This window comes from Ruegeria sp. BI7 (assembly GCF_056537925.1).
Window position 1 is genome coordinate 339,218 of sequence record NZ_JBQFSK010000001.1, and the last position, 111,523, is coordinate 450,740.

Consider the following 111,523-nt stretch of genomic DNA (forward strand, 5'->3'; position numbering starts at 1 on the left):
GGATCAGGTCGTGGTTTCGGTCACGTCGTTTGAAACCTCAACCACCGCCTTTAACGTCATCCCTCAAACGGTACAGATCAAAGGTACCGTCCGTACGATGAGTTCAGAAATGCGGGAAATGGCGGAAAAGCGCATCAAAGAGATTTGCAACGGAATCGCGGCGACATTTGGCGGAACGGCCAATGTCACCTATTACTTGGGCTATCCGGTGATGGTGAACAGCGACGAGCAGACCGACTTTGCAGCGGATGTCGCGCGTTCAGTGGCGGGCAATTGCGACGAGGCACCATTGATAATGGGCGGCGAGGATTTCGCCTTTATGCTCGAAGAACGGCCGGGGGCGTATATTCTGGTTGGCAATGGCGACACGGCGGCGGTGCATCACCCTGAGTACAACTTTAACGACGAGGCCATTCCGGTAGGGTGCAGCTGGTGGGCTGAGATTGTCGAACAGCGGATGCCGGCGGCCTGATCTTGGCGTTGGGTGGCGAGGGGCCAGCCCCTCGCGCTACCCGGGACAAACTTAGTCAGATGACGTTGAACCCGACCCAGTTAAGCTGAGTTCGGTGCATAGCGTCTCGACGATTGCATCCAGTGCCGATTGTTGGGTGTTTACGCAGGATTTCGCAGCCGTACGGGCTGTGTCCAGCGTGGTTTGGTCCGATAGCCAGGTTTCCACGGCCTCGGTCAGTTCGGAAGCAGATTGAACTTGTAGCGCCCCGCCGGATTCGATCAGCGGGGCGAATGTTTCGGCAAAGTTGAAATAGCCGGGGCCGGTGATTACAGCGGCACCCGCTTGGGCCGGTTCGAACGGATTGTGGCCGCCGATCTCTTTCAGTGATCCGCCAAGGAACACAATAGGGCACAGCGCGTACCATGTGCCGGTTTCACCCAGCGTATCTGCCATGTAGACCTGCGTTTTGTCGGTGATCTTGTCGTCATTCGATCGAATGGCCACAGTTTGCCCCGCTTGGGTTGCCAGACTGGCGACCTCGGCGCGGCGTTCAGGGTGGCGCGGGATCAGCAACAGCAGCAGGTCGGGCCAGCGTTTGAGCAGCTCTGCGTGGGCGGCAAGAACAGTTTCCTCTTCACCGGCATGTGTCGAACTGGCGATCCAGACGGGGCGGGCGCCGATCTGTGCGCGAATTTCGGACCACGTGGCCTGATCAATCGGCAAGGGGTCAGACATGGCCTTAAGGTTCGTGCCCGGCTGTACACGATCAGCGGGCGCGCCCATCACGATTAGGTTTTGCGCGGTCTTGTCGTTCTGGGTCAGGAACAAGCGAAAACGATCCAGAATGAACCGGGCTGTGTTCGGGCGTTTCTTCCAGCCTTCGACGGATTTGTCCGACAGGCGTGCGTTGAGCAGAGCCAAGGGCATGCCACGGTTAGCACCTTCGACAATTAGGCGAGGCCAGATTTCGCTTTCGACGAAAATACCGGCATTCGGGCGCCAGTGGTCCAGAAAGCGCCGAACGGGGCCAGCCGTGTCCAGCGGCGGATATTGATGGCGCGTTCGCGGCGGGATGCGTTTTTCGATCAAAGCGGCCGAGGTTGGCGTGCCAGAGGTGATCAGAAACTCGGCATCCGGCAGACGTTCCCCCAACCGTTTGATCAGGCTGATGACCGAAAGGGTTTCACCAACGCTGGCGGCGTGGAACCAGATCAGCTGGCCGTCTGGCCGGGGCAGGCTGGCATGGCCCTGGCGTTCCTGCTGCCGGGTCTCGGGTACATCCGCGGCTTGCAGCTTGTTCCGTACGGTGCGCCAGACGAACGGCTCCGCAACAGAGGTCAGGCCGCAATACAGATGATACAGCAGCGTCGGTCGGCCCATCTGGTCCGGCACGTCAGCCGCCTGTGTGGCTCATGTGACGGCTCATCTTGCCGTCGACCGCCTGGCGGGAATAGTCGAAATCATGTCCCTTGGGCTTGAGGTTGATCGCCGCGCGGATTGCGTCTTCGAGCGGTTGCTCTGTATCGGGGTGATCGCGTAGTGGACCACGCAGGTCAGCCATGTCCTCTTGGCCCAGACACATAAACAGCTCACCGGTGCAGGTCAGGCGCACGCGGTTGCAGCTTTCGCAGAAATTATGCGACAGAGGGGTGATGAAGCCGATCTTTTGGCCGGTTTCCTCTAGGCGAACATAACGCGCTGGCCCGCCGCTGCGTTCTGCCAGATCGGTCACGGAATAGTGGTTCTCGTATTCCTTACGAACGTCCTTGAGCGACCAATATTGATCCAGACGATCCTCATTGCCGATATCGCCCATGGGCATGACCTCGATCCAGGTCAGGTCCATATCGCGATCCGCACACCATTTCGTGATCGTCGGCAATTCTTCTTCGTTGAAGCCCTTCAGGGCCACCGCGTTTATCTTTATCCTCAGCCCGGCTTTCTGCGCCGCGTCGATGCCGTTCAACACTTGTTTAAGACGGCCCCAGCGGGTGATCGCCGCGAATTTATCTTCGTCCAGCGTATCCAGCGAGATATTTACCCGGCGCACACCGGCTGCGTAAAGGTCATCGGCAAAACGGTGCAGCTGCGAGCCATTGGTGGTCAGCGTCAGCTCTTTCAACGCGCCGCTGTCCAGATGGCGGGTCATGCTGTTGAAAAACGTCATGATATTTCTGCGCACAAGCGGCTCACCACCGGTAATGCGCAGCTTTTCAACCCCCAACTTCACGAAGGTCGAGCACATGCGGTCCAGCTCTTCCAGCGTCAGCAGGTCTTTCTTTGGCAGAAACTTCATGTCTTCGGACATGCAGTAAACACAGCGGAAATCGCAGCGGTCTGTAACAGAGACGCGGAGATAGGTGATCGCACGTGCGAATGGGTCGATAAGCGGAGCAGTCATTCGACATAGGTAAAGCCGCGACCTGCCTGCGACAAGGGCGAAGTTTCCTTTGCGCTGGTACAGATGCGCACAGGGCGATAGGTTGATGGCATGAGATATATGCTATTCGCTTTGTGTATTCTGGTGGCCGGATGCGACACCGTACGGTCCACGACAGATCGGGTCTTTGGGGGCAAAAAGACGCCTTCTGAACCTGAAGACGCCGTGGTCGAAGAGGTTGTGGCAGAGGAAGCAGTTGAACCAGAACCCGTTGCGGCCACTGCTGCCGGCTGGGTGGGCGCAAAGACGACCATAGCCGGATTGGGCGATCCGACCACGCCGGGTCGTTGGTTGGAAACTCCGCTGGTCGACGTCGAATTCACCGGTCGCGTGGTCGTTCCCAGAACCGGCTCGCAGGCTTATATTACGCTGGTTCCAGCGCCAGGGCCCGAAAGCGGCGGCAGTCGGTTGTCTCTGGATGCGATGCGGGCCTTGTTGTTGCCATTCGACGAATTGGTTGAACTTGAGGTCTATTCCAACTGATCTTTCAGGTATTTTCCGGCTTCGCGGCGGGCGAAAGGCTTCATCGCGTCACCATGGGTTTTTAGAAACGCGATGACGCGTTCAGCGTCGTGTTTGGACAGGTCACGCAGCCACCAAGCAATGGCTTTCTGAATGAACCAGTCCCGGTCCGGCGCATAGCTTGCCGCCCAGCCAAGGATGCGGTCGCGCCGTGCCAGATCGTCGGGTTTGGGGTGATTCTGCTTGGTCCAGGGAAGGGTGGCCACCAGCGCTGCGCGCCGTGTCCACATATGATCGGAAGTCGTCCAGATTTCCACCTGATCCAACCGGGTTGGGTCGGCTGACAGACGTTTTTGCATCGCCATGCAGGCGTGATCGGCCGCAGCCCAGGCGTCGAAATCGGGCAACCAGCTGTGCAGTAAATCCCAGACCGCCCCATCAGGCCGAATGCGGGCCTGGGTCAGTAGTTTGGCCGCGGCCAGACGGCCCTCGTGTATATTGGTCTGCCACAAGGCATCCGCCAACTCCACGCGCTCAGATACATCCAGGTCTTGACGCCAATCTTTCGTCAGGTCGTTCAGAACGGGGTTCGCGACACCCAGATAGGGGCGGTCAACCTCGTGATAGGCCGCCATTTGGCTCGCGCGTACGGGGTCGGCATGAGCTTTGATCTGATCCAGATAGAAATTCAATGTTTGTCGCCCTGCTGGTGAAACGGGCCGTGGGTGCAGCCCGATCTTGGCTTATTCGACGGTGACGGATTTCGCCAGATTGCGGGGCTGGTCCACATCGGTACCTTTGGCGACAGCCGTATGATAGGCCAGCAGCTGCGCCGGAACCGAATACAGGATCGGGGCAAGGCTGGGATGAATATGGGGCATGCGAATAGTGCTCCACACCCCATCCTCGGCCTCGGTAACGCCGTCATCATCCGAGACCAGTATGACCTTGCCTTTGCGCGCCATGACCTCTTGCATGTTCGACACGGTCTTGTCGAACACTGTGTCGCGCGGGGCCATGACCACTACTGGCATGTGCTTGTCGATCAGGGCGATGGGGCCGTGCTTCAGTTCACCCGACGCATAACCTTCGGCGTGTATATAGCTGATTTCTTTTAGTTTCAGCGCACCTTCCATAGCCAGTGGATACATCAGGCCGCGGCCCAGGAACAGCACATCGCGCGCCTCGGACAAGCGCTGGGCCGAGGCCTTGATGGACTGGTTCTGATCCAGCGCGGCATTTAGTGCGGTCGGCAATCCACGCAATGCGGCGGCATGATCAGCCAGTTCCTCATCGCTTAGGGTGCCCCGATCCGCAGCCGCCTTGAGCGCCAGCATCAGCAATACGCTTAGCTGACAAGTGAAAGCTTTGGTCGAGGCCACACCGATCTCAACCCCAGCATGGATCGGCAGGGCGATGTCGCTTTCGCGCGCGATCGAGCTTTCGGGGACATTGATCACCGAAACGATCTTATCGGCCTTGCCCTCGCAATAGCGCAGCGCGGCCAGCGTGTCGGCGGTCTCACCCGACTGGCTGACAAACAAGGCCGCCGTGCGATCGGGGATCGGAGGTTCGCGATAGCGAAACTCGCTGGCGATATCGACCTCGACGGGCATTCTGGCCAGCTGTTCGAACCAATACTTTGCTGTCAGACAGGCATAAAAGGCAGTTCCGCAGGCGACCATGGTCAGGCGGTCCAGCTTGCTGAAATCCAGCTCACACGGCAGAGTTATCTCGTTGCCGCCAGTGGGCAGGTAGGATTGGATTGCCTCGGCAACCACCACGGGTTGCTCGGCGATTTCCTTTGCCATGAAATGCTTGTGACCCGCCTTGTCGGCCCGTGTTTGATCCAGTTTGATCTGGCGGGTCTCGCGGTTGGCCAGTTCTCCGGCTTCGTTGCGGATTTCAAGCGAAGTGCGGGTCAGGACCGCCCGGTCGCCTTCTTCAAGATAGGTGATACGATCCGTCAGCGGGGCCAGCGCAATGGCGTCCGAACCCACATACATTTCGCCTTCCCCATGCCCAATGGCCAAAGGTGAGCCCTTACGCGCCGCGACGATCAGGTCGTCTTGCCCGTCAAACAGAAATGCAAGTGCAAACGCCCCTTGAAGCCGGTCGATGGTGTTGAAAGCCGCATCAACGGGCGATAGTCCATTGTTCAGATAATGCTCGGCCATCAGGGCCACTGTTTCGGTATCGGTCTCGGTGACGAAATCGACGCCATGTTCGGCTAACTCAGCCCGCAAATCGCGATAGTTTTCGACGATGCCGTTATGCACCACGGCCACGGGGCCTGCCTTGTGCGGGTGCGCGTTGGTGACTGATGGTGCGCCATGTGTGGCCCAACGGGTATGCCCGATGCCCGATTTTCCGCGCAGAGGATTGTGCACCAGCAAATCGCTGAGGTTGACCAACTTGCCCACAGCCCGACGCCGCCCAAGTTCACCGTCATTGACCGTCGCAATACCGGCGCTGTCATAGCCGCGATATTCCAGCCGTTTCAGCGCTTCAACCAAAATAGGGGCGGCTTCGTGTTGCCCCAGTACACCTACAATTCCACACATAGATCAGGCTCCTTTGTCGCGGCGAGCCTTCTTCGCCTTCAACATATCAAACAATTTACGTGCATAACCCGGCTTGTTGTCCTGTTTGGCGCGGGCCACGGCCAGCGCGTCGGGCTCGACGTCTCGCGTCACGACTGTGCCGGTGGCTGTCATTGCGCCGTCTCCGACCTTCACCGGGGCCACCAGCATTGTGTTTGAGCCGACAAAAACATTCTCACCAATTGTGGTGCGATGCTTCATCACACCGTCATAGTTGCAGGTGATTGTTCCAGCGCCGATATTCGACGCCGCACCTACCGACGCGTCACCGATATAGCTAAGGTGGTTAACCTTGGCCCCTTCGGCGATCTCGGCGTTCTTTATCTCGACAAAATTGCCGATGCGGGCGTTTTCGGCCAACTCGGCACCTGGGCGCAGGCGGGCATAGGGGCCAACAATAGAACCGCGGCTGACGTGGCAGCCCTCCAAATGCGAAAACGACCGGATTGTAGCACCACTTTCGACTGTGACGCCGGGGCCAAAAACCACGTTGGGTTCAATCACAGTGTCGCGCCCGATGACGGTGTCAGCGGCCAGGTAAACAGTATCGGGTGCCATCAGGGTGACGCCAAGATCCAACAGCTCGGCACGGGCACTGGTCTGAAACACAGCATCTGCCGCAGCCAAATCGGTGCGCGAGTTCACACCTAATGTCTGTGCTTCATCACAGGCAACTGCGGTGACTTCCAAACCACGCGCGCGCGCGATTTCCACGACATCGGTCAGATAGTATTCACCAGCCGCATTGTCGTTTCCTACTGCGTCGATAAGTGAAAATAGTGTCTGCGCATCACAGGCCAAAAGGCCAGAGTTGCAAAAGGTTATTGCGCGCTCTTCATCCGATGCGTCTTTGAATTCGACGATCCGCTCAAGACTGTCACCGTTCATCACCAGGCGACCATAACGCGCAGGATCGGCGGCCTCAAACCCCAGAATGACAAGATCGTTTTCTGCCCGCGCCGCGATCATGCGTTCCAGCGTATCGGGCTGCAGAAACGGCGTGTCGCCATACAAAACCACAACGTCGCCGGTGAATCCGTCCAAAGCCTCGCGTGCCTGCGCGACGGCATGGGCAGTGCCCAACTGCTCGTCCTGAACAGCGATTTGCGCCGCTTCATCCTCGGCAGTTGCAACCTTGGCTACGGCTTCAGCCCCGTGCCCGGTGACGATCACGGTCCGCTCGGGCGACAATACGGCCCCGGCGCGCATGGCGTGCACCAGCATCGGGACCTGCGCGATGGGATGAAGAACTTTGGGAATATCCGAATGCATCCTGGTGCCTTTTCCAGCGGCAAGGATGACAAGGGCAGTGCTCATGAAATCGATTTCTCTTTGTGTTTTGTTGCGCTCCGTTTTATCCGCTGAGGGCAAAGGCGCAAGCGGTTCACGGATCAAACAAGATTGCCGTTTGCAACACGAGACGGCAATAAACCGCCGAGGCAGGAGGCACAATGCGCACAGTAATCTTCGATCTGGACGGAACTTTGGCCGATACGTCGGGTGATTTGCTGGCGGCGGCCAACCACTGTTTTCGCCAGATGGGGCATGGGGATGTCCTGGTTCACGATGATGACGCAGCCGTTGCCTTGCGGGGTGGACGGATGATGCTGACCCATGGGCTGAAGCGGGTCGGTGCTTATGATGAGGATACTGTTCTGGCCTATTATCCCACCCTGCTTGAGGCTTACGCGAAGGACATCGACACCCACACTCGGTTCTATCCCGGTGCGCTTGAGGCTGTCGAAATGTTGAAATCCCAAGGTTATGGCGTAGGTATCTGCACCAATAAACCCGAGGCTCTGGCCCATCAGTTGCTGACCCAGATGGGCGTGCGGGATCAGTTTGCGTCTTTGGTGGGGGCAGACACGTTGCCCGTGCGCAAACCGGACCCCGAACCACTGCGCGAAGCCGCGCGCCGGGCCGGGGGACACCCCGATTTGTGTGTGCTGATCGGCGATTCCGACACCGACCGAAATACGGCGCGGGCAGCGGGCGTGCCCTCGGTGCTGGTGACGTTTGGCCCGTCTGGGGAAGATATGGCCGCATTGGAACCCGAAGCACTGCTGCATCACTTTGATGATCTGCCAGAGCTGGTCACCGGACTGATTGGTGCGGCGGCACAAATTCTTGACCCCAACCCTTTGCAGGATCAGAACTAGCCCATGACCGAAACATTCACTGGCAGCTTCACCCAGCAGGAACCTATTCCAGAAGAGGCGATTGACGCCGCCATGGCCGTTCTGCGCCATGGGCGTCTGCATCGCTATAACGTCGTCCCCGGAGAGTTGGGCGAAACCGCGCTGCTGGAGCAGGAGTTCGCGGCGCAAATGGGGGCGAAATACTGTCTGGCTGTGTCTTCTGGGGGTTATGCACTGGCCACCGCATTGCGGGCCGTGGGGGTGCAGCCGGGTGATCCGGTTTTGACCAACGCCTTCACGCTTGCGCCGGTGCCGGGGTCGATTGCCTCGGTCGGGGCAAGGCCGGTTTTTGTGGGCGTGACTGAGAATCTGACGATTGATCTGGATGATCTTGAGGCCAAGCTGGATCAGGCGCGGGTGCTGATGCTCAGCCACATGCGCGGACATCTGTGCGATATGGACCGGCTAATGCAGATGTGTGATACGGCGGGCGTTGCGGTGATCGAGGACTGCGCCCACACAATGGGTGCCGCATGGCGCGGGCAATTGTCGGGGCGTCAGGGGGCGATTGGGTGCTATTCATGCCAGACGTACAAACACGTCAATTCTGGTGAAGGCGGTCTGCTGATCACCGATGACGAAGTGCTTGCGGCCAAGGCCACGATGCTGTCGGGCTCGTACATGCTATATGAACGCCACCTTGCCGCACCTGGGCCCGAGGTGTTTGAAAAGATCAAATACACCACGCCCAATGTGTCCGGCCGCATGGACAATCTGCGCGCCGCGATCCTGCGCCCGCAACTGCGTGATCTTGACCGGCAGGTGCAGCGCTGGAACGAACGCTATGACGAGATCGCGACCGGCCTGCGGGACACCCCCGGCCTGACCATCGTCGAGCGTCCCGAGCAAGAGACCTATGTCGGTTCGTCGATCCAGTTCTTGCTGCTCGACTGGACGCCCGAACGCATTGCCGAGGTAATCCGTCGTTGCGGCGCACGGGGGGTCGAGATTAAGTGGTTTGGTGGGGCGGAGCCGACGGGATTCACCTCGCGCTATGACAGTTGGCGCTATGCCGAAAGCACGCCTTTGCCCGCAAGTGACCGTATCCTTGCCGGGGTGATGGATATGCGCGTGCCGTTGACTTTTTCGCTGGACGACTGCCGCCTGATCGCACGCATCATCCGGGCCGAAGTTGGGGCTGTGTTTCAATCGTGATCCAATTGAGTGCGCCTTTGGCGCACGCTTTAATCTTGAAAAATGCCACCCTGTTCGAGGTGGCATTTTCTTTGGTGCTAGCCTTCTCATTGACCCGTGGAGGATTCGCTGTTACCTAATTATTGAACAAGTGTTCATTAATTCGATGAGGAGGTCGCAACATGTTCACGGCCACAATGCAATTTGATCTGGGTGAGGATGTGAACGCTCTGCGCGAGATGGTGCATCGCTGGGCGCAGGATCGGGTCAAACCGATGGCGGCCGAGGTCGATCAATCGAACGCCTTTCCCAATGAGCTGTGGAAAGAGATGGGTGACCTCGGGCTGTTGGGCATCACCGTGCCCGAAGAGTATGGCGGGGCGGGGATGTCCTATCTGGCCCACACCGTAGCGGTGGAGGAGGTGGCGCGGGCCTCGGCTTCGGTCTCGCTGTCTTACGGGGCGCATTCGAACCTGTGCGTCAATCAGATCAAGCTGAACGGCAATGACGAGCAGAAGGCGAAGTACCTGCCGCGCCTGATCTCGGGTGACCATGTTGGCGCGCTTGCAATGTCCGAAGCCTCGGCCGGATCAGACGTTGTGTCGATGAAGCTGCGCGCGGAAAAGCGCAACGATCACTACCGTCTTAACGGCAACAAATATTGGATTACCAATGGGCCGGACGCGGACACGCTGGTCGTGTATGCCAAGACAGACCCAGACGCGGGCTCAAAAGGGATCACCGCCTTTCTAATCGAAAAAGAGATGAAGGGTTTCTCGACCTCTCCGCATTTCGAAAAGCTGGGGATGCGGGGATCGAACACGGCCGAGTTGATTTTTGAAGACGTCGAAGTGCCGTTCGAGAACGTTCTGGGCGAAGAGGGCAAGGGCGTTGCGGTTCTGATGTCAGGTCTGGATTATGAACGCGTCGTGCTGGCTGGAATCGGCACAGGCATCATGGCTGCCTGTCTGGACGAGATCATGCCCTATCTTGCCGAGCGTAAGCAGTTCGGCAAACCGATCGGTAGCTTCCAACTAATGCAGGGCAAGATTGCCGACATGTATACCGCGATGAACTCCGCGCGGGCTTATGTCTATGAAGTTGCCAAGGCTTGTGACCGGGGTGACGTGACCCGTCAGGATGCAGCGGCGTGCTGCCTTTACGCCTCGGAACAGGCGATGACGCAGGCGCATCAGGCTGTGCAGGCGATGGGCGGGGCCGGGTTCCTGTCGGATTCAGCGGTCAGCCGGATATTCCGAGACGCCAAGCTGATGGAGATCGGCGCGGGCACCAGCGAAATTCGCCGAATGCTGATCGGGCGCGAGTTGATGAGCGAAATGCGCTGAGAAAAACGCCCCGCCAAAGGGTGGCGGGGCGTTAAAGACAAGGATCAGAAGCGATGGACGTAGGATACGCCGACCAGCCAGGGATCGATTTCTGCAGTGCCGATATCGGTGCCGTTCAATTTGACGTCCGAGTCGATGTCGAACCAGCGCACGTTCAGACGCACGGCTCCTTTTTCGGTGACCATGTAGTCCAAACCGGCTTGCAGCGACACACCGAAGGAGTTGTCGATGTCCAGATCCCCAAGCGCGGATTTTTCGTCAAAGAAGATGGTGTAGTTCAGTCCGGCGCCAACATAGGGCTTCCAGGCGCTGTTGGTCGCGAAGTGATAGTTCAGCGACAGGGTGGGCGGCAGGTGTTTGGTGCTGGCCAGATCGGTGCCCCCCAGCGCGATGCTGTGGCTGAACGGGGTCGCGGCCAGCAGTTCGATGCCAAGATTGTCCTGGACAAAATACTCTACTGTGAAGATCGCGCTGGTGTCTGCGTCAATGTCGGTATCGAGACCAGCCAGGGTTCCGTTGTCGGATTTCGGGTCCAGATAACCAACACCGACACCCACGGTCCAGTCACCTTGGTTCTGGGCCATTGCAGGGGCGGCAAGTGCGACAAGCGCAGTCGAGAGCATCAAAGCGGCGAGTGTTTTGGTCATTTTATGGCCTTTGAATTTGTTGATGAGTCGCTTGTGCAGGACCGGACCGTTGCGAACTCTGATCTGCATCAAGTTCCTGTGAAAGCAGGGGGGCGTCCGCGCCCGCCAAGGGTAAGAAAAACAAGGGGTTTTGCGCATGCATCCCGATAGGTGCATACCCGGTATGCGGAAGTCGGGCGTCTGGGATATTCCGGATCAACTCAATATGGCGCGACAATGCCTGGCGCATCCTCGTGACAATGTGGCCATCGTTGATCTGACAGACGGGTACCGCGAAGCCGTTACCTTTGGTCAACTCACGCGCATGACGGACGGGATTGCACGTGAACTGTATCAGCAGTTGCAGCCCAGCGACCGCGTGGGTGTGTTGCTGAGCCAGTCGCCCTGGTGTGCGGCGGCGCATCTGGCGATCTGGAAGCTTGGGGCGATTTCGGTGCCGCTGTTCAAGCTGTTCAAACGGGATGCGTTGGCCTCGCGCGTGGGGGATGCGGGTGCGCGTCTGGTGCTGACCGATGCCGAAGGAGCCGCGTTGCTGGGCGATCTGGCCCACCCGGTTCTGGTCGAACATATTGCACCATCGGATGATCCGTTCCCCTGCTCAGATACAGGCCCCGAGGACCCGGCGGTGCTGATCTATACCTCGGGCACCACAGGCAGCCCCAAGGGCGCACTGCATGGGCACCGGGTTCTGACCGGCCACCTGCCGGGTGTCTCGATCAGCCACAATCACCTGCGCGAAGGCGATTGCCTATGGACCCCTGCGGATTGGGCCTGGATCGGAGGTCTGTTCGACGTATTGATGCCCGGGCTTGCGCTGGGTATTCCTGTGGTCGCGGCGCGGTTGGAAAAGTTTACGCCGGAAGCCTGCGTCGACGTGATCGCCCGCGGTGGTGTGCGGAACGTGTTCTTCCCTCCGACCGCACTTCGCATGCTGAAGGCGGCGGATCAGGCAATCCCCGGTCTGCGCTCGGTCGCTTCGGGCGGTGAGCCGCTAGGGGCCGAGATGCTGGCATGGGGGCAACAGGCGTTTGGCCTGACGATCAACGAATTCTACGGCCAGACCGAATGCAACATGGTCGTGTCTTCTTGTTCCGAGGATTTCCCGGTGCAACCCGGCTGCATCGGTAAACCGGTGCCGGGGCATGAAGTCGCGGTGATCGACGAAGACGGCAATCCGATCGATGAAGAGGGTGACGTGGCCATCCGGCGCGGCTCGGCCTCGATGTTGCTGGAATACTGGAACCGGCCCGAGGCGACGGCTGAGAAGTTTCGCGGCGACTGGCTGATCACCGGAGATCGCGGCGTGTGGGAGGGCGAGTATCTACGCTTTGTCGGTCGCGATGATGACGTGATTACCTCAGCCGGATACCGCATCGGCCCGGCCGAGATCGAGGATTGCCTGCTAACCCACCCGGCGGTGGCGACCGTGGGCGTGGTCGGCAAGCCCGACCCACTACGGACCGAGATCGTGAAGGCCTATGTGGTGCTGAAACCGGGGGCCGAGGCTTCGGGGTCGGAGTTGCAGGACTGGGTCAAGGCGCGTCTGGCTCAGTATTCCTATCCGCGTGAGGTCGCATTTCTGGAGGAGTTGCCGATGACGGTGACGGGGAAGGTGATCCGGAAGGAATTGAAAGTGCGAGCGGCGGCGGAGGACAAACAATGCTGAATAAGTTGCACAGCTTTGATTTGCTTACTCTAGGCACTGTTTCAGTTCTCACCTTTGTGCTGCCCCAAGACCTTTGGGCACAGAACTATCAAGTTCAAGATGAGCACGGACAAACAACCGTGGACCAAGCTTACATGGATGCTCAAGTCCGTGGGTGTGTCGAAAGTGCTGGAGCACCAACAGACCTTTCCGACTGTATTGGTGCTTTTTCGGGCGATTGCATGAATGAAGATATTTCTTGGGGGCAAAGCACTCTGGGAATTTACTTTTGCGTCGAAGCTGAAACAGCGGTCTGGGACACGCTGGTGGACGAGAGTGCCGCAGACCTGCTGGTTCATTACAGCATGCTTGATGAAGGAGACGCTGAGAAAGCTTCCTCTCTACCTTTTAGAGTGCCGAGTTTAACCGAAGCACAAGAACGTTGGGAAGAAATGCGGGAGGCGGACTGCTTGGTGGAGTATCTTCAGTGGAGAGGGGGAACAGGTGCGAAACTCCTTGGGGCCGGGTGTCGCTTGGAGCGAACGAGCCAAAGAGTGGTTTGGTTAAAGACGTTGTTGGAGGAAAGATGATGCTTCTTATTTCGGCGGGTTTTCTGATGGACCAGGAAAGCAAAGAATGAAACTCACATCCAAAGCCATGCCCGCCTCTGAGGGCTTCAAGACAAACCGCACCGCTCATCTCGATGCGCTGGCACAAATCACTGCCGCCGCCGAAGCAGCCCGCATGGGCGGTGGTGAGAAATCCCGCGCGCGGCATGAATCTCGGGGCAAAATGCTGCCGCGTCGTCGGGTGGCGAACTTGCTGGACCCGGGGTCTCCGTTCCTTGAGATCGGGGCGACGGCGGCGCATGCGATGTATGGCGATGCTGCGCCCTGTGCTGGGGTCATCGCGGGCATTGGTCGGGTGCAGGGGCGCGAGGTCATGGTGGTGTGCAACGACGCCACCGTGAAGGGCGGCACTTATTACCCGATGTCGGTCAAGAAACATCTGCGGGCGCAGGAGATTGCTGAGGAAAACAACCTCCCCTGCATATATCTGGTCGATAGCGGCGGCGCGAACCTGCCCAATCAGGATGAGGTCTTCCCCGACCGCGACCACTTTGGCCGCATCTTCTACAATCAGGCAAGGATGAGCGCCCAAGGGATTGCACAGATCGCCGTGGTAATGGGCTCGTGTACCGCGGGTGGGGCCTATGTGCCTGCGATGTCGGATGTGACGATCATTGTGCGCGACCAAGGCACGATCTTTCTGGCCGGGCCGCCTCTGGTCAAGGCCGCGACCGGAGAGATCGTCAGCGCCGAAGACTTGGGTGGCGGCGACGTTCATACTCGCTTGTCTGGTGTAGCCGACTATCTGGCCGAGGATGACGCCCACGCGCTAGCTCTGGCGCGGCGCGCGGTCGGGTCGCTGAACCTGCGCAAACCACAGACGGTGGATTGGGCCAGCCCCGAGGATCCGGTCTATGACCCCGAGGAAATTCTGGGCGTTGTGCCCGCCGATCTGCGCACGCCGTATGACATCCGCGAGGTGATCGCGCGGTTGGTCGACGGCTCGCGTTTCGATGAGTTCAAACCGCGCTTTGGCGAGACGCTGGTGACTGGCTTTGCTCATGTCAAAGGCTGCCCGGTCGGGATCATTGCCAACAACGGCGTGCTGTTTTCCGAAGCTGCGCAGAAGGGCGCGCATTTTGTCGAGCTGTGTTCGCAACGGAAAATCCCTCTGGTGTTTTTGCAGAATATCACCGGGTTCATGGTTGGCCGGAAATACGAAAACGAGGGTATTGCACGACACGGGGCCAAGATGGTGACAGCAGTGGCCACGACGAACGTGCCGAAGGTCACGATGCTGGTCGGCGGTTCTTTTGGGGCCGGGAATTACGGCATGGCGGGACGGGCCTATCAGCCGCGCTTCCTATGGACCTGGCCGAACTCGCGGATTTCCGTGATGGGAGGCGAACAGGCGGCGGGCGTTCTGGCCACCGTCAAACGCGACGGGATCGAACGGCAGGGCGGCACCTGGTCTGCCGAGGAGGAGGCCGAGTTCAAACGCCCCACACTGGAGATGTTCGAGGAACAGTCGCACCCGCTCTATGCCTCAGCCCGGTTGTGGGATGATGGCATCATTGACCCACGCAAAAGCCGCGATGTGCTGGCGCTGTCGCTGAGCGCCGCGCTGAATGCCCCGATTGAAGAGACACGTTTCGGCGTGTTCAGGATGTGATGCGCATGAACCTGAAAGAAGTAATGACCCGCTACCCGGACGCACAGACTTTTAAGTTCGGCGATAGCGCTGCCTTGAGTGCTGAATTGCTGGCATTGGTGCGCTCAGGCCAAAAAAAAGCAACTTGTGGGGCGCTGCGCGACTATCCGGACGGAAGCCCTGAGACACCAGTTGTCGGGCGACGCGATATCGCTCTGGAATGGGATGACACCCCGGCTTTGGTGATCGAAACGGTCGATGTCACGATCTGTCGTTTTTGCGATGTGACTGAGGTCTTTGCATTGGCCGAGGGTGAGAATGAAACGCTTGAAGGATGGCGCGAGGATCACCGTCGTTACTTTGAGCGCAATGGCGGTTTCGATCCCGAGATGGAGTTATTGTGCGAACGTTTCCGTCTTGTCGAAGATCTGGCTGTTGAGGGGTAAGACATGTTCAATAAAATCCTGATTGCCAACCGGGGCGAGATCGCATGTCGCGTCATGGAAACGGCTCAGAAAATGGGCGTCTTCTGTGTTGCGGTCTATTCCGACGCGGATGCCTCGGCAAAACATGTGCAGATGGCCGATGAGGCTGTCCGTATCGGCGGCGCGGCTCCCGCTGAAAGCTACCTGAAGGGCGACGTGATCATTCAGGCTGCGCTGGATACCGGAGCTCAGGCGATCCATCCGGGGTACGGCTTTCTCTCGGAAAACCCCGAATTCGTGGATGCGGTCGATGCGGCTGGTTTGACGTTCATCGGCCCTTCGGCGGATGCGATCCGCAAGATGGGTCTCAAAGATGCGGCCAAGGTTCTTATGGAGCAGGCAGGCGTGCCGGTTGTGCCGGGATATCATGGTGACAATCAGGACCCCGAACATCTGGCGGGCGCTGCTGAAACCATCGGCTATCCCGTGTTGATCAAGGCCGTGGCAGGTGGCGGCGGCAAGGGCATGCGGCTGGTCGAAGGTCCCGAGGATTTCGCCCCAGCATTGGACAGCGCACGGGGCGAGGCCAAAACAGCCTTTGGCAATGACGCCGTTCTGGTCGAGAAATTTGTCGCCAAACCCCGCCATATCGAAGTGCAGGTGTTTGGAGACGGCACCCATGCGGTGCATCTGTTTGAACGAGACTGCTCGCTTCAACGCCGACACCAGAAGGTGATCGAGGAGGCTCCGGCTCCGGGTATGACGGCTGAGATGCGCGAGGCGATGGGGCAGGCGGGCGTGCGGGCCGCCGAGGCGATCGGGTACAAGGGCGCAGGGACGGTTGAATTCATCGTTGATGCTTCGGACGGGCTGCGTCCGGACAGGTTCTGGTTCATGGAGATGAACACGCGCCTGCAGGTCGAGCATCCCGTGACCGAAGCGATCACCGGGGTCGATCTGGTCGAATGGCAATTGCGGGTCGCCGCTGGCGAGGCGTTGCCGAAACGTCAGGACGATCTATCCATCGCTGGCCACGCATTTGAGGCCCGTCTTTATGCCGAGGACGTGCCCAAGGGCTTCCTGCCTGCAACGGGCACCCTGACGCATCTGCAATTCCCTACGGCCTGCCGTGCCGATAGCGGAGTGCGTGCGGGTGATACGATCAGCCCATGGTATGACCCGATGATCGCTAAAGTCATCGTCCATGGCCCCACGCGCGCGGTTGCATTGGAACAGCTTCATCGTGCCCTGCAGCAGACCGAGGTCGCAGGCACCGTGACCAACCTCGCCTTTCTGGGCGCGCTGACCCGGCATGAAGGTTTCGCCACAGGTGATGTAGATACCGGGCTGATCGGGCGGGATATTGATGCGCTGACACTGGTAGCTCCGATTTCGGCAGCGACATGCGTGGCGGCTGCGATGATGGCGTTGGACTTGGTCGATACGAAGGAAGAGACTGGGTTTTCCCTGTGGGCTCCGTTGCACCGAGCAGTTCAGCTAAAGGCAGATGACACCCTTGATCTTGATGTTCAGGTTGAAGGTTCAAATCGTCAGGTTTGGCAGGTCGGGGAAGATACTGTCATTGCCGAGCGCAGCAACGGTATCTGGTCCATTGACGGCAACCCAATGCCGCAGGTGTCGGTTTCGGGCGCGCGGATCACGGTCTTTGACACCTACGGGCAGGCGTTTGACATTGTTGATCCGCTGGACCGCGATGCCAGCGCTGCAGGCGATACTAACGTGATCGAAGCCCCCATGCCCGGATTGGTCAAGGCGGTGTTTGCCGCCGTGGGTCAAAAGGTAAGTGAGGGAGACAGGCTTGCCATTTTGGAGGCGATGAAAATGGAACATTCCCTTCTGGCCGCCCGCGACGGTGTCATTGCCGAGGTGCTGACTGAGGACGGCGCGCAGGTCGAAGCCGGAGCGGCCCTGATCAGATTAAAAGAAGAGTGACCTGTTCGCGCGCCGCATCGCGTGGCACAGTCAGGCCATCCGAACAGGACACGAAACAAAACCGGGAGGAGCGCGGCCATGGGTGAGCGGGTCGAGATTTTCGAAGTAGGTCCACGTGACGGCCTGCAAAATGAACAGCGTGAGATCCCGGTTGCCGAGAAAGTGGCGCTGGTCGACTGCCTCAGCCGCGCCGGGTTCAACCGGATCGAAGTAGCCAGTTTTGTATCGCCCAAATGGGTGCCGCAGATGGCCGGCAGTGCGGAAGTTTTGGCCGGAATAATAAGGACAGATGGGGTGCGCTATGCCGCGCTGACGCCCAACATGCGTGGATATGAGGACGCCCTGACGGCCAAAACGGATGAGATTGCAGTATTCGCCTCGGCCTCCGAGGGATTTTCGAAAGCCAATATCAACGCCACGATTGCCGAATCCATCGAGAGATTTACACCGATCCTCGAGGCCGCGCGCCACATTGATCTGCCGGTGCGTGGCTATGTCTCTTGCGTGACCGACTGCCCCTATGATGGCCCAACACCGCCCGAGAAGGTGGCCGAGGTCGCTGATCAGCTGTTTGGCTTGGGCTGCTATGAGGTCTCATTGGGCGATACAATCGGGCAGGGGACGCCAGATACCATCGCGCATATGCTCTTGGCCGTACGAGAACGCGTGCCGGTAACCCGTCTGGCTGGGCATTTCCACGACACCAATGGCCGGGCGCTCGACAATATTGATGCTGCCCTGGCGTTGGGCGTGCGAACCTTTGATACGGCGGTTGGTGGATTGGGCGGCTGCCCTTATGCGCCCGGAGCTGCGGGGAATGTTGCGACCGAGGCCGTGGCCGCCCATCTGGAGCGGTTGGGCTATGAAACCGGGCTTGATCTGGAAATCGTAGAGCAGGCCGCGCAAATGGCGCGGGCCATGCGGCCAGAGTGAGGGGCGGGCATGTTTGAAACGATCTCGGTGACCACAGACGCGCGTGGAGTTGCGACTTTGACGCTCGACCGGGTGGAAAAACACAACGCGATGTCGGCGCAGATGATTGCCGAACTGACACAAGCGGCCGCGCAACTGGGTGCAGATGACACAGTGCGCGTGGTGGTGCTGACCGGGGCGGGCAAGAGTTTCTGTGCGGGCGGTGACCTGGGCTGGATGCAGGACCAGATGGCCGCCGACCCCGAAACGCGGTTTGCCGAGGCGCGCAAGCTGGCCGAGATGCTGCAGGCGCTGAACACCATGCCCCGCCCGCTGATCGGTGCGATTCAGGGCAATGCGTTTGGCGGTGGTGTTGGGCTGACTGCTGTTTGCGACGTGGCCATTGGTGTGGACAGCGTAAAGATGGCCCTGACCGAAACGCGGCTGGGCCTGATCCCCGCCACGATTGGCCCATATGTGATTGCCCGGATGGGTGAGGCGCGGGCGCGGCGCGTGTTCATGTCGGCCCGGTTGTTCGATGCTGTCGAGGCGGTCGAGCTTGGGCTGCTGGCCAAAACCGTTCCGGCAACTGATTTAGCTGATGCGGTCGAAGCCGAAGTTCTGCCCTATCTTTCCTGTGCGCCAGGCGCGGTTGCATCGGCCAAGGATTTGGTCAGCAAGCTGGGACCCAAAATTGACGATGCTGTGATTGACCAGACGATCGGAGCCTTGGTGGATCGGTGGGAAACCGACGAGGCGATGGAGGGAATCGGTGCGTTCTTTGAAAAGCGAAAACCTGCATGGAAAAGTTAGGTTTAGGCCTTAATTTCATTGCAGTTGCAGTAGGAATCACCTTTCCCGGATCACAGGGCATGACAAGTGGATTATTACTCCTGTCTGCGACTGTGTTCGGTTGACCCTCTGACCCCGCGCGGATAGAGAATGTCCAGTCAACACGCCAATTGACGGCGCCCCCCGACCGGGTTGCGCAGGAAAGGAGCTATTCGTGGAAGACCTGCTACGGGAGTATCTCCCGATTCTGGTGTTTCTGGCCGTTGCTGTCGGCCTTGGAATCGTCCTGATTCTGGCGGCTGTGGTTCTGGCAGTCCGCAACCCCGACCCTGAAAAGGTCAGCGCATATGAATGTGGCTTCAACGCCTTTGACGATGCGCGGATGAAATTCGACGTCCGGTTCTATCTGGTCTCGATTCTGTTCATCATCTTCGATCTGGAAATCGCCTTTCTGTTTCCGTGGGCCGTCGGCTTCAAGGACATCAGCGATGTAGGGTTCTGGTCGATGATGGTGTTCCTGGGTGTTCTGACCATCGGCTTTGCCTATGAATGGAAGAAGGGGGCCTTGGAATGGGAGTGATGACGGGTGCAAACACTGCCGGTGTCGACAAAGAAGTCGCAACCCAGGCCCTGAATGCCGAGTTGCAGGACAAAGGGTTCCTGCTGACCTCGACCGAAGACATCATCAACTGGGCTCGCACCGGATCGCTGCACTGGATGACCTTCGGTCTGGCCTGCTGCGCGGTTGAAATGATGCACACCTCGATGCCGCGTTATGATGCCGAACGGTTTGGTATCGCCCCGCGGGCGTCCCCACGTCAGTCCGATGTAATGATCGTGGCGGGAACGCTGACTAACAAGATGGCCCCGGCGCTGCGCAAGGTTTACGACCAGATGCCCGAGCCGCGCTATGTGATCTCGATGGGGTCCTGCGCAAATGGCGGTGGGTATTACCACTATTCCTATTCGGTCGTGCGCGGCTGTGACCGCGTGGTTCCAGTGGATATCTACGTCCCCGGGTGCCCGCCAACCGCCGAGGCGTTGCTGTATGGCCTGATGCAGTTGCAACGCAAAATCCGCCGCACCGGCACCATCGTACGCTGAGGAGAGAGCTGATGAGCGAAGCACTCAAAGAACTCGGCGCGCAGCTTGAACTGAAACGGGCCGATTGCGTTCTGTCCTGGGATGTGACCCATGGCGAACTGAACGTGGATGTGGCGCCGTCGAACCTTGTGGAATTCATTGAGTTCCTGAAATCCGACCGGAATTGCCAGTTTTCGTCGCTGGTCGACATCACTGGCGTGGATTACCCCGAACGGGCCAAGCGGTTCGATGTGGTGTATCACTTCCTGTCGATGTACCAGAACCAGCGCATCCGCCTGCGGGTTTCAATTCGAGAAGAAGACATGGTGCCCTCGATCGTTGACGTTCACCCCTCGGCGAACTGGTTCGAGCGTGAGGTGTTCGACATGTTCGGCATCCTGTTCTCGGGCCACCCGGACCTGCGCCGCATCCTGACCGACTATGGGTTCCGCGGCCACCCACTGCGCAAGGATTTCCCGACCACCGGCTATACCGAGGTGCGCTATGACGAAGCGCAAAAGCGCGTTGTCTATGAGCCGGTGTCGTTGGTGCAGGAATACCGTCAGTTTGATTTCATGTCCCCGTGGGAAGGCGCGAACTACATTCTTCCGGGGGATGAAAAACAGGAGACTGAATAATGGGTGGCATCTGGTGGCTGATCCTTTCTGCACTGACCATCATTCCGATGGTGAAGATTTTGCCGTTTTTCGGGATCAACAAGTTCTGGTGCCTTCTTTGTCTGGTTCCATTTGGCACAATTGCGTTGCTGTGGTGGGTTGGGCTGAAACTGCAAGAGTTGGAGCGCCGCTGAGATGATGGGTGAACTTATCATTCTGGGTGCGCTGGGGGTGCTGCTGGCAGGTGCCGCTGCCAAAGCGGCCGAAGCTGAAAAGGTTCGGGTTCGGGCCGAAGCGAAAAAGAAAAAACGGGGGCGTTGATGGACGGCTCAAGATACGATGACGGCAGCACGGACGCGCTGAGCGGAGAACAGAAGATCCGCAACTTCAACATTAACTTCGGCCCGCAACACCCTGCGGCACACGGGGTTTTGCGTCTGGTGCTTGAGCTGGACGGTGAGATCGTCGAACGCTGTGACCCGCATATCGGTTTGCTGCACCGTGGCACCGAAAAGCTGATGGAAAGCCGGACGTATCTGCAGAACCTGCCGTATTTCGACCGTCTGGATTACGTGGCACCGATGAACCAGGAGCACGCCTGGTGTTTGGCCATCGAAAAGCTGACAGGGGTTGAAGTGCCGCGTCGCGGCTCGCTCATCCGTGTTCTCTATTCCGAGATCGGACGCATCCTGAACCATCTGCTGAATGTGACCACGCAGGCGATGGATGTGGGCGCGCTGACGCCGCCGCTCTGGGGTTTTGAAGAGCGCGAAAAGCTGATGGTGTTCTATGAGCGCGCCTGCGGTGCCCGCCTGCACGCCGCCTATTTCCGTCCTGGTGGTGTCCATCAGGACCTGCCGCCGGAACTGCTGGACGATATCGAAGCGTGGAGCCACGAATTCCCCGCTGTTCTGGATGACATTGACGGTCTGCTGACCGAAAACCGCATCTTCAAGCAGCGTAACGCCGATATTGGCGTCGTGACCGAGGATGACATCCAGAAATACGGCTTCTCGGGCGTGATGGTCCGTGGATCGGGGCTGGCATGGGATCTGCGCCGCGCGCAGCCTTATGAATGTTATGATGAGTTCGAATTCCAGATCCCCGTCGGCAAGAACGGCGACTGCTATGACCGCTACCTCGTCCGCATGGAAGAGATGCGCCAGTCGCTGCACATCATTCGTCAAGCTATCGGCAAGCTGCGCGACTGCCCGGGCGACGTTCTGGCCCGTGGTAAGATCACCCCGCCGAAACGCTCGGACATGAAGACTTCGATGGAGAGCCTGATCCATCACTTCAAACTGTATACCGAAGGCTTCCACGTCCCTGCGGGCGAGGTCTACGCCGCCGTCGAGGCCCCAAAGGGTGAGTTCGGCGTCTATCTTGTCGCCGACGGCACCAACAAACCCTACCGCGCCAAACTGCGCGCACCGGGGTTCCTGCACCTGCAAGCTATGGACCACGTCGCCGGAGGCCACCAATTGGCCGATGTTGCCGCCATCATCGGCACCATGGACGTCGTATTTGGAGAGATTGACCGCTAATGCTCCGCCGCCTCCACCCCGAACAACCCGAAAGCTTTGCCTTCTCCGCTGCCAACCAGCAATGGGCCGAAGCGCAGATCACCAAATACCCCGAGGGGCGCCAGGCCAGCGCGGTTATCCCACTGCTGTGGCGCGCGCAGGAGCAGGAAGGCTGGCTGAGTCGTCCGGCGATTGAATCCGTCGCCGACATGCTGGGCATGGCCTACATCCGCGTGCTTGAGGTCGCGTCTTTCTACTTCATGTTCCAGTTGCAGCCGGTTGGCTCGGTGGCACATATTCAGGTCTGCGGCACGACGTCCTGCATGATCTGCGGGGCCGAGGATCTGATTGCGGTCTGCAAGGACAAGATCGCTACCAGGCCGCATGAACTATCTGCCGATGGCAAGCTGAGCTGGGAAGAGGTGGAATGCCTCGGGTCCTGTACCAACGCGCCGATGGCGCAGATTGGTAAGGACTATTATGAGGACCTGACCACCGAGAGCTTTGGCAAAATCCTCGACGATTTGGTTGCGGGCAAAGTTCCGACACCGGGCCCGCAGAATGGGCGTTATGCGGCAGAACCTCTCAAGGGCCTGACCAGTCTGACGGAATATGACAGTGGTCGAACCCAGTTTAACGCCAGTGTCGAACTGGCGAATGATCTGGGCGATACAGTCAAGCGGATTGACGGGACCGAAGTGCCCATCCTGACCCCTTGGCTGGGTAAGGACGGTAAGGCTGCAGCGACCAAGGCAGCACCGAAACCTCCGAAAGCGCCGGCACCGGGCAAGCCTGCGGTGAAACAGGCCGAAGAGGCGAAGGCGAAAGAAGACCAGCCGGAAACCCTGACCGCGCCGCGCGATGGAAAAGCTGATGACCTGAAGATGCTCAAAGGTGTCGGACCCAAGCTGGAAGAAACGCTGAACGAGTTGGGCTTTTACCACTACGACCAGATTGCGGCCTGGACATCGGAACAGGTGGCTTGGGTTGATGCGCGGCTGAAGTTCAAAGGTCGGATCGAGCGGGACGGCTGGATCGAACAGGCCGGTAAGCTGGCGGCGGGCGAGGAAACCGAGTTCGCCAAACGTGCCAAGAAAGACGGCACTTACGAAGACTAGGACGCATGCCCATCCGGGGCATGAAGGATGAGATGGACAAGGACAAAGAACAGGCCATAGCCCGCAAGGGCCGTCACATAGGTATCGTCATTGCAGTGACGATGACCATTTGGCTTGCCATGAACCTGTTCATTGGCCCCGCACTGGAACTGACGACGCGCCATGCGTTGTTGTTTGATCTCGCCGCTCTGGCGGCGTTCGTCTATGCGGGCGTCAACATATTTCAACTCTGGCGCATGCGTCAGGATAGCTGAAGGTAACACGCGATGCTGAAGGATCAGGACCGGATCTTTACCAACATCTACGGGATGCACGAGCGCACGCTGAAAGGTGCGCAGGCCCGCGGGCATTGGGACGGCACAGCTGGCCTGATTGGCAATGGGCGCGACTGGATCATTCAGACGATGAAGGACTCGGGCCTTCGTGGGCGCGGTGGCGCGGGTTTCCCAACTGGTCTGAAATGGTCGTTCATGCCCAAGGAAAGTGATGGTCGTCCGGCCTATCTGGTGGTGAATGCGGATGAATCCGAGCCTGGCACCTGCAAAGACCGCGAGATCATGCGCCATGATCCGCACACGTTGATCGAAGGCTGCCTGATCGCGTCTTTCGCGATGAACGCACACACCTGCTATATCTACCTGCGGGGCGAATATATCCGCGAGCGCGAGGCGCTGCAGGCCGCGATTGACGAAGCGTATGACGCGGGCCTGCTAGGCAAGAACGCCGCCGGTTCGGGTTGGGATTTCGATCTGTTCCTGCATCACGGCGCCGGTGCCTATATCTGCGGAGAAGAGACTGCCCTGATCGAAAGCCTTGAGGGCAAGAAGGGTATGCCGCGGATGAAGCCTCCGTTCCCGGCGGGTGCGGGGCTGTATGGCTGCCCGACCACGGTGAACAACGTAGAATCCATCGCGGTTGTGCCGACCATCCTGCGCCGTGGTGCGGACTGGTTTGCGGGATTCGGGCGTCAGAACAATGCAGGGACCAAGCTGTTTGCCATTTCGGGTCACGTGAACAACCCCTGCGTGGTCGAAGAGGCAATGTCTATTCCCTTTGAGGAGCTGATCGAAACCCATTGCGGCGGCATTCGCGGCGGTTGGGATAATCTGCTGGCGGTCATCCCGGGTGGGTCTTCGGTACCCTGTGTGCGCGGCGAGAACATGCGCGATGCGATCATGGATTTTGACCACCTGCGCAACGATCTGGGCTCGGGCCTGGGGACTGCTGCGGTCATCGTGATGGACAAGTCCACGGACATTATCAAGGCGATCTGGCGGCTGTCGAAATTCTACAAACATGAAAGTTGCGGTCAGTGTACACCCTGCCGTGAAGGCACCGGCTGGATGATGCGCGTGATGGACCGTCTGGTGCGCGGCGAGGCCGAGCTGGAAGAGATTGACATGTTGTTCGATGTGACCAAACAGGTTGAAGGTCACACGATCTGCGCCCTCGGCGATGCGGCTGCCTGGCCGATCCAGGGCCTGATCCGTAACTTCCGCGAAGAGATTGAAGATCGCATCAAGGCCCAGAAATCGGGTCGGATGGGTGCGATGGCGGCGGAGTGATCGAGATGCGGAGCTTTCGAACAACTTGTGTCGCACTCTTGCTTATCGGGGCTGTAGCAGCCCCAGCCGCAGCTGCGAAACGTGCGGCATACGATCAGGCTGTCGGTGAGGTTCTTGCGGCTCATTTCATAAAAGACAGATGCAGCGGTCTGGCCACTGTTGGCGGTTCTGATTACCAGAGTTACGTGCTGACTGCGACAGAACTGACTGCGGTTCAGGGATTGCGTCGGCAAAAAATGCGCAAGTTCTTATTTTATGGGAGATCCGATTGGCTTAAGGGGCAAGTAAGGAAGGTTCTCGACGACAGAAATGTAGAAATTTCAAACAAAAAATCTCTTTGTGCGTTTGGACGAGGCGTGGCAGGAACCGAAGATGCTATCGGGCGATTTCTGGTAAAGGAGTGACCTAGATGGAATTTCTAACCGACTACTCCCACGCAGTTACTTCGATAGTGATCTTCACGCTCGTGCTTCTGTTCATGTCGCCATTCACGGCTTTGGCGAAACAAAGCAAAGGGTTGGCGCCGGGTGCCACACCTGAACAAGACTATGCTGACAAGGCCTATCGCTTGAATCGCGCCTACTTGAACGGGACCGAGACGCTGCCTGCCTATCTGACGGTCATTGTCGCGGCCATTCTCATGGGGGCCAGCCCATTTTGGGTTAACCTGCTGGCTTCGGTCGCGTTGCTGGCGCGCCTGATAATGCTGGTGGTGCATATTCGCGGTATCGGCAAACCGTCTGCTGGTTTGCGCTCGGTTCTGTATGTCATCGCCTGGGCCTGCATGGTCGTGATGGGGATTATGGCAATAGTGGCGGCGTTTTGATGAAGACTTGGGGAAAATATCAGATGCTAGGACGTAAAAGTGTTGCCGGTCGCGTGTCCATGTTGGCCGGCGTCCTTACGTTGTCACTTGTTTCGGCGTGCGGTGGCATCACGTCGTCCAGTGATCGTGTCCTTTTTGACGGTAAGTATTTTCGGGCCAAAGCAAAGCCCGTCGATAAAAAGAAGATGCCGACCGAATTTACCGTGGTTGTGAATGGGGTTTCTGCCTCGTTGGACGGCGCGCGCGAAGCGGGACGGTACGAGGGGACGAAATTCTGCATCAAGAACTTCGGTTCTTCCAGCATCGCGTGGAAGGTCGGCCCGGATACTGAACCCCAGAACTTGCGTGTCAGCGACGACAAGTTGACCTTTGCAGGAGCTTGCCAGCGACCATGACGCGCGTGTTCGCATATCACTCGATGACACGGGGGATGTTATTGCATAGCACCCCGACTGCCGGTCGTCTTGGGTTTCCCAAGACGAAAGGAATTGTCATGTCCAGTGTGAAAATGCTGACGCTGCTGTCTGTGCTGGCTTTGCCCACCATCGCCGAGGCGAAACCGCCCTTGCGCGAAGTCAAAGAGATCGACAACGAACTCTATTACATCGCCATTGCAAATGAGATTTCAGAGTATTGCCCCTCGATCAGCGGGCGGCGTCTGAAAGCGATCGGTGTGCTGTGGGGATTGAAGTCGCAAGCGAACAAACTGGGATACTCGGACAATGAAATCCGGGCGTATGTGGATTCGGATGCTGAAAAGGACCGGATGCGCGCCAAGGGCGAGGCGTATCTGGCCCGACACGGCGTCACCTACGAAAACCCCAATTCCTTCTGCACGCTGGGGCGGGCAGAGATTGAAAGAAACAGCGCCATTGGCGTGTATTTGAGGGCGAACTAGACGATGTCTGACCTCCGTAAGATCAATATCGACGGGCAGGAAATCGAAGTCGATGGTGCGATGACCCTGATCCAGGCTTGTGAGCAAGCCGGGGTCGAGGTGCCGCGCTTCTGTTATCACGAACGTTTGTCGATCGCAGGGAACTGCCGGATGTGCCTGGTTGAGGTTGTGGGCGGCCCGCCCAAACCTGCGGCGTCCTGCGCGATGCAGGTGCGCGATTTGCGCCCCGGCCCCGAAGGGCAAGCGCCGGAGGTCAAAACGAACTCACCCATGGTCAAAAAGGCCCGCGAAGGGGTGATGGAGTTTCTGCTCATCAACCACCCGCTGGATTGCCCGATCTGTGATCAGGGCGGCGAGTGTGACTTGCAGGATCAGGCGATGGCCTATGGTCTGTCGGGCAGCCGCTTCAAGGAAGCCAAGCGCGCGGTGGACGATCTGGATCTGGGACCGCTGGTTGGCACTGCGATGACGCGCTGCATCAGCTGCACCCGTTGTGTGCGGTTCACGACCGAGGTTGCCGGGATCACTCAGATGGGTCAGACGGGGCGCGGAGAAGATGCCGAGATCACCTCGTATCTGAACCAGACGCTGGATTCGAACCTGCAGGGCAACATCATCGACCTGTGTCCCGTGGGGGCGCTGACCTCGAAACCTTACGCCTTTACGGCTCGTCCGTGGGAATTGACCAAGACCGAGAGCATCGACGTGATGGATGCCTTGGGCTCGAACGTCCGGGTGGATACCAAGGGGCGTGAGGTCATGCGCTTCCTGCCGCGCAACCATGACGGCGTGAACGAGGAGTGGATCAGCGACAAAACCCGCTTTGTGTGGGACGGTCTGCGGCGTCAGCGTTTGGACCGCCCATATATTCGCGAAAACGGCAAGCTGCGCCCGGCCTCGTGGCCCGAGGCGCTGACCAAAGCGTCCGAGGCGCTGAAAGGTGCCGAGAAACCGGCGGGTATCGTGGGTGATCTGGCGCCAGTCGAAGCGGCCTTTGCGCTCAAACAGATGATCGAAAGCCTGGGCGGTGTCGTCGAGTGTCGCACCGACGGTGCCCGACTGCCTGCGGGCAACCGTGGGGCTTATGCCGGGACTGCTGCGATCGAGGATATCGACAGAGCCGAGCGTATTCTGCTGATCGGCACCAACCCGCGTGAGGAAGCTCCGGTATTGAACGCGCGTATCCGCAAGGCATGGGCGCACGGGGCCGAGGTTGCTCTGGTCGGTCCGGCTGTCGATCTGACCTATAAGTATCACCACATGGGTGATGACCGCGCAGCACTGCAAAAAGTCGTCGATATGGGCGGCGATGATGTGATCAAAGGCAAGGCCTCTCTGGTTGTTGTGGGGCAGGGTGCGCTGCAAGAGGCTGACGGTGCCGCTGTTTTGGCCACTGCGCAAGCCATTGCTGCAAATACAGAAAGCGGTCTGATCGTTCTGCATACAGCAGCCTCGCGCGTGGGTGCGATGGACGTGGATGCGACAAACGAAGGTGGTATGGACGCGATCAGCGCGGCGGACGTAATCTATAACCTTGGCGCGGACGAGGTCGAGATCGGTAAGGGCGCGTTCGTCATCTATCAGGGCAGCCATGGCGACCGGGGCGCACACCGCGCCGATGTGATCCTGCCAGGCGCCGCCTATACTGAGGAAAACGGCCTGTTCGTGAACACCGAAGGCCGTCCTCAGCTGGCCATGCGCGCAGGCTTTGCACCGGGTGAGGCCAAGGAAAACTGGGCGATCCTGCGGGCCTTGTCGGCCGAATTGGGCGCGACGCTGCCTTACGACTCGCTGGCGCAGTTGCGCAGTGCGCTGATCGAAGCAGTGCCGCATCTTACGCGCATCGACGAGGTGATCGAAAACGAAGTGCAATTGATGGAGGTTGGCCCCCTAGGTACAGCCACTTTCCGCAATGCGATCAAGGACTTTTACCTGACCAATCCAATCGCCCGCGCCTCGCAACTGATGGCCGCGCTGTCGGCGCAGGCACAGGCACGCAAGGCCAGGAAGATCGCGGCGGAATGAAACAGACCTGTTTCATATCGCTTTTGGGCGCCTGCAATAAGGTGGCTGTGAAAATGCGCGTGAGACGCAACAATAAGGGTGGCGTAAGTGCGGCGGATGCTGTTTACACCAACGCGCCGACCCAGCCGCAGTTTGCGCAGGCAAATGGCCTTCGCAATTTACGCGGAAAACGGAATACCCACGGTGTGAGGACCAATGGCTGATTTCTTTAACACCCCAGGCGGAATAGCCATCATCATTCTGGCGCAAGTGCTTGCCGTTGTTGCCTTTGTGATGATCTCGCTGTTGTTCCTCGTTTATGGCGACCGCAAGATTTGGGCGGCGGTACAGATGCGCCGCGGTCCCAACGTGGTGGGCGTCTATGGCCTGCTGCAATCGGTGGCAGATGCGCTGAAATATGTGGTGAAAGAGGTGGTCATCCCCGCCGGGGCCGACCGCACGGTTTTCATTCTGGCACCGCTGACAAGCTTTGTTTTGGCGATGATCGCCTGGGCGGTAATCCCGTTTAACGATGGCTGGGTCCTGTCAGATATCAACGTCGCCATCCTGTATGTCTTCGCCGTATCCTCGTTGGAGGTTTATGGCGTGATTATGGGCGGTTGGGCGTCGAACTCAAAGTACCCGTTCCTAGGATCGTTGCGTTCGGCTGCGCAGATGATTTCTTACGAGGTTTCCATCGGCCTGATCATCATTGGTGTGATCATTTCTACAGGGTCGATGAATTTCGGCGACATCGTACGCGCGCAGGATGGCGGGCTGGGCCTATTCAGCTGGTACTGGCTGCCGCATTTCCCGATGGTCTTCCTGTTCTTCATCTCGGCGCTGGCGGAAACCAACCGCCCACCGTTTGACCTGCCCGAGGCGGAATCCGAACTGGTCGCCGGTTATCAGGTGGAATACTCGGCCACACCCTTCCTGCTTTTCATGGCAGGCGAATACATTGCGATCTTCCTGATGTGCGCGCTAACATCGCTGCTGTTCTTCGGTGGCTGGCTGTCGCCGATCCCAGGGCTGCCCGACGGAGTGCTGTGGATGGTCGCCAAAATGGCGTTCTTCTTCTTCCTCTTCGCAATGGTCAAGGCGATCACGCCGCGCTACCGCTATGATCAATTGATGCGGCTGGGTTGGAAAGTGTTTTTGCCATTCTCACTGGCCTGGGTGGTGTTCGTGGCTTTTGCGGCGAAATTCGACTGGTTCTGGGGCGCATTCGCCCGTTGGAGCGTAGGAGGCTAATCATGACGCAGATCGACTATACCCGCGCTGCCAAGTATTTTTTGCTGCAGGATTTCTGGGTCGGCATGAAACTGGGGTTGAAGTATTTCTTCGCCCCCAAGGCCACCGTGAACTACCCGCACGAAAAGGGCCCTCTGTCCCCGCGGTTCCGGGGCGAGCACGCCTTGCGCCGCTACCCGAACGGCGAGGAACGTTGCATCGCCTGCAAACTCTGCGAGGCGGTTTGCCCGGCGCAGGCCATCACCATCGACGCCGAACCGCGCGAGGACGGCAGCCGCCGAACCACGCGCTATGACATCGACATGACCAAGTGCATCTATTGCGGCTTCTGTCAGGAGGCCTGCCCGGTCGATGCAATCGTCGAAGGCCCGAATTTCGAGTTCGCCACCGAAACCCGCGAAGAGCTGTTCTACGACAAGCAAAAACTGCTGGATAACGGCGAACGCTGGGAAGCCGAGATTGCCCGCAACCTGGAAATGGATGCGCCGTACAGATGAGTGACAAGCCCACAAACCCATTCGAGCAAATGCTCAAACAGGCACAGGACATGGCCACGGCGATGAACCCGGGGCTCGAGAATTTCTCGCCCAAGGGGTTCGAAGCGCTGTGGCCGACCATGCCCAAAGAGGTCATGGAGATGATGTTCGGCAACACCGTCAACAAGGACGGATTGGACGCCAAGACCCGCTTGCTGCTGACGCTGGCTGGGCTGACTTGTCAGGGCGCTCAAGCGGACTCGGCGGTGCGTCAGACCGTGCGTCATGCGCTGGAAGCGGGCGCGAAGAAACAAGAGATCGTGGAAACGATCGGCCAGATGTCGGTCTTTGCCGGCATCCCGGCCATGACCCGCGCGCTGGATCTGGCGCAAGAGGTCATGGGCGATAACGAGGATGAGGATCAATGACCGTCTTTGCCTTCTACCTGTTTGCCATCAGCGCCATCACCGGCGGGCTGTTCACGGTGATCAGCCGCCAGCCGGTTCATTCGGTGCTGTGGCTGATCCTTTCCTTCCTCTCCTCGGCCGGGTTGTTCGTGCTGCTGGGGGCCGAGTTCGTGGCAATGCTGCTGATCATCGTCTATGTCGGCGCGGTCGCGGTGCTGTTCCTGTTCGTGGTGATGATGCTGGACGTGGACTTTGCCGAGCTGAAGGCCGAGATGGCGCGCTATATGCCGCTGGCCCTGCTGATCGGTCTGGTCATCCTGATGCAGTTTGTCATGGCCTTTGGCGCATGGGACAGCGCGCAGGGCGCGGCGGCCAATCTGGCTCAGCCGGTGCCTGTGGATCGCCATAACACCGAGGCGCTGGGTGTCATCCTTTATGATCAATACTTCCTTCTGTTCCAGCTGGCGGGCCTGATCCTGCTGGTGGCCATGATCGGCGCCATTGTTCTGACGCTGCGCCACCGTCAGGACATCAAGCGTCAGGACATCATCGGCCAGATGATGCGCGACCCGGCCAAGGCGATGGAGTTGAAGGACGTGAAACCGGGGCAGGGACTTTGAGACGATGATCGGACTTGAACACTATCTTACGGTCGCGGCGACACTGTTCGTCATCGGCATCTTCGGTCTCTTTCTGAACCGCAAGAACGTCATCATCCTGCTGATGAGCATCGAACTGATGCTGCTGGCGGTGAATATCAACCTTGTGGCGTTTTCCAGTTTCCTCGGCGATCTGGTCGGGCAGGTGTTTACGCTGTTCGTGCTGACCGTTGCAGCGGCCGAGGCGGCGATTGGTCTGGCCATTCTGGTCTGCTTCTTCCGCAACCGCGGCACCATCGCGGTTGAAGACGTCAATATGATGAAGGGGTAAGAGAACATGGAAACTACCATCCTCTTTGCCCCGCTGGTGGGCGCGCTGCTTTGCGGGTTCGGCTGGCGATTCATTGGCGAAAAGGCCGCGATGTGGACCGCCACCGGCCTGCTGTTTCTGGCCTGTTTGCTGTCGTGGATCGTGTTCTTCACCTTTGACGGGGTGACCCAGCAGGTCGAGATCATGCGCTGGATCGAGAGCGGCTCGCTCTCGACAAGCTGGGCCGTGCGGCTGGACCGGCTGACCGCGATCATGCTGATCGTGGTGACGACCGTATCGGCGCTCGTGCACCTGTATTCCTTTGGCTATATGGCCCATGATCCGCAATGGCGCGAAGGCGAGAGTTATAAGCCGCGCTTCTTTGCCTATTTGTCCTTCTTCACCTTTGCCATGCTGATGCTGGTGACGGCGGATAATCTGGTTCAGATGTTCTTTGGCTGGGAAGGTGTGGGTGTCGCGTCTTACCTGCTGATCGGCTTCTACTACCGCAAGCCATCGGCCAACGCGGCAGCGATGAAAGCGTTCATTGTCAACCGGGTGGGCGACTTTGGCTTTGCGCTGGGGATTTTTGCGCTGTTCTTCCTGACGGACAGCATCAATTTTTCCGACATTTTCGCGTCGGCCCCTGAGCTAGCGGAAACGCAACTGCACTTCCTGTGGGGTGAGTGGAACGCCATCGAGGTGATCTGCGTCCTGCTGTTTATCGGCGCGATGGGTAAATCGGCTCAGCTGATCCTGCACACCTGGTTGCCTGACGCGATGGAAGGCCCGACGCCCGTGTCGGCGCTGATCCACGCGGCGACCATGGTCACCGCCGGTGTGTTCCTGGTCTGCCGTATGTCGCCGCTGATGGAGTTCGCGCCGGGCGCGACCGGGTTTATTACCGTGCTGGGCGCCTCGACCGCGTTTTTCGCCGCAACTGTGGGTCTGGTGCAGACCGACATTAAGCGCGTCATCGCCTATTCGACATGTTCGCAGCTGGGCTACATGTTCGTGGCCGCCGGTGTGGGCATGTATTCGGCGGCGATGTTCCACCTGTTCACGCACGCGTTCTTCAAGGCGCTGCTGTTCCTTGGTGCGGGGTCGGTGATCAACGCGATGCATCACGAGCAGGAAATGACCGAATACGGCGGTCTGCGTAAGAAAATCCCTTATACCTTCTGGGCGATGATGATCGGGACACTGGCTATTACCGGCGTTGGTATTCCGCTGACCACCATCGGGTTCGCCGGGTTCCTGTCCAAGGATGCCATCATCGAGAGTGCCTATGCTGGTGGGTCGGCCTATGGCTTCTGGCTGCTTGTGATCGCGGCTGCGTTCACTTCGTTCTACAGCTGGCGCCTGATCTTCCTGACTTTCTATGGCGAGCCGCGTGGTGATCAGCATACGCATGAGCATGCGCATGAAAGCCCGATGACCATGTTGATTCCTTTAGGCGTGCTGTCCTTGGGTGCGGTCTTTGCCGGGATGATCTGGTATGGCAACTTCTTTGGTCATGCGGACAAGGTCGGCAAGTTCTATGGCATTCCGGTGGCCGAGGCGTCGGAGCATGCCGAGGCGGGCGATCATGGCACTGCGGATTCACATGCGGATGATGCACACGCTGATGAGGGGCACGCAGAAGATACTCATGCCGATGATGGGCACGGCGAGAAGGACGCGCATGGCGGTGATCACCACTATGTCTTCGCGGGTGAACCGGGCGAGGGCGCGATCTATATCGCGCCGGACAACCATATTCTGGACGATGCGCATGCCGCTCCGAAATGGGTCAAGGTCTCACCCTTTGTCGCGATGGCGTTGGGTTTTGTCATGGCCTATTGGTTCTATATCGTGAACCCGTCCCTGCCGGGGCGTCTGGCACAGAACCAGCGTCCGCTTTACCTGTTCCTGCTGAACAAGTGGTACTTTGACGAGATCTACGATGCGATCTTTGTCAAACCCACCGTTGCGCTTGGTCGGTTCCTGTGGAAACGCGGTGACGGCAATACTATCGACGGCTTCCTGAACGGGGTTTCGATGGGCGTTATTCCCTTCTTTACCCGCCTCGCAGGCAAGGCACAGACGGGCTACATCTTTACTTATGCCTTCTGGATGGTTCTGGGTATTGCAGCCCTGGTCACCTGGATGTCGATCGGCGGAGGCGCACACTAATGGATAATATCCTCTCGATCGTCACCTTTATCCCCGCAGTGGCGGCAGGCATTCTAGCCCTGTTTCTGCACGGTGAGGACGCTGCTGCGCAGCGCAACGCGAAATGGGTTGCGCTGGTCGCGACCACGGTGACCTTCCTTGTCTCGATCGGTATCTATACAGGCTTTGATCCGTCCAATACCGGCTTTCAGATGGTGGAAGAGGCCGAGTGGCTGCTGGGCCTAAAATACAAGATGGGTGTAGATGGTATCAGCGTTCTGTTCGTACTGCTGACCACATTCATCATGCCGCTGACCATTCTAGCCAGTTGGCAGGTCACCGACCGCGTCAAGGAATATATGATCGCCTTCCTGCTGTTGGAAACGCTGATGCTGGGCGTGTTCATGGCGCTGGATCTGGTGCTGTTCTATCTGTTCTTCGAGGCCGGCTTGATCCCAATGTTCCTGATCATCGGCATCTGGGGTGGGGCGAACCGGATTTACGCCAGCTTCAAGTTCTTCCTCTATACTTTCCTGGGCTCGGTGCTGATGCTGGTGGCGATGGTTGCGATGTATTCAGATGCAGGCACCACTGATATCGAAGCCTTGATGAGCCACCATTTCTCGTCCGAAGGGTTCAGCGTGCTGGGCGTTTATATCGTCGGCGGTATGCAGACGTTGATGTTCCTGGCCTTCTTTGCCTCGTTTGCGGTGAAAATGCCGATGTGGCCGGTTCATACCTGGCTACCTGACGCACACGTTCAGGCGCCGACTGCAGGCTCGGTTGTGCTGGCGGCGATCCTGCTGAAGATGGGCGGCTATGGCTTCCTGCGGTTCAGTCTGCCGATGTTCCCAGTCGGGTCAGCGGTGATGACCGATCTGGTCCTGTGGATGTCGGCCATCGCAGTAGTCTACACCTCGCTGGTGGCGCTGGTGCAGGAGGATATGAAAAAGCTGATCGCTTATTCCTCGGTTGCTCATATGGGCTTTGTGACTATGGGTATCTTTGCTGCGAACCAGCAGGGTATTGACGGCGCGATCTTCCAGATGCTCAGCCACGGGTTTATCTCGGCCGCGCTCTTCCTGTGTGTCGGTGTCATCTATGACCGGATGCACACGCGTGACATCGACGCTTATGGCGGTCTGGTGATCCGCATGCCCGCATACGCGCTGGTCTTCATGCTGTTCACAATGGCCAATGTCGGCCTGCCGGGTACATCCGGGTTCATCGGTGAATTCCTGACGCTGATGGGCGCGTTCCAGGTCAATACCTGGGTGACGGCTGTGGCTGCATCTGGCGTGATCTTCTCGGCTGCCTATGCGTTGTGGCTGTATCGCCGGGTCGTGTTTGGCGATCTGATCAAGGAAAGCCTCAAGGCAATGACGGACATGAGCTCGCGCGAGCGGCTGATCTTTGCACCGCTGATCGTGATGACCATCCTGCTGGGCGTTTACCCGTCGCTGGTAACCGATGTGATCGGCAATTCGACCGCCGCGCTGATTTCGAATTATGACTCGGCTCTGGCCGCGGCTGAGGCCGCGACCCAGACGGCCGCCTCGCATTAAGGGAGCTTTGGAGACATGATCCAGGCTGATCTGACAATAATCCTGCCGGAAATCGTTCTGGCCGTGTATGCGATGGCCGCCCTGATCGGGGCAGTTTACACGACGAAAGACGCGCTGGCGTCAATTCTGGTGTGGACGACGGCGGGGCTAATGGCGCTGCTGTCCTTCTGGATTGCAACCAATGGCGATGGCACCAACGTGGCGTTCAACGGGATGTTCGTCGATGACGGGTTCTCGCGGTTTGCCAAGGTCGCGATCCTGCTGTCGGCTGCGGCTGTTCTGGTGATGAGCCAGGAATATATGACCCGCCGCGATCTGTTGCGGTTCGAATACCCGTTGCTGGTGGCGCTGGCTGCTGTCGGTATGATGATGATGGTCAGCGCAGGCGATCTGATGTCCTTGTATATGGGGCTGGAGCTACAATCCCTGTCGCTGTACGTCGTGGCTGCGTTGCGTCGTGACAGCGCCAAATCAACTGAGGCCGGTCTGAAGTACTTCGTACTGGGTGCGCTCAGTTCGGGGCTGCTGCTGTATGGTGCATCGCTTGTTTATGGCTTTACCGGCACGACGCTGTTTTCGGGCATCATTCAAACGGTCCACCATGACGACATCTCGGTTGGTCTGCTGTTCGGCCTGATCTTCCTGATCTCGGGCCTTGCCTTCAAGGTTTCGGCTGTGCCCTTCCATATGTGGACGCCGGACGTGTACGAAGGATCGCCCACGCCGATCACCGCCTTCTTTGCTACCGCACCAAAAGTGGCGGCGATGGCGCTGTTTGCCCGCTTGATGCATGACGCCTTTGGTGGCGTAGTGAAAGACTGGCAGCAGGTGATCGTACTGCTTTCGGTTCTGTCGATGCTGCTGGGTGCGGTTGCCGCGATTGGTCAGCGCAATATCAAGCGGCTGATGGCGTTTTCATCGATTGCCCATATGGGTTATGCGCTGATCGGTCTGGCAGCGGGTACGGAAATGGGCATCAAAGCGATGCTGATGTATCTGGCAATTTACGTGACCATGAATATCGGCACCTTTGCCTTCATCCTGATGATGGAGCGCGATGGCAAACCCGTCACTGATATCGATGCGCTTCGCCAGTTTTCCAAACGCGATCCGGGTAAGGCCCTGGCTGTTCTGATCCTAATGTTCAGCCTTGCTGGCGTTCCGCCAATGTTGGGCTTTTTCGCCAAGTTCGGCGTCTGGCAGGCTGGTATCAGCGCGGGTCTGACCGGGTTGGTGATCGTGTCGGCCATCGCTTCTGTGATCGGTGCGTTCTATTACCTGCGGATCGTGTTCTACATGTATTTCGGGGCCGAGAACGAGGATCCGATCGAAACCCACTCGACCCCGGTTCTGTGGGTCGCGCTGATGGGGTCGGCGGCGCTGATGCTGGTGGGCGTTTTCTATCAGTTCGGCATCGAAGGCGCGGCTGCAGCTGCGGCAGCGACGCTTGTCAACTGACGTGTTTAACATCCAATTTCAGGGGGCTCGGTCAAAAGGCCGGGCCTTTTTGACGTGACTGATTGGCCGCAAGGATACGGACTGCACATCGTGCAGGAAGTCGACAGTACATTGAATGAGGCTGCCCGGCTTTCCCCTACGGCGCCGGGCCCTGTGTGGATCATGGCGCATCACCAGACGGCGGCGCGGGGACGACGGGGTAGGGCGTGGGCCAACCCCAAGGGCAACCTGGCGGCGACCTTGTTAATGCGACCGCAGGGTAATCCGGAACAAGCGGCCTTGCGCAGCTTTGTGGCGGCCTTGGCGCTGTTCGACGCCTGTGTCGCGGTCACCGGTCGCGCCGACGGGCTGTCATTGAAGTGGCCCAACGACGTGCTGCTGAACGGGGGCAAGCTGGCGGGCATCTTGCTGGAAAGCACCGGTAAGGGCGGGGGCGTGTCGTATCTGTCGATTGGCATCGGTGTAAATCTTTCCGAGGCGCCCCCAGCCTATGCGGTGGAACAAAGCGCGGTGCGGCCAGTCTCTCTGTTGTCGGAAACCGGTGCCGCGGTGCTGCCCGAGGATTTTCTGACCGAATTAGCCGCGGCTTATGCACGATATGAAACTCAGTTCGTGACCTACGGGTTCGAACCGATCCGCACCGCCTGGCTGTCTCGTGCCGCTCGCTTGGGTGAAGTGATCACCGCGCGAACCTCGACATCTGAAACGGTTGGAACCTTTGAAACCGTGGACTCGGGCGGCAACCTTGTCCTAAAGACCGCAAAAGGTCGTGTCAGCATTCCTGCGGCGGACGTGTATTTCTAAAGGGGGCTCAAATGCTTCTGGCTATCGACTGCGGCAACACCAATACCGTTTTCTCGATCTGGGACGGCGAAAAGTTCCTGTGTACCCTGCGCACCTCGACCCATCATTCGCGTACGGCGGATGCGTATTTCACTTGGTATTCGACGCTGGTGAAACATTACGGGATCGAAGCGGAGATCACTGACGTGGTGATCGCCTCGACCGTGCCACGTGTGGTCTTTAACCTGCGTATTTTTGCTGATCGCTTCTTTGGGTGTCGGCCGCTGGTTGTGGGCAAGCCTGAATGCCTGTTGCCCGTGGCACCGCGCATTGACGAAGGAACAATCCCCGGCCCGGACCGGTTGGCCAATGCCGTGGGCGCGTTTGACCGCCATGGCGGCGATGTTGTTGTGGTCGATTTCGGGACGGCCACGAATTTCGATGTAGTGGCCCACGACGGGGCCTATGTTGGCGGCATCATTGCACCGGGTGTGAACCTCAGCCTTGAGGCACTGCACCAAGGCGCGGCTGCATTGCCGCATATCGACATTACCCGTCCGGAAAAGGTGATTGGTACGAATACGGTTGGCTGCATCCAGTCCGGCGTGTATTGGGGCTATTCCGGCTTGATCGAGGGGCTGATTGCCCGGATCAGGGCGGAGTACGGTATGCCGATGAAAGTGGTCGGCACCGGTGGGCTTGCGCCTTTGTTCGATCAGGCGGATGTCGGGTTTGACGCGATCGAAGAAGATTTGACGATGCACGGGCTGACCGTGATCCATCGCTATAACAAGGATAATGGCTCGACATGAGCAGTGAACGACTGATCTATTTGCCGCTGGGTGGTGCCGGCGAAATTGGCATGAATGCGTATGTCTATGGCTATGGAAAGCCCGGGAAAGAACGTCTTATCCTGGTGGATCTTGGCGTGACCTTTCCGGATATGGACACGACGCCGGGCGTTGATCTGATCCATGCCGATATCTCGTGGCTGCGCGAAAGGGCGGACCGGCTTGAGGCCGTATTCGTCACCCACGCGCACGAAGACCACGTCGGCGCCGTGGCCCATTGCTATGAGACACTGGGCGCACCTGTTTATGCACGCGCCTTCACCGCCAACATTGCCCGTCGCAAGATGGAGGAACATGGCCACCCCGAGGACGCGGTCCGCACGGTATCGGCCTGGCCCGAGCAGGTCTCGGTCGGTCCCTTCACGATTGGCTTCCTGCCTGTGTCGCATTCGATCCCCGAAAGTGCTGCGCTGGTGATCGACACGCCCAAGGGGCGGATTGTGCATACTGGTGACTTCAAGCTGGATGAAAACCCCGTGGTGGGTGAGCCATTCGATCCCGATTTGTGGGCCGAGGTCGCGAAATCCGGCGTTAAGGCGCTGGTCTGCGACAGCACCAATGTGTTTTCTGGACATGCAGGTCGTTCGGAATCCGAGGTCGGCCCCGAGATCACCAAGCTGGTTGAAAGCGCCGAAGGCATGGTTGTTGCGACCACCTTTGCGTCGAACGTGGCGCGGGTGAAAACACTGGCCGAAGCAGGCCAGCGCGCCGGGCGTTCGGTTGTGTTGCTGGGCCGCGCCATGCGGCGGATGATCGAAGCCGCGACTGAAACTGGCATCCTTTCGGATTTTCCCAAGGTTGTCAGCGCCGAAGAGGCCGTGGACATGCCGCGCCAGAACCTGATGCTGATCGTGACCGGCAGCCAGGGCGAGCGCCGCGCCGCCAGTGCCCAACTGGCGCGGGGCAAGTATCGCGGGTTGGAACTGAAAGAGGGTGATCTGTTCCTGTTCTCATCCAAAACCATCCCCGGAAATGAGCGCGGCGTGATTTTCATCATGAACCAGCTCAGCGAAAAGGGTGTGGATGTGGTGGATGACAGTTCAGGTCTGTACCACGTTTCCGGCCATGCCAACCGACCGGATCTTGAAAGAGTTCACGCCCTGATCGACCCGCAGATGGTGATCCCGATGCACGGCGAGCATCGGCATTTGCGTGAACACACTAAACTGGCCGAGGCCGGTGGGCGTACGGGCATTCTGGCCGTTAACGGAACGATGGTTGACCTGACAGGCAATGCGCCGCAGGTGGTGGATTATATTGAAACCGGCCGCACCTATCTGGACGGCACCGTCAAGGTCGGGGCTCTGGACGGGATCGTGCGTGACCGTATTCGCATGGCTTTGAACGGGCACGTGACCGTGACGGTCATTCTGGACGAAGAGGACGAGCCGCTGGGTGAGCCGTGGTGCGACACGATGGGTTTGCCTGAAATCGGGACGTCGCGGGCGGCGCTGATTGAAGTGTTGGAAGAGGACCTGAACCAATTCCTGATGCGGGCCGATGCCAAGACGTTGCGCGACGATGACAAGCTGGAGGAAGCTTTGCGCCGCATCGTGCGCCAGACCGCCAAGTCAGAAATCGGTAAAAAGCCCGAGGTGACGACGGTTATCAGCCGGATGAGGTGACGCCTAGTCCGCGTCGGGCATGGGATAACCCCTGAGCTGCAAGAACAGGCTTTGTTCTTCGGTATGCAGATATAGCGGCACGGTGGCGGGTGGTTCGGGATTTGTAGCCCGGGCCGCTATTTCCGCAAGAACGACCTCGGTAATGAAGGGAAGGTCCAGTTCGCGCGCGCGGTCCAGCGGGACCCATTGTAAATGGGACAGCTCATCCGACGCGCGGCTGAAATCATCCAGATCCCCCTGAACGGCGTTGGCATCGACCAGAAAGAACCGTGCGTCGAAACGGCGTGGGCGCCCCGGAGGGGTCACGGCACGGAACACAAATTGCAGCGCGCTGGCCGATGGGCGGTAACCCAAGTCGGCAAAGCCCTGCCAATCGTCCGGAACTGTGCCGCTCCACCCGCCGGGATCCCCCAGGATCAGCCCTGTTTCTTCCCACAATTCACGAATTGCGGCTGCGGCCAGTGCGTTTTGCAATCCCGGTTCGGACTTTTCGTCCAGCCTGTCGCTGCACAACGCGGGCAGGGGCGTGGCCAAAGGTACCGAGCTGTCCTCGGCATCGACGGCACCGCCGGGAAACACGAACTTATTGGGCATGAATACGGCCTTTGCACCGCGTTGCCCCATCAGGATGGACGGCTCGGTCATACGATCTCGCAGAACGATGACCGTTGCCGCATCCCGTATTGCTGTTTTGTCTATTGTCATGCGCTGCGCGACCCGATGGATGAGGTCATTGCGCTTTTTCGAACCCGTGCATGCGACGCGCCCATTGGTACGCGACAACCGCTCCCTTCAGCCTGGGCAGCAGGAACAGCGACAAGGCCGTACAACCGATGGCAAAGATCAGGAACATGGTCATCGGTTCCGGGCGAAACTCTACATAAGACACGTGAAGGGCCGGTGCCATCAGGTGTCCGACCAGCAGAATGGTCAGGTACGCCGGACCGTCATCTGCCCGATGGTGAAACAGCTCTTGCCCACAAGAGTCGCAGCTGTCCTTGACCTTCAGATAGCCTTTCAGAACCTTGCCCTCGCCGCACTTGGGGCAGCGGCAGCGGAAGCCTTTGACCAAAGCAGGCCAAGTGGGGCGGTCATTCTCAATCGTGGTGTCGATCGTTTGATCTGTCATTGTAAAACTCGAGCGTTCGTTTGAGCCGGATAATGCGCTTGTTTTGCCCTGAAAAAAAGAGGGGTGCGTCGCTTTGTGGCGCGGGGTGTTGGTAACGGCCTGCAAAGTTTTTTGGATTTTTGCGACGGAAAGCATCCAGCCCTGCGTTTGAACTTATGTGAGCAGCGGCGATGGGGCCGCTAAACAAAGGGAAAACGACATGAAAAGCGCCAAATTCATTCCGGCCATCCTTATCTCGGCTATTGCAATCACAGGTACGTCCGTATTGGCGGCCGGACCAAAGGATCGTGAACCTGCAAGCTTTCAAGAACTGGATGCCAATGGTGACGGTCAACTGACGCAAGAAGAATTGGAGGCCCACCGCACGCAGCGATTCTCGAACGCTGACGCTGACGGCGACGGCAAACTGAGCGTCGAAGAAATGCAGGCCGCTGGCCAAAAACGCGCCAATGACCGCGTGACCAAGATGTTCGAAAAACACGACGCCAATCAGGACGGCTTTCTGAGTGAAGACGAGTTGCCCAAACCGCGCCGCGCTGGCAAGATGTTTGACCGTATCGACGCGGATAACAGCGGAACGATCTCGGAACAGGAATATGCCGATGCGAAAGAGCGGATGGGTCGCAAGCACAAGAAACACGGCAAGGCGGACTCTGACGACAGCTGATGAAGGATGGAGGATCTGACCTCTCCATTACAGGATGTCCGCGGCGCAGAATGTGCCGCGGATACGACAGATGATGCGTTGTTGCGGCAATTCGCGGGCGGCGACGCGGTGGCTGCCCGTCAGTTGACTGACCGGTTGGGGCCGCGTTGTTTTTCAGTCGCGATGCGAATGTTGGGCAACCGGGCCGAGGCCGAAGACGTAACGCAGGACGCAATGATGCGGCTGTGGCAGATGGCCCCAAAATGGGTGCCGGGGCAGGCCAAGGTGTCCACCTGGCTCTATCGCGTTACGCTGAACCTGTGTGTGGATGTGCAGCGCAAGAAAAGGCCGGACCGTCTGGACGATGTGCCCGAGCCCGAGGATGAAGACCTGAGCGCTACCGAGCGGCTACAAGAAGCGGCGCGTAAGGATGCGCTGCAATCAGCGTTGTCGCAATTGCCAGACCGCCAACGGCAAGCGGTGATTTTGCGGCATATCGAAGAACTGCCCAACCCTGAAATCGCCGGGATCATGGGCATTTCGACTGAAGCGGTAGAAAGCCTGACCGCGCGCGGAAAGCGCGCCTTGGCGGCAATACTGGCAGGACGGCAAGATGAACTGGGGTACGAAGATGGCTGAAGATGACATGAAATTGGACCAGTTGTTTGCTCAGGCACGGCAAGCCCGGCCGGAACTGCCCGATGATCTGGCGGTTCGCATTCTGACTGACGCCGAAACGGTGCGTCTTGACCGGATGAAACCTGCAGATCCACCGCGTTCTGTCTGGGCGCGGCTGCTGGACGGGATCGGAGGCTGGCAGAGCATGGGTGGTTTGGTCGCGGCCAGTGCCGCAGGGGTTTGGATCGGATTTGCCGCGCCCGACTTTTTACCTGACCCGGCAACGATTATTTTTCCGCAGGACACCAGCTTTGTGGTCGCTGACCTTGGCCTGGACACAACTTTTCTGGAGGACGCCGAATGAGCGGTAATGCCAAACCCAAAAGACGGTGGGTAACGGTTCTTTTGACCGTATCGCTGGCGCTGAACCTTTTGGTTGTTGGCGTCGCTTTGGGCACTGTTTACAGGGTCAAAGGCGGGCATCACGGCAAGGGTCCGCCCGGATTTGCCCCAACGTTGTACCGGGCGCTGCCCAAAGAGGAACGGAAAGCGTTGCGCAGTGAGTTGTCTGAGCGGCATACCAAGGGGGCGAAGATGCGGTCGCAGGACTTTGCCGCGCTTGAGGCAGCCTTGCGAGCGGAACCGTTCGATCCCGAGGCGGTGCAGGCGCTGCTGCAGCAACAGGCGCAAGCCATGGCCGAATTGCAAAGCGCATTGCAGGATAAATGGCTGGACCGCATCACCGCGATGACTGACGCGGAACGTCAGGCTTACGCGGACCGGCTGCAGGAAGTGGTCGAGCGCAAGGCGCATGGGCGCAAGCACAAGGATTGATCGGTTCAGGCTGCGCTCTGCCGGACCCGAACCTGGTTGCGCCCAGCCGACTTGGCAGCATAAAGCGCGGTGTCGGCCGATTTGATCAGCCCCTCCAATCGGAGTGGTTGAAGTGATTGCGACAATCCGTTTGGTTGGGCTGCGATTAGTCCGATGCTGATCGTGACCGGTATTGGGGCAGGGGCGTCTGGCAGCTCAAAAGGTTTGTCACGGATGCAATCACACAAGCTTCTTGCTAGTTTCAGTGCTTTGGCCTGCGTTGCTTCGGCGAGGCCAACCATGAACTCTTCGCCACCGATTCGTGCGATGAACCCGGCCGAGCCAATCGTTTGTTTCATCCGGGCCGCTGCCTCGGCCAGCACCAGATCCCCGCCGGTGTGGCCGAAGGAGTCGTTGATACACTTGAAGTGATCCAGGTCAGCCAGCATCACCGCAAAACCTTGTTCGGTCCGCGCAGCCTTGTGCATGATCTGATCCATCGCGTGCATCGCATATCGGCGATTGTGCAGGCCGGTTAACGGATCGACCCAGGAATCCTCCAACCCGCGCCTGAGCGACGCGCGCATCTGGTCCAGCCGGGCCTTTCGCACAATCTGGTTTTCCAGGCGCAACAGCGTTTCTTCGGGGCAGAAACTACCCATGCAAATCGCGTCGGCACCCCGATCAAGCGCTTCGGATGCCAATTCGGTATTCTCTTCCTCAAGAACACCAATCAGAACCGTATGCCGCGTAGTGCTTCGCGATTTCAGATCGGCCAGCAGTTTGAGGTCCGACGGGTTTGCACTGACCTCGAACACGATGGCATCAGGGACAGGTCCCGACAGAATACCCCGAAGGTTGGATGTTGTATGAGCGGATAGGTTGTGCGGTGTCTGCTTGAATAGGGCCTTTTTCCACAAAGCGCTGGTGCATGACGATTGTGTCAGAATAGCGACTCGACCGGTTTTCGCAGGCATGATCAGCGCAGCGCTAGGTTCGGCAAATCCGATGGGGTGCGAACTGGTTCCAACCTGCAATTCCTGGGTGTCGGCGCGCGCGCGCAACAGGCTGCGAACCCGCGCAAGCAGGAACGTATCCTTGAACGGGTGGGCCAGAACATCGTCCAAGCCGTCAGCCAGCGCCTTCAGCCGCGCGGCCTTGTCGTTTTGCTGTGCGATCGCAACCACCGGCACATCGGTCAAATCCGGGTCTGCCATGACAAGCTTCTTTACGTCAGCGGCAGTGCCGTCCGGCAAGGTTTGCGAGGTCAGTACCAGGTCGGGCCTGGCACGCCGTAAAAGCCCGGGCAGACCCTGAAGCCGTTCACCCTGAACAACGTGATACCAAGCCGCAGTTAGCTGAACCTTCAGCATGATGCGATTGGTTGAGGCCCCGTCGAGGACAAGGATGGTTCCCTGCACGGACATATCAGTCACCATTGATTGCATGCGTTGCTAAAGTGTTTATGAGTCTGGTTAACAAACCCTTTCCAAGATCTGATCCGGGGCTATTTTATGTCAATCAACGCCCAATCTGCCGAAACGCTGGCGCTCAGTGTTTTGGGTTGGCTGGTGGGCAATGAAGAATTGCTGCCAATTTTCCTTGGCTCAACCGGTGCATCGACACAGGACCTGCGCGAAAGAGCAGGCGAGCCCGAGTTTCTGGGGTCGGTGCTGGAGTTTCTTATGCTTGACGACTCGTGGGTAATCGCCTTCTGTGACGCGAATTCCGTGCCCTATGACCTGCCTGGACAGGCCCGCGCGGCTTTGTCCGGTGGCGCTGACGTCCACTGGGCCTGACCCACAACTTTGCAGGAGCATGCAATGCCTATCGACGCGATCCTGTTCGACAAGGACGGCACCTTGTTTGACTTTGCCAACACCTGGGGGGCTTTCGGGCGCAATGTCGTGTTGCGCTTGGCCGACGGAGACCCTGCACGCGCTTCAGAATTGGGGCGTGTTATCGGCTTTGACCTGGAAAAGGCCAGCTATTCCGAGGACAGCATCGTCATCGCCGGTACGGTTGATGAAATCGCCGAAGCCTTGGTTCCGCATCTTCCCGACATGACGCAGGAAGATCTGGTCGATGTCCTGAACACCGAATCGGCGTCGGCTCCGCAGGCGCAGGCCGTGCCATTGGCCCCCTTTCTGGAAGGTTTGAAACAGGCTGGGCTAAAGCTGGGCGTGGCCACAAATGACGGTGAGATGCCAGCGAAACAGCATCTCTCATCGGTCGGGATTCGCGATCATTTTGACTTTGTCGCGGGCTATGACAGCGGCCACGGGTACAAACCAGGGCCCGGGCAGTTGCTTGCCTTTGCGACCTATGTAGGCGTGGCACCTGAACAGGTGGCCATGGTGGGCGACAGTCTGCACGACCTGCAAGCTGGTCGCGCTGCCGGGATGACGACAATTGCCGTTCTCACGGGCATGGCCCCGGCCGAAGCACTGGCGCCCATGGCGGATGTCGTGTTGCCGGATATCGGGCACATTCCCGACTGGCTGGCGAAAAACTGATCACGCTCCAGCCAATTTCGTCGCTTCGGGATAAAAAACCGACAAAGTCTGTCGCAGACAGAGCGGCCAGCCCCCGACCTTCGGGGCTTGCTTGTGATAGAGCAAGCTCCGGAGGATCAGATGGCAGACACAAATACTCGTAGGCGTCGTGGTGGTGGACGTGCCGGGGCCGCTGAACGCAGAGGTACTGCGGTAATCGACCAGATGCCGTGGAGCCCGCCAATCAATATCGACCGCCCGACTGAACCGTTGGATCAGGACGGGATCGAGGCGATCCATGAAGGGGCCATGCGCATCCTCGAAGAGATCGGGATCGAGTTCTACAACGAAGAAGCCAAAGGCATTCTGCGCGAGGCAGGGTGTACGGTCGAGGGCGACAATGTTCGCATGGGCCGGGACTTTGTCATGGAGATGGTGGGCAAAGCCCCTTCAAGCTTTACGATTACTCCGCGAAATACGGACCGCACGATTGAAATCGGCGGAAAGAACATGGTGTTCGGCAACGTATCATCGCCGCCGAATTACTGGGATATGGAGATCGGTACCAAGGTTCCCGGCAATCGAGATATGTGCCGCAACCTGTTGAAACTGACGCAATATTTCAATTGCATTCACTTTGCGGGCGGGTATCCGGTTGAACCCGTCGATATACATGCCAGTGTCCGGCACCTGGATGTGCTTTATGACAAGCTGACCCTGACCGACAAGGCGATGCATGCCTATTGCCTCGGGAAGGAACGGGTCGAAGATGTGATGGAGATGGTCCGCATCGCTGGCGGGCTGAGCCACGAGGAATTCGAGGCAACGCCTCGGATGTATTCGAACATCAACTCGACCTCACCGCTGAAACACGACCACCCGATGATTGACGGTTGCTTGCGTTTGGCGCGGCGGGGGCAGGCGATTGTTGTGACGCCGTTCACGTTGGCTGGTGCAATGGCTCCGGTAACGATGGCGGGGGCTGTGGCGCAATCGCTGGCCGAAGCCTTGTGCGCAATCGCTCTGTTCCAATACGTGCGTCCGGGGATTCCCTGCGTAATCGGGACGTTCACATCCAATGTGGATATGAAGTCAGGCGCACCTGCCTTTGGTACACCGGAATACATGCGTTCCACCCAGATGACTGGGCAAATGGCACGGTTCTACAACCTGCCGATGCGCTCGTCGGGGGTGTGTGCCGCAAACGTGCCCGATGGCCAATCAGTTTGGGAGACCTCGAACTCTCTGTGGGCGTCCGTTCAGTCGGGTACCAATATGGTTTACCACGCAGCAGGTTGGCTTGAGGGAGGGTTGATCGCCAGCCCCGAGAAATTCATCATGGACTGTGAAATATTGCAGCAAATTCAGCGCTATATGCAGCCTGAAATTACCGCGACCGGTCCAGATGAAATCGCGTTGGATGCGATCCGGTCGGTGGGCAATGACGGCCATTTCTTTGGTATTCAGCACACGCAGGACCGCTACACCACCGCGTTCTATCAACCCTTCCTGAGTGATTGGAAGAACTTCGAGGGCTGGAATGTTGCGGGTGGCATTTGGACGGCGGAGCGGGCCCATCACATGTTCAAAGAGATCATCACCAGCTTTGAACCACCGGCGCTGGATGATGCGATCCGGGATGAGCTTGCCGACTTTGTCGCCCGTCGCAAGGCCGAAGGTGGGGCGCCGACGGATTTCTAGTTCCCTGTCAAAGACTTCCACTGTGATACTTGTTCAGATTGTTGGAATCCAACGACCTATCTTGGGGGTTTGTTAAGGAATCTCGGGCCAGATTGGAGAAGTAACCAATCTGGGGCATTTTATGCATGGTCTGATCAATCGGGCGGTACAATCCTTCGTATGCGCGACCTACGGGCAGACGTGCTGGTTGCGCGTGACCGAGATGGCTGAGCTGGGATTTACCGAGTTCGAGGCCATGCTCGTCTACGATGACGACATGACTGCCCGGGTTTTGGACACACTGTGCGGCGAACTAAAGCGCCCACGTGCCGAAATACTCGAGGATTTGGGAACATATCTGGTGTCTCACCCGAATATGGAGGATCTGCGCCGTCTGCTGCGCTTTGGCGGCGTCACTTATGTAGAGTTCCTGCATTCCCTGGATGACTTGTCCGACCGTGTCCGTTTGGCAGTTTCCGACCTTTGCCTGCCAATGTTGGAGCTTATTGAGGTGAGCCCAACAGAATATCAATTGTATTGTCATCCCGGATTGGCCGGATATTCCAGCGTTATGGTCGGGGTTTTGCGCGCTATGGCCGACGATTACGGTGCCTTGGCCATGTTGTCCCATGACGGGCAAGAGGGCGAGGCCGAAGTCATCTCAGTCGTACTTGTGGAAAGCGCTTTTGCCGAAGGGCGTCATTTCGATCTTGGGGCGCGCAAATCATGACGGATACTGGCGATCTGGGTTCTTTGCTGGAAACACTATGTCCAATGTTCGTTCTGGTGAGCGAAACTGGGCGGATAACACGCGTAGGGCCGACGTTGCAGAAACTTCGCCCGGATCAACCGATGGAGGGGAAAGAATTTCTGGACGTATTCGAGTTAATGCGCCCGCGCGCTGTCACAGCCCTTTCGGCGCTGATGTCGTTGGCTGGCGCAAAACTGCACCTGAAACTCCATGATACGCCACGAACGGCGTTGAAGGGATTGATTGCCCCACTGCCCAACGGAAAAGGCGCAGTAATTAACCTGTCCTTCGGCATTTCGATTTTGGATGCTGTACGCGATTATGCGCTGACCAGTGCGGACTTTTCTGGCACCGACCTTGCGATCGAACTGCTGTACTTGGTCGAGGCTAAATCGGCAGCGATGGAGGCTTCGCGGTCGCTTAACCTGCGGCTGCAAGGGGCGATGTTGGCCGCCGAAGAACAAGCCTTTACCGATATGCTGACCGGGTTAAAGAACCGTCGGGCCATGGACGTGGTTCTGGGCCATCTGATATCCGGGAATTCGCCTTTCGCCCTGATGCATCTGGATTTGGATTTCTTCAAGTCGGTCAATGATCAATATGGGCACGCAGCGGGGGATCACGTGTTGCAGCAGGCCGCCCGGATCATGGTAGAGGAAACCCGCAACGATGATACAGTGGCCCGCATTGGCGGGGATGAGTTCGTTATTATCTTCAAGGGTTTGATGGATGAATCTGTCCTTTCAGCAATTGCGTCACGTCTTATTGACCGGCTGCAAAAACCAATGGTGTTCGAGAAAAACCCCTGTCGGATATCAGCCAGTATCGGGACCGCGTTGTCCACGCAGTTTTCGCCCCCCATATCCGCGGAAATTCTGAACGCGGCTGATTTGGCGCTGTATGAGGCGAAGAGGAAAGGCAGATCTCGGCATTGCTTATACTCGACACTGGTGGGGCATCGACAAGGCGACCCGGCATCCGGGGTTCGTTTGGATTAAAATCGCGCGGACCCGGCTTAGATGCGATCAAGGCTAATCGAACACACGGCTCAGAGTGTTTGCAATATGGCGCTTGATCGGTGGAAGCTCTCCGACAACTGGCATGAGTTGTCCTTTGAACGTGGCTTCAGCCAACTCTTGCGGCAGGTCCTCCAGAACGTGACCGCCGGTGCAGGCAAAATAGGGCAGGCAAATAGCTTGCGCCGACAGACCTGACGCGGCCTCGGAGATGGAAGGGGGTTCTTCGACAAAACCCACACGAATGGACCTGAATGCCAGATATTTTTCTAACGTGCTAGCGAAAGCAAAGGCAACGGCAGATGGGTTGCGACTGCGACCTGAGCCATGAGCCGCCACAACGAGATCCGTTTCCTGCGCCGTCCACTGGTTTTCCACCAACCTGTCGCGCAGCGCCCCGGCCACAAGTTTTGGAAGTTCAGGGTCGATACCAAGCGGGTCCAGAATGCGTAGATTTCGCCCGGCAAGACGTTTGGGTAGCGCGCTGGTGACAAACCACCCATTTGCCATGAACAGCGGGTAAATTACCGCGTCATCTGTCAGCTTTGAAACGCGCTCTTCGAATATACCCGGTGCCGCCAGCGTTGCCGACCGCACAGTCACCTTTGCGCACAGTACGTCGACCTCGGCGGCATACTCGGCTAAGGCCTGTTCGGCCGGGGTCGGGTCAGACGGCTGGCCATGGGCGACGATAAGGGCGTGGTGCATTCGAATTGTCCTGTAAGCTTTACCGATAGGTGCGTCCCGCCGCGCCAGAGTCAATCCAAACTAAGGTGCCATCAACCTAAAAGTGTCAGCCAGAACCAGATCGTCAGAATCGAGGTCGCCGTTCCAATCAAAACGGATGAGGCTGCCACCCGTTTTGCGTGTCCGTACATGTTGGCAAATATATAAGCGTTGAAGCCGGGCGCCATCGCCGCTGTGAGAACGCCCGAGCGGAACAAATCCTGAGGCAGACCAGCAGAGGCCCCAAACAGCCAAACCAGGGCGGGGTGCAGGATTAATGAAATGCAGCAGACATAGGCAATCGCGCGCAGATCGCCCTCGGGCTTGTATTTGACCAGAACTCCGCCCAGCGCGAACAGGGCGCCGGGCAGGGCGGCACGAGTAATAAGGCCAAGCGCTTCGTCCAAAACTGAAGGTACGCCAATTCCTGAAAGGTTAACGATAAATCCCAGCGCAATACCAAGGATCAGCGCATTGCGGAACATTGCCGACATCACCGACCGGATCATGCGCCTGCCGCCATTCCCCCGGTTTCGGACAACTTCCATCACCGTGATGCCGATGGCATAGCAAAATGGCGCATGGAAGGCGATGATGGCGTAGTTCCCGTCCAAATTCTCAGACCCAAAAGCTCGTTCCGTGATTGGAAGACCCAGCAGAACCGAGTTCGAGAACAAACAGCAAAAGCCGATGGCGACGCAATCTTCCCACTCGCGGTGAAAGATCAGGCGGGCGCCGAAAAACCCGGCGGTGAAACACAGGGCTGCGGCGGCATAAAAGCTGCCAAGTAGCCGGGGATCGAAACTGGCGCTCAGATCCAGATGTGCGATGGCCAGAAACAGCAGGCAGGGAATCGCGAAGCCCTGGGTGAATTTCATCAACCCTTCGACATGGGCTTCTTTGAAATACCCCATACGGGTCGCGGTGTATCCGGCACCGATCACAAGAAATACCGGCAGGATAACTTCGATCAGAGTTTGCAGCATCCAGCCGCCCCAGAGTGTTTCGCGGGCTGCAACGGCAGTGCCCTATAATTCCTGATGGATCACCATACCGTCATAGGCAGGGGTGATGTGATCGGCGGTTTCGGCGTCAACCGTGACATAGTCGAGGTCGATATGCATGTTGGTCAGCACCGCTCGTTTGGGTTTCAGCTGATCGATCCATTCCAACGTTTTATCCAGATGGGCGTGTGTGGGATGAGGGCTGCGGCGCAGGGCGTCAATGACCAGACAGTCCAGCCCTTCCATCATAGGCCAAGCGTCGTCATAAAGTTCGGCGACGTCCGGCAGATACACCAGCTTACCCATCCGAAAACCCAAAGAATCGATCGAGCCATGATTGACCTTGAAGGGGTGAAACGGGATCGAACCGCCGGGGCCGTCGATTTCGAACGGGCCGTCGATGGATTTCAAGTCAAGGATCGGCGGATAGGGAGAGCCTTCGGGTTGGATGAAGGCATACCCAAACCGCCCCAGCAGGGCGTTCTGCGTATCACCGTCGGCCCAGACCGATACTCTCTCGCGCATGTTATAGACGATCATGCGCAGGTCATCGATGCCGTGGACGTGATCGGCATGGGAATGAGTATAAACCACGCCATCCAAACGCCCTGTTCCAGTACTCAGCAATTGGCTGCGCATGTCGGGGGTGGTGTCGATCAGCACCGTGGTCGTGCCATCCGGCCCGTCACGTTCAACCAGCATCGAACAGCGGCGGCGAATATTCTTGGGGTTCTGCGGATCGCAATCCCCCCAATGCCCGCCCAGTCGCGGTACGCCGCCGGACGAGCCGCAGCCAAGGATGGTGCAGCGCAGCTGGGTCATGCAGCCGCCTTGTAGGTTGCGGCCTTGGTGAACAGACGGTCGAAATTGGCCTGCGTCTGGGCAGCGAAATCGGCATAGTCCAACCCGAACACTTCGGCCCCTTTATGGGCGGTGTGGGCGGTATAGGCCGGTTCGTTACGTTTACCGCGATAAGGCGGCGGGGCCAGATAGGGGGCGTCAGTTTCCACCAGAACGCGGTCGACCGGCGCGGCAGCGAAGATATCGCGCAATTCCTGGCTTTTGGGGAAGGCGGCGATGCCGGACATGGACAGGTAGAAACCCAGATCCAGCGCGGCGCGGGCCAGTTCCGCCGAGGATGAGAAACAGTGCATTACGCAGGAATAGGGCGCATTGCGGTGTTCCTCGGCCAGAATGCGCGCCATGTCATCATCAGCTGCGCGGGCATGGATAATCAGCGGTAGACCGGTGTTTTGGGCGGCCTCGATATGAACGCGCAGCGATTGCTTTTGCACCGAGGCTGAGTCAGCTGTGTAGTGATAATCCAGTCCTGTTTCGCCGATGCCGACAAATTTCGGGTGCCGGGACAGCGCGATCAGTTCGTCGACCGTGGCCATCGGCTCATCCGCGGCGCTCATGGGATGGGTGCCTGCGGCATAGAAGATCGGCGCGTGTGCCTCGGCAATGGCACGAATGGTGGGTTCGTTGCGCAAGCGGGTGCAGATCGTGACCATACGGGTCACGCCTGCTTCGGCGGCATTGACGATGATCTGGTCCAGCTGCCCCTCAAAATCGGGGAAGTCCAGATGGCAATGGCTGTCGGTGATCTGGGGGGTGTCGCTCATCTGCTCTGACCGGCGGTTTCCTGTATCTTGAACACCGTATCTAGGACCAGAGCGGCAGGGTCAAGGTTCACCGCCTGACCATGGCGCGCGCGGGCCGTGATTGTCGCCGCAACCTCGGCCCATTGACGGGCCTGATGCGGAGATGGGGACAAACGTGACAGCGTTTCCGCCTCATTCGGCGCAGCCGCGGGTAGTGGCGGCGCACCGGTTGCGCCGGTCAGCGCCAGGCGCGACAGGACGACGTCGATCAGGGTCAGCAGCAGTTCGAACCGCTCTGCCGCACCGCGTTGGGCAGCGGCTTCGGCCAAAGCCAACGCGCGCTGGCGATCCATGCGGGGCAGAGTGCCGAGAATGGCGATCAGTTCAGCATAGATCTCTAACCCACCCAGATTGATCAACCGCACTGCATCGCCGACCGACCCGGCGGCCAGCGCCGCCAAATGGTCGGTCTGCGCGGGCAGGTCCGCACCCGTTTGCACGAGGGCGGCTTGCATATCCTCAGGCCCAAGTGGAGAAAGGCGCAGGGTTCGACAACGGGATCGGATCGTTGGCAACAGGCGTGACGGCTGGTGCGAAACCAACAGTAATGTCGTGCGCGCAGGTGGCTCTTCGAGCATTTTCAGCAGGGCATTAGCCGCACTGACATTCATCTCATCCGCTGAATCGACGATTACGACACGCCGCCCGCCATCGGCCGAGGACAGACCGAAGAATTTCCCCAGCTTGCGAATATCATCAACGACGATTTCGTTCCGCAACCGCCCCTGATCATTCACGGATCGGGTGATGGCGGCCAGCCCTGGCTCGGCCCCGGCCAGAATGCGGTGCGCGACCGGATGCTCGGGATCAATCGCAAGGGTTTCAGGTGGCGGAGGGGCACCGAACAGCTCATCCTCTTCCACCGGTGGCGTTGCCAGCAAAAACCGTGCAATCCGCCAGGCCAGGGTTGCCTTGCCCACCCCGCGCGGGCCAGTCAAAAGCCAGCCGTGGTGCAGCCGGTCTGAGGTGTAGGCGCTCAGAAATGCCTGTTCAGCCGCGGCTTGCCCAAACAGTTGCTGGGTTTCGCGCGGGTGCGGGGCACCGGGGGCCTGATCCGGGGTTGGGGTATCGTCGCTCATCTATCGTCAGTCACAAAGCTTGCAGAACGATATCTGTCACATCCTGTGCAACGCTGTCCATGTCGCGATTGCCGTCAATCACGCGAAAGCGGTCCGGAAACTCATCGGCCAGCGCCAGAAATCCGGCGCGCATCTTTTGCTGCAGATCGATGCCGAAATCTTCGAACCGTTCTTCTGTGCCCTGTCGCCCCTTGGCGCGGGCCAGACCGGTTTGTGGGTCCATGTCGATTAGCAGTGTCAGATCGGGTTCGCGCCCAATCACCAAGCTGTGCAATTGATCAACCACCCCGCGCAAATCGCCGCGCGACAGGCCCTGATACATGCGAGTGCTATCGGCAAATCGGTCACAGATAACCACTTTGCCAGCGGCAAGAGCGGGCTCGATTGTGCGTTCCAAATGATCCCGCCGCGCGGCAGTGAACAACAGCAATTCCGTTTCGGCCGACCAGCGGTCGGGGTCGCCTTCCAAAACCAGGCGGCGGATCTCTTCGGCCCCGACCGAGCCACCGGGTTCGCGCGTCAGCACGACCTCATGACCAAGATCGCGCAAACGCTCGGCCAGCATGCGTGCCTGCGATGATTTGCCTGATCCATCAATGCCTTCGAAGGTCAGAAACAACCCGGGCTTTGTCACAATGCGTCCAGTGGATTGCCGATCACATCGGTCAGAAAGATACCGCCCACGGTCATCATACGCACCACGAAGCCTCCGGCCGGGACGCTTTCAGACGCCACCAATGGGCGGCGGATTTCCGGCAATCCTTCCGGTTTGATAACCAGCTCAGCCATTTGTTGGCCCTTTTCAATTGGCGCGTTGACCGGCCCGTCATAGACAACCTCGGCCTCAATATTCTTGTCACCCAGAACTGGGAACAGCAGCGACAAGTCCTCTTCCGGGACCAGACCCACGGTCTTTTGCGCGCCCATCCAGATCTTGGCCTCGGCTATTGGCGTGTCCGCGTTGGCAACTGTCCTCTCGACAAAATTTCGAAACGACCAGTTAACCACGGCCTCAGCCTCCTCTGCCCGTTTGCCGGTGCTGTCGAGACCTGAGAGTACAAAAATCACCCGACGGTCACCCTGTTTGGCCGACCCGACAAGGCCATACCCGGCCTCTTGCGTGTGGCCGGTCTTCAGACCGTCGGCACCGATCCCCAGCTTGAGCAGCGGGTTGCGGTTGCGTTTGTTCGACGGCGCGCGGCCATCGAATTCAAACTCTTCCTCGGCGAACAGGGGGTAGTATTCCGGGAAATCCGAAATCAGATGATTTGCCAACACAGCCAGGTCATGGGTGGACATCATATGACCGGCAGCGGGCCAGCCGTTCGAGTTGGCAAAGTTGGAATTGTTCATGCCCATTTGCTGCGCACGTTGCGTCATGTATCGGGCAAACCCAGCCTCGGTTCCGTCAGGGCTGAGCGCCTCGGCGATCACCACGCAAGCGTCGTTGCCCGACAGTACGATAATGCCGCGCAACAGGTCCTCGACCCTAACGCGGTCCTGCGTGTTCAAGAACATGGTTGAGCCGCCATAGCTCATGGCGTGTTCCGAAACCGGCAGTGTTTCATCCAATGTCAGGCGGCCATCGCGCAGTGCCTCGAACGCCACGTAAAGCGTCATAAGCTTGGACATAGAGGCAGGCGGTAGGGGCAGATCGGCCTCTTTGGACAGTAGAACCGTACCTGTTGTCTGATCTACCACATATGCCGCGCGGGCTGTTGTATCAAAGGCTTGGGCGGGCAGGGCAAACACAGCCAGCCCAAGGGTCAAAACGGATGATCGCAGTGAGGACAGCACGAGGGGCCTCCTTTGTTTCAATTCTTGACAGAGAACGCGTCGGAAAACCCAAGGTCTCTGACGTCGCTTTGCAATGCGTTGCGTTCCGAGCGGGTTTTTGCCGGGCCAACCAGCACGCGCCAGACCGTTTTGTCGTCGGTCTTCAGCTCGCGAACATTGGCAGTCATTCCGTTCCGCTCAATTTTTTGCGCCGCGCTCTTGGCATTGGCTTCGACATTGAAGGTTCCAACCTGAACAAACGGCTTGGTCAGAGATCGTGGTGCTGGATCCTGAGCCGCCGGAGCAGGCGCGCTTACCGGGGTGGGGTCGGCCGCTTCAATCGCGGCTGCAGCACCTGCAACGGGGTCAAGCGGCGTTTCAGTGATCTCGTTAGGATCTTTCTTTTGCCACCACTTCCGCTTGGCCGGTTTGTCCTCAGGTGGGGTGACTTCGGGGTCAGACAGAGAGGGGGCCGCGGTGGGTTGAGTTGCGGTTTCTACCACTTCTCCCACCGCATCAGCGGTTGCCTCAGCTGCGGTGTCGCTTGTTGCCGCCACGGTGGCTCCGGCGGCGCCTGCTGCGGCAACCGGTTCCTTCTTTTGCCACCACTTCCGTTTGGCTGGCTTTTCCTCGGACGGGCTGACTTCGGGGGCAGATTGAGTAGAGGACGGTGTGGCCTGAGCTGCGGTTTCAACCACGTCTTCCGCGGCATCGGCGGTTGCTTCAGCTGCGGCGTCGCCTGTTGCCGCTGCAGCGGCTCCGGCTGCACCTGCTGCGGCAACCGTTTCCTTCTTTTGCCACCATTTCCGCTTTGTGGGTTTTTCGGCATCTGCCGTAGCCGTTTCTATGGCTGCGTCTTTTGATTTTGCTTCATCGGTGACCGATTTATTCTCGGTTGTCGCGGTTTCTTCGGTCTTGGGTTCTTCTTTTTCTACGGGTTTGCGCCGCAGGGCAGTAACCTGAACCTTGGTCGGCGCACCCGCAAGGATACCCAGCTTGCCAGCGGCCGCAGAGGACAGTTGCAAAGCCGGGCCGGGCAGGTTTCTTTCCCGCCGGAACAAGGCGCCATTCACAGATTTGTTGTTTTTCGGATTCTTGATGACAACGCGTTCGGGTTGGGTCACATCCGGGTGGGCAACCCAGATACCGCCCAAGGACGGACGCCCATCCCACAGCGCGGCCTCGGTCACATTGAAGGCCTCTGGCGCTTCGACCGTTGCGCCTGATTTGTCTGAATGACCGGGAAACAGTTCGACGGTACCGCTGGTCTGGGTGCCGTCACTTGGTGCGTCCGACAATGCTTCCTCGGTCGACAGTGTCTCGTCACACCCCGCCAGAATTGCCAATGTCACGGCCAGCACCGCCCACGATCGCGGTTTCACGCGTGTCTCAGTCGCTCGCTTCATTTTGTCATCCCTTGCCTGAAGGGGTCTCGTTTCCTGAACCCCGCCGCCAATTGCCGGTTCTGTCTTGCCGGTCTGTTACGGTCTTTCCTGCAAAGCATAACGCGGGTGAGGTGTCATGGAAAGACCACTGCACATGCTTAGGCGAGAATTCCCTATTTGCTCTTGCCACCGATTTCAGTTGGCCTTAGACCCAGCCCCACGCGGGGAGGTGGCAGAGTGGTCGAATGCGGCGGTCTTGAAAACCGTTGGGCGTGAGAGCGTCCCCAGGGTTCGAATCCCTGTCTCCCCGCCACTCATACCTGTCTCACTTCAGTTGTGTTTTCTGGCCCGGAATTGTGCCGCAATTCCCGCGCGTTGGCGCATGCGCTTTCAATCAGAGGCAGAGCAAACCGTACACTCAGTGCGCACTTCCGGCGGCAGTCTCAGTGGCGCATTTCGGCGGGGTCGCTTTGGGCGGGATTTCCCTGATAAGTGGCGATTTACAGGGAATTTTCGTTGAACAGGTCTGAGTTCCGTCATTTCTCCTATCGGAACTGCATTTTTTTTCAGAGGTTTATGTTGCAAATTCCCTAAAAGGTGGAACAGGGAATTTTCTCGTGGGAACAGGGAATCGTGCCTACGGATCAGGGAGGGCGAAGTCTGTATCAGGGACGCAGGATTTGGAGATGTCAGAAGCCGAACAGGCGTTCCTGTTCGGACCATTCAAGTGGGTGGGTCACGCTGACCAGACGCTTGAGTGTGAGTTCGGGCGGCTGAGTGCCGTCGAGAATCGCGGCTTGAATCTTCGGGGAGAGAAAGGCGAGCTGAGCACGGGTACGGATGAAAGCGCCGGGGACGCCTTCGCGGCGTGCAATCTCCATCAGTTGAACTCCGGACTTCAGATCGCGGGTCCAACCATGGGCGCAGATCAGCATGGACCGGAGGTGGGGATCAGGTTGGGGTGCCATATCTCCGGCGATGACCTTGGCCTCGATGCGGCGGCGGCGCAGATCAAAAGATGCGGTGATGTGGGTGAGATCCGGGTGCAGATGGTCCGCAGCAATGCCAAGTGCGCTTGCCAGAGTTTTGGTGTTCAATTCGAGGTCGATCTGACCTGGTGCAATTTTGCCCTTGGCCAGAAGAGCAGCGCCGACCTGACCGCCTTGGCCTTGAAGCCGGGTTACTAAACCTGCAACTGAAGTCTGCATTGCCTCGGCTGACTTGGCCTCCGGCTGCGCCAGAACTCGATGCGTGATTGCGGCGTCTTGCAGATGTCTGACGATGACATCAACGACGGTGTTTTCCAGCGCAGGGCCGGGCAGTCGCCAAGGCAGCCACGAAATCCGGATTTCCAAGACGGAGGCAATTGCCAAGCGGCTCACGGCTGGCGCGTTGAAGGGCGACACGAAATTGTTGATGGCGCTGCTGAAGCTGGACACAGATCTGTTCAACACAAGTGAATTGGACGCGCAAGAAAGCGTCCGTGCGGTTGAGCCGGACGCTGTCGACTACGACATCCTCCGGGATTTCTTCTCCAGCCAACTGGACGGTGACGGTGGTCCGGAAAATGAGGAGGCGGAAGATGACGACTCCTGATCCAAAAATCGTTGTGCAAGTCGCTCGCGAGGTTTGCCGGGACAATTTCTTTCCCTTCGTGTGGCGTGTGTTTGGCACGCTGCACCAGGGAACTGACCGCAGCTTTGATCCGGCTTGGCATGTGCGAGCCATGTGCCATGAGTTGGACAACGTTTGCGTCGGCGAGAACAAGCGGTTGATCATCAACATTCCGCCCCGGTGCCTGAATTCGGTCACCGTGGCCGTTGCTTATGTTGCTTATCTTCTCGGTCATAACCCCAGCGCCAAGATCATTGTTGCCAGCTACGGGCTGGATCTGGCGCGCAAACATTCCGAAGATTGTCGTCGGACCATGTCTGCGCGCTGGTACCGGGAAATGTTCCCTGAAACGGTCTTGGCTAAAAAGGGGCAACACCTCAGAAGAAATCCGCACCATAAAGGGAGGCAGCCGTAAGGCTGTCTCCATCGGCAGTTCTGTGACTGGCCATGGCGCTGATTACATCGTCATCGATGACCTGCTGAAAGCCGGAGATGCGGGCTCCGAGGCCGAACTGATCAAGGCGCAAGAGTTCATTGAGGGTACCTTGCTGTCGCGCTTCGACAACCCGGCCGAAGGACGTGTGGTTATGGTTGCACAAAGGTTGCACGAGATGGATCCGCCGGGTTATCTGCTTGAACGTGGGACCTATCGGCACCTGAATCTGCCTGCCATCGCCGAAGAACATGAGGTGGTGCCTCTTGGGCGTGGAAGGGTCATGCGCCGCCAACCGGGTGATCTCCTGTGCCCGTCCCGTTTGGATCAGAACACGCTGGATACCAAGCGTCGTGAAATGGGCGCAGCTGTGTTCAATTGCCAGTATCAGCAGAACCCGGTTGCGCCAGACGGATCGCCGCTGCGCTGGGAATGGTTCGGGACCTATGAGATCGTCGAAGATCGCCAATGGTTCCAACTGGTTGTTCAAAGCTGGGATACGGGGATGTCTGCGGATCCCCGGTCTGACTTCTCGGCCTGTACAACCTGGGGGTTCCAAGAAAACGCGTGGTACCTTCTCGACGTCTGGCGTGGGCAGGTGGACTACCCAGACCTGAAAGCCAAGGCGCTGCAGCTTGTCGGCCGTTGGGATCCGGATCGCGTTCTGATCGAAGATGCCGCTTCTGGCAAACCGCTTTTGGACGAGTTATTTCGTGATGATCGTCGGCGCTTCGAACGCATTAAACCCGACAAGGACAAGGAAACCCGGTTCCAGTCCGCGTGCGGTCCTGTCGAAGAGGGCAAAGTGTATCTGCCTGCAGAGGCGTCCTGGATGCGAGCATTCAAACGGGAACTGCGGTCCTTTCCACGCGGGCGCAATGACGATCAGGTCGACAGCTTTGCCCATTTTCTGAACTGGTCCAAGGGACTGGGATTCTACCGGGCGCTTGGTCGCGATCATCAGATCAACATCGAACGTCGCGAGCGCCTTCGCGAGCGGATCAGACGGCGGTAGAACAGAAACCAAAGTTCGAGGCCGATAAGCGACATCTCTGTTGGCCTAGCTGAGACTTGTTCGAACCGGCCTTACAGTATCCATCGATATGCTTATTGATCCTTGTCAAGATTGGCGCGGGCAAGAAGTGGTACTGTCAATGGTAATTCAGGGGGGGGCTCATGGAAGAGTTGATTGAAATCGGAAGATCATTCGTCCAGGCCATGCGTGAGCGCAGGGGCCTTGCCAGTGTTGATGAAATGTATGCCGAAAACGCACAGTCGATAGAGGCAGTCGTGCCTCCGGTTCGACAATTCCGCGTTTTAAAGGGGCGAGAAGCCATCAAGGGAAAAAGAGAGGATTGGTTGGCATCGCATGAAATCCAAGAACTAGAAGTGGATGGCCCCTACGTCCACCCACCCAACCGCTTTGGAGTCCGCTTCAGAGCCGAAGTCATTCAGAAGGCTACGGGTGAGCGTATGACCCTGCGCGAGATCTCGGTGTATTCGGTGGCGGAAGGCAAGATTGTGCTGGAAGAGTTTTTCATGTTGCCGAAGTAAGAAGAGCGAATAACAACATCGGCTATTTGCTGGTTTAATCAATGCGCACGGCTTTCGGGCGAAGTGAAATTCCGGGCGGAGGTCGGGAATGCAACACAGAACAGTGGCATATTTTGTAGGAGTTGATGCTGACGACGCGTCGATTTTGGAATGCGCTGAAACTGCCCATATCCAGAACGACCACTTGAATTGCGTATTGATCGCGGCCTTACCTAACCTGCCTTACCTGAAGTATGGATCAAACAGGTTCGTTGAGGCGGGTCTGCCCTCAAACTGGTTGGACGTTCTTCACGCGAAAAATGCCGCCCTGAAGTCTCGCGCGACAGAAGTTGAAGCGCTTCTGGTAGGGCAAGGCGTATCTGCAAATGTAACTGGCTTCATGGGACTTGGAGCAGAGTTACAGCAACTTGTAGCAGAACAAGCCAAATGCTCTGATATCGCTTTTCTAGACGCTGATTTGCGAAAAGACCCCGATTTATTTCACAAGATCACGTGCGGAGTATTGTTTCATTCGCCGGTTGCTCTGATGATCAATGGAGATCCGTTTGCCCAACGCGACTGCGTTTTTTTGGCATGGAATGACTGCTTGCCTGCGTCCAGGGCTGCGCATTTAGCTTTACCCATTCTTCTGGCGGCCAACAAAGTTGTGATTGGGTGTTTTGATATGCCGTCGCCTGATGACGTAGAAGGTCAAGCGCCCGGAACTGACCTAGCTGGATGGCTCAGCCATCACGGTTGCACCGTGACCGTGTCGCAGTTCCAGTGCGGGGGAAATTCAGTTGCACATTGCATTCAAGAACGAGCAAGAGAAGCGGGGGCCGATCTCATTGTTATGGGCGCTTATGGGCATTCCCATTTGCGAGAGTCAGTTTTTGGGGGCACGACGCAAGCAATGTTGGAGCAGACAAGTTTACCAGTGCTTTTCGGACACTGATGAAGCGAGCCGATAACTGTGACTTTCCGGGAGTCATAGCTATCAAAGTTCATCGGTAAATACTTGAGAGACTTTTTTAAGAGTTTGCTTGAGGTTGAAGCGTGTTTGCCCGCCCGTTTTCGCCAAGGAACTCTATCACAATTGACGTGAGTTCATCCCAGTCAGTAAACTCCTTTGCCCCTTCTCGTGGATCGAATTTTTGACCGAGCAAGACGACGTGCTGAAGAATCTCCCTCTCAAAATACCCGTAGTTTTCGGGCCTCACCGCGCCTGCGATCAAAGCCGTCGCATTTGGTCTAATACCTGTTCGAAGAAGCATTTCGTCAAGATAGTCGCGTGCTTCTTCTCGACCTGACGCGAAAGCAGCTTTTAGACCGACGGAAAACACGAGAGACTTTCGCTTCATTAAGGCATCACTATTTGAAGCGACAAATGCTTCGAATGACTTGGGGTGCTTACGCTCGTGGACAGGGGCCAGGAGAATAACCTTGACCACATCGTCAAGTGAAACGTGGCTGGGCATTTCATCGGTATTTATCAGCTTTGTGTTGAAACCGGCATTCTTCGCGACACTGCTGATGAAGCGCGCCATCTTTGCTGTCTGGCCTTCAACTGTAGCGAAGGCGATGAGTACGGTCATTCCGATACTCCCAAAAATCGGTCTGAATAGATTGCTTATTATGAATAAGTGACGTGCGTTGCCCTTGATCTCCATCAAAGGCGTTACTTGTGAGCGTATCGGGAGAGTTGTGGTACGCTTTTGCTGTCCACACAGAGTATGTTTTTAAGGAAGTTCGTGACGACCTACATCTCGAAGCAAATCGGCCTCTTTGGCTGACAATTTTTGAAGCTGGCCATGGCCCAATGGCTTGTTTTACTACCTTAAAGGAAAGGCCAAGACAGCGACGAGGAATATAACACTGATGCACCACACCGTGACCTTCACTTGTTGGCGTGCGGGCAGATTTCTGAGCAATCTAATCATAGTCAAACCTTTCAGACAAAATCCGGTGTGACGCGGTGCCCCGAGTGATCAGATGATCTTCGACGGCGTCCATCATGGCAGGGGGGCCGCAGAGAACAAAAAGCCAGGTTTCAAATTGTTCAGAAGACAAATTGCGATCCAACAGGGGACCGTCGATCAAGCCTGTCTCTCCGGACCAATCCCTTGGCGGTTCGGATAGAACAAATACTGTTTCTTCTTTGGACAACTCCCGGCGAAAAACAATCTGCTCCTCCACCCGGTTGCCATAGATAAGCTTGAGATCGCGCTGTGTTCTACTCAGTCGAACTTGACGCATAATGCTCAACATGGGCGCGATCCCGACACCACCTGCGATTAAAACAATTCCTGTCTCAGGGCGGTGGCTGATCGACAGATTCCCATGTGGGGCATCCAGATAGACCCGGGTTTGAGGAGCGATCTGTCCGAGACCGCATGTGAAATCCCCAAGCTCCTTTATCACGAATGAAACTTCGGGGCCTTGGGCTGGTGCCGAACTAATCGAGAATGGGTTCTCGTGCAGCGAGAAAGCACTGTGGTCGACGTTTAGCCAGGCAAACTGCCCTGCTTCGAAGGTTAGCCCGTTGTGACCATCTGGCATGATGCGCAACTCCCATTGCTTCGGTGTTAGTCTAGACACAGAAGCAACGCGCCACGGCCTTTTCCTCTGACTTAAAGGCCGAACGAGATAGACATACAGCAAAGTTCCAACTGCAATATTGGTCAGGGCAAGCCAGAGATACGTTAGTAGCGGATGCCCACCGTAGCGCCCAGCATAGACCGTGTGATGCAACAGCAGGCATGCGATCACCAAGGCTCCCAGCCCGTGTAACAGGCGCCATGTTTCGTATTTGTAATCAAGGGATTTGCGGGCAATTGCCGAGGCGACCAGAATGAACAGTAAAAAATATGCGCCGATGCCCGATGCCAGCGTAGAAAGGTCGGTCGAAATCGTAAGTTGGCTTGTTTCATCCCACGGGCGGCGTCCGCCAGAAGGCGTACCCTGATACAGCAGCGGGTGTATCAGCGCAAAGCCGAGCGCTGTACGCGCCATCAACTGATGCACTCGCATGGTTACATCCATACCCAGACAGGAAGAGATGAACCTGAACCGCCCAGACAGCAGGAACTCGACTAAGATTATTGAAAAAGCAAGCATTCCAAGCCCGGACGCGAGCTCTTGATGAAATGGTCGTGGTGGCCATCCCAGAGACCAAGAAAAACCCAAGGGAGCCAAGATCAGCAAAACGTAAATAAGCGCCAGATAAGGCCATTTCATACAGTTTTGCTCCACTGTGCTAAAGCTAGGCAGCTCGGGCTCATTCAAAGTAAACGCTAAGCTGACCTGGGGTTCCGATCAAGACTACTGAGATTGGTGTTTACTCCGGCGCGATGAGGCAAGTTTGGTGGACGAAGTTGCCCCTTTCTATTCGTTCAGCAGCCGCGTGCGATCTGGCGAAAGATGAGGTTGCATGCTTGCGCAAGATCAAGGTCCTTGACCGCTTTTCCTGTCATAATATTGCGCGCGCGAAATCCGACCAAAGGAGGAGGCTCAAAATGTTGGAAGACAAAAAGCCGCCGCAACTTTTCACTGGAATGCATCCGCTCTCTGACAACTTTCGGCGTGAAATGGAAACCTTGATGTCGCGTTTTTTGGGGGGAGGATCACCCTTCTTGCCGATGGAAACGGCTGCGCAACGCACGGGTTTTCCGTCTCTTGACATGACTGGTGCGATTTCACCGGCAATCGACGTCCAAGAAACGGATATTGCGATTGTCCTGACGGCTGAATTGCCAGGGCTCGAAGAGGATGATGTGGAAATTGAAATCAAGGATCGCAGGCTAATCCTGTGCGGTCAGAAGAAGATTGCGCATGATGAAACGGGCGATCTGCGTGTCAGCGAAAGAAGCTATGGCAGCTTTTCCAGGGCCATGTCGCTGCCAGACACTGTGGAAATCGACAAGATTTCAGCAACATTCGACAAAGGCGTTCTACATATCGAAATGCCGAAGACTGAGCCTCAGGATCCAAGCCGTAAGATCAAGGTATCGTCGAAGTAGACGGTCTGTTGGCTCGATTCGGGGCTTGAATATGCCAAAACAGAGGGCCGATCGTGGATTGGCCTTCTTTGAGCTGCGGCCTGGGTCTTGTCAGAAGAACTTGGGTTGAGACGGGCAGGGGGCTTTCGTAGCTTTTGCCCATGACCAGACCTGCCTCTTTTAAGTACATCAAAACCAGTCCCGAGATCATCCGCTTAGCGGTGATGCTGTACATCCGATTCCCGCTCTCGCTTCGGAATGTCGAAGATCTGCTGCACGAGCGAGGTATCGACGTGAGCCACGAAACTGTCCGGTATTGGTGGAACAGGTTTGGCCTGATTTTTGCTGCTGAGATAAGGCGGAAGCGAGTCCAGCAACTGCGGGTATTTTCGAAATGGAAGTGGCATGTGGACGAAGTTTTCGTGAAGGTGAATGGCAAAAGATACTACCTCTGGCGGGCCGTAGATCATGAAGGCGAGGTGCTGGAAGCCGTTGTCACCAAACGCCGAAACAAAGCTGCAGTACTGAAATTCCTTAAGAAATTGATGAAGCGACACGGCACGGCGGTCGAGATCGTCACAGATTGCTTCGCGTCGTATCGGGCTGCTCTCAGAGAGCTCGGCGCTACGGAAAAACAGCAGATGGGCAGGTGGCTAAACAACCGCGTTGAGAATTCGCACCTGCCGTTTCGACGACGCGAACGCGCCATGCACCGTTTCAGGCGCATGCGAAGTTTGCAGAAATTCGCCTCCGTCCATTCTTCCGTCTACAACCACTTCAACCAGGAAAGATCGCTAGCCAGCCGAGACACCTTCAAGCTGACACGCACCGCCGCTCTTAGCGAGTGGCGTCAACTTTGTTCCGGATAGGTTCGCGGTTTCCGCGGCAAACTGAGACTGGTTCGCATTTGTCTGACAGCACCGACCAACGACTAGAAGTGGATTTTCAAAGACTTATTTATCTCCGCACGCAGCACTTTGATAAAGTCCCTTTCAAGGCGAGACTGCAAACGATTGTCTCTGTATAGAATGGATATTGGCATCGGTTGTTCCTGCCAGTCCTGTAGTAACTGGTTTAGGCTGCCATCTGCCAAATCCCTAGCGGCGGCAACTGTTGTAGAGATTGCCACGCCGCGGCCAACAATGGCTTCGTTTGTGACGTCACGAACATCATCAATTGCAAGATGCGGTTCAAACGGTTGGGTCCAGTTCCTGCCGTCTTCATGACGCAAAATGAGTGGCACGTGTGGGCCGGGTGCGATCACGACATGGTCGCTGAGTTGGTCAGGATGCGCAATGTTGGAATGCGCCCCCACGTACTTCGGCGACGCGACTAGAATACGGCGAGTCTGTCCTACTCTCGCAGCGATCAGGTCGCTGTCAGGTAGTCCGCCGATAACCAGTGCTAAATGTGTATCGGTGTCCAGACGTTGAATAGGTTGATTGTTGAGCGCCAAATTAAACTGCGTGTTTGGGTGCGACTCTAAGAAGGCATTGATCGTTTGACGTACACCCATTTGCAACAAGCTGGCGGGAACGTGCATGTTTAGCAGCCCTGCGTAGTCCGAATGCCAGTCGTCCAATTCGCTCAAGGCCTGCACAACACTCTGCATTGCCGGCCGGAGGCGTGCGTTCAATTCGTCGCCGCGTGGGGTTAGGGAAAGTCGATTGGCCCCGCGATCAAACAGCTTCTCTCCTACCGCCGCTTCCAGATTGGCCATTCGGCGGCTGATGCTGGGCTTGGGTGTCCCATCCGCTCTGGCCGCTGCTGCAATAGACCCGTGATCCACTACAATGAGGAACAGGCGTAAATCTTCCAGATCAGGTTGGGACATTGGTCAGAGCTCCTCTTAGGGATCAAAAATGACCTCTAAGAGATCAGATATTCGTCTATATAGAATCAAACATGGACCCTACTTCTCCGTCAAGACGCAAGCATGGTGCTAGCGCTTTCAACCTCGGAGAAAGACCAATGACTACTCAAACAACAACCGTTTCTACCTACCTCTTTAACCGCATGGCCGAACTGGGCGCCAACCACGTTTTTGGCATCCCCGGCGACTATGTCCTGCCACTGTTCGACGAATTGATCGACGGTGACCACGACTCCAAGCACGTTCTGGTGTGTAACGAACTGAATGGGGCTTATGCCGCAGACGGCTACGCCAAGCTTTCCGGCTTTGGCGCGATGGCTGTAACGTTCGGGGTTGGATCCCTTAGCACGGCAAACGCTGTCGGTGGGGCCTATGCCGACGACACTCCCATGGTCGTCATTGCCGGTGCACCCAGTGTCGAAGTGATCACAACCCCATCGCGCCGGAAGCTGCACCACGTGATGGGTCAGGACTTCGACGCTTACCTCAAAGCCTTTGCGCCCATCACCGTTGCTGCGCACCGTCTGATGTCCGCAGAAGCCGCCGCGCAGGAAATCGATGATATTCTGCGTCTGTCCTATCAATCGAAAAAGCCGATCTATCTGGAAATCCCATACGACATCCAGACCGCGAAAATTCCGGTGGCCAACCAGGCACTGGACCTGATGATGCACCAGTCGTCGGATGACGGGTTAAAGGCAGCCGTTGACGCCGCTGTTGCCGTATTGAAAGAGTGCCGGACCCGCACTGTCGTAACAGGCCATTTGCTGCAACGCGAAAAGCTGATCGAACCCGCAAAAGCCCTTGTCGAAGGATTGAATGCCGGAGTGGCAACGACCTTTGTCGGCAAGATCTCGGACTTTGAAGGCCATCCCAATGCCGTCGGCCTGTATATGGGTGCAATGTCGAATGACGCGACACTTAAAGCGGTGGAAAGTGCCGATGTGTCGATTGCACTGGGAATGTCCTTCAATGAGTTCGACACCGGCGTCTTTACCGGCAATATGGGCACTGATCAGCATAACATCTGGGTCGACTTCGATCTGGTGACAGTTGATGGCACTGTGTTCGACAAGGTTTATCTGCGGGACTTCCTGCCGGCCCTGATCAGTGCGGTCCAATCCATCGAACCGGGTGACTTGATGGTGGGCAAGGACGACAGCCGCTTCTGCTTCCAACGCTCAGACGCCTTTGAGCCGACCGACGCACCTCTGACCATCGACCGGCTGTTCGTTCAGTTCTCAAACTACGCGAAAGAAGGCGATGTCTTTTTTGGCGACACCGGTGGCTACATCAACGGCTCGCAGGCTGAATTCCCGATTGGCATGGACATCTACGGTGTCGGCAACTGGGGATCACTGGGTGCAGGTTTCGGAATGTTCACGGGCGGTGTATTTGCCAAGGAAGCCGAAGGTCGGCGTACTTACATGATCTCAGGTGACGGCGCATTCCATATGACCGCACAGGAAGTTTCCACCCTAATCAAATACGATATCGATACGGTAATCTTTGTACTCGACAACAGCGGCTACGGTGCCGAGCGCCAGATCTATCCCGGCAAGGAACGCAGCTACAACAACACGCCTGTCTGGAACTACGAAGAACTCGGGTCCGCGTTCGGAGGTGTCAAGGGAGTGAACACCAAGGGCTATGTTGCCCGCACTGAAAAAGAGATGGCCGATGTGCTTGAACAACTGAGTGAGCCCAAAGGCGTGAACATCGTACGCATCATGCTCGACCCCTGGGACAGCGCTTCATTCAACGTCAAATTCAGTGAAGCCCTGCGCCACTGAATCCTTCTTGTTGTCAAACCGGTAAAACCGAGGGCTAAATAGCCCTTGGTGCAAGTCGTAGCTCAACATACAAGGAATACTTCTATGAAGCGTTCAATTGGTCTTTTTACCGCGCTGCTGGGAACCGCACTACCGGTTGCATCCCCGCTGAAAGCGCAACAAGAGCAAACTTCGATCTTGATCGACAACGCCAGCTACTGGACTGCGGGCATGAATGCCGCTTCGGGTCCGATGGACATTCTGATTGAAGGCAATGCTATCAAATTCATAGCGCCAGAAATCACGGCACCAGAGGGTGCTGAGGTTATCGACGCCAAAGGCAAAACTCTGATACCCGGCCTGATCGATACCCATGTTCACATCATGGACACCCTGTCGCCCAATGAGCTGAAGGACACCGATCTTTTCTATCTGGCATTTCTGGCCGAACAAAACGCCGAGCGTGTACTGATGAATGGTGTCACGACAATACGTGAGGCCGCTGGGCCATAGATGGGCGTCAAACGTGCAATCGATGAGCATTTGGCAACCGGCCCACGTATCTATCCCAGTGGCGCAGCCATCACGCAAACCGGCGGGCACGGAGACTTTCGCAACCTGGACAACCCGACGCCACAAAAAGGTGGATATCCAGATGAAACCGAGACTATGAGCCTGGCATACATTGCAGATGGCAAAGCAGAAGTGATGCGGGGCGCCAGGGATGCGTTCCGTAAAGGTGCGTCACAAGTGAAAATGCTGGTGAGCGGTTCTGTAAGCGGCTTGCACGACCCTGTGGACGTCCAGGAATACACCAATGAAGAAATCAGTGCGGTTGTCGAAGTAGCCGAGAACTTTGGCACCTATGTGATGGTGCACGCATACAATGATCGCAGTATACAGGCTAGTTTACTTGCAGGTGTGAAATCCATTGAGCACGGCAACTTGATCTCAGAAGAAACTATGAAGCTCATGGCCGACAAAGGCGCTTTCCTGTCGGCTCAGACTTTCGCCTATACACAGAAGTTGCCGTACTTTGATGACGAGCAGATCGAGCAGCTAAACAAGACCTATGCCGGTCTTGATCAAATGTTCACGCTTGCAAAAAAGTACAACGTAACAGTTACGCACAGTACCGATATCTACGGCACACCTGCGAACTTTGCCAACGCGCCGCAAGAATTCATCCTGCGCCAAAAGTGGTTCACTCCGGTTGAAATTATGGAGCAGGCGACAACGAATGCGGCTCAGCTTCTGGCATTGTCTGGTGCCCGAAACCCCTATCCAGATCATGCGCTGGGCGTAATTGAGGAAGGTGCATATGCCGACGTCATTCTTGTGGATGGAGATCCCACGCAAAATGTATTTCTTCTAGCAAAACCGGACGACAACCTTTCGGTGATCATCAAAAACGGCGAGATATACAAAAATGTTCCTTCGGATTGATTTGCCTTGCCTCCGCACTGAGGATGGTCTTGTCAGAAGAACTTGGATTGAGCGGGGCAGGGGTGTTGCGTAGCTTTTGCCCATGAACAATCCTGCCTCCTTCAAGTACTTCAAAACCAGTCCCGAAATCATCCGTCTTGCGGTAATGCTGTATATTCGGTTTCCACTCTCTCTTCGGAATGTCGAAGATCTGCTTCATGAACGAGGCATCGACGTGAGCCATGAAACTGTCCGATATTGGTGAAACAGGTTTGGCCCAATGTTTGCTTCTGAAATCAGGCGGAAGCGGGTGCAGCAATTGAGAGCATACTCCAAATGGAAGTGGCACGTGGACGAGGTTTTCGTGAAGGTGAATGGCAAGCGGCATTATCTTTGGCGGGCTGTTGATCACGAAGGCGAGGTGCTGGAAGCCGTTGTCACCAAACGCCGAAACAAAGCTGCAGCACTTAAATTCCTCAAGAAATTGATGAAGCGGCACGGTCGACAGGAAAACGTCGTCACGGATCGCTTCGCATCGTATCGGGCCGCTTTCAGAGAGCTTGGTGCTGCCGAAAAACAGCAGTCGGGCAGGTGGCTCTACAACCGCGTCGAGAACTCGCACCTGCCGTTTCGACGACGCGAACGCGCGATGCAACGTTTCAGGCGCATGCGAAGTCTACAGAAATTCGCCTCCGTCCATTCCTCCGTATACAACCACTTTAACCAGGAAAGATCGCTAGCCAGCCGAGACTCCTTCAAGTTGACACGAAGCGCCGCTCTTGCCGAGTGGCGCGAACTTGGTGCTGGATAAAGGACAGCGTCACTGGCCTAATAGAGACTGGTTCGAATTCGTCTGACAGCACCATCACGTAAATGCTGTGCTGCACCCGATTGCGGCAATGAGCCCAGAGCAGACTAAGTGATTTTTAGTCTTAACCTAATATCACTCATCCCTGAGGTGTGTACCAAATTGGTGATGTGTAGGCTCTTTCCTGTAGCGAAAGCGGTGCTTCGTCTGGGATCTCCGTTCCGAACATCCTTGCATCGTATGTCGTCCAACGCGGCGTTGGTATGGCCAGCACTCTGACATAGTAAAACGCGCTTTGCGTCGGGTCGAAGTTCGGGTCTTCCCAATATCCGGCGAGAATTGCCTGGCCGATGTCATTTGTCCAAGACGCGTTTTCTACATCCACCGTATTGCCAACCGGGCCGTCACACGCCGCGTTTACAAGTTCACGCCCGCCACAAGCAACATCATAAACACGTTCCGACGTTGTGCCGTCACTGTTCAGCCAGCCTTTGACAATCTGAATACGGTCGAGGTTGGCCCCATCAGGGTCACGGAGCGCACGGATGAGAAGGCGCGGAGACCGACCGTCACTATCCGCTGGCAAATCCGCCCCCATCGGGACGCCATTTTCATATCCATACGCGGTAAAATCCGCACGTGGCAGGTCGGTTACATCAAATACGTACCCCGCAAAAACGCGAATACGCATGTGCGGCCCCGTGGTCGCATAGACTTCCTTCCGAGCAAAAGCATCCCAAATGGCCTCGCGGGTGTTTTCCCTTGCCCAAACGGCCGCCAAACCCGACGCCGAAGTCTGCCATGCATATTGGGCAACACTCTCGTCACCACCAATGCCGCCGACGACTTCTTCAAATCGGATCGGGTCAGCAGTAGGTTCAACAGCCGCGACTTTCCCGAAGAAATTGTCCTCGCCAACCGTAGACAGCGATGTATGAGCATCGGTTGAACCGATCACGCCAAATTTGAAAGGGTTTGTCCCTGTTTCCGCCTCGTATCCAAGCCCCCGCCGCAATGCTGCCCGCGCATACTCGCGTGGAAGCATCTCCGGTGTCTTGGGCTCTGGTCCAAGTTGTCCTTTGTCCCACGTTTCGAAGTCAGCAAATTCATCGTCTGGTGACAGCATGGGATGTGCTTCGCCGTCACCTTTCATTTGCGTGATTTCGTAGATCGGTTCCCACTTGGCACGCTGTTTGAAATACTCAACATCGAACGGTTCGCCGGACAAGCGCACTTCGTCGAACATCAACCCGTTGGACAAATTGCCATTGTGTGGGATCGCGAGCAGCTTTTGGCCTGTTGTCTCTTCTGCTTGTTCCATCCATGCCCAAAGGTCTTCGGGGTCGAAGCTATCAAAGTTTGAGAACGGGATGATCTTGTCAGCGCCCTCTTTGCCACCGTTGAAAATGACATTCCTGTGCAGGTTGTTCCGCTGTGGATTTGAGGTCCACTCGAACCCGATAAGCGCAGTAAACAAACCCGGTTGATTGTGTGCCTCAGCGGCAGAGGTAATGTTGCTCCACGCTGTTTGGTAAATCTCCAGATAATCCGCCAATGGGTCTGTGCCAGTGGATTTGGCTTGGCTCCAAATCGACCATGCGCCAACAGGATCACCGGCCTCGACAGCCGCATTAAGTTGTTGTCCAAACTCTGTGGAGAGCAGGGTGGCATCTTTGGCTGCCAACAGCGGCGCGAGACCCAAGTTCTCAGCGTGATCGGCAACGACCAGAAAATCTAGTGGTCGGCGCAACCTAGCTTCGACACCGGTGCTGGATGTAACGACTTCGCCTTTGGCAAACCTGTACGCTTCGTCAGGGCCAAGTACATTCCCGATCATACCGGCATCGGCAGAGTAAGAGGTATGCAAGTGAGTGTCGCCGAAAAAGACCTGATTGGGAAAGTCTTGTTGTGGGTAAGGGGAATACTCTCTGTCGCCCGGTTGAGTGTTTGGGACGTCCTCGGCGTGTGCACCAGCCGCAAGCGCGATAGTCAGAATAGATGCTAAACGGAACATTTCCTAACCTCATATTTTGTTCAGAGCTTACAACGCTCAATACAAGTAACTATGACGCATAATCTGAACTATATTCGCCTAGCATAGCTGCCGTTAAAGAAAACTCTACTAACGATGGCTGCGAGCCCAAAGCACTGCTCACGCAACAACTAAAGCACACGACTGTACCGAAGTCTTAAATCAAAATTGTCTTCTACCTTGGTTTGCTTGAGAACGTTGTGGTTCCATCAATTTTGGCAGTTCGACGACGCGCAATCTCCTGTCGAATTAGATCTATGTGCAAACGTGCATCATATGCTCCCTGGCGGTATGCGAGAGGCAGATTCAGATTTGCAAGGGCGGTGTCCACTTCTTCGATATTTTTGGCGACCTCTTCTACCTCAGTTGAGGTCTGTGCCTTGCTGAGTTCCTCCTCAAGCGCAGCGATGCGCTGATAAAAACGCCAGACGCGACGCTTTTGAAACCACACGTAACCGGATGGGACGATCCGCAGAAACGGCAATAAGAACAACAAAGGCAACAGCAATAACAGTACGCTGCCGAACTGCGCTGCGATCCAATATGGCAACACGCCGTGCAAAAAGTTTGGCCCAGAGTTTATGAGTTCTGTGGCAATTTTGTTTAATGGTACAGGTGGCGAAGCCGTGTTTGGATACTCGCGCGCACTTTGCAAAATATTTGGTTCGCTATGAATGTTCTTTGCTGCATTCACTAACCTATCGGTTACAGCAGGGTGCAGATCGGATGCGGCGATAAGTGAAGCTCGTAATGCTAAGATCTTAACATCCTCTGGTGGTCTCGGAGGGTCGAGTGTGATTGATCCTGCCGGTACGGTTACCGAATTCGCTCCGGAAAGTTTCAATGCAAGTGCGTCGACCAAAGCCATAGGGACAAAAATAATTTCTGGATCAAAGATCGCATCCATAAGGTAAGGTGCATCGAGTGGAGCGACAAACAACGCCGCATCCGCTTCGTTGGCATATAACGCCTTTATCGCATCATTTCCCCCGACATCGACGAGGTTTATGCCGACATTTTGCAACCCAGCGGCCTCAATTAGCGCTAAAGCGGCGGCGCGAGTACCGGACGCCTTAGATCCTGCAGCTAAGCGTATGTCTCCCCATTCTCCTGCATTAGCCCCGACTGGACTAGACTTTCCGCGGAACACCACCATGGGTTCAAGAAAAATGGCGCCCAGAGACTGTAAGTTTTCGTCCTGAGGTAGTTCGAGGCCGCCTTGAATAAATGCGGCATCCACTTCGCCAGAAACGAGTTTCTGAATGTTCTCAACGGACCCCTCGGTTTCTACTAAAATTACCTGAATGCCGTCACGTGCAAGTTCTGCTTTGTAGAGTTGTCCAACTTGCCAATATCCGCCGCCGCTTATGCCAGCAGCCAGCTTAATACTGTTGGGCGGTTTCAAGCCAAAGATCAGAAAAACAAGCAACCCGATAAACATAATCGGCAAGAGAATGAAAAGAGCTAAGCGCATTTATTCTCACATTCAGATGACCGGAACCGATAATTCGTTCTCATTTGATAGCAGTCTTTTTGCCAACGAGAAACCGATCACAGTGGGTAGCACTCGAAAGTTCGAGTTCTTCGGTTCAAGTATCCCTGAAGATTAAGTGGGTAGCGCAAAAAACCAAGAGCGCTTGAACGAGGTTGAAATCAAAAACTGGCTGTCTAGGCAACGGTTTATCCTATCGTAAACCAGAGTTTTAGTTTTGTTTTTTTGTCGGCAATGTCCGCATGGCAGCCGTTCGTCAGATCGGATCGAATGACCGCTCCGAACCCATTTCAGACACTCCAACTCGAACCAACCTTCGAGTATCCGCGATTTTTGGGCCGATGGCGACGACAAGGTGATCTTTCGAAAGGCACTTGATGCACCACCGACCGAACCAGAATTGGAAGGTCCGGTCGGTCACTCTGGATAACGGAAACTCATTACACCCCCATCTTCAAAAATGACCCGCATCGTTCGGAGGGAAACCAAGTGAACAACGCGGGCCGTACTTTTGGGGTGTTGTTGTTACGGTACTGATCGAAGGATGGATCAAAGTTCCCCGCGTCACCTTTATCTGGGATGATGGGCAACGCGGGGAAATAATCTGACCATGGGACTAGCCAGACTATGTCGAATGTGCGCTAGCCGCTGGTAGTCAATCAAGTTGGCATGAGCGCAAATTCTGTTCGCTACAGTCAAAGTTCGTCACCCGCCATTTGCACAGCGCAGCCACGTTTTCTGACGCGGATGTGTAGGTTGAAACAAACAAGAAATTCTCAAGCGCGCGAGAGTAAACTTTTTGGCGCGCGTAAAATTACTTGAATTGTTGCATTTTAGATTCAAGTATTCGAATGCGTGGCAAATTTGTATTACCTCTGTTGCTCGCGCATTCACCAGACTCGTCTGGTTGCCTCCTGGAGACGCAAGTGAGTGGAGTCGCCAGGAGGCCATTGTTTTCGCTGTAATGTTCAACAATTTAGAGGCCTGTGCGTTACCAAGCTACTGAAACAATATGGCTGCTTTGGCCCGCAGAGCAGATTTTATTGGGCTTGAAACGCTCGTTCAGGAATGGCAACCCAAAAGGAATCAGCGTCACGTGGGAAATGCCAAATGAAAAACCTTTTTCTAACGTGCTGCTTTGGAGCTACTTCTCTAGGATTTGCAGCGTTACCTTCAGCTGCGCAGCCTCGGCTAGGTTGGGCGTATCAGGTTGATGGGCTTGCTGCGTTTCAAGGGGACGCGGATTTGAGTGACGGTGGCGAATTCTCAGCAAGCCGAACATTTCTACGCGCTACCGCACTTTACAATCTGGAAGGAGGAAACTCCATTGGGCTTTCAACCAGCTTCGGCAAGCTGGATTATAGCTTTAGTCAATCGAACAATCAGCCATGGGAGAACATTCGTGACTTGCGCGTTGCTGTTCCCATGCGATTTCGTGCGAGCGATACAGCAACAGTTTTTGTGTCACCACAGATCAGGTGGGATTATCAAAGTGGAGCTTCCGCATCTGATGGTAGGACCTACGGTGTTTTCGCGGGTATTGCTTGGCAACTTAACGAGCGCCTGACGATAGGACCGGCCTTTGGCGCGTTCTCTCAATTTGACGATGGCGGTGCCGATTTTTTTCCGGCCCTACTGATTGATTGGGACCTAAATGATCGCTGGAACTTGAACACTGGCTCAGGGATTGGAGCAACACAAGGCCCCGGGTTGACGCTGAGCTACACGTTGACTGAGACCATAGACCTTTCCTTAACCGCACGATCGGAGAGAATTCGATTCAGGTTGGATGGGGAAGGTCTCGCGCCGGACGGGGTGGGCGAAGACAAGAGTGTCCCCGTCGTACTTTCCGTTGGTTACAACCCAAATCCTGGAGTTTCATTGAGCGTATTCGCAGGCGCAGAATTTGATGGCCGCCTGACGCTAGATGATGCGAATGGAGCAGAAATAAGTCGCCAGAGCTACGATACTGCGCCATTGGTTGGACTGGCGTTTAGGGTCAGGTTCTGATCACAGCATTGACCCAGTTTGCCAGTTGCGTGGGAATTGTTCTTGTGGCTGAGTTCGAACGTCCGCTTTGTCCGCTCAGCAGATATTCGCTGAATTCTGCCGAACGTCTGCTCCGAGCTCTGAGCGGCCATTACCGTGCCAGTTGAATGCTGCGGATGCATTCGGCAGCTACGACCCCAGAGCGGACCCAACAATAATCTGAATATATTCCCGGTATTTGATCTGCACCCCAGTTTCAAAGCCTAGTGGTTTAGCCAAGTTTGCCATGATGCGTTCAAAAAAATCAAAGCCACAAGACAAATTGGTTTTCTTGATTTCAATCAGTTATATTTGAAGGTGATCACTTGGATGCGGGGGGACAGGTGAACAGTTCTATTTCTGATGAGGCGATGGCAAGACTCCCTTTTTGGGTAACACCCCCGGGGGAGACAGACGGTTTTCTGATCGTTGTTGGGTTGGTTCTAGTCATAGTGCTGCTGGGTTTTGGTGCGCTCTACTTCACCGTACAAGCCATTCCCGACCGCATGGCCGCCGGTGCTCATAAGGTACAAATGCAGTTAGTCGGCGTGCTTGGGTTGATCTCCCTCTTCACTCTGAACAACGCCTTTTGGATCGCGGCAATTCTGATCGCCGCCGTGCCTTTGCATGAAATCTTTCCACTCAAGCACGAAGTAGACGTCTCGGAGAGCCACGATGCTTGAGTTAGTCTTCTCTGCGCTGATTACAATCGTGCCGGACTATCTGTATCGCCGCTACAAGCAAGGCAAGCGGTGGGGCCACGAAATAACCCTGTTCAATGTCTGGTATGAATTGCGGTGGGGTTTGACTGCCTGTGCAATACTGGCCGTGACGCTGATCACGGTGATCTTCTATTTTCACCCCTCAACGCGGAATGTCTCTGCTGCGTTTCGCACGGTTACCATTCTGTCGGATCGTGCGGGGCGGGTCGCGGAAGTCTACGTTGCCAATAATGAAGACGTTTTAGCTGGCGAGGCCATTTTCCGACTGGATACCATACGGCAGGAGGCAGCAGCGAAAACGGCTCAACGTCGTATCGAAGAGATTGAGGCGACTTTGGGCCTGACCGCAACGGAAGTCGCGAGCGCCAACGCTCGGGTTGAGGCGACGGAAGCTGACCTTGCTCAGGCTACGAGCGATTTGGAGCGACGTCTGGAGCTTGCGGAACGAAACAACACCGTTGTTAGTGAGCAGGAACTGGAACGCTTGCAAACAGCAGTGTCCGGCGCGGAAAGCCAGCGTGCGGCCGCAATTGCCTCTCTGGATGGTGCTAAATTGCGCCAAACCACTCTTCTCCCCGCACAGCTTGAAACTGCACGTGCGGTTTTGAGAGAGGCTGAGAACGAGATATCAAAATCCACTGTGTTTGCAGAGGTGGATGGGACGGTAACGCAGTTCCTACTAAAGCCGGGTGATATCGTTAATCCAATTCTACGCCCCGCCGGGATTTTGGTACCCGATGTCACGGGACAGGGACGCTTTATCGCGGCTTTTGGTCAGATTTCTGCAAGTGTGCTAAAGCCGGGTATGCTGGTGGAAATTACCTGTGCATCTAAACCGCTGACCATAATACCAATGGTTGTGGACGACGTGCAGGAGGCGATTGCTGCAGGGCAATTCCGACCGGGGGATGCGCTGCTGGATCAACAGGATCGAGCGCGACCCGGTACAGTTACAGCGTTCCTAGCACCTATTTTTCCACGGTATCTTGATAGCATCCCGCCCGGTAGTGCGTGCGTTGGCGTTGCTTATACGAGCCGAGCAAAGGAAATCGACGCTGGTGAGATCACGGGCCTGTCTGCCCTCATCGCAAGGATTGTGGATGGCATGGGTATAGCAAATGCAATTGTCTTGCGTGCACAGGCCATTCTGCTTCCTGTTAAAACACTGGTATTCAATTAGGCCCCAACTGGCAGTGAGGCAGAGTATCGCCATGGGTTGCGACGCAAGCTATATTTGCATGTTTTTGTCAGTTTTCCTTTGGGACCTGATCTACCTGTCACCGATACTTGTGTTCTTGTTGGTTTTGGTGTGCATGCTGGGGATATCAATTGGTCGGATCGAAGGCTGGTCGACCGGACCGAGCCTTTACCATGCCTTCATAAACGCAACTACGGTTGGCTACGGTGACATTAGGCCGGAGAAACCCGCGAGCCGGGCTTTGGCGGTTATCAACGCATTTGTAGGGCTTATCTTTGCGGGCATTGTCGTAGGTATAGGTGTACATGCAGTCGAGACCTCAATGAATGTCGAATTTTGATTTGTGTAGGTTTCAAGAAACGAGAATGACCGATTTGTCCGCATAGCTGCTGTCCAAGGCTCCAAAACACTGCATCTTTGATTTAAAAGTCCGCTTCCAGTGCATTGCCGCCGTCACTAAGTCCTAGTGCTGCTCTAGCAGCGAATGTCTGTTTGCGTGGCCTTAACCCTTGCCTTGCTCAACAGATTGCAGGCGCGGCGAATGTCAACAAGGTCCGCGATCCGGTCACTCAGGCACCCCGTCGCGGACGTCGGCCGTAGACAGTGGCTGACATTCATAGAGCTTGCAGTGGTCTTGTCAGAAGAACTTGGGTTGAGCGGGGCAGGGGTGTTGCGTAGCTTTTGCCCATGACTAATCCTGCCTCTTTCAAGTATTTCAAAACCAGCCCAGAGGTCATCCATCTTGCGGTGATGCTGTACATCCGTTTCCCGCTCTCGCTTCGGAATGTCGAAGATCTGTTGCACGAGCGAGGCATCGACGTGAGGCACGAAACTGTCCGGTATTGGTGGAACAGGTTTGACCCAATGTTTGCTGCTGAGATCAAACGGAAGCGTGTTCAGCAACTGCGCGCGTTCTCCAAATGGAAGTAGCACGTGGACGAGGTTTTCGTGAAGGTGAATGGCAAGCGGCATTATCTTTGGCAGGCTGTTGATCACGAAGGCGAGGTACTGGAAGTCGTTGTTACCAAACGCCGAAACAAGCAGGCTGCAGTGAAATTCCTCAAGAAGTTAATGAAGCGACACGGCAAAGCGGAAACCGTCGTCACGGATCGCTTCGCCTCATACAGAGCCGCGCTCAGAGAACTGGGTGCTGCCGAAAAGCAGCGGACGGGCAGGTGGCTCAACAACCGCGTCGAGAATTCACACCTTCCTTTCCGACGACGCGAATGCGCGATGCAACGGTTCAGGCGCATGCGAAGTTTACAGAAATTCGCTTCCGTCCACTCCTCCGTCTACAACCACTTCAACCAGGAAAGATCGCTCGCAACCAGAGATACCTTCAAGCTGACCCGCGCCGCCGCTCTTAGCGAGTGGCGTCAACTATTTTCCGGATAGGTTCGCGGTTTCCGAGGCAAACTGAGACTAGTTCGAATTAGTCTGACAGCACCTTCAAGAGAGAATGCCCTATCTTCTCAAATTAGATGTTTTCACCTCACAGCTGAGAAATTCGCCCACATGTGAGCTGGCAATCGGGTTAGAGTGAAGCGACGAATTAGCATCGCATCAGGAGAGCAAAGCCGCGCGTCATGGCGAAGATACCGTCGTTGAAAAGCATTCAGGCCTTCGAAGCGGCCTGCCGGCATCTGAGTTTCAAGGATGCCGCCGATGAACTATGCGTCACTCCGACTGCCATTTCCCATCAGATCAAATCGCTGGAGGATCAACTTGGGGTGCCCCTGTTTCACCGGCTGACCCGCGCCTTGAAACTGACGGAGGATGGGGCCAACTACGCGCCCCACATCATTGAAGCCTTCAAGAACATTGAAGCCGCCTCTCTCGCGCTGGAGGAAGACGATCTTGCGGGCACATTGACAATCTCAACAACCGGGTCTTTTGCCGCCAATTGGCTTAGCCCGCGGCTGCGAGGCTTTTACGAGAAATACCCGGATATCTCGGTAAGGGTTCTGTCTAGTGATCAACTGGTGGATTTCAAATCCAGCGATGTGGATGTGGCTATTCGGTATGGCTTTGGCGATTATCCTGACAGCAATGTGGCTTGGGTCTTGAATGACTGGGTGGCCCCTGTCTGTAGCGTGGAAAAGGCGAAGTCACTGGGTTCCCCCGAAGATCTTCTGAAGTCTCGTCTGATCGAATACCAATGGAGCGGGTTTTCTGATGCGGATCCGAGTTGGGCGCGATGGATGGACGCGGCTGGCTTACAAACTAGTGACGTCGAGCCCTATGTCACCTATTCCGAGGAACACATCTGCTTGCTGACGGCAAGCGATGGTCATGGTGTGGCCCTGGTCAGCCTTTTGGCCGCCGCGCGTTTTCTGGAACGCAATATGCTGGTCGCCCCCTTTGACGCGGCATTGAAGAACAAGAGCTATTTTCTCGTCTGCCCGGAAACTTACGCCAATCGTGCACGCGTACGTGTGTTCCGGGAATGGCTATTGGACCAAGCAGATGAGTTTCGCGACAGCGTCGTCGGTCAAAGGTTTTTTGAAGAATAGCGCGTCTGCAACGATCTAATCCGTCGCTTGAATTTTTGTCATTTCTAAATTGCCGAGAAGCATGCGTTTCTGAACCCCTAATCAGGAGTTCTTGCGCATGCATAGTTTTGACCCTTCCCAACCCGATGGTTTCAATCAAACTCTGGACAGCACGGTCTCTAGCGACGGCGTCCCGGTCATTGCAGAACGGTATACAGTGCCAGCACGTTGTGGTGTCGCGGTGCGTTTGACAGCCGGACAAACTTTGACCATCACCAATCCGACCGGCTGGCAAGTCTGCGATTTCTGGGCGTTCAATGCGGCAGAGCTGCATGAATATTTGTCCATGCCGCATGTGCATACGGATCTTCTGTCTGTTTTCCCAAAGATCGGTGACAGGTTGGTCAGCAATCTGCGCAATCCTCTTCTGACGCTGACCCAAGACACATCGCCGGGTGTTCATGACACAACGATCGCCGCTTGCGATGCCAACCGGTACAAGCAAATGGGCGTCACTGATTACCACGACAATTGCGCCGACAACTTGAGGCAGGCCTTGCTTGCTATCGGGAAAAAAGCACCACATATGCCAGCACCCTTCAACCTGTGGATGAACGTACCAGTTCACCCTGATGGCAGCCTTGCCTGGGCTGCGCCAGTGTCAAAGCCGGGGGACAGCATGACCTTCAAAGCTGAGATGCCAGTCTACGTCGTTATGTCGGCCTGCCCGCAGGATATCACTCCAGTCAACGGGGACGAAGGCAAGCCGAGCGCACTGGAATTTGTTGTTCATGACGGCTGATGGTGGCGACATATTTTCTGCCCGCTGGATCATCGAAGATGCCTTTCACAGTCACAACGACTTCGCGCTTTATGTTTTAGACGGCAGAATAGGTGGCTTGGCGCCTCTGGCCGTATTGAAGTCACGTTATCCCAGCGCAAGGGTGCACTCGAACACAAACACGGCGATCCTGCCCGGGTTTGTGAATGCGCATCACCATTGCTATGGGGTGAACCTGATCAACCAAGGGATACGGGATGACCTGTTAGAGCCTTGGATTTTCGCCTCCGCTGGCGCAGCCGAAGTTGCGCCGCGCCTCGCCACCGAATACGCGGCAATGCGCTTGCTGAAGAATGGGGTAACGGCTGTTGTGGATGCCTGCACCGCAGGTCAGACCGCGGCTCTTGCCGAAGCGAAGGTAAGGGACAAAATCGCCGTATATGATGGGCTTGGCCTGTCCTGTGCCATCGCGCCGGGCGAGAGATGGCACAACCAGCTTGTGCATCCATATGGGCAAAGCCAGTCGTTTCTGACCACCTTGCCCGAAGTTCTGCGATGCAAACTGCAACGCCAGCACGTTGCGCGCACTCGTATTGAACCGCAAAGCTTTGCGCGGCTTCTGTCCCGGATGCATGGCGAATACGCGGCTTATGAATGCGCTGATGTGTGGTTTGGCCCCACGGCACCGCATTGGACGGGCCGAGAGACCCTGCGCGACATCGCCACGGAGGTTCGCGAAAGCGGCCAGCGCATTCACACCCATGCCGAGGAGTCTCGGCTGCAGCACCTGTCGGCTACAGCCTGGAGTTTTCAGGGTGCCATCGCAGAATTGGGCAAAGCTGGCTTGCTCACTGACGGCTTGTCTTTGGCGCATATGGTCTGGGCGGACGAAAAAGATGTGGCGCGAGTGGCTGAGGCGCGCGCGCATTTAGTGTGCAATCCTAGCTCCAATTTGCGGCTGCGCTCCGGCATTGCACCCGCGCCATTGATGAAGCGGATGGGTATCAACCTAGCACTGGGGATGGATGGGACCAGCCTGGCAGGCGATGACGATATGTTCGGCGAAATGCGTCTGGCGCAAAGCCTTTATTGGTCGAGTGATCGGGCGAACCCTAGTCTGACCGCGAAGGATGTTTTCGACATGGCCACTTTAGGTGGCGCGCGTTTGATGGGAATGGATCACAGCATCGGAAGCCTGTCCGTCGGCAAACGCGCCGACTTTGTGATCCTGCGCCTGGACCGTCTTGAAGGTCCCTGGCTGGACCCCGGCATTGATCCGGTTGAGCTGTTGGTCAGCTCGGCAAAATCCACGGATATCCATAGCGTCTTCACCGGCGGACAACTGGCCGTTTCGCACGGCGAAGCCAAAAAGTGCGACGAAAAGAAAATTCTTCAAAACATCACCGACGGCATGCAGCGCGCCGCGGATCAAAGGCTGAGCGCTAGTGAATATGCCGCCGTCAAATCCGCATTGCAGCGCTGGTATGACGATTGGCTGACGAACAACGCCCAGCAATTGTGACAGAGGAGCAAGACCATGCAGAAGAAAATAATCTGGCCAAATGGCGCGCGATGCGCCTGTGCGATCACCTTTGATATCGATGCGGACAGCCTGATCCATATCGCAAGGCCGGTCGATGGGCATGATCGCCTCTATCCGATCTCCATGGGGCGCTACGGGCCGACGGTTGCCATCCCTCGGATTCTAGAAACCTACAAACGTCTCGGGCTGAAACAGTCCTTCTTCGCCCCCGGATGGGTCGTGGAGCAATATCCAGATGCTATGCAAGCCATCCTGAAAGATGGTCATGAAATCGGCCATCATGGCTATTTGCACGAAGACCCGACAAACCACAGCGCGTCTGAACAAGCCTATTGGTTCGAACGCGCGCTGGAGTCGCATAAGCGGGTTCTGGGAAATGTGCCAAAAGGCTATCGCGCACCGGTTTACAATGTGACGCAAGCCGTCATCGACCTGCTGAACAAGCATGAATTCGACTATGACAGTTCGCTGATGGCGGATGATGTGCCATACCTCATGCGATCCGGCGGCCGGACTTTGGTCGAACTTCCATCGCATTGGGGGACCGACGACTGGCCGCAATTCGCCCACTATGAGGAAATTGGTTACATGATGCCCGTCGCCGGGCCACGCGCCGGGCTGACCCCATTTTGGGAGGAATTCGAAGCCCAATACGAAGAAGGTGGCTTCTGGATTGGTATCTGGCATCCCTTCCTGACCGGGCGTTTGGCGCGGTGGCGGCAGGTGGAAGACTGGATGGAATCTATCTTGAACAGGGGTGACGTCTGGTTCGCTACTCTCGGAGAGATCGCACAGCACGTGCGCACGCAATATAAGGCAGACCGGCAAAGCGTACGGATTGAAGAGCTGCCCTATTATCAGGCTCCGGTTCTGACGGCATGAATATCCTTCAACGGACGCGCGACTTCCTGGATTCGCTCGACGCGCAGCGCGAGGTATTCCTTAGCATTGCGCCAGATAGCCTGTTGCAGGATGCCCGATCCGCCGCCGCGCGGCAGGCCGCAGGGAAGCAGCTTGGCCCGTTGGACGGCCAGTTTCTTGCGGTGAAGGCCAATATCGACGTGCAAACTCTCAGAAGTCATGCGGGGTCTTTGGCCATCGATCCTCAACCAGCAGACAATGACGCTCCGATCGTGGCCAGGCTCCGTTCTGCGGGCGCGATCATTCTGGGCCATGTGAACATGTCGGAATTGGCCTTCTCCGGGCTCGGAGTTAATCCGCATTTCGGCACCCCTCTGAATGCTTTGGATAGCACAATGGTGCCTGGAGGTTCCTCGAGCGGATCGGCGTCAGCCGTTGCCTTGGGCTTGGCCGACATCGCATTGGGCACAGATACCTCCGGCTCCGTGCGCATTCCGGCCGCCTGTCAGGGCCTGGTGGGGTTTCGCCCAACTATGGACCGCTATGAAAGCGCCGGGATTTTGCCTCTGGCGCCTTCTATGGATACGCCAGGCTCACTCGCTTTAAACGTCAGTCAGATTTGCGCTGTGGATCGCGCTTTGTCGGATTGCAAAGAAACCGGGCACGCCCGCCGTCAAATTCTGTGCCTGAGGGAAGATGCCCTGGTGGGATTCACCCCGGAAATCAAGGCTATGTACGAACAGGCCCAGCAGCATTTGTCCGAGCATGGCATCGAATTGGAAAGAGTTGATATCCGAAGTTTCACTCGTGTCACGGAGGTCTTCCAAACCTGCGGAACGCTGGTGAGTGCCGAAGCCTTTCGTCTTCTGCCAAGTTTGGTCGGAGACCAGCAGGCCAGACTGGACCCAAATGTGCAGGATCGGCTTGCTCAGGCGGCTTCAATCCTTGGCAAAGATCTGCAGGCATTGCTCGAAATCCGGCGGGCCCTCATCCCGGACTTTGGCAGGGAACTGGCAGGGAAGATGCTGCTTTACCCGACATTGCCGTCGTACCCGCCGTCGGTTCTGGCTGTGACCCGCGATAAAGGGGTCTTTGCACGGGAAAACGCCCTTATCCTGTCGGTATCGATGAAAGCTGCTTTCCTCAATGCGCCAACAATTTCCATTCCATTTGGAGAACGGAGACCGGGGGTCAGCCTATCCTTGAGCGGCGGCGCAAACAGGGACGCGGATGTACTTGCGACGGCGTCTTATCTGGAGAAGATTTTTTCAGCGATTAGAGATGGCTGAGGTCATTTCACTCCATTCAGAATTCTCTTCATTTGTACCTGCGCGTCACTGGCTTCACCTTTGAATGGTCCATTGCAAACTGACTAGGTGACAAGATGACCACAATCCTGAGAATTGACGCCAGCGTGCGCCACACCGACAACCCTGTTGCGGCCTATAACTCCATTTCCCGCGCTTTGGCGGACAATTTCGTGGAAGAGTGGAAAACGGTTGATCCCGACGTTGAAATAATTGTGCGTGACGTCGGAATGACCCCGCCAGATTTCATTTCCAACGATTGGATCGCGTCCGTCTTTACAGCAGAAGAGGAACGCACTCCTGAACAGAGCGCTTTGGTCAGTTTGTCTGACACGCTGATTGACGAGCTCGACCGCTCCGACATCCTTCTGATTTCGACGCCCATGTACAATTACGGCATGCCCGCAGCGCTGAAGGCTTGGTTTGATCAGATCATCCGGATCAACAAGACGTTTACGTTTGATTTGGCGCGCGGCGACTTCCCTCTGGAACCGATCATGTCCGGCAAAACCCTGGTGCTGCTGACATCGGCTGGCGAATTCGGCTTTGAGGACGGTGGGATTCGCAATGACTCGGGTCACCTTTCTGCGCATATCAGCACATTGCGCAAGTACCTCGGCGCAGAACGCATGTTCGAAGCTGCGGCCGAGTACCAGGAATTCGCTGACGAGCGTCACAAAGCTTCGGTCGCCTCAGCTCAGGCCCAAGCACGTCACATTGCGCGTGAGCTTGCCTGACCGTTAGCCAATTTATGGAAAGTAGAACCTGATGAAATGAACAGGTTCTACATTTCCAACTTGTCACAGCTCAAGGTGTGTGAGGCAGGTGGTTGTGTCCTGCGCCTACTTGAGTGGCTTAAGTCGCTAAAGATACGAAACGACAGCGAATGTAGTAGTAAACCTTCTTTTTGGATTGGCAGACAGTTTTAGCCAATTTCTTGATTCGACATCCCCGTATTCGAACTCCAGGTTCGAAGGCGGACTTTACATGCTACGTTTAAACGGCAGATTTTGTCCGCAGAGCAGACCATGAAGTCGCCAGAACTGGCTCAATGTCCTACGGAATATGGCAAAGACCGCTCTGAGCCCAATGTGCGTGATGGTGTAAGCTGCGGCAATATCGGCTTCAGCGCAAAACTCCTGTCAGATAATCGAAACCTGGGCATCTCTCGGCTCGCGCTCGGTTCCATTCTTGTCAGCCAAATCCTGAGGGCATGCTGACAAGCATATGATTAGATCGGCCAACGCCGTAAGCTCAATAAAGTCGCCGGGTCGGCTCACGGGCGGATGGATTGCGGTGTCTCCGTCAAGGAGCGGCGCGTTATCGAACAGGTTCAGTGGACAGGGCACATGATCATTTGGGTATCCAAGTCCCGCTATCGCTTGCCTGAGATTGTCGATGCAATTCCCGTGCGCCCCTTGAAAACTAGCATTTCATAGTGGGCCTGATCGCAGGCGGCGAAGAACCAATCATGGACACCAGGTGACGCGTCTTCGTTAAATTCCAGCATGAGACACCGACGGTTAGACCGAAAAATCGTTCCCTTCACCGGCGTCGGAGTGGCGGAATGGACGCAGGTATGTTCCATCGAATGAACTCGGCGATGTCATCCGCCATAAACGCCCACGCGTCGATTACCCGAGAGCCGAAGGTATTGGCAACTCTCAATTGTGCGCCTTGCACAAGACGAAACGCGCGGCCTGTGCGGGCCTTCAGCATAAAGGTTTTTGGCATCAGAACAGCAAAGCGCCAGTTGTTGGCAGAAGGACCGCATATACGCTTGTGGAGGCGGTGATGAACAGGCGATTGCGTTTCGGCCCGCCAAAGCAAACATTCGAGACCTCTTCTGGTACGAAAATCTTGCCCAGCAGCGTGCCATCCGGGTGGTAACAATGAACGCCGTCTTTTGCGCTCGTCCAGATACGGCCTTGGGTATCGAGCCGAAACCCGTCAAAGACGCCTTCTTCGCATTCAGCAAAGACATCCCCGCCTGAGAGCTTGCCGTCTGCACCAACGGAGAACGCGCGGATATGATGCTCTCCGCTTGCATAACGCGTGCCACCACTGTCAGCGATATACAGCGTTTGCTCGTCTAGCGAAAATGCAAGTCCATTCGGGCAGGCGAAGTCAGTAGTCACTTGTGTGACATCGCCTGTGGCTGGATCGAGACGATAAACATGTTCACCGTCAAGCTCTGGGTCTGCCTGAAACCCTTCGTAGTCAGACTCGATTCCGTAGGCTGGGTCACTGAACCAGATCGTGTCATCTGATCGCACCACAACATCGTTGGGGCTGTTGAACAGCTTTCCCTCGAAGTGACTGGCCAGAGTCGTAACCGACCCATCATGCTCTATCCGGGTGACACTGCGCGTCCCATGCTCGCAAGCCACGATCCGCCCTTGCCGGTCGAGCGTTGAGCCATTCGTGTAGCATCCGAGGCCTGAGCGGATGTCTCCGACTGTTCCGGTCAATTCGTCCCAGCGGAGCCGTCGATCATTGGGAATGTCGCTCCAGATCAGGCATCTGAACGTCGGAGAATACACCGGTCCTTCGGTCCATTTACCGCCTGTCCAGATTTGGTCGACCGGCTCATCCAGTTTGATGCTGCGTTTGAACCGATCATCACGGATTTCGTAAGTGTCTGTCTTGGTCATTGGCAATGCTGGTTCGGGTTGCTACAAATTGCATAGCAATATAGAAGATACAGAAAGTATAGCAAGTGACTAAGATACCGATACCAGGTCAGCCTGTCCGTGGCTCAAAAAGCGGCGCGCCCATTATGGCTCTGTTCGACCTGCTTGGACGGCACTGGGCTATGGGAGTCCTTTGGACGCTGAGCGAGGCTGGCCCATGCACATTCCGAAAGTTGCAAGAAAAATGCGAATCAATCTCACCTGCGGCACTCAACACTCGACTGAAAGAGCTTCAAGCGGCGGGATTTGTTCATCGCGTTGCCGAAGGATATGCGTCGACTGATCTGGGACAACACCTCTATGATCATCTCTGCTCACTCGGAGACTTCAGTAAGGAATGGGCGAAACACTTACACGCTCAGGAATAGGAGAGCGGACGTTCAGAATCATGGATTGAAGGTCTTGTTTGTCCGCGATCCAGCCCTCTGTCACTGCTGAGTTCGAGCAGCTACTGCGAACGGCTGCTTTGCGGGTGCGACCGCAGCATCCAAGCGGTCTGCCAGATGTCTTCTTCGGGCCGTGGGCGATGACAGGTAGCTGGCTGTCACGCATGTTGGCGCGCAAGCCGAAAATGCTGGTCGAGATCGCGCTGGCCAACAAAATGGCTCGGCAGATTTGGGCGATGCTCACGAAACATGAGGACTACAAGTGTCCGAACTTGCGGGCGGGGCATGATGCCCATGTAAGACTGCAAGGATCGGTGCCACGGGAGTTTGAGAAAATGGCCGCGCATCTGCCCACAGCTACGTCGCGCTGCGCCTTTTGGGCTTCCCGCGCGTGCGGGTGTACCACCGCTCATGGGCAGAATGGGGTAGTGATCCTGCGCTGCCCAAGGCGACATCCTAAGTGAATGATGCGCGCTCTAAACATGCGCGCACCATTTTAAGCTCGACCGAAACCAAGAGAAACTGATGCAACCTTTGCACCTATTTCATTGCTGGCGGTTACGACCGTTGAGCAAAGCCGATGCGAGTTTCTTGGAGATATTTCCAAATCTGCCCGAAGTTCGGCGATATCTCTACGACGGCAAGGCTCAAACGAAAGCCGACATCGCGGCTCTACTGGCTGAGAACGAGCAGTTCGAACCCAATTGGCTAGGATTCTGGTTGATCGCGACCGATACCTATGGCGAAGTTTGTATGATTGGTCTTTTCCAGAATCCGGTCCGACCTAAAGAAAATCCGAGATTGCCTTCAGAACTCTGTCCGGGACTTCTAGCTGGGGAAGATGGCCCCCGCCTTCCAACGCTTCAAACCTGTTTTGACCGATAAGATCGTGCAGTGCTTTTCCTCGTTCGATTGGGATCCAGGGATCTTCTGTCCCCCAGATCACTTTCGTTGGACATCGGATTTGACCGAACAAGGATTCTACCTCTGCGGTGTATTTCTCATCCGCCTGGGAAAACTGTCGGTAGAAGCTTCGGCTGCCTTCCTCTGTCAGCCACGGAGCAACCAGCTGCTCAAGGTCTGCTTGGGACACATCGCTTGCAGCGGCCCCACGAATATAAGCTTCAACTATGGCTTGATGGATATGATGCGGAAGACCTTGAAACGCTTCAACGTGCTTTCCAACATGATCGAAAAAATCTGACCCCCAAGGGCGCATCGCGACGACGTTCATAAGTACATAGCGTTCAAAGTCAGACCCATGTAGCAAATGAGCCCGCAACGTCGTGGCACCACCGAAGTCATGCGCTATCACCGTTGGGCGATTTAAACCCCAATGCGACAGCATCTCAACAAACACGGCCCCCTGGACGTCCAGAGAGGTCCGCTGGTCGCTGCGCTTCTCGGATTTCCCATAGCCGGGCATGTCATACCAATGCACCGTGTATCTGAGGGCGAGTGTTGGGATCACGCGATGCCAGGAGTATGATGACCATGGCCATCCGTGCGCCAACACCAAATCGGGACCCTGGCCACATTTTCCGGCCGCTACTCCCCCGGCAGAGGTCTGGTATTCATCGGCTAAATTCCACTCAGACATAACTCAACTCCAAGTACATGGTACATCGGGTCGCATCGACGGGAATGTCAGGCAGGACGCGCCTGGCCCAGTTCACTCGGCGCAACGACTTCAGTAAGCGATCCGGTCACCACATTATAGATCGCCCCTGAAACAACCACGTATCCGGGCACGTTCCCGGCACCGCTCAGCTTTGCGATGTCTTCTCGGATACTCTGTTCATGGTTTGATATTGCAGAACCCGACACGTCAACGCCAATACTTTCCATGATGGCATGTTGAAATTTAGGGTCTGCAAAACGTTCAGCACCGCATTGTGTGTGATGCATGATGACCACTTCAAAGGGTCCGAGTCTATCGCCATCCATCTTTTTAACCATGAAAGCCAGCGTGGCGATTTCCTGAATCACGGCCTCGGTGACTCTACCGCCGTTATTTCTGATGACGACGGCATCCCCCAGATCGAGCCCAAGGACATGCGCGGGGTCAACCCTTGCATCTACGCAGGTCAAAATGACAGTTCGAAGTTTGGGAACTATTGGCAGGTCACTGGCTGGAAAGGTCTCCGCGAAGACGCGGTTGCGCGCAAAGAGGATATCAGAGTTGGACATTATTTCGCTCCTCGGGATTGAAAGGTTTTGAGAGTTGGATCCACGGTCTTGTCTGGCGGATGCGCGGCATCCATCGAAAAGGGCGTTATGTAATTCAGGTCATGCGAACTGAGCCATTCTTGCGTATCTCGGGCAAACAGCGGCTTTTGAATCTGCACATAGTCTCTGACGGACTGAACCTTGTTCAGATCGAGAGAGGGTGTCAGAAGTATTTTTCCAAAACCGGTCATGGCCTTCAGGCGTCTGGGCAGAGTTGACTGCAAGTCCGGGCGCGTTGCGACCGTACGGCAAACGATGGATTCTAAGCCCTCGGGCGTACGTCCTCCCACCTTCTCTACGTGATCGGTTGGGGCGTTCACGGCAAAGGCACCGCGACGGTATTCTTCCGCGTAAATCGCCAGTTGAGAGACAGCAGCTTCCGAGTAATTTGATGGGGGAAGTGCGCGCAATGCTTTCGTCATCATTCGCTCGGAAATGTCGACGTACCTGACCCTGCGCCCAAGCGCCCGGCCCATGGCAGCCGCCAAGTCGTCGGGTGATAGCAATTCTGGACCCGTTGGGCGGTAGACTTTTCCGGCATGGGTGTCCCGGTCGATCAGTGACGCGACAACCACGCTGGCAATATCTTCGTTCGATGGTGGCGCGTTTTTCTTTTCGTTTCCCGGCCCCAGGGGCATCGTGAACAGACCAAGATGGGCGGCGGTGTCGAGTACCATCAGGTAATTGTCTGCAAACCAGCCCGGGTTGACTGAAGTCACTGTCATGTTCGAATTCATACGGATCAGCAAATCGGACAAATATACTTCGCGGGTGAACAGGGACGGGTGATCGACCGCCGATAGCCACTGGCCCAATGTCACCACGTGTTCCAGCTGCGCTTCCCAGGCTGCGGCTGTGAAGACCGTGTTGAAGTGAAGGCCATTCGGCGCGGTTGGTGCGCATTGATAGGCGCGGCGCACTCCGGTCATTGCCATGCGCATGTCGGTCAGCGAATACTGATTGCCGACAAAGACCTCTGCACCAGCTGTCTCCAGCCTTTCCGAGCGTGCATCGCGGCGACGGACAAACGCCCGCACGGGGACGCCCTGTTCCAGCAATTGAAGGGTGACCGGAATTCCGGTTTTGCCAGCAGCGCTTGTCACGAGAATCTTCGGATTGATTGACATCTGAGGGCTCCTCACCTTTGATGCTTTATCAGATAAAGTGAAAACTTTATTTTTTAAAGTAACGTTTTCGTGAGGCTCAAATGACCAAGAACCGTTCTTACAAATTGCTGTGCCCGATCGCCCGAGCACTCGATCGGATCGGCGATCGCTGGACATTGCTTATTCTTCGGGATCTGCATGCAGGCCCAGCCCGCTTCTCTGACTTACAACGCGGATTGACCGGCATCGCTGCGAACTTGTTGACTGACCGGCTGGCAAAACTGGTTGGTGACGGTCTAGTCGTCAAAACCGAGGGCGCACATGGCACCTCGGTCTATGAATTGACCGACTTGGGTGAGAAGACGTCGGATATCATATTCGAACTCGCGATGTTTGGCGCGCGCTTCGCCCCTGAAGAGGAGCTCGTAACGCCCGGAAATTTGAGAACAGTGGCCACTACAATTGGAGCAGCGGCAAAACGTGTTGCAACGCCGGAGTTGAACCTTGATGCATCATTTGTGGTGGATGGTGAGCAAATGCATCTGAGCGTGCATGATGGGCGAGCCAAGATGATCTATGCGCCTTGCCCCGAACCAGACCTAATCTTGTCCACAGGCTATTTGGATCTTCTGGCAGTTTCCGAAGGGGATCTCACACTGGACGAATTCGTTCGTGGCCGATGCGAATTGCGTGTTCTGACCCAGGAAAAAGAACGTGGTTTCGTAGAGTTGATGACGAACATTGTGGCTCTAATGAACCAATAGCCGAAGGTAAGTGCGCCAGACAACCAGAAGTGGCAATGAACTCCTCAATCAGGCGAAGAAGAGGGCCACGGCAAATGCACCACAGAAGATTGTCTATCACCGAATGTCCAAAAACCTGAGCGGCTGATTGTGTTAGTGAATCTGAACCGGGTTCAGGCTGTGTAGTTTTTCGGGGTTACGCACGATCAGGATCTCCTGAACGAACCCAGCCTCGTCAAAGGTTGCAGAGACAGCTGAGCTTGTCTGCCCGTCAGCCTGAATCAAAACGCCGCGCGACCCATTCAGATCTGTCCGCGTCCAGTCAAGCTCTGCCCAATAGCGCCGCAATTTGCGAGAGACGAAATCGCAAATCGCATTGCAACCAACAATCGGGTCGCGTATAGCCGCCACTTTGCCACCACCGTCGGTGCTCAACCTTGCATCCTGAGCCAGCATTCGGGCCAAAGGGCCGAGCTCGCCGGTCTCCACGGCTGATTGAAACGCCGTCAGGAACTCTTCCTGGCGCGGTTCTGGTGTTGCGTGGCGGGTCTTCGATTTGCTGACACTTGCACGAGCTCGAGACACCAGTTTTCGACCGCCGGGTTCTGATATGTCCAGTGTCTCCGCAATTTCGTCATAAGAGAGATCGAAGATGTCATGCAGCAAATATGCCGCCCGTTCCTTTGGGGTTAGCCGCTCCAGCATCATCATGAACGCCATCGACAGAGATGAGGCTAGCTCAACCCGCGTCTCGGCCTCAGGCGGCACGGCAACCTGAATGGGTTCAGGTAGCCAGGCACCGACATAATCCATCCGCGCCCGGTCGCCCGTTCGCCGCATGTCGAGGCAGCGGCGGGTACAAACCGAGATAAGCCAGCCCGCGGTGTTCTCAATTTCCAATCGATCGGTGCTAGCCCATTTCAGGAATGTATCCTGTACCGCATCTTCTGCGTCGCTGAACGAGCCTAGAATGCGATAAGCCAGACCGTTGAGGCGAGGTCTGAGATCCTCAAAAAAGAAGACCTCAGCCTGTGCAAGCTCAGTGTTTGGAGACATTGATCCGGTTCCAAAGATTTATCATGCCTATCTCAGCCGTGAGAAGCCCGATCTCAGCATCCGAGAAATGCTTACGCAGTTTCGCGCGAATGGATCCAAGGTCCTGTTTCGGGTCAAGGATTGTCAGCGCTTCGGTCCATTCCAATGCCGCTTGTTCCGCCTCAGAGAAATCCCGGACATGGTCCCAAACAATAACCCGGTCAAGCCGTTCGCTGGTTTCTCCATCTTGCCGCGCCTCAATCGTGTGCATCTTCACGCAGAACCCGCAGCGATTGATCTGCGAGGCCCGCAACCGCAGAAGATGGCGCAGCTTTGGATCAAGTCCCTTGCCATCGAGAACCTCATGAACGCCCGCGAGTGTTTGCAGGACATCCGGGATTGCAGTTTCATACTTGATTGCGTTTGAACTCGTCATCGTCTCATTCCTATCGTTGATGTTCTACCTTGATGACGATTCACGGCCACCTATTGTGACGTGTTGGCGCGTATTTTTTCCATGCATTTGAAAAGAAAGATATTCTTCTTTCGTCACTAACAGTTTCAGGTTTATGTGGCGGCACCCAACAGGCCGCGCTACAGGTTGTTGTGGTGTCAATGTCGCTTGGGGTGAAGAAAGTGCCGAAGCGGAGGGAAAAGCCCCGTTGCGACAGAACCTCTCATCATCACCCACAACAACCAACGCAGCAGCCTCAATTGGTTCCCCCCAACACCAGATCAGAGTGGTCGTTCACGTTTAGACTGACCGAGACGACGTTTTCCCCCGGTTGCAATCCCGTCATGTGCAACGCGGTTCCGTAGAGCCGCGTGACCTTGTTGCCATTCAGGTAGAGATAGGCATGGCCTTCGTTTGATGTGTTGGATTGGTTGACCCGCTCAGGTGCCAACCGAAAGTTCTCGACAGCCACGTAGACATTCCAACCGGCGAGCGCGTCCTTTACAACTTCGATCGACACTTCCGGTGCGTTGTCTGGATCAACCTCGACTTGGCTGTGAAGATGGGCGTGGCGATGCGCACCGTCGACAGATGGATCAGCGTCATAGGTTCTAACCGCGGGTGCGAACAGTATGCCGAGAAACAGGCAACCGAGAGTCCAATAGAGGACGTACATCAGCGGGATTTCAAGTTTTCTGGGTAGCTTCATCGTAGCTTCCGAAACAGATGTGCGGCTGACGGAGCCGATCTGTAGATCAGGCCGATGCGACCTTGGCAGATATTCGCGCCGTGATCTTCAGCCGTTGCCCGTATCCCAACAGCAGCAGGATCAGCGCGGTGGCTATGATGGGCAGGTGGCCAATCAGTTCTTTTAGCGCTTCGTCCTGCTCGTTTTGCAAGATGAACACAGCGTTGGAGATTAGCATCAACCCGGCAACAACCAGGATGTTCAGACGGGTGATAACGCCCAGAACCAGGATGAGACCAAAAACAACTTCCATAACCCCGGCAGAAAGGACAAAGAGCCTGTCGCTGAACCAGTCGAAGCCAAGCAGTTGCATGAAATTCCATTGATACTCAGAGAGGTATGCCTGGCCTAGCGCGGCACCATGCAGCTTCTCAAAAATACCGAGCATGATCAGCGAAAGCCCAGTAAATATCCGCAGCATGTCTACAGAGTATGGTTTCAATTTTGCGCGCAATTCGTCGGTCGGGAAATAATTGAAGAGCAGGAAGAGCGCGATACCTACGACGTTGACATATTCGAACGACCGAACGACGCCGAACTGGATCATCATACCTATGAACAGGATCAGCATCAGGATCGCGGCATGGTGCAGGAAGTGGTTACTAAGCAAGAGAATCCCGATCCCGGCCTGCAGGAACACCAGAAACAGCCCAAAGCCGCCATGGGCATGCAGGTGAGGGGCGACCAGCGCGCCATCATACGCGGTCAAAAGAAAGGAAATACCGGTAAGGATCCGCATCAACTCCATGACGTCATGGCGAATTTTGGTGTTGGCGATCGGAACCGTCGGCAACCGAGAGTCGAGGAAGATTGCAGTTCCAATCAAGACAGTTGCGATCGCGATCCAGATCAAAACAGCGGGGTCGAATAGAGTATAAGGCTCGAATGTTGCAACCTCGGGGCTGTTGGGATCGACAAACCAACGGACATGCGCTTGTGCCGCATTCGGAGCTATCAGCAGGCCCACCAACCCACCGAGACCAAATGCTAGCAGTCTTGGTTTGGTCCGGTCAGGACTGGTCAGACACTGGAGGGCGGGCCGGTGGATCGTGGCAAAAAGACGATGTTGAACACTTGGCATTTCGCGATCCTTTCGTTTCCCAGGAAAGCAGTTGATTTCGATTGGCTTAACTCGGCGCGGCAGGCCGAATGCCCCGTCTCATATACCCGAACCATCGGGTGAAGTCCGACTGGAGAATGACTGTAGCTGCGATCGTCATCACCATGCCAGGCCAGGTTGCCAATGGTGGCAGGGTGTTTCCCGCAAACAAGCCGATCACAAGCACCAAAGTCGGGTTGAGGAATGTGTAGGACATCACGCGGGTCGGGCCGATCCGGGTCGTACTCCACTGAAACAGGAAAAAAGTGACAAAGGTGGTGAAGACCGACAAATAGGTGATGCCTGCCAAAGTGCGGATCGGTATCTCAGTCCAGGAAACGCTACCTAGACGGGGCAGCGACACGAACAAAAGCCAGATCGATCCGGTGGCCAATATCCAGAAGGTCATGCGGGCCATAGGCTCGCCTTTGTGCAGAACCTTAACCAATGTGGTATAGCTAGCCAGTGCCAAGGTGCCTGCAAGGAACAACAGATCGCCCATGCCTATCTGCAATGCCAGAAGTGCGGTCAGATCACCCCGGAATATCACCCAGATCGCGCCAATCGCGCCGAGGGGAAGCGCAATTCGTGCGCTCCGTGTTATCCGTTCGCGCAACAGGATCGCTGCGATGCCTGCGGTAAGGACGGGGCTTACCGAAAAGATTGCCGCCGTGTTCAGCGGTGTGGTCATTCTCAGGGATGCAAACATACACCAGAAAAACGTGACCAGCAGAAGGCTGAGAAGACTGTAGCGCAACAGGTCGCGCAGGCTGGGACGGGCTATGCCGAAGCGCCACGCCACAAGCGGAGCGAGTAGTAGTGTCGCAAGGGCGAACCGCACAAAGGTCAGCACAACGCTATCCAGACTGTCTGTGATGGCGGCAACTACCGGAAAGGACGTCGCGACCAAGAATGTCGCAACCAGCATCAAGCCGTGGACATGCAGATCGGCTCTGACTACCGCTGGTTTGACGGATGCGTTTGGGTCGAATGACATGGCAACCTCCTATTCTGCTGCGAATGCGGTAAAGCTGGCGGGGTAGGGACCAGGGTAGGAGATCTGCTCAAGCGGATACCGGTTGCTCGGCGCCTCGCGCACACGCAGATCGTGCGGAAGGCGATTGGCCTCGGCGACGCGGCCGATGGTGATCCCCACCTCAAGTCGAAACCGGTCTGGCAATCCCAGAACTGTGGTCGCGTGTTCGAAATCGAGGCCCGCCATGGCATGGGCGGCATATCCGAGCGCGGTTGCTTGAAGCGCGATTTGCATCCAGGCGGACCCAGCATCGAAGCTGTTATATTTCGAGATCATCTCGGGCCGATCTTCTTCGGCGGGCATCACCTTGTCCGAGATCAGAAAGATCAGTGCCGAAGCCGATCGGGCCCATTGCCGGTTTTCTGCGTCCAGCACCGACAGGAAATCCGTCCAATGTTTGTCGGTACGACGGGCATACAGAAATCGCCAGGGCTGGACATTGAATGCCGAGGGTGCCCAACGGCCTGCTTCAAGGATGGTCAGAAGATCGGCATTGGGCATGGGTTTTGCTTCATATGCGCGTGGGGACCAGCGTTCAAGAAAGAGTGGGTCAATGGGGTGGTCAGCGGTTCTGGCCGTCTGCATAGCGGGGCTCCTTTACCTTCGCGCCAACGTTCTGTCCGACTGTGGTTCCGTGGATGACGTCAGCTACACAACTTACTGCCTTAGGAGATACATTGGTGCCGGTTGATGGAGAATATGCTCATTGATGAATGCTAAATTCACCGTTAGTTAATAATTATGGATCGCATGACCGCCCTTACAGTGTTTCGAACCGTGGTAGAGCTCGGCAGTTTCGCAGCTGCGGCGCGCAAGCTGAACTTGTCTCCTGCTGCGATCAGCAAGAATGTCAGCGAGTTGGAAGGCCATCTTTCTGCGCGTCTGATCAATCGCACAACTCGACGGATGAGCCTGACAGAGGCCGGCACGCTGTACTTCGAGCGTGTTGCGCAGGTCCTGGATGATTTGAGAGAAGCCGACGCAACACTTCAGGCCATTCAGGATACGCCCTCGGGCGTGTTGCGCGTCAGCGCGCCAGTTACCGTGACGCTGATCGGCCTGTCGGAAAAAATCCCCAAGTTTCTCGCCCGCTATCCCGATCTGACGCTTGATCTGAGGTTGAATGACCGGCGAGTCAATCTGGTGGAAGAAGGGTTTGATGTCGCTCTGCGCGGGAGCGACAATCTTGAGGACTCGGGGCTGATTGCGCGAAAGCTCATGATCATGGATCACGTTGTCTGCGCGGCTCCGTCTTACTTCGAACAGCACGGTTGTCCAACCCGGCCCGAGGATCTGGCGTTGCACAATTGCGTCAAGTTCACCTTGTCAGACCATGCCGTTCAATGGACTTTCAGGCAGGGCAGGCGAACTGTCAAAGTCCCCGTTCGAGGCCGGTACAAGGTGTCTTCCAGCCTTGCGGTCCGGGATGCTCTCCGCGCCGGGTTCGGTCTGAGCCTTGTCCCTCGTATGTATGTTGCAGAAGATCTGGCTGCGGGACGGCTCCGTCCGGCCCTGGAGGATTGGACGCCGAACGAAACAGGGCTCTATGCCGTTTATCCATCCCGACGCTATGTGATGTCGAAGGTCCGGGTGTTTCTCGATTTTCTTGTTGAAGAGCTTCAAGGGTAGATGTGCCCGCACCTGTCGCGCAAGTGCACCGACCCGCTGCACTGCTAGTCGTGGACCGCGCTGCGTTGACGGAAGGAATTGTCTAGTAGGCATCTTTGCGTCCTCACCATTGGAGCTAAATCGGGTACAGCCCGTCGCGTTTGTTCCAGCAATCGCGGAAAGTAGGTCCTGGCAGGGACGGGCATCCTGGCGGACGCACGTCCTTTTTCGATTTGACCGATACAGCAGGTGTCCTTACTGCGGCTGGTCAGCGGTCAATCGAGACCCAGTCGCGTGACGGATCAGCCGAATAATCATCATCGCGTGTGTGACAAGCAGAACCGGGACCACAAAGGTCGGGATGTACCAGGCCGCGTTGAAATGCGGTACGGCCTCAAGCTGCCTCAGCGCGTTCATAAGGTCAAAGACGCCGACAATGTTCAACGCCCACAACAATGGTACAGCGACAATCCGACCTCGCCATAGAGCGATCAGAGTCAATATACCGGCAACGGCCGAACTCAGATCTCCGTAGCCTGCCTCCGCTGCGAACCCACCGGGCATCGATTCCGCGACCACACCGGGAACAAGGAAAACCAGCCCCAGATGCCGGAGCGCATGAGGAACTGTCAGCCAGAACATGGCATCTGACCACTCAAGATTGTTCAATGCTGGAGAAATTCGGATCGCGACAAGCGTACAGACCACTATGCTAAGAGCGAACTGCAACAGGAAAATCTGGTCAACGGACATCTTTTGGTTCCTTTCTGGTTGGGCTCATCTGACGTTGATTGGTTCAGCGCGAGCAGTTTCGGACGTTTCCAAATTGTCGAGACGTCTTTCCATTTGCTGAACGCGAAACAGCAATTGATCTGTAGGGTCTGCGTGGATGGCTTCGTCCCAATCGGAAAGAAAGGTTCCGACCTGCTTCAAAAACTTGCGTGTGCGAGTAAACGCTTCAGTCATTTGATCGCCCTTTCCTTTGCATTGAATGGATTGGGTTTAAGGTGCGAACAAAATCCGAGACCCGGAAGTACGTAACAGTTATCGTGGGGTTACCAGTCGATGTAACCCTCATGAAAAGTGTTAAAAAATAGCAGCTTACAGGCGCGACAGAGGTATCGCCTACCGGCCGAAGCGTCGAGGGGCGTCGTTAGACACACGTCAACTGGCGGCGTATAGTTGGACTGAATGGAAGGTCAGGGGGCACGGATCGCGAATTCCGACGATTTCAAAACCAACGAAGTTCGAGAACAGCTCCAGCGCATTCTCGATCAAAGTGCATTCGCGCAGGCTGAACGGCAAAGTAAATTTCTGAAGTACATTGTCGAACAGTCACTAGCAGGCAGGGATGCAAACCTGAACCAATTCTCCATCGGCATTGATGTCTTTGATCGAGGAGAGGAATTTGACCCGGCCACGGATGCAATCGTTCGGGTCGAAGCCGGGCGGTTGCGGTCCAGGATTGCGGACTATTATGCAACGAAAGGCAAGAACGACCCGATCCTCATAGATTTACCGAAGGGTGGATACGTGCCGGTCATCACAATGCGCATGTCTGAGTGTTCGGACCAGAATGAGAGTTCCGACCAAACGGGCACCGCGCTTATTTCGCGCCGTCTTGCATACCCAGCACTGGTGGCCGTTTTTGCCGGCATGTCTTTTCTCCTTTGGTCAGCGTTCAGCCAGGACCTTGGGGAAATGCCTCCCCCTCTTTCATCAACCGATCATTCGGTTGCGGTTCTTCCGTTTGACAACATGAGTGCAGACCCTGAGCAGGAGTATTTCAGCGACGGCATCACCGAGGATATTATTACAGACTTGTCGGTGATTTCCGGGCTTCGTGTCATCTCTCGACATTCTACTTTTGTTTATAAGGGCAAGCGGGTGACCATCAGAGAGATTGGAGACGAACTAAACGTCCGTTACGTTCTGGAGGGCAGCGTGCGCAGGCAAGGCGACCGCCTGAGGATTACGGCCCAGCTGATCGATGTCGCCTCCGAGGGCCACATCTGGGCCGCTCGATTTGATCGGGGCGTTTCGGACGTATTCGATGTTCAGGACGAGGTGACCGCTCAGATCGTAAGTGCCTTGGAAGTGGCTCTGACCGATGCCGAAGAAGTACGGTTGGGTCATAGAAACACCTCCAGCGTCGAGGCCCATGATTTGTACCTGCGCGGGCAGGAGCGATTTTGGCATCTTGATGCAGCAGGCGTTACCGAAGCCATCGCGTTGTTCCAGGCTGCCATTGATACAGACCCGGATTACGCAGAGGCGTATGCCTGGAAGGCCCGCGCGCTGACATTTGCGTTTCTCAGCGGTATCAACTCTTCCAAACGCGAGACAATCGATCGTGCCGTCGACCACGCGAACAAAGCAATCAAGATCGATGAACGCCTCCCAATGGCTTATGCCAACCTTGCCTGGGCGCTGAGATGGCACAGGGAACTTTCCGAGGCGCAAAAAACAGTGGAAACTGCCATCACCCTGGAGCCGAGCTTTGCCGATGCACTGTTGTGGAAATCGATGATTCTTTCCGCGGCATCGGACGGTGAAGGGGCGTTGAACGCAATCAACCGGGCGATTGAACTAAATCCAAATTATAGCGTGACGTACACTCTGGCGCTTGGGCGGGCTTACTTTGCGCTTGGCGACTACGAGACAGCCCTGGCCAATTTTCAGAGAACGGTGACAAGAAATCCCCAATTTCTTCCGGGTCGCATTCATGAGGCTCTTGCGTTGGAGCGGCTAGGAAAAGTTGAGGCGTCGAATTCTGCTTTTTCGAGTATCGAAGAGGCGTTCCCAGACTACCGAAACAGCCCCAGCTACAAGATCATTCTGCTGGAATGGCCGGAATAATACGGTTCCAAATTTTCGCGTGCTAAGCATTTGGCAATAACGGACTGCCGCAACCCGTCTTCGGAATGGAAAAACACCCTCGATGACAGACATTCTTTAAAGGCCGGATGGTCTTGTCAGAAGAACTTTGCTTGAGCGGGGCAGGGTGGTTGCGTAGCTTTTGTCCATGACCAGACCGGCCTCTTTCAAATACTTTAAAACCTGCCCCGAGATCATCCGCCTTGCTGTGATGCTGTACATCCGTTTCTCGCTCTCGCTTCGAAATGTCGAAGATTTGTTGCACGAGCGAGGCATCGACGTGAGCCACGAAACCGTCGGATATTGGTGGAACAGGTTTGGCCCGATGTATGCTTCTGAAATCAGGCGGAAGCGGGTGCAGCAATTGAGAGCATACTCCAAATGAAAGTGGCACGTGGACGAGGTTTTCGTGAAGGTGAATGGCAAGCGGCATTATCTTTGGCGGGATGTTGATCACGAAGGCGAGGTGCTGGAAGCAGTTGTCACCAAATGCCGAAACAAGCAGGCCGCGTTGAAATTCCTCAGGAAATTGATGAAGCGACACGATAAAGCGGAAAACGTCGTTACGGATCGCTTCGCCTCATACAGAGCCGCGCTCAGAGAGCTTGGTGCTGCCGATAAACAACAGACGGGCAGGTGGCTCAACAACCGCGTCGAGAACTCGCACCTGCCGTTTCGACGACGCGAACGCGCCATGCAACGGTTCAGGCGTATGCGAAGTTTGCAGAAATTCGCCGCTGTTCACTCTTCCGTCTACAACCACATCAACCAGGAAAGATCGCTAGCCAGCCGAGACTCCTTCAAGTTGACACGAAGCGCCGCTCTTGCCGAGTGGCGCGAACTTGGTGCTGGATAAAGGACAGCGTCACTGGCCTAATAGAGACTGGTTCGAATTCGTCTGACAGCACCTTTCAGCAAGCCCGAACAGCGCATCGGGTCCGTAAGAGTTGAGAACCATTGCTTTCATTGAGATTTTCCTTTTGTGAACATGGTGTCAGGCCTACGTGGAAATCACGCACGCCTGACGAGATCGTTGTCTTGGGTGTGGTCAGTTGATGTCTTGCACCTGCATCACCAGATCGCCCCATTTGCGCTGGTTTTCGATGTCGTGTTCCAAACCTTGTTCATCCGCGATGGTGAAACGTTTGACGGCCGGAGTTTTGCTGGTGGCCTGATAAAGCCAATAGGCTTCGGCTTTCAGCGCTTCATCAATTGGTTTGTCGATCGATTCATAGACCATCTGTTTGCAGGCATTGATCGACTCTGCCGGAAACTGTGCTATTCGCTCGGCCAGCGCGGTCACGTACGGACCAATTTCATCCGGCTCCAAAGCTTTATTGATTGTACCCAAGCGCTCTGCATCATCTGCGTCATAATCTTGCGCGCTCAAAATGATCTCAAGCGCTTTTCCAAGGCCGGTTTGGCGCGCCATGCGCGAGGCACCGCCGCCGCAGGGCAAAATGCCCATACCGACTTCCATCTGCATGAACTTGTACTTGCCCCGCGCGGCAAAACGCATGTCGAGCGCCAACGCCAACTCATGTCCACCACCGCGCGCAAATCCTTCCAGCTTTGCGATAGTAGCTTGCGGCACCTTGCTGATCCGTTCGCAAACCGATTGCAAATCCAAAAGCTGCGCGTCCTCGCGGGATACCGCTTCAGTCGACATGTCCTTGAGCAGTTCGGTGTCGTAGTGGCAGACCCAGATTTCCGGGTTTGTAGATTGAAAGATCACGACCTTGGTGTCGCGATCTCGCTCTAAGCGCATGGCCAGACTGTTGAGATCGGCCAGCATCTCCTGGCCTTGCACGTTCACAGAGCCAAAGTTGAATGTCACAGTGGCGATGCCATTTTCAACGGCGACCTCGAAGGTCTGAAAGTTCTCGTATTTCATCGGGCAGTCCTTTCTTGGGCCTCGACACAGCACGCGTGAGGGGTAAGGGAGTGTTAAAGGTGAAAGTGCGTGGCGTTTTAGCGCCGCGCGGGTCAGTTGATCTGGTTAACCAATTCTCTGATTGTGTTCATGACGTCGGCAGCGTGGCCTTTGTCGAGTGCTGCTGCGTGTGGATCTGAGAATACCCCACTGTCATTGTCAAAATAGGCGCCCGACGCATCAGCGAACCGCCTGCCCAGGGCCGCATCCATCAGAATATCAGCGCCAATGCTCATATCGTTGCCGGAAACGCCAAAGCCCTCTTTCACCATTTTTGAGGCTAAGAGCGACCCGGGATTCACTGCGACCATCACCGGCCCATCGGGTTGTAATTTGGCCCATTCCATGGTCCAGATCGTGATAGCCAGCTTGCTTTGGGCATAGGCCTCCATGTCTGTCAGCGGCACATTGCCCTGCATGGCCTTGACGTTTACCGGGGCCTGCGCCGCCGATGACAAGTTCACAACACGCCCGTCAGCAGGAATGATCGGCAACAACAATTCGGTCAGCAGATAGGGTGCAAGCGTGTTCACGACAAAGCGGATGTCCTGCCCATTCTCAAGCACCGTTTGCGGGGCTTTCAACACACCCGCGTTATTGATCAACACATCCAGTTGGTCATGTTTGGCGCGTATGGTTTCGGCCAGTTTTCGAACCGCGGACAGATCGCTTAGATCAGCGGTATAGGTTTCGACATTGCCACCGACTTCGGCGGCGGCGCTCTCCAATTTGGGTGCGCTGCGCCCGTGCAAAAGCACTTGGTGCCCGTCAGCGGCCAGTTTCTTTGCTGTCAGCAAGCCAATGCCGTCAGTTGAACCGGTGATAAGAACAGTCTTGGTCATCAGTTTTATCCTTTAAGAAAAGCCTGGCAGCACAACGTCAGCCAGACGTTCAAGTGTTGTGTCGATGGGTGCTTGATTGAACCTTAAGTTCAGCGCCACGTGATTGACCCCAAGGGTTTCAATCTCGCGCAGATAGTTGCACAGGAAATCAGTTCCGGACTGAAACCCAAGGTGGATCGGGCGCGGAGGTGCAGCGGGATCGGCAACGACATCGACATAAAGCGATTGCATAACCGGCTTGTCCGGTTGCCCTGCCGCTTTCGTGCGTGTTCGGTATTCCGCGATGACCCGCCCTTGGGCTGCGGCGTTGCGTGGATAGGTCATCCAACCGTCCCCGTTCTGTGCCACCCAATCGGAGGTTTGCTGGCTGCCACCAGTGATAAGCAACGGCAAACGCGTGCCATGCGGCTTTGGCAACAGATCAATGTCGCCAGACAGTGTGCCCTGCCCGCTTTCATGCGTGGGATAGCCCAATCCGACCGCGCGGATGTACTCAACACTATCGCGGAAACGTACCCCCCGATCGTCAAAGCCCTTGCTCATCGCCGGGTACTCCTCGGGCCGGTCACCAGAAGCAACACCCAAGAGCAACCGACCACCCGATAGCACGTCCGCGGTCGCCGCCGCCTTGGCTACATGGGCTGGGTGACGCAGTGGCAGGATCACACTCGACGTTCCTAGCGCAATCCGGTCTGTCACCGTTATCAGCGCACCCAAATAGACAAATGGATCGAAAACCTGTCCGGCATCACCAAAACTTGGAACATTGAAAGGCACGTCGCGCAGCCAAAGTGCTGCAAACCCAAGGTCCTCTGCCCTTCGCGCGGCCTCTAAGTGGCCCTGCATCATCGGCTTTGCGCCGACCGCATAGGATTCAAACGGCAACACAAGGCCGACACTCAGCCGGCCTGGACGAAACACCCGGTTGTAAGCCACATTGATCTGGGCAAACTCGGTGGGCTGAATTCTATTCAACATATCTGGCCTCCCAATTAGTACCACACCAAAGTGCGGCTCTCGATGCTCTTGCGAATGGTGGTGACGTTTGGCTCCTCGATCATATCAAGCGCGCTATGTGCCACCGACGGTAGCCCTTGACTGTCGTAGATGTTGAAAAACGCAACCTCGTCCGGCGTCATCTTGGAAAGATAGACCCATTCATGGTCAGGGTTTCCCACCAACCCCATGATTTGCCCTTTGCGGTCGGGATAGATCAGGTCCAGCAGAATCCAGTCAGACGGGTCAACTGAAGACGGGCGAACAAAGCCAAGCGGGGCGGAATTGATCGGATGTTCCACAGGACGCCACACATTGACAAAGGCAAAGTGACCTTGCGCCCATTTCGATGCGACCTCGGCCCCCAGCAGGTCGACAAGGCGCTGCTCAGCCCCGTCCTTGCTGTAGTCACTGTGGACGTTGCGCGCGGGCTTGCGCGTGGCACCGGGATCGTCGACCCGAACGGTGTGATCAAAAATCACAACTTCTTGCGCACTCAGCCTGTCCAGTAGCATCCCGGTCAGTTCCGCATCATATGTCTGTTTCCAGGAGTCCCCGGTAAAATCCCGGACCTGCGATTTCAGCAATGTGAATTCTACGGCATCAGATGCAAATGTGACTGACGTTGCCTTCGTGCGGGTATCCGCCAGCGCAACAGTCGTCGGAGCCAGTTCCGGGGAAATCAGGTTGCCCGCAACCCCACCTGAATCTAGTTCAAAGGCTTGCCGATAGGGCTTGTGAACATGGTAGTTGACTGTCGCCGTCCGCGTCATCTGCGCCTCCTTCCTCTGTTGTGTTGCAACGATGGAAGGGATTTAACGTCAATCTAATTGCATATAAACTGCCCAATGATGGAATGATAATTCGGGTTTGCGATATAATGGGACTTGATACAGATGCGCTGCGATTGTTTGTCAGGGCGGCAGAAATGCTGAACATAAGCGCGGCGGGGCGCGCATTGGGTATGGCCCCGGCCGTGTCCAGCGCAAAACTCGCCAAGTTGGAGCAGAACCTGGGTTCCGAACTGTTACATCGCACAACGCGCAAAGTGTCATTGTCGGTCGAAGGTGCTGATTTCCTGCCCTTCGCCCGCGAGATTATCGCGCAAGAAGAGGCCGCACTTGCTGCTCTAGGCAAGCAGACAACAACCATCAAGGGCACGTTGCGCTTTGCTGCGCCAAGCAGTTTTGCACAGCTCTACATCGCGCCAATCCTGCCCAAGTTCCTTGAACAGCACCCCGACCTCACAATCGATCTGCGTCTGTCGGATGTGCAGTTCGACTTGATCGAGGGAAGTTATGATCTAGCACTCAGGAACGCGCCACTTGTCGACACCAGCCTCAAGGGTCGCAAACTGGCTGATGACCAGCGTATTCTTTGCGCCGCGCCACACTACCTCGACACGCACGGCACGCCCAAAACTCCTGATGATCTGAACAACCACCACCTGATTGCTTTCCAAAACCGCCAACCCCGCCTGCTGACTGGACTGGCAGGTGAGAACGCGATTTTCGACCCCGCGTCGGCGAAAGGTCAATTGACTATCGACGACGGCCAAAGCCAGGTCTGCGCCACGCTGGCTGGGGCCGGTATTTCGTTGAACGCTCTATGGAGTGTGAATGAGCAACTGAAGTCAGGCCGGCTGACACAGGTTCTGCCGAACTTTGAAGCCGCAGAGGACAATGTCTTGTGGTTGATCTATCCCAAGTCCAACGTGCTATCCCCCAAAGTGCGGGTGTTCATAGACTTTCTGATCGCAGAGATTGGCGCAGCGCCACCATGGGAAGAATAACTCGCAAATAAATCCGGCGCCCGTTGGGACATCCCGACGCCAAGGTCGGGGACCAGGCGCTGCGCGGACATGCCTTGTCCAGTCCAAATGTCTGGTTTGGTGTCCTCATTTCGGTCGTCGCCGAACAGAGGTTCGATTGGCAGATTACCGCGCCATTAGATGATTGACCACATCATAACAAACCACTAGCGCCGCTGAACCGGATTTATGTGAGGCTATCTCTGGTTGAGTGGCCAGCTCATCAGCGGACCCAACGCACCTTCACTAAATCGCCGATAGCAGCCATTGATCGTGTATGTAGAAAACGTCAGCGATGAGCCCAAAGTGTCAAACAACACATGGTACCGCAATAAACGCCTGCGACAGCAACTGAGATATATACTTTAGTGGTCAGGGGCTGCTCCTGATGTTCCTCGAATTGTCAGAGTCGCAGAATACTCGAAATGACGGACTGGCAGATCGGGTGTTCGCATTCGGTCCAGAAGGATTTCGGCCAACCGCTTGCCTAACTTCTTCGGGTCGATCGCCATGGTCGTGAGGCCGGGCGTCGAGACGGCCGCATCCTCGATGTCATCGAAGCCTACTACTGAAAAGTCATGCCCTGGTTTCAATCCGGACTGGATCAAGCCGAAGCAAGCGCCAAGCGCCACAACGTCTCCGTTGCAAACAATGCCCGTCACCTCGGGGTGTTGGTGACGGAGTGCGGCAATAGCGTCAACGCCAGCACTCTTATTCTCATCGCATGGCCAGACAATTGGCTTCACGTCATCCATCTGCTTTAAAGTGCCAAGGTAACCGGCAATGCGTTCTTCACGCACGGACGATTGCTCGGTGCCGCCAAAATAGGCGATATGCTTGTGCCCTAAGTCTATCAAGTGCTGCGTGGCTTGTGCGAGGGCTTCGGTGTTTAGAATGCCGACATGGTCGAAAGACTGCGACACCTTTCGCATGAATGTCACAGCGGGAACACCGTGAGCATTCAGAAGCTCCATAGATACTTCGCTTGTGTCGAGCGCCGGAACCCAGATCAAACCACGTCGGCCAAATCTGATGCAGGCTTCCAGAAGGCGGTCTTGACGTTGAAGATCGCCTTGCGCATCGAGGATCGACACCATGAACCCTTCGGTTTCGAGCAAGTCGACGGCGCCACTCACAACCTCTGCGTTAAACGGGTTTGCCAATTTGTTTAGGATAAAGCCGATCTCGCGATTGTCACCTGATCGCATTGTGGCCGCCGCTTGATTTGGTACGTAGCGCAGACGCTTGGCTGCGCTCAAGACTTTCTGACGTGTCTTCTCTGAAATTCGGCCGGTGTCACGCATAACTTGGCTAACGGTTGGAACCGATACGCCCGCTTCTTTGGCAACGCTGGATAGGGTGGGTTTTTTCGTCATGAGTCACAGTTTAGATATATCGTTTGCCTAAAGTCGCAATTGATTTTGCAATTGGCAAGTAAATTATGGCGAAAGCTTGGTGGTAACAGGCTTGACTCAAGATACAACGATATACCATATTAACTGCATTCGCCCGCAGACTGACCCAAAGGTGTCGGCGAGGGAGAGAGGTTGTCGGGTTTCGGTCAGCCTCAGACATAGGGAGGAAATCATGTCGATTCATCTGAAACTGTCGGGTGCCGTGTCCAGTGTTGCCATGCTTGTTGGCGCAGCTGCCGTGCAAGCTGAAACTCTGTTCTGGTCGACCCAGGCCCGGCCCGCCGAAGAAGCGCAGGCTATGCGGACTGAGGTTCTTGGTGGCTTCGAGGGCGGGGTTGACTACCAACCGAACGAAGATGGCCCCTGGCTCACTCGCTTGCAAGCCGAGCTGCAAGCCGACTCAGGCAGCATTGACTTGCTGGGTTCCTTGCATGGCAACTTCTCGGCGATGAACCCTGATGACCTGATGGACCTTAGCGATCTTGGCGTCATGTCGGCGTCGGGCACTTTCAATGATCTGGCTAAGCTGGGAACCGACAGTCTGCAATATATGCCGTGGATGCAAGCGAGCTATATCATGGCCGCCAATACGGAAGCGCTGCAATACCTGCCTGAAGGTGCGGACATCAATGCACTGACCTATGACCAGTTGATCGCGTGGGCGGCGAACGTTGAAGAAGCGACGGGTCAGAAGAAGTTCGGCTTTCCAGCGGGACCCAAGGGTCTGAAGCACCGCTTTTTCCAAGGTTATCTTTACCCGTCCTACACCAACGGTGTTGTGCGGACCTTTGCTTCGCCCGAGGCTGTGACGGCATGGGAAAAGTTCAAAGAACTTTGGAGCCATACGAACCCCGCATCAACCAACTTCTCATTCATGCAGGAGCAGCTGTTGAACGGCGATGCCTGGATTGTCTTTGATCATACTTCGCGCCTTGCGCAGGCTTTCAATGAGCGTCCCGACGATTTCGTCGCCTTCCCGGCGCCTGCTGGTCCGACCGGTCGTGGCTTCATGCCTGTTTTGGCAGGCGTTGCCATCCCGCGAACCGCGCCGGATGCCGAAGGGGCCAAAGCTTTGGTGGCTTATTTGATGCAGCCGGAAACGCAGATCGCAACCCTTAAAGCCACAAACTTCTTCCCTGTGGTTGAAGTCGAGTTACCAGACGATCTGCCGCCTTCGGTCAAAGCTGCCGGCGAAGCGGTTGCCAAGATGAGCGGCTCAGCAGACGCCAATCCTGGCCTGCTACCTGCCGGTCTGGGCAGCATGGGCGGCGACTTCAACCGTGTATACGTGGATGCATTCGAACGCATTGTGCTGGCTGGTCAACCCATCGAGCAGGTTCTGGAAGATCAAAAGAAACAGCTGGAAAAGATCATGAACGAAACTGGCGCGCCTTGCTGGGCACCAGATGCGCCTTCGGAAGGTGCCTGCCCGGTCGAGTAAGACTTTCCTGACAGCCGGGCCGTCGAAGCAATGGCCCGGCTCCCCAGCAAAATCCCAACTTAAAGGAGCGGTCCGATGGAAGCGCGGCTATTGCCTTACTTTCTGATCCTCCCGGTGACGCTATTTCTCTGCCTTTTTTTCCTTTACCCATTTGCGCTGGTTGCGCAGCAGGCGTTTGGTACAGAGAACGGCTTTTCACTGGATAACTTTCGCGAGGTTGTGAACTACTGGAAGTTCCCGATCTCCATGAAGAACACCTTTCTTCTGGCTGCGGCCGTGGTGCCGATCCAGCTGGCGCTGTCACTGCTGATGGCCACGATGGTCACTAAGATGCAAAAGGGCCGCGATTTGGTTCTCTATATTTGGACCATACCGCTGGGCATCTCAGATCTTGCGGCTGGTATCATCTGGCTGGCGATCTTCGAGCAGTCGGGTTTCCTGAACTCGATGATGGTCGGGCTTGGTGTTACTCAGCAACCTGTGAGTTTGCTGAGCTATCAAACGCCGTGGGTAGTGTTTCTGGCGATTATGCTTGCCGAGATTTGGCGCGCGACCGCGATTATGCTTGTGATCCTTGTGGCGGGCATCGGTCTGATCCCCAAGGAATACTACGAGGCTGCGGATGTGTTTGGCGCCTCGCGCTGGAAACAGTTCACCCGGATCACTTTGCCGCTTCTGCGCCCATCGCTGCAAACTGCCCTGGTCCTGCGTGTCATTCTGGCCTTTGAAGTCTTTGCTGTGGTCGCAGCCCTTGGGGGAACGATATTCCCGGTGCTTATGGGCGAAATCTACGCCTATCAGTTTGACTTGCAGAATGGCGGAGCAGCAGCAGCGCTGGCGATCATCGTTCTGATCATCTCGATCGTCTTCACTCTGATCATCATGCGCGCTCTGCGCGTCCCGAAAGGAGCCTCGATATGACGGCAGTTGCAGACGTTGTGGCCCCTGACGCCCGCAAAGCGGGAAGGGGGCTCTATCGGGCTGGGGTTATCCTGCTGTGCGCTTGGGTGATTATTCCGCTCTACCTACTGTTCGTGAACACGATGTCTTCACCGGATACGGTGAACAGTTTTCCCAAGAGCTTCATTCCGGAGTTCAATATGGGATCCCTGGAGTTCTTTATGGGGTTCCAGGGGATGCTGAGGGCGCTTTGGAACTCGGTTGTGGTGGCTTTGATGACGATGGTGATGTCCATCGCCATAGGCGCCCCGGCGGGCTACGCGCTATCGCGGTTCGACTTCCGAGGGAAAGAACTGTTCCGACTGCTGATCCTGCTGACACGGGCCTTCCCGCTTCCGCTTTTGGCACTACCCTTGGCAGTTCTCTTCATCCGTACGGGCTTGGATGATACGGCTTTTGGTCTGGCGCTGGTTCATACAACGTTGGCGATCCCCTTCGCGGTGCTCATCACCTTTTCGCTCTTCTCGGGTATCCCGCTGGAGCTCGAAGAAGCGGCCTGGACATTGGGCTGCACACGGCTGACCGCATTCACCAAGGTGATCCTGCCTCTGGTGCTACCAGGGATCACAGCCTCGGCGATTTTCGCCTTTGTGATCTCGTGGAACGAAGTGTTCGCGGCCGCCGTTCTGACCATCGAGAACCGGACGCTTCCCGCGTTCCTGTTGCAGACCCTGGGCGAGGCCCCTTTGCACCTGAAATTTGCAGGCGGCTTTATCCTCGTGGTGCCTGCGCTGATCTTCATCTTCGCCGTGCGCAAATATCTCTTTGCGATGTGGGGCATCGCCAACCGCTGAGCGGTGGCTGAAAGGAAACTGTTATGGCTGAAATACAGATCAAGAACGTCGCCAAGAACTTTGGATCTTACCAGGCTCTTCACGACATCAACCTGACCATCGCAGACCAGGAATTTATGGTCCTTTTGGGCGCCTCGGGCTGTGGTAAATCTACGCTTTTACGCATTATCGCAGGGTTGGAAACGGCTACGACCGGCGAAATCTGGATCGGTGGCCGCCGGGTAGATCACCTGTCGCCCAAAGATCGCGGCATCTCGATGGTGTTCCAGAACTATGC

The 111,523-nt window shown here is 56.4% G+C and carries 114 protein-coding genes, 1 tRNA gene and 6 pseudogenes (2 of these 121 cut by a window edge); 78 read left to right on the top strand and 43 right to left on the bottom strand.

Annotated features, from left to right (window positions below; translation table 11 throughout):
• Positions 1-472 carry the 3' end of a M20 aminoacylase family protein gene (locus tag ACR0JB_RS01690; protein WP_480789636.1) on the top strand. It extends 692 nt beyond the left edge of the window, so only the last 472 of its 1,164 coding nucleotides appear in the window; its start codon lies off the left edge, out of view; it ends in the stop codon at positions 470-472.
• A gap of 51 nt (positions 473-523) precedes the next feature.
• Here the strand turns inward: ACR0JB_RS01690 and ACR0JB_RS01695 are convergent, their stop codons facing one another.
• Together ACR0JB_RS01695 and moaA are read right to left on the bottom strand one after the other, a co-directional pair.
• The gene (locus ACR0JB_RS01695) at positions 524-1,834 is read right to left on the bottom strand and encodes a 3-deoxy-D-manno-octulosonic acid transferase (protein ID WP_170505334.1); all 1,311 of its coding nucleotides are present in this window, start codon (positions 1,832-1,834) and stop codon (positions 524-526) included.
• Positions 1,835-1,847: 13 nt separating this feature from the next.
• Positions 1,848-2,855 (bottom strand): GTP 3',8-cyclase MoaA, encoded by a 1,008-nt coding sequence (moaA, locus tag ACR0JB_RS01700; RefSeq protein WP_480789637.1) that lies wholly within the window; start codon positions 2,853-2,855, stop codon positions 1,848-1,850.
• A 90-nt stretch (positions 2,856-2,945) separates the two neighbouring features.
• On the opposite strand from moaA, the gene ACR0JB_RS01705 reads away from it, so the two are divergent.
• Complete coding sequence (locus ACR0JB_RS01705) at positions 2,946-3,377, top strand: hypothetical protein (RefSeq protein WP_480662323.1); 432 nt, start codon at positions 2,946-2,948, stop codon at positions 3,375-3,377.
• On the opposite strand, the gene ACR0JB_RS01710 is transcribed toward ACR0JB_RS01705, so the two are convergent.
• From ACR0JB_RS01710 to glmU, 3 genes are all read right to left on the bottom strand, one after another.
• The gene (locus ACR0JB_RS01710) at positions 3,365-3,991 is read right to left on the bottom strand and encodes a DNA alkylation repair protein (protein WP_480789794.1); all 627 of its coding nucleotides are present in this window, start codon (positions 3,989-3,991) and stop codon (positions 3,365-3,367) included. The genes ACR0JB_RS01705 and ACR0JB_RS01710 overlap by 13 nt on opposite strands.
• Positions 3,992-4,099: 108 nt before the next feature.
• A complete protein-coding gene (gene glmS, locus ACR0JB_RS01715) occupies positions 4,100-5,920 on the bottom strand; it encodes a glutamine--fructose-6-phosphate transaminase (isomerizing) (protein WP_480789638.1) in 1,821 nt (606 codons plus the stop codon).
• 3 nt (positions 5,921-5,923) lie between these two features.
• Positions 5,924-7,276, bottom strand: a complete 1,353-nt coding sequence (glmU, locus tag ACR0JB_RS01720) for a bifunctional UDP-N-acetylglucosamine diphosphorylase/glucosamine-1-phosphate N-acetyltransferase GlmU (protein ID WP_480789639.1) — start codon at positions 7,274-7,276, stop codon at positions 5,924-5,926.
• A 134-nt stretch (positions 7,277-7,410) separates the two neighbouring features.
• Here glmU and ACR0JB_RS01725 point away from each other — a divergent pair, with 134 nt between their 5' ends.
• The 3 genes from ACR0JB_RS01725 (at position 7,411) to ACR0JB_RS01735 (ending at position 10,637) form a co-directional block, all read left to right on the top strand.
• The gene (locus ACR0JB_RS01725) at positions 7,411-8,118 is read left to right on the top strand and encodes an HAD-IA family hydrolase (protein ID WP_170360194.1); all 708 of its coding nucleotides are present in this window, start codon (positions 7,411-7,413) and stop codon (positions 8,116-8,118) included.
• Positions 8,119-8,121: 3 nt separating this feature from the next.
• Positions 8,122-9,312, top strand: a complete 1,191-nt coding sequence (locus tag ACR0JB_RS01730; RefSeq protein WP_170395721.1) for a DegT/DnrJ/EryC1/StrS family aminotransferase — start codon at positions 8,122-8,124, stop codon at positions 9,310-9,312.
• A 161-nt stretch (positions 9,313-9,473) separates the two neighbouring features.
• Positions 9,474-10,637 (top strand): isovaleryl-CoA dehydrogenase, encoded by a 1,164-nt coding sequence (locus ACR0JB_RS01735; protein WP_170395723.1) that lies wholly within the window; start codon positions 9,474-9,476, stop codon positions 10,635-10,637.
• Between the two features lie 44 nt (positions 10,638-10,681).
• On the opposite strand, the gene ACR0JB_RS01740 is transcribed toward ACR0JB_RS01735, so the two are convergent.
• Positions 10,682-11,284 (bottom strand): OmpW/AlkL family protein, encoded by a 603-nt coding sequence (locus tag ACR0JB_RS01740; RefSeq protein WP_170395724.1) that lies wholly within the window; start codon positions 11,282-11,284, stop codon positions 10,682-10,684.
• A 136-nt stretch (positions 11,285-11,420) separates the two neighbouring features.
• Here ACR0JB_RS01740 and ACR0JB_RS01745 point away from each other — a divergent pair, with 136 nt between their 5' ends.
• The 31 genes from ACR0JB_RS01745 (at position 11,421) to ACR0JB_RS01895 (ending at position 40,347) form a co-directional block, all read left to right on the top strand.
• On the top strand, positions 11,421-12,950 hold the full coding sequence (locus ACR0JB_RS01745; protein ID WP_170395727.1) for an AMP-binding protein: 1,530 nt from the start codon (positions 11,421-11,423) through the stop codon (positions 12,948-12,950).
• Positions 12,944-13,519 carry a lysozyme inhibitor LprI family protein gene (locus ACR0JB_RS01750; RefSeq protein WP_170374593.1) on the top strand — a complete coding sequence of 192 codons (576 nt, stop codon included), beginning with the start codon at positions 12,944-12,946 and terminating at the stop codon, positions 13,517-13,519. The genes ACR0JB_RS01745 and ACR0JB_RS01750 overlap by 7 nt, the downstream gene beginning before the upstream one ends.
• 46 nt (positions 13,520-13,565) lie before the next feature.
• Positions 13,566-15,170 (top strand): carboxyl transferase domain-containing protein, encoded by a 1,605-nt coding sequence (locus ACR0JB_RS01755; protein ID WP_170504742.1) that lies wholly within the window; start codon positions 13,566-13,568, stop codon positions 15,168-15,170.
• Positions 15,170-15,595, top strand: coding sequence for an ASCH domain-containing protein (locus ACR0JB_RS01760; protein ID WP_170395731.1), 426 nt, complete (start codon positions 15,170-15,172; stop codon positions 15,593-15,595). The genes ACR0JB_RS01755 and ACR0JB_RS01760 overlap by 1 nt, the downstream gene beginning before the upstream one ends.
• A 3-nt stretch (positions 15,596-15,598) precedes the next feature.
• On the top strand, positions 15,599-17,527 hold the full coding sequence (locus tag ACR0JB_RS01765) for an acetyl/propionyl/methylcrotonyl-CoA carboxylase subunit alpha (RefSeq protein WP_170395732.1): 1,929 nt from the start codon (positions 15,599-15,601) through the stop codon (positions 17,525-17,527).
• Positions 17,528-17,605: 78 nt separating this feature from the next.
• A complete protein-coding gene (locus ACR0JB_RS01770; protein WP_170395735.1) occupies positions 17,606-18,460 on the top strand; it encodes a hydroxymethylglutaryl-CoA lyase in 855 nt (284 codons plus the stop codon).
• A gap of 9 nt (positions 18,461-18,469) precedes the next feature.
• Positions 18,470-19,252 carry a crotonase/enoyl-CoA hydratase family protein gene (locus tag ACR0JB_RS01775; RefSeq protein ID WP_480789640.1) on the top strand — a complete coding sequence of 261 codons (783 nt, stop codon included), beginning with the start codon at positions 18,470-18,472 and terminating at the stop codon, positions 19,250-19,252.
• A gap of 193 nt (positions 19,253-19,445) precedes the next feature.
• On the top strand, positions 19,446-19,811 hold the full coding sequence (locus ACR0JB_RS01780) for an NADH-quinone oxidoreductase subunit A (protein ID WP_050602775.1): 366 nt from the start codon (positions 19,446-19,448) through the stop codon (positions 19,809-19,811).
• Positions 19,802-20,335 carry a NuoB/complex I 20 kDa subunit family protein gene (locus ACR0JB_RS01785; protein ID WP_010442777.1) on the top strand — a complete coding sequence of 178 codons (534 nt, stop codon included), beginning with the start codon at positions 19,802-19,804 and terminating at the stop codon, positions 20,333-20,335. The genes ACR0JB_RS01780 and ACR0JB_RS01785 overlap by 10 nt, the downstream gene beginning before the upstream one ends.
• 11 nt (positions 20,336-20,346) lie before the next feature.
• Positions 20,347-20,952, top strand: coding sequence for an NADH-quinone oxidoreductase subunit C (locus tag ACR0JB_RS01790; RefSeq protein WP_170395739.1), 606 nt, complete (start codon positions 20,347-20,349; stop codon positions 20,950-20,952).
• A complete protein-coding gene (locus ACR0JB_RS01795; RefSeq protein ID WP_058274391.1) occupies positions 20,952-21,125 on the top strand; it encodes a hypothetical protein in 174 nt (57 codons plus the stop codon). Before ACR0JB_RS01790 ends, ACR0JB_RS01795 begins: the two co-directional genes overlap by 1 nt.
• A 1-nt stretch (position 21,126) precedes the next feature.
• A complete protein-coding gene (locus ACR0JB_RS01800) occupies positions 21,127-21,252 on the top strand; it encodes a hypothetical protein (RefSeq protein WP_264187107.1) in 126 nt (41 codons plus the stop codon).
• The gene (locus tag ACR0JB_RS01805) at positions 21,252-22,475 is read left to right on the top strand and encodes an NADH-quinone oxidoreductase subunit D (RefSeq protein WP_170504755.1); all 1,224 of its coding nucleotides are present in this window, start codon (positions 21,252-21,254) and stop codon (positions 22,473-22,475) included. The genes ACR0JB_RS01800 and ACR0JB_RS01805 overlap by 1 nt, the downstream gene beginning before the upstream one ends.
• On the top strand, positions 22,475-23,572 hold the full coding sequence (nuoE, locus tag ACR0JB_RS01810; protein WP_170395743.1) for an NADH-quinone oxidoreductase subunit NuoE: 1,098 nt from the start codon (positions 22,475-22,477) through the stop codon (positions 23,570-23,572). The genes ACR0JB_RS01805 and nuoE overlap by 1 nt, the downstream gene beginning before the upstream one ends.
• A 32-nt stretch (positions 23,573-23,604) precedes the next feature.
• Positions 23,605-23,826, top strand: coding sequence for a DUF5337 domain-containing protein (locus ACR0JB_RS01815; protein ID WP_170349358.1), 222 nt, complete (start codon positions 23,605-23,607; stop codon positions 23,824-23,826).
• Positions 23,827-23,838: 12 nt separating this feature from the next.
• Complete coding sequence (nuoF, locus tag ACR0JB_RS01820) at positions 23,839-25,137, top strand: NADH-quinone oxidoreductase subunit NuoF (RefSeq protein WP_170395745.1); 1,299 nt, start codon at positions 23,839-23,841, stop codon at positions 25,135-25,137.
• Between the two features lie 409 nt (positions 25,138-25,546).
• The gene (locus tag ACR0JB_RS01825; RefSeq protein WP_170348149.1) at positions 25,547-25,963 is read left to right on the top strand and encodes an MAPEG family protein; all 417 of its coding nucleotides are present in this window, start codon (positions 25,547-25,549) and stop codon (positions 25,961-25,963) included.
• 23 nt (positions 25,964-25,986) lie between these two features.
• Positions 25,987-26,358, top strand: a complete 372-nt coding sequence (locus ACR0JB_RS01830) for a hypothetical protein (protein WP_254437374.1) — start codon at positions 25,987-25,989, stop codon at positions 26,356-26,358.
• 98 nt (positions 26,359-26,456) lie between these two features.
• Complete coding sequence (locus tag ACR0JB_RS01835) at positions 26,457-26,861, top strand: DUF5333 domain-containing protein (protein ID WP_254437375.1); 405 nt, start codon at positions 26,457-26,459, stop codon at positions 26,859-26,861.
• Between the two features lie 3 nt (positions 26,862-26,864).
• Positions 26,865-28,886 (top strand): NADH-quinone oxidoreductase subunit NuoG, encoded by a 2,022-nt coding sequence (gene nuoG / locus ACR0JB_RS01840; RefSeq protein WP_170395749.1) that lies wholly within the window; start codon positions 26,865-26,867, stop codon positions 28,884-28,886.
• 195 nt (positions 28,887-29,081) lie between these two features.
• Positions 29,082-30,119 carry an NADH-quinone oxidoreductase subunit NuoH gene (nuoH, locus tag ACR0JB_RS01845; RefSeq protein WP_170348155.1) on the top strand — a complete coding sequence of 346 codons (1,038 nt, stop codon included), beginning with the start codon at positions 29,082-29,084 and terminating at the stop codon, positions 30,117-30,119.
• 2 nt (positions 30,120-30,121) lie between these two features.
• The gene (nuoI, locus tag ACR0JB_RS01850; RefSeq protein WP_170395751.1) at positions 30,122-30,616 is read left to right on the top strand and encodes an NADH-quinone oxidoreductase subunit NuoI; all 495 of its coding nucleotides are present in this window, start codon (positions 30,122-30,124) and stop codon (positions 30,614-30,616) included.
• Positions 30,613-31,023: a carboxymuconolactone decarboxylase family protein gene (locus ACR0JB_RS01855; protein WP_170395753.1), complete on the top strand. Its 411-nt coding sequence runs from the start codon at positions 30,613-30,615 to the stop codon at positions 31,021-31,023. Before nuoI ends, ACR0JB_RS01855 begins: the two co-directional genes overlap by 4 nt.
• The gene (locus ACR0JB_RS01860; RefSeq protein WP_170348161.1) at positions 31,020-31,622 is read left to right on the top strand and encodes an NADH-quinone oxidoreductase subunit J; all 603 of its coding nucleotides are present in this window, start codon (positions 31,020-31,022) and stop codon (positions 31,620-31,622) included. The genes ACR0JB_RS01855 and ACR0JB_RS01860 overlap by 4 nt, the downstream gene beginning before the upstream one ends.
• A gap of 4 nt (positions 31,623-31,626) precedes the next feature.
• Positions 31,627-31,932, top strand: coding sequence for an NADH-quinone oxidoreductase subunit NuoK (gene nuoK, locus ACR0JB_RS01865; RefSeq protein WP_005984024.1), 306 nt, complete (start codon positions 31,627-31,629; stop codon positions 31,930-31,932).
• 6 nt (positions 31,933-31,938) lie between these two features.
• Positions 31,939-34,086 (top strand): NADH-quinone oxidoreductase subunit L, encoded by a 2,148-nt coding sequence (gene nuoL, locus ACR0JB_RS01870; protein WP_170395755.1) that lies wholly within the window; start codon positions 31,939-31,941, stop codon positions 34,084-34,086.
• Positions 34,086-35,630: an NADH-quinone oxidoreductase subunit M gene (locus ACR0JB_RS01875; protein ID WP_170348165.1), complete on the top strand. Its 1,545-nt coding sequence runs from the start codon at positions 34,086-34,088 to the stop codon at positions 35,628-35,630. Before nuoL ends, ACR0JB_RS01875 begins: the two co-directional genes overlap by 1 nt.
• Positions 35,631-35,645: 15 nt before the next feature.
• Positions 35,646-37,088 carry an NADH-quinone oxidoreductase subunit NuoN gene (gene nuoN, locus ACR0JB_RS01880; protein ID WP_170395757.1) on the top strand — a complete coding sequence of 481 codons (1,443 nt, stop codon included), beginning with the start codon at positions 35,646-35,648 and terminating at the stop codon, positions 37,086-37,088.
• 54 nt (positions 37,089-37,142) lie between these two features.
• Positions 37,143-37,892, top strand: a complete 750-nt coding sequence (locus ACR0JB_RS01885) for a biotin--[acetyl-CoA-carboxylase] ligase (RefSeq protein WP_480789641.1) — start codon at positions 37,143-37,145, stop codon at positions 37,890-37,892.
• Positions 37,893-37,903: 11 nt separating this feature from the next.
• Positions 37,904-38,683, top strand: coding sequence for a type III pantothenate kinase (locus ACR0JB_RS01890; RefSeq protein WP_170395761.1), 780 nt, complete (start codon positions 37,904-37,906; stop codon positions 38,681-38,683).
• Positions 38,680-40,347 carry a ribonuclease J gene (locus tag ACR0JB_RS01895; protein ID WP_170395763.1) on the top strand — a complete coding sequence of 556 codons (1,668 nt, stop codon included), beginning with the start codon at positions 38,680-38,682 and terminating at the stop codon, positions 40,345-40,347. Before ACR0JB_RS01890 ends, ACR0JB_RS01895 begins: the two co-directional genes overlap by 4 nt.
• 3 nt (positions 40,348-40,350) lie before the next feature.
• Here ACR0JB_RS01895 and ACR0JB_RS01900 read toward each other — a convergent pair whose 3' ends face one another.
• A complete protein-coding gene (locus ACR0JB_RS01900; protein ID WP_170395765.1) occupies positions 40,351-41,052 on the bottom strand; it encodes an NUDIX hydrolase in 702 nt (233 codons plus the stop codon).
• A 25-nt stretch (positions 41,053-41,077) separates the two neighbouring features.
• A complete protein-coding gene (locus tag ACR0JB_RS01905) occupies positions 41,078-41,476 on the bottom strand; it encodes a DUF983 domain-containing protein (RefSeq protein WP_170395767.1) in 399 nt (132 codons plus the stop codon).
• A 199-nt stretch (positions 41,477-41,675) separates the two neighbouring features.
• On the opposite strand from ACR0JB_RS01905, the gene ACR0JB_RS01910 reads away from it, so the two are divergent.
• From ACR0JB_RS01910 to ACR0JB_RS01925, 4 genes are read left to right on the top strand one after another with little or no spacing between them, the layout of a single operon-like run.
• Positions 41,676-42,143 (top strand): EF-hand domain-containing protein, encoded by a 468-nt coding sequence (locus ACR0JB_RS01910; RefSeq protein ID WP_170348176.1) that lies wholly within the window; start codon positions 41,676-41,678, stop codon positions 42,141-42,143.
• 6 nt (positions 42,144-42,149) lie between these two features.
• Positions 42,150-42,761, top strand: a complete 612-nt coding sequence (locus ACR0JB_RS01915) for an RNA polymerase sigma factor (RefSeq protein WP_170395769.1) — start codon at positions 42,150-42,152, stop codon at positions 42,759-42,761.
• Positions 42,754-43,104 carry a hypothetical protein gene (locus ACR0JB_RS01920; RefSeq protein WP_254429470.1) on the top strand — a complete coding sequence of 117 codons (351 nt, stop codon included), beginning with the start codon at positions 42,754-42,756 and terminating at the stop codon, positions 43,102-43,104. The genes ACR0JB_RS01915 and ACR0JB_RS01920 overlap by 8 nt, the downstream gene beginning before the upstream one ends.
• Complete coding sequence (locus tag ACR0JB_RS01925) at positions 43,101-43,574, top strand: periplasmic heavy metal sensor (protein WP_170395771.1); 474 nt, start codon at positions 43,101-43,103, stop codon at positions 43,572-43,574. The genes ACR0JB_RS01920 and ACR0JB_RS01925 overlap by 4 nt, the downstream gene beginning before the upstream one ends.
• A gap of 5 nt (positions 43,575-43,579) precedes the next feature.
• Here ACR0JB_RS01925 and ACR0JB_RS01930 read toward each other — a convergent pair whose 3' ends face one another.
• Complete coding sequence (locus ACR0JB_RS01930) at positions 43,580-44,980, bottom strand: diguanylate cyclase (protein WP_170504761.1); 1,401 nt, start codon at positions 44,978-44,980, stop codon at positions 43,580-43,582.
• 87 nt (positions 44,981-45,067) lie between these two features.
• Between ACR0JB_RS01930 and ACR0JB_RS01935 the strand changes: the two genes are divergently transcribed.
• The 5 genes from ACR0JB_RS01935 to ACR0JB_RS01955 all read left to right on the top strand — a co-directional run bounded on the left by ACR0JB_RS01935 (position 45,068) and on the right by ACR0JB_RS01955 (position 49,477).
• A complete protein-coding gene (locus ACR0JB_RS01935; protein ID WP_170504764.1) occupies positions 45,068-45,352 on the top strand; it encodes a DUF3572 domain-containing protein in 285 nt (94 codons plus the stop codon).
• A gap of 24 nt (positions 45,353-45,376) precedes the next feature.
• On the top strand, positions 45,377-46,069 hold the full coding sequence (locus ACR0JB_RS01940; RefSeq protein WP_170504767.1) for an HAD family hydrolase: 693 nt from the start codon (positions 45,377-45,379) through the stop codon (positions 46,067-46,069).
• Positions 46,070-46,189: 120 nt separating this feature from the next.
• Positions 46,190-47,749, top strand: a complete 1,560-nt coding sequence (locus ACR0JB_RS01945) for a trimethylamine methyltransferase family protein (protein ID WP_170504770.1) — start codon at positions 46,190-46,192, stop codon at positions 47,747-47,749.
• A 121-nt stretch (positions 47,750-47,870) separates the two neighbouring features.
• Complete coding sequence (locus ACR0JB_RS01950; protein WP_170504773.1) at positions 47,871-48,458, top strand: heme NO-binding domain-containing protein; 588 nt, start codon at positions 47,871-47,873, stop codon at positions 48,456-48,458.
• On the top strand, positions 48,455-49,477 hold the full coding sequence (locus tag ACR0JB_RS01955; protein WP_480789642.1) for a GGDEF domain-containing protein: 1,023 nt from the start codon (positions 48,455-48,457) through the stop codon (positions 49,475-49,477). Before ACR0JB_RS01950 ends, ACR0JB_RS01955 begins: the two co-directional genes overlap by 4 nt.
• Positions 49,478-49,510: 33 nt before the next feature.
• On the opposite strand, the gene ACR0JB_RS01960 is transcribed toward ACR0JB_RS01955, so the two are convergent.
• From ACR0JB_RS01960 to ACR0JB_RS01995, 8 genes are all read right to left on the bottom strand, one after another.
• Entirely contained in the window at positions 49,511-50,203 is a 693-nt protein-coding gene (locus ACR0JB_RS01960; RefSeq protein ID WP_170395782.1) for a CbiX/SirB N-terminal domain-containing protein, read from the bottom strand.
• A gap of 71 nt (positions 50,204-50,274) precedes the next feature.
• Positions 50,275-51,207: an AEC family transporter gene (locus tag ACR0JB_RS01965; protein ID WP_170395784.1), complete on the bottom strand. Its 933-nt coding sequence runs from the start codon at positions 51,205-51,207 to the stop codon at positions 50,275-50,277.
• Between the two features lie 42 nt (positions 51,208-51,249).
• Positions 51,250-52,047, bottom strand: a complete 798-nt coding sequence (locus ACR0JB_RS01970; protein WP_170395787.1) for an MBL fold metallo-hydrolase — start codon at positions 52,045-52,047, stop codon at positions 51,250-51,252.
• Positions 52,044-52,850 carry a TatD family hydrolase gene (locus ACR0JB_RS01975; RefSeq protein WP_480789643.1) on the bottom strand — a complete coding sequence of 269 codons (807 nt, stop codon included), beginning with the start codon at positions 52,848-52,850 and terminating at the stop codon, positions 52,044-52,046. Before ACR0JB_RS01975 ends, ACR0JB_RS01970 begins: the two co-directional genes overlap by 4 nt.
• Entirely contained in the window at positions 52,847-53,968 is a 1,122-nt protein-coding gene (locus ACR0JB_RS01980; RefSeq protein ID WP_480789644.1) for a DNA polymerase III subunit delta', read from the bottom strand. The genes ACR0JB_RS01975 and ACR0JB_RS01980 overlap by 4 nt, the downstream gene beginning before the upstream one ends.
• A 10-nt stretch (positions 53,969-53,978) precedes the next feature.
• Positions 53,979-54,602, bottom strand: a complete 624-nt coding sequence (gene tmk / locus ACR0JB_RS01985; RefSeq protein WP_170348190.1) for a dTMP kinase — start codon at positions 54,600-54,602, stop codon at positions 53,979-53,981.
• Positions 54,599-55,765 carry a D-alanyl-D-alanine carboxypeptidase family protein gene (locus ACR0JB_RS01990; protein ID WP_170577384.1) on the bottom strand — a complete coding sequence of 389 codons (1,167 nt, stop codon included), beginning with the start codon at positions 55,763-55,765 and terminating at the stop codon, positions 54,599-54,601. The genes tmk and ACR0JB_RS01990 overlap by 4 nt, the downstream gene beginning before the upstream one ends.
• Positions 55,766-55,782: 17 nt before the next feature.
• Entirely contained in the window at positions 55,783-57,150 is a 1,368-nt protein-coding gene (locus tag ACR0JB_RS01995; protein ID WP_480789645.1) for an SPOR domain-containing protein, read from the bottom strand.
• 202 nt (positions 57,151-57,352) lie between these two features.
• Between ACR0JB_RS01995 and ACR0JB_RS02000 the strand changes: the two genes are divergently transcribed.
• Positions 57,353-57,442 (top strand) — tRNA-Ser (locus ACR0JB_RS02000).
• A gap of 376 nt (positions 57,443-57,818) precedes the next feature.
• Here ACR0JB_RS02000 and ACR0JB_RS02005 read toward each other — a convergent pair.
• Positions 57,819-58,511, bottom strand: a complete 693-nt coding sequence (locus ACR0JB_RS02005; RefSeq protein WP_480789646.1) for a hypothetical protein — start codon at positions 58,509-58,511, stop codon at positions 57,819-57,821.
• Between the two features lie 34 nt (positions 58,512-58,545).
• Between ACR0JB_RS02005 and ACR0JB_RS02010 the strand changes: the two genes are divergently transcribed.
• The 5 genes from ACR0JB_RS02010 to ACR0JB_RS02030 all read left to right on the top strand — a co-directional run bounded on the left by ACR0JB_RS02010 (position 58,546) and on the right by ACR0JB_RS02030 (position 61,664).
• On the top strand, positions 58,546-58,725 hold the full coding sequence (locus ACR0JB_RS02010) for a hypothetical protein (protein ID WP_170395795.1): 180 nt from the start codon (positions 58,546-58,548) through the stop codon (positions 58,723-58,725).
• On the top strand, positions 58,712-59,158 hold the full coding sequence (locus ACR0JB_RS02015) for a hypothetical protein (RefSeq protein WP_170395797.1): 447 nt from the start codon (positions 58,712-58,714) through the stop codon (positions 59,156-59,158). Before ACR0JB_RS02010 ends, ACR0JB_RS02015 begins: the two co-directional genes overlap by 14 nt.
• Before the next feature lie 22 nt (positions 59,159-59,180).
• Positions 59,181-60,191 carry a phage terminase large subunit gene (terL, locus tag ACR0JB_RS02020; RefSeq protein WP_170395799.1) on the top strand — a complete coding sequence of 337 codons (1,011 nt, stop codon included), beginning with the start codon at positions 59,181-59,183 and terminating at the stop codon, positions 60,189-60,191.
• A gap of 161 nt (positions 60,192-60,352) precedes the next feature.
• Positions 60,353-60,730, top strand: coding sequence for a nuclear transport factor 2 family protein (locus ACR0JB_RS02025; RefSeq protein WP_170395801.1), 378 nt, complete (start codon positions 60,353-60,355; stop codon positions 60,728-60,730).
• 88 nt (positions 60,731-60,818) lie between these two features.
• Positions 60,819-61,664: a universal stress protein gene (locus ACR0JB_RS02030; protein WP_170395803.1), complete on the top strand. Its 846-nt coding sequence runs from the start codon at positions 60,819-60,821 to the stop codon at positions 61,662-61,664.
• A 76-nt stretch (positions 61,665-61,740) separates the two neighbouring features.
• On the opposite strand, the gene ACR0JB_RS02035 is transcribed toward ACR0JB_RS02030, so the two are convergent.
• Both ACR0JB_RS02035 and ACR0JB_RS02040 read right to left on the bottom strand, forming a co-directional pair.
• Positions 61,741-62,304, bottom strand: a complete 564-nt coding sequence (locus tag ACR0JB_RS02035) for a flavodoxin domain-containing protein (RefSeq protein WP_170395805.1) — start codon at positions 62,302-62,304, stop codon at positions 61,741-61,743.
• A gap of 337 nt (positions 62,305-62,641) precedes the next feature.
• Positions 62,642-63,946 (bottom strand): ferredoxin reductase family protein, encoded by a 1,305-nt coding sequence (locus tag ACR0JB_RS02040; protein WP_170395807.1) that lies wholly within the window; start codon positions 63,944-63,946, stop codon positions 62,642-62,644.
• 197 nt (positions 63,947-64,143) lie between these two features.
• Between ACR0JB_RS02040 and ACR0JB_RS02045 the strand changes: the two genes are divergently transcribed.
• Both ACR0JB_RS02045 and ACR0JB_RS02050 read left to right on the top strand, forming a co-directional pair.
• Complete coding sequence (locus tag ACR0JB_RS02045) at positions 64,144-64,728, top strand: Hsp20/alpha crystallin family protein (RefSeq protein WP_170395809.1); 585 nt, start codon at positions 64,144-64,146, stop codon at positions 64,726-64,728.
• A 140-nt stretch (positions 64,729-64,868) separates the two neighbouring features.
• Positions 64,869-65,576: an IS6 family transposase gene (locus ACR0JB_RS02050; protein ID WP_170504792.1), complete on the top strand. Its 708-nt coding sequence runs from the start codon at positions 64,869-64,871 to the stop codon at positions 65,574-65,576.
• 62 nt (positions 65,577-65,638) lie between these two features.
• On the opposite strand, the gene ACR0JB_RS02055 is transcribed toward ACR0JB_RS02050, so the two are convergent.
• Positions 65,639-66,541 (bottom strand): LysR family transcriptional regulator, encoded by a 903-nt coding sequence (locus ACR0JB_RS02055; protein ID WP_170395814.1) that lies wholly within the window; start codon positions 66,539-66,541, stop codon positions 65,639-65,641.
• A gap of 137 nt (positions 66,542-66,678) precedes the next feature.
• Between ACR0JB_RS02055 and ACR0JB_RS02060 the strand changes: the two genes are divergently transcribed.
• Positions 66,679-68,373: a thiamine pyrophosphate-binding protein gene (locus ACR0JB_RS02060; protein ID WP_480789647.1), complete on the top strand. Its 1,695-nt coding sequence runs from the start codon at positions 66,679-66,681 to the stop codon at positions 68,371-68,373.
• 231 nt (positions 68,374-68,604) lie between these two features.
• Positions 68,605-69,798: pseudogene (locus ACR0JB_RS02065) on the top strand (metal-dependent hydrolase family protein).
• On the opposite strand, the gene ACR0JB_RS02070 reads toward ACR0JB_RS02065, so the two are convergent.
• The gene (locus ACR0JB_RS02070) at positions 69,758-70,021 is read right to left on the bottom strand and encodes a hypothetical protein (RefSeq protein WP_254437387.1); all 264 of its coding nucleotides are present in this window, start codon (positions 70,019-70,021) and stop codon (positions 69,758-69,760) included. The pseudogene ACR0JB_RS02065 and the gene ACR0JB_RS02070 sit on opposite strands and share 41 nt — an antisense overlap.
• On the opposite strand from ACR0JB_RS02070, the pseudogene ACR0JB_RS02075 reads away from it, so the two are divergent.
• Positions 69,929-70,588 (top strand): annotated as a pseudogene (locus tag ACR0JB_RS02075) (IS6 family transposase). The gene ACR0JB_RS02070 and the pseudogene ACR0JB_RS02075 sit on opposite strands and share 93 nt — an antisense overlap.
• A 136-nt stretch (positions 70,589-70,724) precedes the next feature.
• Here the strand turns inward: ACR0JB_RS02075 and ACR0JB_RS02080 are convergent.
• Both ACR0JB_RS02080 and ACR0JB_RS02085 read right to left on the bottom strand, forming a co-directional pair.
• Positions 70,725-72,599: a DUF3604 domain-containing protein gene (locus ACR0JB_RS02080; protein WP_170507863.1), complete on the bottom strand. Its 1,875-nt coding sequence runs from the start codon at positions 72,597-72,599 to the stop codon at positions 70,725-70,727.
• Between the two features lie 193 nt (positions 72,600-72,792).
• A complete protein-coding gene (locus ACR0JB_RS02085) occupies positions 72,793-74,091 on the bottom strand; it encodes a TAXI family TRAP transporter solute-binding subunit (RefSeq protein WP_170400166.1) in 1,299 nt (432 codons plus the stop codon).
• Between the two features lie 1,128 nt (positions 74,092-75,219).
• Between ACR0JB_RS02085 and ACR0JB_RS02090 the strand changes: the two genes are divergently transcribed.
• The 11 genes and pseudogenes from ACR0JB_RS02090 (at position 75,220) to ACR0JB_RS02140 (ending at position 85,778) form a co-directional block, all read left to right on the top strand.
• Positions 75,220-76,119 carry a hypothetical protein gene (locus ACR0JB_RS02090; RefSeq protein WP_254437509.1) on the top strand — a complete coding sequence of 300 codons (900 nt, stop codon included), beginning with the start codon at positions 75,220-75,222 and terminating at the stop codon, positions 76,117-76,119.
• A gap of 362 nt (positions 76,120-76,481) precedes the next feature.
• Positions 76,482-76,820 (top strand): hypothetical protein, encoded by a 339-nt coding sequence (locus ACR0JB_RS02095; RefSeq protein ID WP_170400168.1) that lies wholly within the window; start codon positions 76,482-76,484, stop codon positions 76,818-76,820.
• Positions 76,813-78,039, top strand: coding sequence for an HlyD family secretion protein (locus tag ACR0JB_RS02100; RefSeq protein WP_170400170.1), 1,227 nt, complete (start codon positions 76,813-76,815; stop codon positions 78,037-78,039). The genes ACR0JB_RS02095 and ACR0JB_RS02100 overlap by 8 nt, the downstream gene beginning before the upstream one ends.
• A gap of 58 nt (positions 78,040-78,097) precedes the next feature.
• A complete protein-coding gene (locus ACR0JB_RS02105; RefSeq protein ID WP_170400172.1) occupies positions 78,098-78,397 on the top strand; it encodes a potassium channel family protein in 300 nt (99 codons plus the stop codon).
• A 347-nt stretch (positions 78,398-78,744) separates the two neighbouring features.
• A pseudogene (locus tag ACR0JB_RS02110) lies at positions 78,745-79,452 on the top strand (IS6 family transposase).
• A gap of 191 nt (positions 79,453-79,643) precedes the next feature.
• Positions 79,644-80,570, top strand: coding sequence for a transcriptional regulator GcvA (gcvA, locus tag ACR0JB_RS02115; protein ID WP_170507865.1), 927 nt, complete (start codon positions 79,644-79,646; stop codon positions 80,568-80,570).
• Between the two features lie 97 nt (positions 80,571-80,667).
• Positions 80,668-81,351, top strand: a complete 684-nt coding sequence (locus ACR0JB_RS02120; RefSeq protein ID WP_170507867.1) for a DUF1989 domain-containing protein — start codon at positions 80,668-80,670, stop codon at positions 81,349-81,351.
• Positions 81,341-82,852: an amidohydrolase family protein gene (locus tag ACR0JB_RS02125; protein WP_480789648.1), complete on the top strand. Its 1,512-nt coding sequence runs from the start codon at positions 81,341-81,343 to the stop codon at positions 82,850-82,852. Before ACR0JB_RS02120 ends, ACR0JB_RS02125 begins: the two co-directional genes overlap by 11 nt.
• Before the next feature lie 15 nt (positions 82,853-82,867).
• The gene (locus ACR0JB_RS02130) at positions 82,868-83,755 is read left to right on the top strand and encodes a polysaccharide deacetylase family protein (RefSeq protein ID WP_170507870.1); all 888 of its coding nucleotides are present in this window, start codon (positions 82,868-82,870) and stop codon (positions 83,753-83,755) included.
• Positions 83,752-85,023 (top strand): amidase family protein, encoded by a 1,272-nt coding sequence (locus tag ACR0JB_RS02135; RefSeq protein WP_170507871.1) that lies wholly within the window; start codon positions 83,752-83,754, stop codon positions 85,021-85,023. The genes ACR0JB_RS02130 and ACR0JB_RS02135 overlap by 4 nt, the downstream gene beginning before the upstream one ends.
• Before the next feature lie 95 nt (positions 85,024-85,118).
• Positions 85,119-85,778 carry an FMN-dependent NADH-azoreductase gene (locus ACR0JB_RS02140; protein WP_170393389.1) on the top strand — a complete coding sequence of 220 codons (660 nt, stop codon included), beginning with the start codon at positions 85,119-85,121 and terminating at the stop codon, positions 85,776-85,778.
• A gap of 405 nt (positions 85,779-86,183) precedes the next feature.
• Here ACR0JB_RS02140 and ACR0JB_RS02145 read toward each other — a convergent pair.
• The 3 genes and pseudogenes from ACR0JB_RS02145 to ACR0JB_RS02155 all read right to left on the bottom strand — a co-directional run.
• Positions 86,184-86,444 (bottom strand): annotated as a pseudogene (locus ACR0JB_RS02145) (DUF1989 domain-containing protein); the annotation flags it as partial.
• Complete coding sequence (locus ACR0JB_RS02150) at positions 86,417-86,629, bottom strand: DUF1989 domain-containing protein (protein WP_170393391.1); 213 nt, start codon at positions 86,627-86,629, stop codon at positions 86,417-86,419. The gene ACR0JB_RS02150 and the pseudogene ACR0JB_RS02145, both read right to left, overlap by 28 nt.
• 145 nt (positions 86,630-86,774) lie before the next feature.
• Entirely contained in the window at positions 86,775-87,695 is a 921-nt protein-coding gene (locus tag ACR0JB_RS02155) for an SMP-30/gluconolactonase/LRE family protein (protein ID WP_170393395.1), read from the bottom strand.
• 125 nt (positions 87,696-87,820) lie between these two features.
• Here ACR0JB_RS02155 and ACR0JB_RS02160 point away from each other — a divergent pair, with 125 nt between their 5' ends.
• Together ACR0JB_RS02160 and ACR0JB_RS02165 are read left to right on the top strand one after the other, a co-directional pair.
• Positions 87,821-88,102, top strand: a complete 282-nt coding sequence (locus ACR0JB_RS02160) for a winged helix-turn-helix transcriptional regulator (protein ID WP_170393397.1) — start codon at positions 87,821-87,823, stop codon at positions 88,100-88,102.
• A gap of 155 nt (positions 88,103-88,257) precedes the next feature.
• Positions 88,258-88,389 (top strand): annotated as a pseudogene (locus tag ACR0JB_RS02165) (IS110 family transposase); the annotation flags it as partial.
• 515 nt (positions 88,390-88,904) lie between these two features.
• Here ACR0JB_RS02165 and ACR0JB_RS02170 read toward each other — a convergent pair.
• The 3 genes from ACR0JB_RS02170 to ACR0JB_RS02180 are packed head-to-tail and all read right to left on the bottom strand — an operon-like array spanning position 88,905 to position 91,476.
• Positions 88,905-89,720, bottom strand: coding sequence for an alpha/beta fold hydrolase (locus tag ACR0JB_RS02170; protein ID WP_170393398.1), 816 nt, complete (start codon positions 89,718-89,720; stop codon positions 88,905-88,907).
• Between the two features lie 47 nt (positions 89,721-89,767).
• Positions 89,768-90,310, bottom strand: coding sequence for a carbonic anhydrase (locus tag ACR0JB_RS02175; RefSeq protein WP_170393400.1), 543 nt, complete (start codon positions 90,308-90,310; stop codon positions 89,768-89,770).
• On the bottom strand, positions 90,310-91,476 hold the full coding sequence (locus ACR0JB_RS02180; protein WP_170507873.1) for an NmrA family NAD(P)-binding protein: 1,167 nt from the start codon (positions 91,474-91,476) through the stop codon (positions 90,310-90,312). The genes ACR0JB_RS02175 and ACR0JB_RS02180 overlap by 1 nt, the downstream gene beginning before the upstream one ends.
• An 80-nt stretch (positions 91,477-91,556) precedes the next feature.
• On the opposite strand from ACR0JB_RS02180, the gene ACR0JB_RS02185 reads away from it, so the two are divergent.
• Positions 91,557-92,219 carry a winged helix-turn-helix transcriptional regulator gene (locus tag ACR0JB_RS02185; protein ID WP_170507875.1) on the top strand — a complete coding sequence of 221 codons (663 nt, stop codon included), beginning with the start codon at positions 91,557-91,559 and terminating at the stop codon, positions 92,217-92,219.
• Between the two features lie 132 nt (positions 92,220-92,351).
• On the opposite strand, the gene ACR0JB_RS02190 is transcribed toward ACR0JB_RS02185, so the two are convergent.
• From ACR0JB_RS02190 to ACR0JB_RS02215, 6 genes are all read right to left on the bottom strand, one after another.
• Positions 92,352-93,254: a sigma-70 family RNA polymerase sigma factor gene (locus tag ACR0JB_RS02190; RefSeq protein ID WP_170507877.1), complete on the bottom strand. Its 903-nt coding sequence runs from the start codon at positions 93,252-93,254 to the stop codon at positions 92,352-92,354.
• Positions 93,238-93,669, bottom strand: a complete 432-nt coding sequence (locus ACR0JB_RS02195) for a carboxymuconolactone decarboxylase family protein (protein WP_170393408.1) — start codon at positions 93,667-93,669, stop codon at positions 93,238-93,240. Before ACR0JB_RS02195 ends, ACR0JB_RS02190 begins: the two co-directional genes overlap by 17 nt.
• A gap of 274 nt (positions 93,670-93,943) precedes the next feature.
• The gene (locus ACR0JB_RS02200; RefSeq protein ID WP_170507880.1) at positions 93,944-94,396 is read right to left on the bottom strand and encodes a hypothetical protein; all 453 of its coding nucleotides are present in this window, start codon (positions 94,394-94,396) and stop codon (positions 93,944-93,946) included.
• 46 nt (positions 94,397-94,442) lie between these two features.
• Entirely contained in the window at positions 94,443-95,516 is a 1,074-nt protein-coding gene (locus ACR0JB_RS02205) for a hypothetical protein (protein WP_480645562.1), read from the bottom strand.
• Between the two features lie 46 nt (positions 95,517-95,562).
• Entirely contained in the window at positions 95,563-96,531 is a 969-nt protein-coding gene (locus tag ACR0JB_RS02210) for a DMT family transporter (RefSeq protein WP_170393414.1), read from the bottom strand.
• A gap of 9 nt (positions 96,532-96,540) precedes the next feature.
• Positions 96,541-97,155, bottom strand: a complete 615-nt coding sequence (locus tag ACR0JB_RS02215) for a nitroreductase family protein (RefSeq protein WP_170393416.1) — start codon at positions 97,153-97,155, stop codon at positions 96,541-96,543.
• A 165-nt stretch (positions 97,156-97,320) separates the two neighbouring features.
• Here ACR0JB_RS02215 and ACR0JB_RS02220 point away from each other — a divergent pair, with 165 nt between their 5' ends.
• Positions 97,321-98,199 carry a LysR family transcriptional regulator gene (locus tag ACR0JB_RS02220; protein WP_217354357.1) on the top strand — a complete coding sequence of 293 codons (879 nt, stop codon included), beginning with the start codon at positions 97,321-97,323 and terminating at the stop codon, positions 98,197-98,199.
• Between the two features lie 234 nt (positions 98,200-98,433).
• Here ACR0JB_RS02220 and ACR0JB_RS02225 read toward each other — a convergent pair whose 3' ends face one another.
• On the bottom strand, positions 98,434-98,931 hold the full coding sequence (locus ACR0JB_RS02225; RefSeq protein WP_170393420.1) for a type 2 periplasmic-binding domain-containing protein: 498 nt from the start codon (positions 98,929-98,931) through the stop codon (positions 98,434-98,436).
• Positions 98,932-98,955: 24 nt separating this feature from the next.
• Positions 98,956-99,144 carry a hypothetical protein gene (locus ACR0JB_RS02230; protein WP_170393422.1) on the bottom strand — a complete coding sequence of 63 codons (189 nt, stop codon included), beginning with the start codon at positions 99,142-99,144 and terminating at the stop codon, positions 98,956-98,958.
• 225 nt (positions 99,145-99,369) lie between these two features.
• Between ACR0JB_RS02230 and ACR0JB_RS02235 the strand changes: the two genes are divergently transcribed.
• Together ACR0JB_RS02235 and ACR0JB_RS02240 are read left to right on the top strand one after the other, a co-directional pair.
• The gene (locus ACR0JB_RS02235) at positions 99,370-101,037 is read left to right on the top strand and encodes a tetratricopeptide repeat protein (RefSeq protein WP_170393424.1); all 1,668 of its coding nucleotides are present in this window, start codon (positions 99,370-99,372) and stop codon (positions 101,035-101,037) included.
• Positions 101,038-101,203: 166 nt separating this feature from the next.
• Positions 101,204-101,911: pseudogene (locus tag ACR0JB_RS02240) on the top strand (IS6 family transposase).
• Positions 101,912-102,103: 192 nt separating this feature from the next.
• On the opposite strand, the gene ACR0JB_RS02245 reads toward ACR0JB_RS02240, so the two are convergent.
• The 4 genes from ACR0JB_RS02245 to ACR0JB_RS02260 all read right to left on the bottom strand — a co-directional run bounded on the left by ACR0JB_RS02245 (position 102,104) and on the right by ACR0JB_RS02260 (position 105,599).
• Positions 102,104-102,949: an enoyl-CoA hydratase/isomerase family protein gene (locus ACR0JB_RS02245; RefSeq protein WP_170504797.1), complete on the bottom strand. Its 846-nt coding sequence runs from the start codon at positions 102,947-102,949 to the stop codon at positions 102,104-102,106.
• Between the two features lie 92 nt (positions 102,950-103,041).
• Positions 103,042-103,830, bottom strand: a complete 789-nt coding sequence (locus tag ACR0JB_RS02250) for an SDR family NAD(P)-dependent oxidoreductase (protein ID WP_170504800.1) — start codon at positions 103,828-103,830, stop codon at positions 103,042-103,044.
• Positions 103,831-103,842: 12 nt separating this feature from the next.
• Positions 103,843-104,808 (bottom strand): TIGR03571 family LLM class oxidoreductase, encoded by a 966-nt coding sequence (locus ACR0JB_RS02255; protein ID WP_480789649.1) that lies wholly within the window; start codon positions 104,806-104,808, stop codon positions 103,843-103,845.
• Positions 104,809-104,822: 14 nt separating this feature from the next.
• Positions 104,823-105,599 carry a CmcJ/NvfI family oxidoreductase gene (locus ACR0JB_RS02260; protein WP_170504806.1) on the bottom strand — a complete coding sequence of 259 codons (777 nt, stop codon included), beginning with the start codon at positions 105,597-105,599 and terminating at the stop codon, positions 104,823-104,825.
• Positions 105,600-105,706: 107 nt separating this feature from the next.
• On the opposite strand from ACR0JB_RS02260, the gene ACR0JB_RS02265 reads away from it, so the two are divergent.
• Positions 105,707-106,618, top strand: coding sequence for a LysR family transcriptional regulator (locus tag ACR0JB_RS02265; protein WP_170504809.1), 912 nt, complete (start codon positions 105,707-105,709; stop codon positions 106,616-106,618).
• Positions 106,619-107,001: 383 nt separating this feature from the next.
• Here ACR0JB_RS02265 and ACR0JB_RS02270 read toward each other — a convergent pair whose 3' ends face one another.
• The gene (locus ACR0JB_RS02270; protein WP_170504812.1) at positions 107,002-108,012 is read right to left on the bottom strand and encodes a LacI family DNA-binding transcriptional regulator; all 1,011 of its coding nucleotides are present in this window, start codon (positions 108,010-108,012) and stop codon (positions 107,002-107,004) included.
• 211 nt (positions 108,013-108,223) lie between these two features.
• On the opposite strand from ACR0JB_RS02270, the gene ACR0JB_RS02275 reads away from it, so the two are divergent.
• The 4 genes from ACR0JB_RS02275 to ACR0JB_RS02290 all read left to right on the top strand — a co-directional run.
• Positions 108,224-109,492, top strand: coding sequence for an ABC transporter substrate-binding protein (locus ACR0JB_RS02275; protein ID WP_170504815.1), 1,269 nt, complete (start codon positions 108,224-108,226; stop codon positions 109,490-109,492).
• Between the two features lie 75 nt (positions 109,493-109,567).
• Positions 109,568-110,413: a carbohydrate ABC transporter permease gene (locus ACR0JB_RS02280; protein ID WP_170504818.1), complete on the top strand. Its 846-nt coding sequence runs from the start codon at positions 109,568-109,570 to the stop codon at positions 110,411-110,413.
• Positions 110,410-111,246, top strand: coding sequence for a carbohydrate ABC transporter permease (locus ACR0JB_RS02285; protein ID WP_117871523.1), 837 nt, complete (start codon positions 110,410-110,412; stop codon positions 111,244-111,246). The genes ACR0JB_RS02280 and ACR0JB_RS02285 overlap by 4 nt, the downstream gene beginning before the upstream one ends.
• 23 nt (positions 111,247-111,269) lie before the next feature.
• Positions 111,270-111,523 carry the 5' portion of an ABC transporter ATP-binding protein gene (locus ACR0JB_RS02290; protein ID WP_170350239.1) on the top strand. The gene runs 787 nt beyond the window's last position, so the window shows 254 of its 1,041 coding nt (coding positions 1-254); the start codon lies at positions 111,270-111,272; its stop codon lies off the right edge, out of view.

Coding starts and splice junctions, on each gene's coding strand:
- nuoI (WP_170395751.1), top strand. CDS start 30,122: ATGACGCAGATCGACTATACCCGCGCTGCCAAGTATTTTTTGCTGCAG.
- ACR0JB_RS01800 (WP_264187107.1), top strand. CDS start 21,127: ATGATGGGTGAACTTATCATTCTGGGTGCGCTGGGGGTGCTGCTGGCA.
- ACR0JB_RS01895 (WP_170395763.1), top strand. CDS start 38,680: ATGAGCAGTGAACGACTGATCTATTTGCCGCTGGGTGGTGCCGGCGAA.
- ACR0JB_RS01755 (WP_170504742.1), top strand. CDS start 13,566: ATGAAACTCACATCCAAAGCCATGCCCGCCTCTGAGGGCTTCAAGACA.
- ACR0JB_RS02285 (WP_117871523.1), top strand. CDS start 110,410: ATGACGGCAGTTGCAGACGTTGTGGCCCCTGACGCCCGCAAAGCGGGA.
- ACR0JB_RS02060 (WP_480789647.1), top strand. CDS start 66,679: ATGACTACTCAAACAACAACCGTTTCTACCTACCTCTTTAACCGCATG.
- ACR0JB_RS01815 (WP_170349358.1), top strand. CDS start 23,605: ATGGACAAGGACAAAGAACAGGCCATAGCCCGCAAGGGCCGTCACATA.
- ACR0JB_RS01790 (WP_170395739.1), top strand. CDS start 20,347: ATGAGCGAAGCACTCAAAGAACTCGGCGCGCAGCTTGAACTGAAACGG.
- nuoH (WP_170348155.1), top strand. CDS start 29,082: ATGGCTGATTTCTTTAACACCCCAGGCGGAATAGCCATCATCATTCTG.
- ACR0JB_RS02275 (WP_170504815.1), top strand. CDS start 108,224: ATGTCGATTCATCTGAAACTGTCGGGTGCCGTGTCCAGTGTTGCCATG.
- ACR0JB_RS01775 (WP_480789640.1), top strand. CDS start 18,470: ATGTTTGAAACGATCTCGGTGACCACAGACGCGCGTGGAGTTGCGACT.
- nuoL (WP_170395755.1), top strand. CDS start 31,939: ATGGAAACTACCATCCTCTTTGCCCCGCTGGTGGGCGCGCTGCTTTGC.
- ACR0JB_RS01725 (WP_170360194.1), top strand. CDS start 7,411: ATGCGCACAGTAATCTTCGATCTGGACGGAACTTTGGCCGATACGTCG.
- ACR0JB_RS01785 (WP_010442777.1), top strand. CDS start 19,802: ATGGGAGTGATGACGGGTGCAAACACTGCCGGTGTCGACAAAGAAGTC.
- ACR0JB_RS02220 (WP_217354357.1), top strand. CDS start 97,321: ATGACCGCCCTTACAGTGTTTCGAACCGTGGTAGAGCTCGGCAGTTTC.
- ACR0JB_RS01935 (WP_170504764.1), top strand. CDS start 45,068: ATGTCAATCAACGCCCAATCTGCCGAAACGCTGGCGCTCAGTGTTTTG.
- ACR0JB_RS02135 (WP_170507871.1), top strand. CDS start 83,752: ATGAATATCCTTCAACGGACGCGCGACTTCCTGGATTCGCTCGACGCG.
- ACR0JB_RS02255 (WP_480789649.1), bottom strand. CDS start 104,808: ATGTTGAATAGAATTCAGCCCACCGAGTTTGCCCAGATCAATGTGGCT.
- ACR0JB_RS01995 (WP_480789645.1), bottom strand. CDS start 57,150: ATGAAGCGAGCGACTGAGACACGCGTGAAACCGCGATCGTGGGCGGTG.
- ACR0JB_RS01905 (WP_170395767.1), bottom strand. CDS start 41,476: ATGACAGATCAAACGATCGACACCACGATTGAGAATGACCGCCCCACT.
- gcvA (WP_170507865.1), top strand. CDS start 79,644: ATGGCGAAGATACCGTCGTTGAAAAGCATTCAGGCCTTCGAAGCGGCC.
- ACR0JB_RS02025 (WP_170395801.1), top strand. CDS start 60,353: ATGGAAGAGTTGATTGAAATCGGAAGATCATTCGTCCAGGCCATGCGT.
- ACR0JB_RS01740 (WP_170395724.1), bottom strand. CDS start 11,284: ATGACCAAAACACTCGCCGCTTTGATGCTCTCGACTGCGCTTGTCGCA.
- ACR0JB_RS02085 (WP_170400166.1), bottom strand. CDS start 74,091: ATGCGCTTAGCTCTTTTCATTCTCTTGCCGATTATGTTTATCGGGTTG.
- ACR0JB_RS02125 (WP_480789648.1), top strand. CDS start 81,341: ATGACGGCTGATGGTGGCGACATATTTTCTGCCCGCTGGATCATCGAA.
- ACR0JB_RS01745 (WP_170395727.1), top strand. CDS start 11,421: ATGCATCCCGATAGGTGCATACCCGGTATGCGGAAGTCGGGCGTCTGG.
- glmU (WP_480789639.1), bottom strand. CDS start 7,276: ATGAGCACTGCCCTTGTCATCCTTGCCGCTGGAAAAGGCACCAGGATG.
- ACR0JB_RS01805 (WP_170504755.1), top strand. CDS start 21,252: ATGGACGGCTCAAGATACGATGACGGCAGCACGGACGCGCTGAGCGGA.
- ACR0JB_RS02185 (WP_170507875.1), top strand. CDS start 91,557: ATGACCAAGAACCGTTCTTACAAATTGCTGTGCCCGATCGCCCGAGCA.
- ACR0JB_RS01970 (WP_170395787.1), bottom strand. CDS start 52,047: ATGACCCAGCTGCGCTGCACCATCCTTGGCTGCGGCTCGTCCGGCGGC.
- ACR0JB_RS01980 (WP_480789644.1), bottom strand. CDS start 53,968: ATGAGCGACGATACCCCAACCCCGGATCAGGCCCCCGGTGCCCCGCAC.
- ACR0JB_RS01860 (WP_170348161.1), top strand. CDS start 31,020: ATGACCGTCTTTGCCTTCTACCTGTTTGCCATCAGCGCCATCACCGGC.
- ACR0JB_RS02250 (WP_170504800.1), bottom strand. CDS start 103,830: ATGACCAAGACTGTTCTTATCACCGGTTCAACTGACGGCATTGGCTTG.
- ACR0JB_RS02090 (WP_254437509.1), top strand. CDS start 75,220: ATGAAAAACCTTTTTCTAACGTGCTGCTTTGGAGCTACTTCTCTAGGA.
- ACR0JB_RS02245 (WP_170504797.1), bottom strand. CDS start 102,949: ATGAAATACGAGAACTTTCAGACCTTCGAGGTCGCCGTTGAAAATGGC.
- ACR0JB_RS01770 (WP_170395735.1), top strand. CDS start 17,606: ATGGGTGAGCGGGTCGAGATTTTCGAAGTAGGTCCACGTGACGGCCTG.
- ACR0JB_RS02055 (WP_170395814.1), bottom strand. CDS start 66,541: ATGTCCCAACCTGATCTGGAAGATTTACGCCTGTTCCTCATTGTAGTG.
- ACR0JB_RS02120 (WP_170507867.1), top strand. CDS start 80,668: ATGCATAGTTTTGACCCTTCCCAACCCGATGGTTTCAATCAAACTCTG.
- ACR0JB_RS01835 (WP_254437375.1), top strand. CDS start 26,457: ATGTCCAGTGTGAAAATGCTGACGCTGCTGTCTGTGCTGGCTTTGCCC.
- ACR0JB_RS01910 (WP_170348176.1), top strand. CDS start 41,676: ATGAAAAGCGCCAAATTCATTCCGGCCATCCTTATCTCGGCTATTGCA.
- ACR0JB_RS02230 (WP_170393422.1), bottom strand. CDS start 99,144: ATGACTGAAGCGTTTACTCGCACACGCAAGTTTTTGAAGCAGGTCGGA.
- ACR0JB_RS02050 (WP_170504792.1), top strand. CDS start 64,869: ATGACCAGACCTGCCTCTTTTAAGTACATCAAAACCAGTCCCGAGATC.
- ACR0JB_RS02175 (WP_170393400.1), bottom strand. CDS start 90,310: ATGTCCAACTCTGATATCCTCTTTGCGCGCAACCGCGTCTTCGCGGAG.
- nuoK (WP_005984024.1), top strand. CDS start 31,627: ATGATCGGACTTGAACACTATCTTACGGTCGCGGCGACACTGTTCGTC.
- ACR0JB_RS02260 (WP_170504806.1), bottom strand. CDS start 105,599: ATGACGCGGACGGCGACAGTCAACTACCATGTTCACAAGCCCTATCGG.
- ACR0JB_RS01955 (WP_480789642.1), top strand. CDS start 48,455: ATGACGGATACTGGCGATCTGGGTTCTTTGCTGGAAACACTATGTCCA.
- ACR0JB_RS01890 (WP_170395761.1), top strand. CDS start 37,904: ATGCTTCTGGCTATCGACTGCGGCAACACCAATACCGTTTTCTCGATC.
- ACR0JB_RS02105 (WP_170400172.1), top strand. CDS start 78,098: ATGTTTTTGTCAGTTTTCCTTTGGGACCTGATCTACCTGTCACCGATA.
- ACR0JB_RS02080 (WP_170507863.1), bottom strand. CDS start 72,599: ATGTTCCGTTTAGCATCTATTCTGACTATCGCGCTTGCGGCTGGTGCA.
- ACR0JB_RS01960 (WP_170395782.1), bottom strand. CDS start 50,203: ATGCACCACGCCCTTATCGTCGCCCATGGCCAGCCGTCTGACCCGACC.
- ACR0JB_RS01920 (WP_254429470.1), top strand. CDS start 42,754: ATGGCTGAAGATGACATGAAATTGGACCAGTTGTTTGCTCAGGCACGG.
- nuoE (WP_170395743.1), top strand. CDS start 22,475: ATGCTCCGCCGCCTCCACCCCGAACAACCCGAAAGCTTTGCCTTCTCC.
- ACR0JB_RS02205 (WP_480645562.1), bottom strand. CDS start 95,516: ATGCCAAGTGTTCAACATCGTCTTTTTGCCACGATCCACCGGCCCGCC.
- ACR0JB_RS02215 (WP_170393416.1), bottom strand. CDS start 97,155: ATGCAGACGGCCAGAACCGCTGACCACCCCATTGACCCACTCTTTCTT.
- ACR0JB_RS02150 (WP_170393391.1), bottom strand. CDS start 86,629: ATGGAACATACCTGCGTCCATTCCGCCACTCCGACGCCGGTGAAGGGA.
- ACR0JB_RS01750 (WP_170374593.1), top strand. CDS start 12,944: ATGCTGAATAAGTTGCACAGCTTTGATTTGCTTACTCTAGGCACTGTT.
- ACR0JB_RS02140 (WP_170393389.1), top strand. CDS start 85,119: ATGACCACAATCCTGAGAATTGACGCCAGCGTGCGCCACACCGACAAC.
- ACR0JB_RS01900 (WP_170395765.1), bottom strand. CDS start 41,052: ATGACAATAGACAAAACAGCAATACGGGATGCGGCAACGGTCATCGTT.
- ACR0JB_RS02195 (WP_170393408.1), bottom strand. CDS start 93,669: ATGACGAGTTCAAACGCAATCAAGTATGAAACTGCAATCCCGGATGTC.
- ACR0JB_RS02015 (WP_170395797.1), top strand. CDS start 58,712: ATGACGACTCCTGATCCAAAAATCGTTGTGCAAGTCGCTCGCGAGGTT.
- ACR0JB_RS01855 (WP_170395753.1), top strand. CDS start 30,613: ATGAGTGACAAGCCCACAAACCCATTCGAGCAAATGCTCAAACAGGCA.
- moaA (WP_480789637.1), bottom strand. CDS start 2,855: ATGACTGCTCCGCTTATCGACCCATTCGCACGTGCGATCACCTATCTC.
- ACR0JB_RS02100 (WP_170400170.1), top strand. CDS start 76,813: ATGCTTGAGTTAGTCTTCTCTGCGCTGATTACAATCGTGCCGGACTAT.
- ACR0JB_RS01735 (WP_170395723.1), top strand. CDS start 9,474: ATGTTCACGGCCACAATGCAATTTGATCTGGGTGAGGATGTGAACGCT.
- ACR0JB_RS01830 (WP_254437374.1), top strand. CDS start 25,987: ATGCTAGGACGTAAAAGTGTTGCCGGTCGCGTGTCCATGTTGGCCGGC.
- ACR0JB_RS01915 (WP_170395769.1), top strand. CDS start 42,150: ATGGAGGATCTGACCTCTCCATTACAGGATGTCCGCGGCGCAGAATGT.
- ACR0JB_RS02225 (WP_170393420.1), bottom strand. CDS start 98,931: ATGTCCGTTGACCAGATTTTCCTGTTGCAGTTCGCTCTTAGCATAGTG.
- ACR0JB_RS02010 (WP_170395795.1), top strand. CDS start 58,546: ATGGCGCTGCTGAAGCTGGACACAGATCTGTTCAACACAAGTGAATTG.
- ACR0JB_RS01875 (WP_170348165.1), top strand. CDS start 34,086: ATGGATAATATCCTCTCGATCGTCACCTTTATCCCCGCAGTGGCGGCA.
- ACR0JB_RS01765 (WP_170395732.1), top strand. CDS start 15,599: ATGTTCAATAAAATCCTGATTGCCAACCGGGGCGAGATCGCATGTCGC.
- ACR0JB_RS02280 (WP_170504818.1), top strand. CDS start 109,568: ATGGAAGCGCGGCTATTGCCTTACTTTCTGATCCTCCCGGTGACGCTA.
- ACR0JB_RS02265 (WP_170504809.1), top strand. CDS start 105,707: ATGGGACTTGATACAGATGCGCTGCGATTGTTTGTCAGGGCGGCAGAA.
- ACR0JB_RS01965 (WP_170395784.1), bottom strand. CDS start 51,207: ATGCTGCAAACTCTGATCGAAGTTATCCTGCCGGTATTTCTTGTGATC.
- ACR0JB_RS02130 (WP_170507870.1), top strand. CDS start 82,868: ATGCAGAAGAAAATAATCTGGCCAAATGGCGCGCGATGCGCCTGTGCG.
- ACR0JB_RS02040 (WP_170395807.1), bottom strand. CDS start 63,946: ATGAAATGGCCTTATCTGGCGCTTATTTACGTTTTGCTGATCTTGGCT.
- ACR0JB_RS01760 (WP_170395731.1), top strand. CDS start 15,170: ATGCGCATGAACCTGAAAGAAGTAATGACCCGCTACCCGGACGCACAG.
- ACR0JB_RS02035 (WP_170395805.1), bottom strand. CDS start 62,304: ATGACCGTACTCATCGCCTTCGCTACAGTTGAAGGCCAGACAGCAAAG.
- ACR0JB_RS02180 (WP_170507873.1), bottom strand. CDS start 91,476: ATGTCAATCAATCCGAAGATTCTCGTGACAAGCGCTGCTGGCAAAACC.
- ACR0JB_RS01940 (WP_170504767.1), top strand. CDS start 45,377: ATGCCTATCGACGCGATCCTGTTCGACAAGGACGGCACCTTGTTTGAC.
- glmS (WP_480789638.1), bottom strand. CDS start 5,920: ATGTGTGGAATTGTAGGTGTACTGGGGCAACACGAAGCCGCCCCTATT.
- ACR0JB_RS01695 (WP_170505334.1), bottom strand. CDS start 1,834: ATGGGCCGACCGACGCTGCTGTATCATCTGTATTGCGGCCTGACCTCT.
- ACR0JB_RS02170 (WP_170393398.1), bottom strand. CDS start 89,720: ATGTCTGAGTGGAATTTAGCCGATGAATACCAGACCTCTGCCGGGGGA.
- ACR0JB_RS01975 (WP_480789643.1), bottom strand. CDS start 52,850: ATGAGCGACACCCCCCAGATCACCGACAGCCATTGCCATCTGGACTTC.
- nuoN (WP_170395757.1), top strand. CDS start 35,646: ATGATCCAGGCTGATCTGACAATAATCCTGCCGGAAATCGTTCTGGCC.
- ACR0JB_RS02030 (WP_170395803.1), top strand. CDS start 60,819: ATGCAACACAGAACAGTGGCATATTTTGTAGGAGTTGATGCTGACGAC.
- ACR0JB_RS02235 (WP_170393424.1), top strand. CDS start 99,370: ATGGAAGGTCAGGGGGCACGGATCGCGAATTCCGACGATTTCAAAACC.
- nuoG (WP_170395749.1), top strand. CDS start 26,865: ATGTCTGACCTCCGTAAGATCAATATCGACGGGCAGGAAATCGAAGTC.
- ACR0JB_RS02270 (WP_170504812.1), bottom strand. CDS start 108,012: ATGACGAAAAAACCCACCCTATCCAGCGTTGCCAAAGAAGCGGGCGTA.
- nuoF (WP_170395745.1), top strand. CDS start 23,839: ATGCTGAAGGATCAGGACCGGATCTTTACCAACATCTACGGGATGCAC.
- ACR0JB_RS01950 (WP_170504773.1), top strand. CDS start 47,871: ATGCATGGTCTGATCAATCGGGCGGTACAATCCTTCGTATGCGCGACC.
- ACR0JB_RS01705 (WP_480662323.1), top strand. CDS start 2,946: ATGAGATATATGCTATTCGCTTTGTGTATTCTGGTGGCCGGATGCGAC.
- ACR0JB_RS01730 (WP_170395721.1), top strand. CDS start 8,122: ATGACCGAAACATTCACTGGCAGCTTCACCCAGCAGGAACCTATTCCA.
- ACR0JB_RS02190 (WP_170507877.1), bottom strand. CDS start 93,254: ATGTCTCCAAACACTGAGCTTGCACAGGCTGAGGTCTTCTTTTTTGAG.
- ACR0JB_RS02210 (WP_170393414.1), bottom strand. CDS start 96,531: ATGTCATTCGACCCAAACGCATCCGTCAAACCAGCGGTAGTCAGAGCC.
- ACR0JB_RS01925 (WP_170395771.1), top strand. CDS start 43,101: ATGAGCGGTAATGCCAAACCCAAAAGACGGTGGGTAACGGTTCTTTTG.
- ACR0JB_RS01930 (WP_170504761.1), bottom strand. CDS start 44,980: ATGTCCGTGCAGGGAACCATCCTTGTCCTCGACGGGGCCTCAACCAAT.
- ACR0JB_RS01795 (WP_058274391.1), top strand. CDS start 20,952: ATGGGTGGCATCTGGTGGCTGATCCTTTCTGCACTGACCATCATTCCG.
- ACR0JB_RS01945 (WP_170504770.1), top strand. CDS start 46,190: ATGGCAGACACAAATACTCGTAGGCGTCGTGGTGGTGGACGTGCCGGG.
- ACR0JB_RS02070 (WP_254437387.1), bottom strand. CDS start 70,021: ATGGCTCACGTCGATGCCTCGTTCATGAAGCAGATCTTCGACATTCCG.
- ACR0JB_RS01710 (WP_480789794.1), bottom strand. CDS start 3,991: ATGGCGGCCTATCACGAGGTTGACCGCCCCTATCTGGGTGTCGCGAAC.
- ACR0JB_RS02155 (WP_170393395.1), bottom strand. CDS start 87,695: ATGACCAAGACAGACACTTACGAAATCCGTGATGATCGGTTCAAACGC.
- ACR0JB_RS01825 (WP_170348149.1), top strand. CDS start 25,547: ATGGAATTTCTAACCGACTACTCCCACGCAGTTACTTCGATAGTGATC.
- ACR0JB_RS02160 (WP_170393397.1), top strand. CDS start 87,821: ATGGCTCTGTTCGACCTGCTTGGACGGCACTGGGCTATGGGAGTCCTT.
- ACR0JB_RS02200 (WP_170507880.1), bottom strand. CDS start 94,396: ATGAAGCTACCCAGAAAACTTGAAATCCCGCTGATGTACGTCCTCTAT.